The organism is Amycolatopsis solani (assembly GCF_033441515.1).
Taxonomy (GTDB): domain Bacteria; phylum Actinomycetota; class Actinomycetes; order Mycobacteriales; family Pseudonocardiaceae; genus Amycolatopsis; species Amycolatopsis solani.
Genome location: NZ_JAWQJT010000003.1, coordinates 1088171 through 1201093 on the forward strand (window position 1 = coordinate 1088171; position 112923 = coordinate 1201093).

Here is a 112923-nt window from a genome sequence, read left to right on the forward strand (position 1 = left end):
CGCACGGTCCGCCGGCGTCTCCGGGGTCAGGGCCCGGGTGGCCGACCGCGCGAAGGCCGCCGCCCGCTCGGGCTCGCCGGACGTGCCCGCGAAGTACGAGGCCTCGTGCAGCAGCCGCAGCTCGTCGTAGCCCTCGGGGCGGCCCGCGGCCGGGACGGCGTCCCAGATGGACAGCGCCTGCTCGACGTGCTGCAGCGCCGACCCGGGCGCGCCCAGCTTCTCGGCCTCGTCCATCGCGCGCAGCAGCGCCGGCAGCGCGGTGACCAGGTCGCTGCTCTGCATCGAGTGGTAGGCCAGCTTCGCGTCGTGCCCGCGGCCCTGCGGCCGGGCCTGGATCCGCGCGGCGTACGCGGCGTGCGTGCGCGACCGCTCCCCCGGCAGCAGGTCGCCGTACACCGCTTCCTGCAGCAACGCGTGCCGGAACGTGTAGGAACCGTCGGAGAGCACCACGAGCACGTGGTGCTGGACGGCTTCGCGCAGTGCCTCGTCGAGCTCCAGCTCCCCCAGCCCGGAGATCTCCGCCAGCGCGGCGTGCATCACGGGCTCGTTGGCCACCGAGATCACGCGGACCACCCGGCGGGTGTCCGGCGAGAGCCGCTCGAGCCGGGACAGCAGCACCTCGGCCAGCCCGGCGGGCAGGTCGTTGCACTCGGTCTTGGTGGCGAGCAGCTCTTCGACGAAGAACGGGTTGCCCTCGGAGCGGCTGACGATGTCGGCGACGACGTCGGCCGGCAGCGGCTCGTCGGCCAGCGCTTCGACGAACTTGCGGGCGTCGGCGGCGCCGAAGGGGTGCAGGTCGACGCGCTCGACGGTGGCGAGCCGGACCAGTTCCGAGAGGAGTCCGCGCAGCGGGTGGCGCCGGTGGACGTCCTCTTCGCGGTAGCTGCCCACGACCAGCAGCCGCTGCGCGCGCAGCCGGCTCAGCAGGAAGGACAGCAGGTTGCGGGTCGACGCGTCGGCCCAGTGGAGATCCTCCAGCAGGATCACCACCGGGCGCGACTCCGCGACCTCGGTCAGCACCCCCAGTACCGCGTCGAACAACTGCAGCTGACCGAGGTCCTGCTCGGGCCGGGGACGCACCATGGTCTCCCGGTCGTTCGAGGTCATCGGCGGGTGTTCGGCCGCCCGCGGCTCCTCGAAACCCTGCCCCTGCGGCAGCAGCCGCCCGAGCGCGGGCCGGGCCCGCACCGCGGCCGCGACCGCCGCGTCCGTCGCCACGCCGAGGGGGGCGAGCGCCTCGGCGAACGGAAGATAAGGAAGACCGCCTTCGCGGACGTCGATGCAGCGGCCGGTGAGCACCAGCGCACCGCAGCCGCCGACGTGTTCGCCGAGCGCGGTCAGCAGCCGGGTCTTGCCGACCCCGGCGTCCCCCGAGAGCAGCACCGCGCCGGCTTCGCCACGTTCAGCCCTGGCGAAGGCGGCGCGGAGCCGCCGCATCTCGTGGGTACGGGCGACGAGCGGGATTCCGGAGCCGAGTCGGGGCACGAGGAGCATTGTTGCTCACCCCACCGACAGTTTCCGACTGCTTATCGCCTTGGACACCATCACTCCGCCCCTACCGGGCGGTCTCGCCGACGCCCGCGGTCTCCCGCGAGGCCTCGCGGCGCTGCTGCGCCGGTACGTCGACGGCGGTGCGCGCGGCCCGGAAGTGCCGGACGGCGCGGCGGGCGTGGACGGCCCAGGCGCTGCGCCCGGCCTTCCGCAGTTCCTCGGCCCGGTAGGCCGCTTCGGCGCGGACCGCGTCGAGCATCAGATCGCTGTGCATCGTGTTCCCCTTGGTTCCCGAGTGCTCCGGTTTGGTAGTACTCAGGTTCGTCCTGAGGGGACGGCTCAGGCATCGGGTGATCACGCAGCCCTGGACGCGAAAAGACCCCTTACTCCCGGTCGAGCCCAGCTCGGCGGGGGTAAGGGGTCTTCGCGGACGACCTCAGTCGTGCGTCTGGCCGCCGGTCCGCACCGCGGCCAGCAGCCCCCGCCACCCCGACGCGGGCAGGCGGAAAGCACCCCCTTCGGGGTCCTTCGAGTCGCGCACCGCGGCGCCGCCGTCGACGAACGCGACCTCGACGCAGTCGTTGCCGCCACCGCTGTGGCTGCTCTTGCGCCACCGCGCCCCGGACAGATCTGCTTCCATGGTCCCCACTCCTTACTGTGTCCTCGGTTCCAGGTGGTGCACCGGTGCCGGCACGGCAGCCAGTTCGGCGAACCGTCCGGCGGCCTCGGCGATCAGATCCACCGAGTCGTCCGGCTTCAGTGCGGCCGCGCGCAGATGGTCGAACATCAGCCCGTAGCGCCGGACGTCTGTGGGTTCCTCCAGGTAAAGGCCGCTGGACGTGCTGTCGTCGACGTAGACGACGTCCGGGTCGGCCTGCTCGGGGAAGCCCATGATCAGGAAGGGGCCCTCCATGCCGGGGTGCGCGCCGGCGCCGAACGGCACGACCTGGACGGTCACGTTCGGTTTCTCGGCGAGCGCGACCATGCGGTAGAGCTGCTCGGCCATCACCTCGGGACCATCGACCACCCGGCGCAGCACGGCCTCGTCCATCACCGCCCAGTACTCCGGCGGCGGGGTCTCCGACAGCAGTTCCTGGCGCGCCATCCGGGCGGCGACGCGACGGCGGATCTCGGCTTCCTCGGCGTCCGGCCGCAGCGCGCGGATCACCGCGCGGGCGTACCGCTCGGTCTGCAGCAGCCCGGGCACCAGCAGCGCCTGGAACGCGCGCAGCGAGCTGGCGTCGGCCTCGAGCCCGACGAAGGTGCCGGTGAAGACCTCGTTGTAGGCGTGCCACCAGCCGCGCTTGCGGGCCTCCCTGGCCAGCTGGACGAGCGCTTCCTGCTCGTCGCCGGTGATGCCGTAGAGGGCCAGCATGTCCCGGGCGTCACGCGGGGTGACGCCGACGTGGCCGGTTTCGATGCGGCTGACCTTCGAGGCGGAGCATTCGAGCTTCTCGCCGACCTCGTCGATGGTCAGGTCGGCGGCTTCGCGCAGCCGTCGCAGCTCACCCGCGAGCCTCCGGCGGCGAACCGTGGGGCTCTGTCCCCTTGCCATCGCGCACCTCCGGATGTCGACGGCTTCGTAGCCGTTCGGTCGCTGCCAGTATCCAACCACGAGGGTCGTGCAATAACACCGGCACTATTCCCGCCCGGGCAGCCGGGGCGGAATCTGCAATTTGCAGAATGCTCTTGTATGCTCGCGGCCTGCGCTGCCCAGGACACGGGCGAGGCCCGGCGGTTCCGCCCCCAGTCCCCGCCCGGCCCTGTTGAGCAGCGTAGACGATGGATCCGCGGCTCGCCGCGTGATCATCGGGAGAAGAGGTCCGGGGCCGTCCCCCGATCGGTCCCGGCCCTCTCCACCGGGCAGACTGCCCTTTTGCGGAGAGGGATATTCCGCCAATTTGTCGCCCGTAGGGGTGATTTCCGCGCCGTGTTCAGAGGACGCGAAGAAGCCCTTCTTGGACGACCGTCGCGATGAGCGTGCCGTCTTCGGCGAAGAACCGGCCCGTGGCGAGGCCGCGGGCGCCGGACGCCGTCGGCGAAGCGCTGTCGTAGAGGAACCACTCGTCGGCGCGGAACGGCCGGTGGAACCACAGCGCGTGGTCGAGGCTGGCGCCGAGCACCTTGTCGGTGTCCCAGTAGACGCCGTGGCGCGCGAGCACCGAGTCGAGCAGCGTCATGTCCGAGGCGTAGGTGAGCACGCACACGTGCAGCAACTGGTCCTCGGGCAGCTTCCCGTCGGCGCGCATCCACACCTGGTTGCGCGCGGGCCGCTCACCGGTCTCGCGGGTGATCCACGGCGGCTCGTTGACGTAGCGGACGTCGATCGGCCGCGGCCGGCTGTGCGCGCCGATCGCGTAGCCCTCGGCGCGTTCCATCAGCGTGGGCAGCGTCTCGGGCGCGGGGATGCCCTCGGGCATCGTCTCGGCGTGCTCGATGCCGGGCTCGTCCTTCTGGAACGAGGCCGAGAGCGAGAAGATCGCCTTGCCGTGCTGGACCGCGACGACGCGGCGGGTGGTGAACGAACGGCCGTCCCGGATCCGGTCGACCTCGTAGACGATCGGCACGCTCGGGTCGCCGCCGCGGATGAAGTACGCGTGCAGCGAGTGCACCCGGCGTTCCTCGGGAACCGTGCGCCCGGCCGCGACCAGCGCCTGGCCGGCGACCTGCCCGCCGAACACCCGCACCGGCGAGTGGGCGGGCGAGACGCCGCGGAAGATGTTCTCTTCGATCTTTTCCAGGTCGAGCAGGGCGATCAGGCGGTCGAGCACCGGCTGGCCGCCACCTGGCTGGTCGAGTTCGGTGGCGGCCGTCCTGGCCATTTCAGTCATGCTCGGACCTTAGGCCCATACCGGGTGGTCGGTCTCTCAAGCGTGGTCGTCTTCACCGAGCCGGTGCACGTGGATGAGGTTCGTCGAGCCCACGGTGCCCGGGGGCGAACCGGCCACGATGACGACCAGGTCGCCCTTCTGGTACTTGCCCATCTCGAGCATCGCGTGGTCGACCTGCTGGATCATCTGGTCGGTCGAGTCCACCCGCGGCACGATGTGGGTGTTGGTGCCCCACGTCATCGACAGCTGGCTGCGGACGCAGTCCTCCGGCGTGAACGCCAGCAGCGGCAGCCGCGTGTGCAGCCGGGCCAGGCGGCGCACGGTGTCGCCGGACTGCGTGAACGCGACCAGCGCCTTCGCGTTGAGCCGCTCGCCGATGTCGCGGGCGGCGTAGGAGATCACGCCGCGCTTGGTGCGCGGGACGTGGGTCAGCGGCGGCACGATCGGCGAGTCGGTCTCGACCGCCTCGACGATCCGGGCCATGGTCTGCACCGTCTCGATCGGGTACCGGCCGACACTGGTCTCACCGGACAGCATCACCGCGTCGGTGCCGTCGAGCACCGCGTTCGCGACGTCGGAGGCCTCGGCGCGGGTCGGCCGGGAGTTGTTGATCATCGACTCGAGCATCTGCGTCGCGACGATGACCGGCTTCGCGTTCTCGCGGCAGATCTGGATGGCGCGCTTCTGCACCAGCGGGACCTGCTCCAGCGGCAGCTCGACGCCCAGGTCGCCGCGGGCGACCATCACCGCGTCGAAGGCCAGCACGATGGCTTCGAGGTTGTAGACGGCTTCGGGCTTCTCGATCTTGGCGACCACCGGCAGGCGCCCCTTGCCGACGCGGTCCATCACCTGGTGGACCAGGTCGATGTCGGCCGGCGAGCGGACGAAGGACAGGGCGACGAAGTCCACGCCCAGCTCGAGGGCGAACTCGAGGTCCTCGATGTCCTTCTCGGACAGCGCCGGGACGGAGACGTCCATGCCGGGCAGCGAGACGCCCTTGTTGTTGCTGACGGGACCGCCCTCGGTCACCTCGCAGACGACGTCCGGGCCCTCGACGCCCTTGACCACCAGGCCGACCTTGCCGTCGTCGACCAGCAGGCGGTCGCCGGGCTTGGCGTCCCGGGCGAGGCCCTTGTAGGTGGTCGAGACCCGGTCGTGGGTGCCGGCGACGTCCTCGACGGTGATCCGGACGATGTCGCCGTTGTGCCACTCGACCGGGCCGCCGGCGAACGTGCCGAGCCGGATCTTCGGACCCTGCAGGTCGGCGAGGACGCCGACCGCCCGGCCGCTCTCGGCGGCGGCGTTCCGGATGAGGTCGTAGACCTCCTTGTGGTCGCCGTGGCTGCCGTGGCTGAAGTTCATCCTGGCCACGTCCATGCCAGCGTCGACAAGGGCCCGCATCTTCTCCGGCGTAGCGGTGGCGGGGCCCATGGTACAAACGATCTTCGCGCGTCGGCTCACGTTCGCACAGCGTAGTCCCTCGCCGGGCGTTCGTCTGTACCGATCCCGAAAAGTTCAAGAAAACTGTTCAGAAACCTGTCCTGTCCAGGTGTCAGCGCCGGGGCAGCTCACTGGGGCCGACGCGGTCGCGGGCCCAGTCGTTGAACTCGCGCAGCTGCCGCCACGCCTTTTTCACCCGATCGAGCGCGCCCCGCTCGTGGAGGACGTCGTCCGGCTCCCAGGCCCGCACCGCGTACACCGAGCGGTAGCGCAGCAGGTCGAGCCGCGGGTGATCGGCGTCGAAGCCGCGGGGTTTCGACTTCAGCCGGTCGCCCTTGACCTCCCAGCCGGACTTCTCGAGCTTCTTGAGGATCTTCTCGAGCGCTTCGCCGTGCAGCTCGGTGTCGACGGCCTTCCGGAACCGGGCGAGCTGGTCGGAGGCCAGGTGGAAGCAGCCGCCGCCGACGCGCAGGCCCTCCGGGCCGACCTCGACGTAGTACGCGCCACCGCCGCGGCCCTGCTCGATCACCGCGCCGCAGTGGGTCTTGTACGGCGTCTTGTCCTTGGCGAAGCGGACGTCACGGTAGGGGCGGAACACCTTGGGGTCGCCGAAGCCGTCCGAGAACTCGGGCGCGAGCTCCGCCAGCAGCGCCTCCATCGGGGCCCGGACGTCGGACTTGTACGTCTCGACGTGGTCGTCCCAGTAGGGCTTCGAGTTGTCCTCCACGAGGCCGTCGAAGAAGTCGACGGCGTACTCGCCGAATCCGCTGAACTTCACGGTGGGGACCCTAATCGCGAGCACCGACAGGAATTGTCGGTCCCCCGGCGTAGCGTCCCCGGGCATGACGCACGAGGAGTACTTCGCGGCGCTCGCCGAGCCACGGCGCGGCGAGCTGCGGGCGCTGCACGAGCTGATCCGCGAGTGCGCGCCGGACCTGGCGCCGACGATGGAGTTCGGCGTGCCCGGCTACGGCCGCTACCACTACCGGTACGCGTCGGGCCGCGAAGGCGACGCGGCGACCGTGTCGCTGGCGAGCCGCAAGAGCTCCATCTCGCTGTACGTCTCGTGCGTGGCAGGCGACCGGTACCTGCCGGAACTGTTCGCCGACCGGCTCAACGGGGCGTCGGTCGGGAAGAGCTGCGTGCGGTTCAAGCGGTTGTCCGATGTGGACATCGGGGTGCTCGCCGAACTGCTGCGCGCCGCGGCGGAGCACCCGCCCGCCGGGGCGGTGTGAAACCCGGTGCGGCCGGCGCACCGCGCGCGGCCGGCCGCACCGGAGTCCTACTTGGCGACGGCCGTGATCAGCTCGCCGTCGGTGGTGTCACCGGACAGCTCCCAGAACATCGCGCCGCCGAGGCCCTGCTGCTTGGCGTAGCTCAGCTTGCCGGCGATGGTCGACGGGGTGTCGTAGCTCCACCAGTTGCTGCCGCACTTGGCGTACGCGGTGCCGGCGACCGTGCCGGTCGACGGGCAGGACGACTTGAGCACCTTGTAGTCCTCGATGCCCTGCTCGTACTTGCCCGGCGCCGGGCCGGTGGCGGTGCCGCCCGGGGCGTCCTGCGTGACGCCGGTCCAGCCGCGGCCGTAGAACCCGATGCCCAGCAGCAGCTTGTCCGACGGGACGCCCTTGCCCTTCAGTTTCTGGATCGCCGCGTCGGAGTGGAAGCCCGCGGTCGGGATGCCGTCGTAGCTGGTCAGCGGCGAGTGCGGGGCGGTCGGGCCCTGCGCGGCCCACGCGCCGAAGTAGTCGTAGGTCATCACGTTGTACCAGTCGACGTACTGGGCGGCGCCGCCGTAGTCGGCCGCGTCGATCTTGCCGCCGTCGGTGCCGTCCGCGGTGATCGCCGAGGTGACCAGCTGCGAGCCGAACTTGGCGCGCAGGGCGCCCATCAGGTTCTTGTACGCCGCCGCGCCGCTGGTGTCGCAGCTCAGGCCGCAGGAGTTGGGGTACTCCCAGTCGATGTCGATGCCGTCGAAGACGCCGGCCCAGCGCGGGTCGTTGACGAGGTTGTAGCAGGAGTCCGCGAAGGCCGCCGGGTTCTGCGCGGCCTGCCCGAAGCCGCCGGACCAGGTCCAGCCGCCGAACGACCAGATCACCTTGAGGCCGGGGTGCTTGGCCTTGAGCTTCTTCAGCTGGTTGAAGCTGCCGGCGAGCGGCTGGTCCCAGGTGTCGGCGACGCCGTCCACGCTGCCCGCGGCGTCGTAGGTCTTCTGGTAGTCGGCGTAGGCGTCGCCGATCGCGCAGCCGCCGTTCGTCACGTTGCCGAAGGCGTAGTTGATGTGCGTCAGCTTGCTCGCCGAGCCCGACGTCTCGATGTTCTTGACGTGGTAGTTGCGGTCGTAGACACCCCATTCGGTGAAGTACCCGACGACCTTGCCGACGGACGCCTGGGCGGTCTCGGTGGCGGCGGTGGCCACCGGGGCGGTCGCGGCCCCCGCGACCAGGCCCGCGGCGGCGGCCACGGCCAGCAGCGCCGAGAAGCTCTTCCTGCGGAAACGGGACATGCCTTCTCCCTCCGGAGAATTACTCACGGCTGCGTTGCCGGAGTGGTGGGGACCACACCACCGTAAGTGGACTAGACCATTAGGTCAATGGTTCAGACCAAGCGGCTCCACGATGGACGGCCCGGCCGTGCATTCCTTGACAGGAATATGCCCGGCGGAGCACATTTCGGGGGTGATGCAGACGTTCGAGGTGCTGGCGGAGCCCCGCCGCCGCACGATCCTGGACCTCCTCCGCGACGGCGAGCGCTCGGTCGGCGAGCTGGTCGACGAGCTGGAACTCAGCCAGCCTGCGGTTTCGAAGCACCTGCGGGTGCTGCGGGAGGCGGGCCTGGTGACGGTCCGGGTGGCGGCCCAGCGAAGGTGCTACGCGCTGCGGCCGGAGCCCCTGGCGGAGGTGGACGCGTGGCTGGCGCCGTACCGGCAGTTCTGGTCCGAGCGCCTCGACGCGCTGGAGCGCCGGTTGGAGGAGACCGACCCGCCGCCGATGCCGTGAATGACTCATTCCTGTCGTCGGACGGCAGGGCTCCGGCAAAAGTCGGGGTCGACGCGGTGGATCGTCGCCTCGGCGGGCTCGACTGAAGTCCTGAATGAGTCATTCAGGACGCCGGAGGTCCTGAATGACTCATTCAAGACCTCCGGGGGGCCGCTCGAGCCGGCCGGCCGGGGCGGCGTCAGGGGTGGTCGGGCGCCGGCTCGAAGGTGATCCCGCGCTCCGCCGCGCGGCGCTCGCCCCACTCGTACAGGGCCGTCAGCGCGGGGCGGAGCTCCTCCCCCACCGCCGTCAGGTGGTACTCGACCCGCGGCACCCGGCCGTCGAACTCGACCCGGCGCACCAGGCCGTCCGCCGCCAGCTCGCGCAGCTGCTGGGTCAGCATCTTCTCGCTGACGCCCGGCACGCGGCGCCGCAGTTCGCCGTAGCGGTGGGCGCCTTCCTTGAGGTGCGCCAGGATGACCGGCTTCCACTTGCCGCCGATCAGGTCGACCGCCAGTTCCGTCGCGCAGTGGTACCGCTTCACGTCGTTCTCCCTACGCACCGGAAAGTACGTGCTTGCCGCCACCGCCCGGCCGCTGGTTGCCTGGCCGGGTGATCGTCGACTACGTCCGCTACACCGTGCCAGAAGCCGCGCGGGCCGACTTCGAGAAGGCCGCGGCCGGGCACCACGTCGAGCGCGCGCCCGGCCGGTACCTGGTGCGCGCCCCGTCGCCGTTCGGCGGCATCGAAGGCTTCACGCCCGACGGCGAACCCGAGCGCTTCGAAACCACCACCCCGTCCCTCTACGACTGGGCGGGCGGCCGCGAAGCCCTCGTCCGCCTCCTGACGATCTTCTACCGCCACGTCCTCGAAGACCCGCAGCTCGAGCCCGTTTTCCGCGGCATGGACGCGCACCACGCCGAGCACGTCGCGGTCTGGCTCGGCGAGGTCTTCGGCGGCCCGCCCGCCTACAGCGAAAGCCACGGCGGGCACGCCCACATGATCGGCCGCCACCTCGGCCGCGGCATCACCGAGCCGCAGCGCCGCCGGTGGGTGTCGCTGCTGCTCGACGCCGCCGACGAGGCGGGCCTCCCCGCCGACCCCGAGTTCCGCGCGGCCTTCGCCGGCTACGTCGAGTGGGGCAGCAGGCTGGCCGTCCTCTTCTCGGCTCCGGGCGCCGAGCCGAACCCGCACGAACCGGTCCCGCGCTGGGACTGGCCGAGGCCGCCCTGGCCGCCGGCCGGGCCCTAGCCGCATAGTGAGGGCAGTCGAAAGGAGGCTGCCTTTGATCCGGGTGGACGGCCGCACCCTCAGGTGCGCGGACGTCGTGACGGCGGCGCGCACCGAGGGCCCGCTGGGCATCGACGTCTCGATCGCCGCGCAGCGCGCGGCCGAGCACGCGTGGAAGCTCGCCGAAGATCTGAGCACGCGCCGCGTGGTCTACGGCCGGACCACCGGTGTCGGCGCCAACAAGGACGACACCGTCGAGAGCTCGCAGGAGCACGGGCTGCGCCTGCTGCGCAGCCACGCGGGCGGCAGCGGCGACGTGCTGCCGGCCGGGCAGATCCGGGCGATGATGCTGATCCGGCTGAACCAGCTGCTCTCCGGCCGCTCCGGGATCAGCCCCGAGCTGATCGGCGCGCTGGCCGAGGCGGTCCGCACCGGCGCGCTGCCGCTGGTGCACCGGCTCGGCGCGATCGGCACCGGCGACCTCGCGCCGCTGGCGGAGACGGCGCTGGCGCTCACCGGCCAGCGGCCGTGGGTGACCGGGCACGTGCCGCCGGTGCCGGTGCACGCCGGCGACGCGCTCGCGTTCATGAGCAGCAACGCCGCGACGCTCGCCGAAGCGACCCTGGCGGCGATGCGGCTGGACGCGCTGACCCGGGCGAGCCACGCCGTCGCGGCGCTGACGTACGTCGCGCTCGACGGCAACCCCGAGGCCTACGCGACGCCGGTGCACGAGGCCAGGCCGCACGCAGGGCAGGTCGCCTGCGCCGCGGAGATGCGGCGGCTGCTGGGCATGCACCAGACGCCGAAACCGGGGCGCCGCATCCAGGACCCGTTCGGGCTGCGGGCGTTCCCGCAGGTGCAGGGCCCGGCGCTGGACGCGATCCACTACCTGCGCGACGTCCTCGCCGTCGAGATCAACGCGAGCACCGAGAACCCGATGATCTCGACGGTGCACGGCGACGCCTACCACCACGCGCACTTCCACACGGCGTACGTCTCGACGGCGCTGGACCAGGCCCGCGCGACCGTGCACCAGGTGGCGGAGCTGTCGGTGGCGCGGCTGGGCGACCTGGTGGAGCCGGAGTTCACCGGGCTGCGGCCGTTCCTCGCGGCGGGCCCGGCGGGCAGCTCGGGCGTGATGATCCTCGAGTACGTGGCGCACGACGCGCTGACCGAGCTGCGCCAGGCGGCGCTCCCGGCGACCCTCGGCACGGCCGTGGTGTCGCGTGGCATCGAGGACCACGCGAGCTTCTCGACGCAGGCGGCCCGCGCGGCGACGGCGGCGTGCGCGGCCTACCAGCAGGTGCTCGGCTGCGAGCTGGTGGCGGCGGTGCGGGCGCTGCGGATGCGCGAGGCGGACCTGGTGGACCTGCCGGTGCGCGACGCCTTCGAGATGGCGTCGGAGGTGCTGGACGAGAGCGTCGACGACCGGCCCCTCACCGACGACATCGCCGCCGCGGTCGGGGTCCTGGAGCGGCTCGCCCGGATCTAGCGTGAACTCGAACCGCCCGAACCGCCAACAACGGGGCAGCAGGCTTCCCCACAGACAGGCGATTCATGAGTTCACCTGGTGAAGCCGGGGACGACGCGGAGATCATCGCCGCGTCGCTCCGGCACCCCGAACGGTTCGCGGCGCTCTTCGACCGCCACGCCGCGCACATCCACCGCTACCTCGCCCGGCGGCTCGGTGGTCAGGTCGCCGACGACCTGACCGGCGAGACCTTCCTGATCGCGTTCGACCGCCGCGACCGCTACGACCCCGCGTTCCCCGGCGCGCGCCCGTGGCTCTACGGCATCGCCACCAACCTCGCCGGCCAGCGCCGGCGGGCGGAACAGCGCGAGTACCGGCTGCGAGCCGCCCTCGGGCCGCCGTCCGACCACGACTCCCACGCGGACCGGGTCGCCGAGCGGGTGAGCGCCCAGGCACTGACCGGGCCGCTCGCCGCCGCGCTGGCCGGGCTCGCCCCGCGCGATCGCGACGTCCTGCTGCTGATCGCGTGGGAAGGCCTCGCCTACGACGAGGTCGCAGCGGCGCTGGCCATCCCGGTCGGCACCGTCCGGTCGCGCTTGAACCGCGCCCGCAAGAAAGTCCGCGCCGCACTGGCGCCCGCGCCCGCCGAGGAGGTCTCGAACCATGGATGAGATGCAGCTGCTGCGCGACTTCGCCGGACCGGCCGGGCTCCCGGGGCGCGACGACCTGGCCGGCGCGCGGGCCCGGCTCCTCGCCACGGCGACGGCGCGTCCCCGGCGGCGGCACCGGCGCGCGCTCTGGGGCTGGATCACCGCGGCCGGGCTCGCCGCGGCGGCCGCCGCCGTCGTCGTGCTCACGCCGTCCGCCCCGCCGGCTCCCCGGGCGGAGACCGACCCGGTGAAGGTCCTGTACCAGGCCGCGGCGGCGGCGCGGGCCCGGCCGGACGTCGAGCCGCGGCCGGACCAGTTCGTCTACACCCGGACGCTGCTGGCGGACGGCCGGGAAAACGAGTTCTGGGTGTCGGCGGACGGCACCCACGACGGGCTCGAGATCCTCTTCGGGCACGAAACCGAGGTCGCGGGCTGCCGCGACGGGAAGCGCGTGCAGAAGGAAGGCCGCGGGCGCACGGCGACCAGCCGGTGCGAGCCGCGTCCGGCCGCCCACCCGGACCTGCCGACGGACGCCGACGCCATGCTCGCCTACCTGCACCGGAGCACCTACGGCGAAGGCGACACGCTGCACGACCTCGGCAACGAGGTCGTCGATCTGGCCGGCGGCTACCTGCGGCCGGCGGCACGGGCCGCGCTCTACGAGGCCGTGGCGAAGGTGCCCGGGCTCATCCTTCGCGCCGGCGCGAAGGACGCCACGGGCCGGCCGGTACTCGGGATCACCTGGAACAGCACGACCGAGCGCGGGATCGGCAACCAGGACGAGTTCCTGTTCGACCCCGTCACTTTCGCCTACCGCGGCTCCGGCACGACCGGGGCGGTGCTGAGCCAAGGGATCGTCGACGCCGTGCGGCAGCGGCCGTGAACGCGCGAAGGGCCGCCCCGGTCGTCCGGGGCGGCCCTTCGCGGGAGACTCAGCCGAAGAAGACTTCGGCTTCCTCGTAGCGCTCGGCCGGGACCGTCTTGAGCTCGGCCGTCGCCTCGGACAGCTTCACGCGGACGATGTCCGTGCCCTTCAGCGCCACCATCACGCCGAAGTCGCCGTCGGCCACCGCGTCGACCGCGTGCAGGCCGAAGCGCGTCGCCAGGACGCGGTCGTACGCCGTCGGGGTGCCGCCGCGCTGGACGTGGCCCAGGACCACCGCGCGGGACTCCTTGCCGGTGCGGTGGGCGATCTCGTCGGCCAGCCAGGTGCCGATGCCGCCGAGCCGGACGTGCCCGAAGGCGTCCTTCTCGCCGGTGAGCAGCCGCTCCTCGCCGCCCTCGGGCAGCGCGCCCTCGGCGACGACGATGATCGGCGCGAACTCCTTCTCGAAGCGGCTCTCGACGTAGGAGACGACCTTGTCGACGTCGAAGTGCTTCTCCGGCACCAGGATGACGCTGGCGCCACCGGCCAGGCCGGAGTGCAGCGCGATCCAGCCGGCGTGGCGGCCCATGACCTCGACGACCAGCGCGCGGTGGTGCGACTCGGCGGTGGTGTGCAGCCGGTCGATCGCCTCGGTCGCGATGGAGACCGCGGTGTCGAAGCCGAAGGTGTAGTCGGTGGCGCCCAGGTCGTTGTCGATGGTCTTGGGCACGCCCACGACGCCGATGCCGTCGTCGGTCAGCCGCTTCGCGACGCCGAGGGTGTCCTCGCCGCCGATCGCGATCAGCGCGTCGACGCCCTGGTCGGCCAGGACCTTCTTGATCTTGTCGACGCCACCCTCGACCTTGTACGGGTTCGTGCGCGAGGACCGCAGGATGGTGCCGCCGCGGGTCAGGATGTCCTCGACGTCGTTGAGGCCGAGCGGGCGGCTGTCCCCGGTGAGCGGGCCGTTCCAGCCGTTGCGGAAGCCCACGAAGTCCCAGCCGTGCACCTCGATGCCCTTACGCACCACGCCGCGGATGACCGCGTTGAGTCCCGGGCAGTCGCCGCCGCCGGTCAGCACACCGACACGCATGAGAAGCCTCCGTCTGTTCTCTGGAGATGACAGTCACATTTCGTCGCCCGCCAGCGTAGCGGCTCCCGTCTTGATCGGTGCAGCCCGTACCACCTGCCGAATCGGTCCGCGCCCGGCGTGTGCTACGTTGGCGCCGTGCAGCGCTATTTCTGGTTTACGAAGCCGGCCCCGGGTGGGCACGGCGGCGTGAACCTGCGCTGACCTCCACCCCGAGCCGGATCTCCAACCGGCTCGGCGAGTCCCCCGCGGGTCGGTGTCCACCAGGAAGGAACACCCCCGCCATGACGCTCTCGGCCGGCCCCGCCACCATCGGTGACCTCGACGCCGCGCGCACCACGTCGATCAGTCCGCTCATTTCGCCCGCGCTGCTGCGTGAGGACCATCCGGCCGACGCCGCGGTGGCCAAGGTCGTGCGGCAGGGCCGCGCCGAGACGGTCGACATCCTCGAAGGCCGCGACGACCGGCTGCTCGTCGTCGTCGGCCCGTGCTCGGTGCACGACCCGGAAGCCGCGCTCGACTACGCCCGCCGGCTGGCCGCGAAGGCCGAAGAGGTGCGCGGCGAGCTGCACATCGTGATGCGCGTGTACTTCGAGAAGCCGCGCACGACGCTGGGCTGGAAGGGCCTGATCAACGACCCGGACCTCGACGGCACGTTCGCCGTCAACAAGGGCCTGCGCCTGGCCCGGAAGCTGCTGCTCGACGTGTCCGCGCTCGGCCTGCCGGTCGGGTGTGAGTTCCTCGACCCGATCACGCCGCAGTTCATCGCCGACATCGTGACGTGGGGCTCGATCGGCGCCCGCACGGCGGCGAGCCAGGTGCACCGCCAGCTGTGCAGCGCCCTGTCGATGCCGGTGGGCATCAAGAACTCGACGGAGGGCGACGTCCAGGTGGCGATCGACGCGACCCGAGCGGCGGCGGCGAGCCACGTGTTCCCCGGCATCAACACCGACGGCCTCGCGGCCCTGCTGACGACCTCGGGCAACCCGGACTGCCACGTGATCCTGCGCGGCCACAACACGGGCCCGAACTACGACGCGGCAACGGTGGCGGACACGCTCGCGCGGCTGGCGAAGTCGGGCCTGCCGGAGCGGGTGATCATCGACGCGTCGCACGGCAACAGCGGCAAGGACCACGTCCGGCAGGGCGAAGTGGTGCGGGAGCTGGCCGGGAGGATTTCCGGTGGTGAGCGCGGGATCTCGGGCCTGATGATGGAGAGCTTCCTGGCGGGTGGGCGGCAGGAGCTTTCGCTGGGGCACGCGGAGGAGCTGACGTACGGGCAGTCGATCACGGACGCGTGCCTGGCGTGGGACGACACGGCCCCCCTGCTGGACGAGCTGGCGGCGGCGGTGCGGGCGCGGCGTTGAGCGGGTCTGTGATGTCGTGATCTCGATGTAGTGAATGACTCATTCCTGTCGTCGGATGACAGGAATGAGTCATTCACTACGTTCGGGGCGGACGCTCCCGGCCGGGCGGAGGCCACGCGGGCCGGGCCGCAGCAGGCTCGGTGGGCGTGGCCGCAGCGGACGCGACCGAGCTGGGCGGGCCGCTGGTCGAGGGCCGGGGTCCGGACCGGTCTCGTCGGGTCGGGTCAGCTGTGCCGCGAATGACTCATTCGGGACGTGGGAGGTCCCGAATGAGTCATTCGGGACGCTCGTGAGTCGGCCGCGGGTCGCGCTGGGCTGGGCCGGGCCGCGCTGAGCCGGGCGGGACTGGGCTGGCCGGGCTGGGGCGCGCTGGGCCGGGCGGGCCTGCGCTGGGCCGAGCCGGGCCGGGCCGCGCTGAGCCGGGCGGGCCTGCGCTGGGCCGGGCCGGGCAGCGCCGCGCTGGGCCGGGCAGCGCGAGCCGGGTAGCGCCAGCGGAGCCGGGGCGAGCGGCCCCAGGGTCAGCGGCGCGGGAAGTACTCCTCGATGATCTCCCACCGCGCCAAGTTGTGCTTAGCGTCCGCCAGTGCGTCGTGCTGGTCGGTCGGCGCCGCCGGGAGCTTCGGCTTTCCCGCGTCCTCCCACCGCTGCCTCAAGTCACGCGTGAACCGCGGGAGCTGGCGGGGCAGGGCCGGCATCGGGCCCCACAGCTGGGCCAGTGCCACGTGGTCGTACGCCGCGAACCAGGCCCACAGCTCGATTCCACCTGGGGGCTTGCCGAAGAACTCCAGCAGGTCGGTGCGGATCTTCTCGCGGCTGCGCCAGGCCCGGTCGGCCGGGGACGGGAGCTTGTCCAGGACGTTGTCGCGCACCCACTGGCCGGCGCGGGCCGGGTCGAACTCCGTCGAGACCGCGTAGAACTCGCGGCCTCGCTCGTCGACGACACCGATGGACACCAGGTCGATGGTCAGGCCGTCTTCGATGAACTCGGTGTCGTAGAAAAAACGCACTGGTGAACAGTAGTGGGTCAGCCGACCTTGGAGTCCGGCACCCGGGCCGCGTCGCGGGAGGCGGGTTGGGCGGGGACCGCCGGCTTGACCCCGGCGGCCTCCGCGGCCAGCAGCTCCTTGGCCTTCGCCGCGTAGATGTCGACGTACTCCTGGCCGGACAGTTCCATCAGGGCGTACATGATCTCGTCGGTGATGGACCGCTCGATGAAGCGGTCGCCGGCGAGGCCTTCGTAGCGGGAAAAGTCCAGGGGCTTGCCGAAGCGGACCTCGAGGCGGCGGGGCCACCACATCTTGGAGCCGATCGGGTTGACCTTGTCGGTGCCGATCATCGCCACCGGGACGACCACGCCGCCGGACTCCAGCGCGATGCGGGCGACGCCGGTCTTGCCCTTGTACAGGCGGCCGTCCGGGGAGCGGGTGCCCTCCGGGTAGATACCGAGCAGGTGGCCGGCCTTGACCAGGCGGGTCGCGGTGTCGAGGGCGGCCTGGGCGGCGTTGCCGCCGGAGCGGTCGATCGGGAACTGGCCGACGCCGGTGAAGAACCACTTCTTGAGCAGGCCCTTGAAGCCGGGCTCGGTGAAGTACTCGGACTTGGCCGGGAAGGTCACCTTGCGCTTGACCCGCAGCGGCATGAAGAACGAGTCCGCGACCGCCAGGTGGTTGCCGGCCAGGATCGCGCCGCCGGTTTCGGGGATGTTCTCCGCGCCGACGACCTTGGTCGGCCACAGCGTTTTGAGCAGCGGTCCGATGAATACCCACTTCATGAGCCAGTACAGCACCGGTGCCTCAGTCCTCCATCGCAGCTCAACCCCTGTAACCCGCGCGGGACAGCCTACGAACCCGGGTGGCCGCCGCACAACGGAGACCACCCGGTTACCGGCGGGCAGCGATCGATCTCACAGCGAATTCCGGGCCCGGGCGGAGCCCCACAACGCCCGCGAGCCGTGAGAGCATGGACGGATCCACCGCTCACACGGAAGGCGATCGCATGGGCGTGCTCGCCGGCGCGGAACCGTTCGGCCACACCGGTTCGGCCGAGATCGGGTTCCTGCTCTGCCACGGGTTCACCGGTACCCCGGCGAGCATGCGGGCCTGGGGTGACCACCTGGCCGGCGCCGGGTTCACCGTGCGCTGCCCGCTCCTGCCCGGCCACGGCACCCGCTGGCCGGACCTCAACCGCACGACGTGGGAAGACTGGTACGGCACCGTCCGCGAAGCGCTCCTCGAGCTGCTCTCGACGTGCAAGACGGTCTTCGTCGGCGGCCTGTCCATGGGCGGCACGCTCACGCTGCGCCTCGCCGAGGAGTTCGGCGACCGGATCGCCGGGATCGTCCTGGTCAACCCGTCGGTGACGCGGCTGAAGTGGGACACGAAGCTGCTGCCGGTGCTGGGCCGGATCGTGCCGTCGGTGCCGGCGATCGCGAACGACATCAAGATGCCGGGCGAGACGGAGCTGGCCTACCCGCGGACCCCGGTGCGGGCCGCCGCGAGCCTGGCGAAGCTGTGGGCGGTCGTGCGCGCGGACCTGGGCAAGGTGACCCAGCCGGTGCTGCTGCTGCACTCGTCGGTCGACCACGTCGTCGAGCCGGTGAACTCGCAGCTCGTGCTGCAGGGCGTCTCGAGCACCGACGTCACCGAGGTCGTCCTGGAGAACAGCTACCACGTGGCGACGCAGGACAACGACGCCGAGGTCATCTTCACGCGTAGCGTCGAGTTCGTGAAGGCCCACGCCGCACAGCCGGAGGAGACCGCATGAGCCGCGGGAAGGACGGGCCGGAGGACGTCGACGCGACGTTCGCCGAGATCGTCGCCGACCTGCGGGCCGACGGGTTCGGGCTGCCCGAAAACGACACGGCCGACACCGCCGAAACCCCGCAGACCGGCACGGCGACCGAGCAGCGCAAGACGCCGGAGCGGCCCGCCGAGCCGCCGGCCGCGGACCCCACGCCGCCCGAACCGGGCTGGCGGTCCGGGGGCACGTCGTGGGACACCACGATCTTCTCCGACGATCCCGCGGACGACGACGAGCACTACGTCCCGCCGGAGCCGCCGCCGCTGCCGCGGCCGAAGATGGGCGCGTTCCTCATCCTGCTGCTGTTCCTGGCCGGGCTGTTCCTGCTGATCCTGCCGAACGCGATCGGCGTCGGCGCGACGGTGGCGACCCCGCTCGGCATCCTCGCGCTCGCGACGGCGATCGCGCTCCTGCTGCTGCGCGTCCGGCAGGGGCCGCCGCCGGGCGCCGATCCCAGCAACGGCGCCCAGGTCTGACGCGTCACGGCGATGCGCATCGATTTCAGCCCTTCACGGCGTTCGACCGTCGGCGCGGAATGGGAGCTCGGCCTGGTCGACCGCCGCAGCGGCGAGCTCTCCTCGGTGGCGGAACGGATCCTCGACGCGGTCCGCCCCGACGGCGCCGCCGAGCACCCGAAGATCAAGCAGGAGCTGCTGCTCAACACCATCGAGATCATCACCGGCGTCTGCGAAACGATCGCCGAGGTCAAAGCCGACCTGAACGAGTCGCTCGACGTCGTGCACAGCGTCGCGGACCCGCTCGGCGTCGAGATGTTCTCGGCCGGGACGCACCCGTTCTCGAACTGGTACCAGCAGAAGGTCACCGACAAGGAGCGCTACGCCAAGCTGATCGACCGGACCCAGTGGTGGGGCCGCCAGATGCTGATCTACGGCGTCCACGTGCACGTCGGGATCGACCACCGCGAGAAAGTCCTGCCGATCCTCGACGCGCTGCTCAACTACGCGCCGCACCTGCAGGCGCTGTCGGCGTCGTCGCCGTACTGGGGCGCCGAGGACACCGGGTACGCGTCGAATCGCGCGCTGATGTTCCAGCAGCTGCCGACGGCCGGGCTGCCGTTCCAGTTCCGGAAGTGGGCGGAGCTGGAGAACTACGTCGACGACATGTTCACCACCGGCGTGATCGACCACTTTTCGGAGATCCGCTGGGACATCCGGCCGGCCCCGCACCTGGGCACGATCGAGATGCGCGTCTGCGACGGGCTGCCGACGCTGGAGGAGGTCGGCGCGATCGCGGCGCTGACGCAGTGCCTGGTCGACGACTTCAGCGAACGCCTCGACGACGGCGAGATCCTGCCGACGCTGCCGCCGTGGCACGTCCAGGAGAACAAGTGGCGCGCGGCCCGCTACGGCGCCGACGCGATCGTCATCCTGGACGCGCGCGGGCGCGAACGGCTGGTCACCGACGACATCGCCGACCTGCTCGACCGGCTGGAGCCGGTGGCGCGGCGGCTCGGCTGCGTCTCGGAGCTGCGTGACGTCGAGACGATCCTGAAGTACGGGCCGAGCTACGTCCGGCAGCGGGCGGTCGCCGAGCGGCACAAGGGCAGCCTCAAGGCCGTCATGGCGTCGCTGGTCTCCGAGATGCGCGAGGGGATCGCGAAAGACTAGAGCCGGTCGAGCCGGGTCCGGAGCGTGCCCGGGCCGAGGATCGCCGCCCCGAGGGCTTCGACGCGCCCCTTCAGTTCACGGTCCGCCGTCGCGACCAGGATCCGGGCGTCACCCTGCTTCGCGACGACCTCGACGATCTTCGAGTCCCCGTCGGTCTCCGCCGCGACGACCTCCACGCCGGGCACGCCCGTGACGTGCTTGGCCTTGCCTTCGACGACCAGGACGATCCGCGGCCACCAGGTCACGGCGGCGTCGTCCGGGTCGGTCAGGCCCGCTTCGGCGAGCCGGGCGAGCTGGTCGCGCAGCCGCTCGGCGGCGCCGTGCCGGTCGCGCCACCAGCCGTCCGGGCGCGAGCCGACGACGTTGGCCCCGTCGACGACGAGGACGAGCTCCTGCCCGACGCGCGCGGCCAGGTCCGGCCAGGCGGCCGCGAAATCGCGGTGCAGGGGGTAACCGGGGACGTCTTCGGGCTTCACCCAGCGCACCTCCGCGCTCTCGGTGTTGGCGACCCGCGCCTCGGCGCCTTCGGCGAGGGCGAGCACGGTGGTGTAACTCCAGTCCCCGTGGTCGACCACGGACGCGGAGACGGTCCGGAAGGCTTCGGCGGGCACGGAGGCCTCTTCGAAGGCTTCGCGCGCGGCCGCGGTGAGGGCGGTTTCGCCCGCTTCGATGGCCCCGCCGGGCAGCGCCCAGGTGCGGCCGTGGTGCACCCACCAGGCCCGGCGCTGCAGCAGGACCCCGCGGGCGGGATCGACGAGCAGCAGCCCGGCGGCGCCGTACCGGCCCCAGTGCAGGTGCCCGCAGGAACACTTGACGAAGACGCTCGCGGAGGGGCCACTCACCCGACCAGCCTGTCACACTCTCGCGCATGACCCCGTTCGATCAGCTCAAGCCCACGTTCTGGGAGCAGGGCCCCGGCGAGCCGCTGAGCGCCCGCGAGTTCGCCCACGCGAGCCGCGAGCTGGGCGTCCGGCTGCCCCTGGAGCTGGGCGAACTGCTCGGCCTGCGCAACGGTGGCACGGTGGCCGACTCGTTCGACGCCTTCCCGGCGAGCGCGCCTACGTCGTGGAGCGGGACGCACGTGCCGTTCGACCAGCTCCTGGGCGTCGGCGGCCGGCTGTCGATCCTGGACTCGCCGTACCTGAGCACCGAGTGGGACCTGCCGAAGCGGGTGGTGGTGCTCTCCGGGGACGGCCACACGTGGATCGCGCTGGACTACCGCGAGTCGTCGGAGCCATCGGTGACGTGGTTCGACGTGGAGCTGGAGTCGGAGCTCGCCTTGGCGCCGACGTTCCGGGCGTTCCTCGAGGGACTGGTGCCGTCGGAAAGCTTTCCCGAGGAGTGAGTCAGACCGGGGCCTTCGCCGCTTCCAGGGCCAGCGCCGCCGCGCCCACGATGGCCGTGTCGTCGCCGAGGTGGGCCGTGCGGATCCGCGCCAAGGGCCGATGGCGGGCTCCCGTGATCGCGCCCGCGTAGTGCTCGCGGGCCTCGTCCAGGAACAGCGGTGCCGACTCCGACACCCCGCCGCCGATCACGATGATCTCCGGATCGAACACGTCCGCCACCAGGGCCAGGCCCTCGCCCAGCCACTTGGCCAGCTCGGCCATCGCCAGCTGGGCGATCGGGTCGCCGTCGCGGGCCGCGCCGGCCACCCGGCGGCCCGTCACCGAACCGGGGTCGCCCGCGACCTGCGGGGCCAGCACCGTCGAGCGGCCCGGGTGCCGCGCGAGCAGCTCCACCGCCGTCGCCGCCAGCGCCGTTCCGCTGCAGTAGCGCTCCCAGCAGCCGTACTTGCCGCAGGGGCACGGCCGGCCGCCGCGGACCACCGTCAGGTGGCCCAGCTCCGGGGCGACGCCGTACGCGCCGCGGAACAGCTTGCCGTCCAGCAGCAGGCCCGCGCCGATGCCCGTGCCCAGCGCCACCAGCGCCGCCACGTGGGCGCCGCGGGCCGCGCCGAAGCGGTGCTCGCCGACCATCGCCGCGTTGACGTCGTGCTCCAGCAGCACCGGCAGGCCGACGCGCTTCTCGATCCGGTCCGCGACCGGCGCGCCGCGCCACGCCAGGTGCGGCGCGAACATCACCGACCGGCGGTCGCGGGCCACGAACCCGGCGACGGCCAGGCCGACACCAGCCACCTCGTGGCGGTTGCGCAGGTCCTCGACCACGCCGGCGATGGCGTCCTCGAGGGCGCCTTCCTCGCTCGGCGTCGCGACGCGGGCCGTGTCGAGCAAGGAGCCGCGCTCGTCCACCACCCCGGCCCGGACGCTCGTCCCGCCGACGTCCACCCCTATCGTCCGCACTCAGTTCTCCCACTCGTCACGCCTGCGGACGGCGATGTGCTGCACCCGCACCGACACCGAGTCCTCCGCCGGCGGTCGCGGTGTGGGCCGGAACCCGGGCATGTGCACGCCCTCGTCCGGCTCCCAGCGGTCCGCGAGCACCGCCCGGAGCAACGCCACGAGCTGCGCCAGCTGTTCCAGCAAGCGGGCGACGAACTCGGGGCGTTCACCCTGCACCACGGCGACGATCGCACACAGCGGGCACCACCCGCACGCCGAGCCGTCCGGTTTCGCCTGGTCAGGGTCCCCGTGGCCGGCGGCGACGACGCCCTCCAGCCACGGCGCCGCCTTCTCCACGACCATCTCCACGAGCAGGCGGATCTCCTCCGCGAGCCGCGGCCCGGCCGTCTCGTCCTCTTCGCTCACCCGCGTCCCCGGTTCCCGGCCAGGCTCACGACCAGGCCGTCGGCGTCGGATTCCGCGCCGGTGATCCGGCACGGCCGCAGCGACTCCGGCAGGGCGATGAGCCTGCGGAAGCCGTCCACGGTGATCGCCAGGTCGTCGTCGACGCGGGCGAGGTCGACCTCGGTGTCCCGCGTGAGCGGGATCGCGATGCGCAGCGTGTAGCCGTCCGGCGCGCGCCGCACGCGAAGCAGCGGCGTGACCGGGGTGCCGTCGCCCGCCAGGGGGTCGCCGTCGCGGTAGAGCTCCGCGGCGATCTCCAGCAGCGCGGGCAGCCCGACCGGTTCGACGGCGCGGTGCTCGACGCGCGACACCCGCGCGAACCCCGCGCGGGAGAGTTCGGCGAGGACGGCGTCCTGCTGGGTGCGGCGGGTGCGCAGCCAGGAAGCGGCGCCCCCGCGCCAGAACCCGGGCGCGGGCATCAGCCGGTTGGCGATCAGGCCGTCGACGGCGATGCCGCGCAGGGCCAGCGAGCTCAGCGTGCGCCGAGCTTCGGCGACGACGACCCGCTCGGGGGTCAGCACCAGCCGGACAGTGGTCACCGACGGCTCGGTGAGCAGCGCGCGCAGGCCGTCGAGGTGGCGGCCGAGCCGGCGCACGGACTCGGTGACGCGCCGGCCGAACACCCGGGTCAGGTAGCCCGAGACGGCTTCCGGGAGGGCGAGCAGCCGCAGCGTCTCGGCGGTCGGGCCGCAGTCGACGACGATGGTCTCCCACGGCCCGTCTTCGGCCAGCCGGCGGACCTCGGTGAGGGCGAGCAGCTCGTCGACGCCGGGCAGCACGGTGAGCTCTTCGGCGTCCAAAGTGTCCAGGCCCGCGCCGGCCAGCGCGGTCTGCAGCTCGGCACGCAGCCGGTGCCAGCTGGTGTCCACCAGCGTGCGCGAGTCGACCTGCACGGCCGAGAGGAGGGCGTCCACTTCGGACGGTTCGGCGCCCAGGGTGTGCCCGAAGGCGTCGCCGAGCGAGTGCGCCGGGTCGGTGGACACGACCAGCGTCTTCCTGCCGCGCGCGGCCAGGGCGGCGCCGGTGGCGGCGGCCAGCGTCGTCTTCCCGACACCCCCCTTGCCGGTGAACAGCAGGATCCGCACGCGGCTACCCCTCGGCCCGCTTCTTGAGCTCCTTCAGCGCGGTGTCCATGACCATCTTCTCGGCCTTGCGGCGCAGCAGCCCGATCATCGGGAGCGCCAGCTCGACCGAGAGCGTGTAGGTGACCCGCGTCCGGCCGCCGAGGTCCTCGAGCGCGTAGCGGCCGTTCTGCGCCTTCTGCATCTGGCCCTTGACCAGGTGCCAGCTGACGCCGAGGCCGTCGTCGTCCCAGTCGTAGGCGAGGGTGTAGACGTCCTTGATCGGGCCCGCGTCCAGGGTCAGCTTGACCTGCTTGGCCCGGCCACCGGCGTCGGTGTCGAGGACTTCGGTCTCCCGGACGGCCTTGGCCCATTCGGGGTAGGCGGGGAAGTCGGCGATCACGGCCATCACCCGGCTGGGCTCGGCGTCGACCTCGATGGACTGTGTGGACTGCTCGGCCATGGGACGAAGCGTAGCCGCCGCGGTCGGTCACCAGCGCAGCACGTACGGCTGCCCGGTCTCCTTGAAGTGACCCACGTTACGGCACTCGGTCAGGCCGACCCGGACGCGCGAGGACAGCGGCTGGTGCACGTGGCCGAACACCGACCAGCGCGGCCGCTGCTCCCGGATCAGCTCCAGCAGCGCCGTGGAGCCGATCTCGTTGCGGCGCGCGACGACGTCGTAGGTCAGCTCCGGCACGGCGGGCGGGCCGTGCGTGCAGAGGACGTCGACGTCGGTGAGCGCGGCGACGCTCTTGTCGTAGTCCTCGCGATCCCGCAGGTAGGGGCGCCAGGCGGCGCCCTTGCGGCGGTGCGGGACGACGCCGTCGGGCAGCAGCGCGCCGCCGACGAACCCGAACCGGAGGCCGCCGATCTCGGTCACCTCGCCGTCGAGGACGTGGACGCCCTCGCCGGTGAACTCGGGCCACAGCGAGGGCGTGTCGACGTTGCCCGGCGTGGCGTAGGTGGGCGCGGTCATGGCCGCGAACAGCGTCGCGTACTGCTCGCGGATGGCCTCGTCGACCGCGGCGGCCGGGTCGTCGAGGGTCGCCCAGAGCGTCCGGGAAAAGGCAACGGTTTCGTCACGGGTGCCCTCGCGGCGCAGGCGCGCGAACTCGCCGACCTTCCCGGCGCCGAACAGCGCGCCCATGATGCCCTTGTCGTGGTCGCGGTAGTCGACGAAGTCCAGCAGGTCGCCGAGCACGACCAGCGCGTCGGCTCCGTCCCCCGCGCGCTTCAGCGCGTCCGCGTTGCCGTGCACGTCCGAGACGACGTGTACCCGCACCCCTGATCCCCTTAGTCTTCGCCGCGCGGAGGCACTCCGGGCTCGCGCCCGTCCTCCAGGATCTCCTTCAGCCCGAGCGCGATCCCCTTCGCCGCGCGGGCCCGCCGATCGAACTCCCGGCGCAGGTCACGTGGCGAAAGCGCGCGGGGCGCGCCCGCCGCGTCGGCGGGGGTCGCCCGCAGGAAGTAGTGCAGCAGGGTGCCGTCGAGCACCGGCTCGAGCCAGACCTCCATCGTACCGACGAGAGCGCCCCGCACGGTCCAGCGCAGGCCCTTGTCCCCCCGGTCGGTGTAGACCTCCAGGACCAGGTCGGGCCAGTAGCGCCGCCAGGACGCCGGCTGGGCGAAGACCGCGGCCACGGTGGCCGGCGGAACGGCGAGGAACGTCTCGTCGACGATGTCGAGTGAGGGTGGCGCGTTCACGTGCGAAGAATGTCACGCCCTCGCCGTGCGACGGCGATCAGCATGGTCTTAAGGTGCACACCACGCTAAGTTGACTGGCGGGTAACAGCGGTGTCGCCCACCGCACGCGTTGAACACGGAGGTCCACGTGCGCGAATACAGCGCTCCCGCCGGCAAGCCGGTGGCCGACGACGAGAACATGTCCGATGTCGTCTGGGCGAACGCCGAGCGGTTCTCGGACGTGGTGAGCTTCCGCCGCCAGGTCGAGGGCAGCTGGCTGGACGTGACCGCCAAGGAGTTCGCGGCCGAGGTGCTGGCCGTCGCCAAGGGCATGGCCAAGGCCGGGATCGGCCGCGGCGACCGCGTCGCGATCATGTCGAAGACCCGCTACGAGTGGACGCTGATCGACTTCGCGATCTGGGCGGCCGGCGCGGTCACGGTGCCGATCTACGACACCTCCTCCCCCGAACAGGTGTACTGGATCCTCTCCGACTCGGCCGCCAAGGGAATCTTCGTCGAGACGAACGCCCACGCCGCGGCGGTCGACGAGATCCGGGACCGGCTCACCGGGCTGGACAACACGTGGCAGATCGAGGGCGACTCCCCCGCCGTCGAGGAGCTGGCCGCGCTGGGCGCTTCGCTGTCCGACGACGAGCTGCACGACCGCCGCCGCGAGGTGACCGCGGGCGAGCTCGCCACGATCGTCTACACCTCGGGCACCACCGGCCGCCCCAAGGGCGTCGAGCTGACCCACCGCAACCTGCTGGCCGAGATCCGCGCCGACATCGAGGCGTTCCCGCAGCTCATGGAGCAGGGCAACTCGCTGCTGGTGTTCCTGCCGCTGGCGCACGTGCTGGCCCGCGCGATCGCGGTGACCGCGCTGTCGGCCCGCGTCACCCTCGGGCACACCCCGGACGTCAAGAACCTGGTCGCCGACCTGGGCACGTTCCGCCCGACGTTCGTGGTCGCGGTGCCGCGCGTGTTCGAGAAGGTCTACAACTCGGCGAAGCAGAAGGCCCACGGCGACGGCAAGGGCAAGATCTTCGACGCCGCCGAGGCGGTCGCGGTCGCCTACAGCGAGGCGCAGGACAAGGGCGGCGCCGGGTTCGGCCTGAAGGCCAAGCACCTGGTGTTCGACAAGCTGGTCTACGGCAAGCTGCGCGCGGCCCTCGGCGGCCGCTGCGTCGCGGCGGTGTCGGGCGGCGCGCCGCTGGGTGCCCGGCTGGCGCACTTCTTCCGCGGCATCGGCGTCCCGGTGTTCGAGGGCTACGGCCTGACCGAGACGTCCGCGGCGGCGAACGTCAACACCCAGACGGCCTTCCGCGTCGGCACGGTCGGCAAGCCGGTCAACGGCACGTCGGTCCGCATCGCCGACGACGGCGAGGTCCTGCTCAAGGGCGACGTCGTGTTCGGGGCGTACTACAACAACCCGCAGGCGACGGCCGAGTCCCTCACCGACGGCTGGTTCCACACCGGCGACCTGGGCGAGCTCGACTCCGACGGCTTCCTGAAGATCACCGGCCGCAAGAAGGAGATCATCGTGACGGCGGGCGGCAAGAACGTCGCCCCGTCCGGCCTCGAGGACACCATCAAGGCGGCCCCGCTGGTCAGCCAGGCGATGGTGGTCGGCGACCAGCGCCCCTTCATCGCGGCGCTGGTGACGGTGGACGAGGAGTACTTCCCGTCCTGGAAGTCCCAGCACGGCAAGCCTGCCGGCGCATCGGTGGCGGACCTCGCTTCGGACGCCGACCTGCTCGCCGAGATCCAGGCGGCGGTGGACGAGGCCAACAAGCAGGTGTCGAAGGCCGAGGCGATCAAGAAGTTCACGGTGCTGGCCAACGACTTCACCGAAGCCGGCGGCGAGATCACGCCGAGCCTGAAGCTGAAGCGCAACGTGGTCACGAAGAACTACGCGAACGACATCGAAGGCCTGTACAAGAAGTAGCGAGCGGCGTCACGGCCGCACGAAGCCGTGACTTCGCTCCACCTTCGCCACGTGCAGGGTGTAGCTCTCGTACCACTCCGCGCGGCCCCGCCGCTGGGCCGCGCGGTGCTCGGCGTTGCGGCGCCACTCGGTCAGGGCGTCGGCGTCGCGGAAGTACCCGACGGTGATGCCGAGCCCGCCGGGCGTCTGCGCGTGGTCCATCCCCAGGTACCCGGGGACCTCCCGCACGAGGTCCTCCATGCGGGCGTTCGTCTCGCCGTAGCCGTCCTGCTCGGCGGTGCGCACCGTCGTGAAGACGGCCAGGTGGTACGGCGGTTCGAAGGCCCCGACGGGGTGCTCGCTCATGGCGTCACCGTAGAGCCGGCGGCCGACGCGGACCAGCGCTTTTACCCCGGTGCGCGCTGCGCCGTCACGAAGTCGCGGTACCAGCGGTAACTCGCCCGTGGCGTGCGGGCCTGCGTCGCGTAGTCGACGTGCACCAGGCCGAACCGGTGCTTGTAGCCGTGCGCCCACTCGAAGTTGTCCAGCAACGACCAGCAGAAGTACCCGCGCAGGTCCACGCCGGCCGCCGCCGCGGTGCGCGCTGCCTCGATGTGCTCGGTCAGGTACGTGATGCGCTCGTAGTCGGCGAAGTCGCTGCGGTCCGGGTACACGCAGCCGTTCTCCGTGACGTACACCGGGGGCAGGTCCGGGTAGCGGTTGTGCAGGCCCACCAGTGCTTCGGTGAGGCCTTCCGGCTCGACCGGCCAGCCCATGCCGGTGCGCGGGACGTCCGGCAGCCGCGAGGTGTCGACGCCGATGTCGGCCACCGTCCGCGCCGCCGGGTCCGGTTCGCGGTGCGGGGCGTCCGCGACGTGCAGGCGGTAGTAGTAGTTGACGCCCAGGTAGTCCAGCGGCTGCCCGATCGTCCCCAGGTCGCCGTCGTGGCGGAAGGCGAAGTCCGAAGCGCCGCTGAACATCGCCGCCAGCCCCGGGGCGTAGCGGCCGCCGAACAGCGGGTCGGTGAACTGCCGGCGCAGCAAGGTGTCCTGGCGGGCGGCGGCCGCCGCGTCCGCGGCCGAGGCGGACACCGGGACGACCGGCGACTGGTTGAGGACGATGCCGAACTGGTGGTGCGGGGGTGCCTGCGCCCGCATCGCCCGCACCGCCAGGCCGTGGCCGAGCAGCAGGTGGTGGGCCGCGGCGAGGGCGCCGTGGCCCTCCTTCGCGCCGGGCGCGTGGCGGCCCTCGCCGTAGCCCGCGACCGCGCACGGGTACGGCTCGTTCAGCGTCGTCCAGTGCTCGACCAGGTCGCCGAGCTCCGCGTGGACCAGTGCCGCGTAGTCGGCGAACCGGAACGCCGTGTCGCGCGAGCGCCAGCCGCCTTCGTCCTCCAGCGCCTGCGGGAGGTCCCAGTGGTAGAGCGTCAGGAACGGCTCGATCCCCTTCTCCCGCAGCCCTTCCGCGAGCCGCCGGTAGAAGTCGAGCCCGCGGCGTTCGACGCGGCCGCGGCCGGACGGCTGCACGCGCGGCCACGACACCGAGAACCGGTAGGCGTCCACGCCGAGGCCGGCGAGCAGGGCGAGGTCCTGCGGCCAGCGGTGGTAGTGGTCCGCCGCCGGTTCCCCGGTGTCGCCGCCGGCCACCGCGCCGGGGACCGCGGCGAAGGTGTCCCAGATGGACGGTCCGCGGCCGTCCGCGGTGGTGGCGCCCTCGATCTGGAACGCCGAAGTGGCGACGCCCCAGCGGAAGCCGGGCGGGAAACTGGTGGTCACGGTGGTCTCCGGGAGGTCAGCCCTTGAGCGCGCCCTGCATGATGCCGCCGACGATCTGGCGGCCGAACAGCAGGAACACGAGGAGGACGGGGACGGTGCCGATGGTCGCGGCGGTGAGCACGAGCGTGTAGTCGGTGGTGTAGCCACTGGCCAAAGTGGACAGCGCGGTCTGGACGGTCGGGTTCTCCGGGGTCAGCACGACCAGCGGCCAGAAGAAGTCGTTCCACGCCTGCATGAACGTGAACAGCCCGAGCACCGCCGCGGCCGGGCGGGCCGCGGGCAGCGCCACGTGCCAGAACAGCCGCAGCGAGCCGCAGCCGTCCATCCGCCCGGCTTCCAGCAGTTCCAGCGGCAGCGCGCGTTCGAAGTACTGGCGCATGAAGAACACGCCGAACGCGGTGACCAGCCCGGGCACGATCACCGCCTGCAACTGCCCGGCCCAGCCGAAGTCGGCCATCATCATGTAGAGCGGGACGACGCCGAGCTCGGTCGGGATCGCCTGGGTGGCGACCACGAGCAGCAGCAGGAAGGTCCGCCCGCGGAACTTCAGCTTGGCGAAGGCGAACCCGGCCAGCGTGGAGAACAGCACCACCGACACGGTGATCGTGCCCGCGACGATCACCGAGTTCCCCAGCGCCAGCGCGAAGTTCGTCTCGTCGAAGACGCGGGCGATGTTCTCGAACAGGTGCCCGCCGGGCACGAGCACCGGCGGCACGCTGCCGACCGCCTCCGTCGTCTGTGAGGAGACGACGAACGACCAGTACACCGGGAACGCCGAACCGGCCAGGATCGCGATCAGCGCGGCGTACGTCCACGGGCTCGCGACGCGCCGCACGAGCCGCCGGGTCCGCCCCGGGGTCACCGGCGGCGCGGGCGCGGCCGGGGTCAGCACGGTGGTCATCTCGCTCCTCAGTCCGTTTGGATGCGCCGGGTGACCAGGTACGACAGGCCCGCGACGAGCATCGTGGCCACCGCCAGGATCAGCGCGATCGCCGAGCTGTAGCCGAAGTCGTACTTGGTGAAGCCCTGCTCGTAGAGGTAGAGCGCGGCGGTCTGGAACTGCCGGTCCGACCCGCCGGTGGCGGCCGCCGTGCCCGGGTTGAACAGCAGCGGCTCGGCGAGCAGCCGCATGTTCCCGGTCGTCGCGATCACCGTCGAAAAGATGATCTGCGGCCGCAGCAGCGGGACGGTGATCCGCCAGAACTGCTGCCACCCGCGGGCGCCGTCGAGGGTGGCGGCCTCGTACATGCTCGACGGGATCGCCTGCATCGACGCCAGGAAGATCAGCGCGTGGTAGCCGGTCCAGCGCCACACCACCATCGCCGCGATGGCGGTGTGCGAGCTGGCGGTGCCGGCCTGCCAGTCGACCTGGCCGGCGCCGAACCAGCTCAGCACCCAGTTCACCAGGCCGAAGTCCCGGCCGAACAGCTGCGCGAAGATGATCGTCACCGCCGCCACCGAGGTGATGTTCGGCAGGATCATCCCCATCCGGAAGAACATCCGCCCGCGCAGCCGCCGGTTGAGCAGGTGCGCGATGCCGAGGGCGAACAGGATCTGCGGGATGGTGGTCAGCAGCCACAGGCTGACCGTGTTCCCCATCGAGTTCCAGAAGTACGGGTCGTGGAACAGCAGCTGCTCGTAGTTGCCGAACCCGATGAACTGCGCGCCCTCGGCGTCGAGCAGGTTCCGCTTCTGCAGCGACACGAACGCCGTGTAGAGCAGCGGGAACAGCCCGAAGACGCCGAAGATCAGGAAGTACGGGCTGACGAAGCCGAACGGCGACAGCTTGACGTCCCACTTGTGCCGCCGGTCGGCCAGGGTGAGTGCCATTACTTCAGCTTCGCCACGTCACCGACCAGCTGCTGCCAGGCCGCCGCGCCGTCCTGCTTGCCCTGTTCGACGCGCTGCATCGCGTTGCCGAACTCGGTCTGCACGTCGCCGGCCTTCGGGCCCTGGTACTGCGGGTTCAGCTTCTTCGCCGCGTCGGTGAACACCTTGCCGACGGGCGCGTTGTTGAAGAACGGGTTGGTGTAGCCGGTGATCTTCGGGTCGTCGTAGAGCGACGGCGTCGAAGGCAGGAGGCCCTTGCTGGTGAAGACCTTCGCCTGCTGCTCGGGTGCGGTCAGCCACGCGGCGAGCTCGGCGGCTTCCTTGGTGTGCTTGCCCTGCTTGGGGATCGTCAGGTAGGAGCCGCCCCAGTTGCCGCCCCCACCGGGCACGGCCGCGACGTCCCACTTGCCCGCGGTGTCCGGCGCCTGGTCCTTGATCTTGGTCATCATCCAGGCCGGGCAGGTGACGGTGGCGAACTGGCCCTGGGTGAAGCCGGTGTTCCAGGTCGGCGTGCTGTAGAGCAGGCCGGCGGAGAGGTTCGCCTTGACCGCGTCGACGACCTGGTCCCAGCCGGTGCGCAGGGCCTGGTTGCTGTCGACGACGAGCTGGTCGCTCTGGTCGTAGTAGCCGACCGGCGCCTGGCCGAAGATCGCGTTGAGCACGGTCGGGCCGCCGTCCATGAACTTGACGCCGTTCGGCGCCTTGGCCTGGAAGCGCTTGCCCGCGTCGAAGAACGCCTGCCAGGTCGGCCAGAGCGCGGAGACGGCGTCGCGGTCGGCGGGCAGCCCGGCGTCCTGGAACAGGTCGCGGCGGTAGCAGATGGCCAGGCCGCCGACGTCGGTGCCGTAGCCGATCTGCTGCCCGCCCTTGGCCAGCGACGCCGACCACTTCCAGCTCAGCCAGCGGTCCTTGAGCTTGTCGCCGCCGACGGTGTTGAGGTCGACGAACTTGTCCGGGGTCGCCTTGAACTGGGCGACGTAGCCGGTGTCGATCGCCTCGATGTCCGCGGCGCCACCCCCGGTGGCCAGGTGCGCGGCGAGGTTCTTGTGGTGGTCGGAGTAGGCCGCGGTCCGCTCGGTGATCTCGATGTCCGGGTGCGCCGCCTGGTACTCCTTGATCAGGTCGGTGTAGCCGAAGTTGCCGAACAGGCCGAGGCTCAGCTTGGTCTTCCCGCCGGCGGCGTCGCCGCTCCCGCAGGCGCTCAGGGCGGTGACAGCGGCACAGACGACCGCCAAGACGAGCCGGGGTGTCGTTTTCGGGCGCATGAGATCTCCGTTGTTCTGCGGGCCGGTCGGAAAACGCGGGACCCATGAGAGCGCTCCCAGCACCTGTTCGTCAAGTAACGAAACTATAACGCACCTCGGCGTTTACGCTGCCTGAGATCATGTGCTAGAGATGTAACCGGTTACAAGAACGGAGTTCGCCATGGTCACCGCCCGAGAGATCGCGCAGCTCTGCGGGGTTTCCGTCGCGACCGTGTCGCGGGTGTTCAACCGCCCCGCGACGGTCAGCGAGGCGACCCGCACCCACGTCGAGCGGGTCGCCCGGGAGCTCGACTTCTCGCCGAACGAGTCGGCGCGGGCGCTCTCGCGGCAGCGCTCGGCGATGGTCGGGCTGGTCTGGGACACCGACCACCGGCGGCCCGGCTGGCGGCACCCCTTCTTGCAGGACCTGTTGCTGGGCCTCAAATCCGCGCTCAGCTCGCACGGCTACCACCTGCTGCTGCTCGCCACGAGCGACGACGCCCGCCACCGCCACCCCGGGGTGTCGCTGGCCGATCCGGTCGGGTACGTCGGCATGACCCGCCGCCACCACTTGGCCGGCCTGGTGCTCATCGACAGCGGGACCGACGCCGACGCGTTCGGCACGTTCGCCCAGTCCGGGCTGCCGTGCGTCGCGCTGGACGTGGCCCTCGCCGGCCCGCGGGCAACCTACGTGACCTCCGACAACGCCGCCGGCGCCGCCGAGGCCGTCCGGCACCTGGCCGCGCTCGGGCACCGCCGGATCGCCACGATCACCGGCCCGCGCGGCAACGCGCCCGCCGCCGCCCGCACCGACGGCTACCGCCGCGGGCTGGCCGAAGCGGGGTTGCCGGTGCGCGAGGACTACGTGGTGACCGGGGACTTCTACCGCGAGAGCGGCTTCGTCGGCATGCGGCGGCTCCTGTCCCGCAAGGACCCGCCGACGGCGGTGTTCGCGGCCAGCGACGAGATGGCGGTCGGCGCCCTGCTGGCCGCCCGCACGGCCGGGCTGCGGGTGCCGGCCGACCTGGCGGTGGTGGGGTTCGACGACATCGAAGTGGCGTCCCTGGTGGACCCGGCGCTCACGACGGTGGCCCAGGACAAACCGGGCTTCGGCACGGCGGCGGCCGGCGCGCTGCTGGCGATGATCGAGAACGCGAGCGCCCCGGAACCGGTGCGGCTGCCCACGAAACTGGTCATCCGCGACTCGTGCGGCGCCCGGTCGTGAGTGTTTAGTCGGGTTAGAACCCGACTAAACACTCACGAGCAGTTTTACCCGGCGCGGATTTCGGCGAGGACGCGCTGGGCCTCGACGGCTTCGCGGTCGGTGCGGCCCCGGGTGCGGGCGCAGGTGACGAGGGTCTTCCAGAGGGCCCAGCCGCGGCCGCGGGCCCACGTGGCGTCGTCGACGGCCAGCCGCTCGCGGAACACGCGGCGGCTGTCGGCGGTCAGCAGCGTCCACGCGATGGCCAGGTCGCAGGCCGGGTCGCCGGCGCCGCAGGTGCCGAAGTCGATGACCGCGGCCAGCTTTCCGTTGTCCAGCAGCAGGTTCCCCGCGGCGACGTCGCCGTGGAACCAGCGCACCTCTCCATCCCAAGGTGCGTCGAGCGCGGTCTGCCAGATTTCGCCGGTTTGCCCGTCGAGCAGGTGCCGGACCAGCTCGTCGTAGGTGCGCAGAGTGCCGCCCCGGAACCAGTTGTGCGTGCCCGGACCGGGCGCGCCGGTGGTGTCGACGCCCTGCAGCGCCACCAGGAACCCGGCCAGGTCGGCGGCGAACCCGGCGGGATCGGCGATGCGTTCCGCGGTCGCCGGTTCGCCGTCGAGCCAGGGGTACACCGACCACGCGAACGGGAAGTCCGCGCCGGGCTTGCCTTCCGCCAGCGGGACCGGGACGGGCAGCGGCAGCCGGGGCGCGAGGACGGGGAGCCAGCGCTGTTCCTTTTCGACCGCCAGCGCGTACTCGGCCGCGCTGGGCAGCCGCGCCGACATCGCGTCGCCGAGGTGGAAGGTCCGGTTGTCCCAGCCGCCGTTCACCACCGGCCGCACCGGGAGACCGGCCCACTGCGGGAACTGCTCGGCAACGAGCCGGCGCACCTGGTCCTCGGTGACGTCGATGCGCTTGGGCGGCGGGCCGAGGCTCATCGGGTGGCGACCTTCGCGTCCCAGTCGATGTGGTGCGCGTAGACCCAGCCCGGCTTTTCCGCGACGTCCTGGCCCGCGCTCGACGCGACCAGCTTCTCGACGCGCTCCCGGCGAAGCCCTTCGTACGCCGCGAACGCCGACGCCGGATCCGGTAGGTCACGCAGGCACTGCGCGAGGACGACGCTGTCTTCGATCGCCATCGACGCCCCCTGGGCGTCCGCCGGGGCCGCGGCGTGGGCGGCGTCGCCGACGAGCACCATTTCCGGCGTCGACCAGATCCGCGTCCGGGGGACGTCGTAGGAGTGGCCGCCGAACACCTCGTCGCCCGTCGCGGCGATGATTTCCGCGCAGGGCAACGGTTCTCCCTCGAACGCGGCGTGCGCGAACTCGCGCCACCCCGCCGGGGTGACCGCCGCGATTTCCTCGCGGGAGCGCTCGGCGTCGGGGATGCGGGCGAACCAGAACGTCGCACCCTCCGGGTCCGTGGTGAACCCGAAGGCCGCCTTGCTGCCGCGGACCATCCGGTAGATGCCGGCCGCCGACGGGAGCCCGGGCGCCCGCGTGTAGCCGTAGACGATGGTCTGGCCGGTGTAGCGCGGCGCGTCGGCGTCCGGGTCGATCAGCTTCCTGACCGCCGAGTGCAACCCGTCCGCGCCGACCAGCACGTCACCCGTTTCGGTGGTGCCATCGGCGAATTCGGCCGTGACACCACCGCCGTCCGGCTTCGCGCCGACCAGGCGTTTGCCCCGTTCGAGCGGGACGGCCCGGCGTGCGGCTTCGGCCTGCAGGACGCGGTAGAGCGTCGCCCGGGTCAGGGTGCGTGGCCCGTCGCGGCCTTCGGTGTCGAACTCCCGCCGCCCGGCGGTTTCGCCGTCCGGGGTGACCAGCTCGACGCCGATCGCCGCGAAGGACGCGTCGATCACCGGCCCGTCGGCGCCGATCGCGCGCAGGGCGTCCATGCCGTTGTGCATGATCGTGAGGAACGCGCCGACGTCGTCCCCGCCGGCCGGGTAGGCCTCGAAGACGACCGGCTCGTGCCCGGCCAGCTTCAGCGCCATCGCCGTGACCGTGCCGGAAATGCCGCCACCCGCAACCAGTACCCGCACCCTGCTCCCCCTCGTGGACTCCGCGTGCCGCCGATCACGACGTTACCGTGACGGCGGCACGCGGGGCTCACTCTTTTGCGCCACTGGTGGCGATGTCGCCGTTGAGGCCGCGCGGGAAGAAGCCGCCCGAGGACACCTTGTCCGGGTTGAGGTAGGCGATGTTGAGCACGCGGTCGGCCGAGCGCCCGAACGCGATGCCGTTGGCGTCCGCCGGGACGAGGTTCGCCATGCCGCCCTTGAGCACGCCTTCGTCGTCGTCGGCCTTGCCGTCGAGGCTGTCGCGGGCGTCGGAGATCTTGTTCGTGACGTCGCCGAGGCCACGTTCGAACAGCTGCGCGCGCACGATGCCCGCGTGGTAGGCCTCGACCGCGAGGATGCCGGCCGCCGCGTCGAGGAACGTCTTGTTGTTGACCAGCGGCGCCGCGCCCTTGTAGGCGGACACGCCGACGTCTTCGAACAGGTACGCGGCGAGCAGGAAGTTGTTCTCGCTCGCGAACGGGTCGAACGTCTGGCCTTCCTTGATCAGCCCCGCGGCCTGCATGGCGGCGGTGAAGCTGTTCTGGAAGTCGATCTCCGGCTGCGCGACGGCCGCCTTGTCGAGCGCCTTGCGCAGGAAGTTCACGTGCGCGACCTCGTCGCCGGCGATCTCCTGCGCGATCTGCTTGACGTGCTCGCTCTTGAACTTCACGGCGTGCCCGCCGGAGACCTTGCCGAGGTTGCCGATGCCGTTGACGTACTTCTCGTTCAGCCCGTAGCCGGTGACGGCGAACGAGTAGAGGTTCGCCTCCAGGTACTCCAGGTTGAGCGCGAAGTTCAGCACGGCGGCGTCGCTGGCCGCCTCCTTCGCGGCGTCGCCGCCCTGAGCGCCGTACTGCTGCGTGGCACCGGCCGAGCCGAGCCCCAGCGACAGCGCCGTGCCGAGCGCGCCGGCGCCCGCGACGCCGAGCCCCGCCGCTCCCGCAGCCTTGAGGAAGCGGCGGCGGTCGGTCGCGTTCTCCGCGCTGCGCTCGATCAGCTGCCGTGTGTAGCGTTTTCCGAACACCGGGGGACGTCCTCTCGTGACGAGTTCGTCCACCTCACCCAACGGTGATACGTACCTGGACGGCCCCCGGCTCGGTCAAATCGGGAAAAAGTTCTTCCCGATTACGTTCGCGCAGGTCAGCCGCGTTCCGCGACGGCGAGCCGGACGCAGACGGCGAGCGCGCGGACGGCCTCTTCGACCTCGGCGAGCTTCGGGAAGGTCGGCGCGATCCGGATGACGGCGTCGGCCGAGTCGTTCCCGTGCGGGTGGGTCGCCCCGGCGGGGGTCAGCGCGACCCCGGCCTCCTTGGCCAGCCGCACGACCTCCTTCGCGGTGCCCTGGGGGACGGTCAGCGTGATGAAGTACCCGCCGGTCGGCTTGGTCCAGGACGCCAGGTCGGCCAGCTCCTCGGTGAGGATGCGGTCGACGGCCGCGAACTTCGGCCCGATGATCTCGGCGTGCTTGCGCATGTGCGCGCGGACGCCGGCTTCGTCCTTGAGGAAGTGGGCGTGGCGCAGCTGGTTGACCTTGTCCGGGCCGATGGTGCGCTTGCCGATGTTGCCGGTCCACCAGGCGAGGTTGGCCTCGGAAGCGCCGAAGAACCCGACGCCGGCCCCGGCGAGGGTGATCTTTGAGGTCGAGCCGAAGACGAACACGCGGTCCGCGTTGCCGGCTTCGGTGGCCAGCGCCAGCAGGTCGGCCAGCTCCGGCTCGTCGTCGGTCAGGTGGTGCACGGCGTAGGCGTTGTCCCAGAAGATCCGGAAGTCCGGCGCCGCGGTCCGCATGGTGGCGAGCCGCTTGACCACATCGTCACTGAACGTGACCCCGGTGGGGTTGCTGTACTTCGGCACGCACCAGATGCCCTTGACGGCGGGGTCTTCGGCGACCAGCGTCTCGACGGCGTCCATGTCCGGGCCCTCGTCGGTCATCGCGACCGGGACGAGCTCGATGCCGAACCGCTCGGTGAGCGCGAAGTGCCGGTCGTACCCCGGAACGGGCGCGAGGAACTTGATCTGCGGCTCATCGGCCCACCGGCGCTCGGCCCCGGGCAGCTTGCTCAGCAGCGCCTGCACGACGGCGTCGTGCATGAGCTCGAGACTCGAGTTCCCGGCGGCGAGCAGCTGCCCGGCGGGAACCTGCAGCGCCCCGGCGAAGACGCGCCGCAGCTCGGCGAGCCCCTTCAGGCCACCGTAGTTGCGGACGTCGGTGCCGTCCTCGGCCTTGAAGGAGCCATCGCCGGGAAGGCTCAGCAGCGCGTTCGAAAGGTCGAGCTGCTCGGGCGACGGCTTGCCACGGGTGATGTCCAGGGAGAGGCCTCGGCCGACCAGGGCCGCGTAGTCGCTGCGGGCCGTGTCGACGTCGACGGAAGCAGTGGTCATGGCGTCAACGCTAAACCCGGCGTCGATACCATTTCGGGGCGGGTCCTGGCTAGGGTGGATCGTGTGCACCTAGTAGTCCACGCCGACCAGCGCCAGTTCTCGTTGCGCGACTCGGCTTCCCGTCTGACTGGCAGCGGCTGGACTCCCACCGCCCTCGACCACCGGATAGCGGCGGAGCCCGCCGGTATCGCGATCGTGACGGCCCGTTCGGACGTGGTGGAGTCGTCGGTGACGTTGGTGCCTTCGGCGCCTGCGCTGGCTTCGGACGCGGAGCACGTGGTGGAAGCGGATCTTCCGGTTCCGAGCGGTAAAGTCGTGATTTCCGGGCCTGTGGACTACCCGTCGCAGGAAAAGTTTTTTTCGGTTCTGCCGGGGTTGTACCGGGCGCGGGTTTCGTACGTGCCGGGTGGGCCGCCGGCGGTGACGTGGAACGAGCACGAGTTCGGGGAGCATTACCGGTACGTGGTGGAGCTGTGGCCGGTGACTGTTCCGTCCGGGGTTGAGGTGCTGCGGCAGGGGGCCTCCGTCTGGGACGGGTGAGTGTTGGTGGTCGTGCGCTCGGCGGTGGTGGGTCGGGGTTCCGGCTCGGCGGTGGGATGTGCCAGGCGATCGCGGAGCCGGCCGATGGCTGGGGTGAGACCGGGTGCCGGGCTTGGCGGCGGGCGAGCGGGGGCTCGAGGGGCTGCGCGGAGCGGGACTTCCGGCGTGTTTCGGCGGGTTTCGGCGCTTGGGCTGGAGCACGGCTGCCGAACGTGGGCTCGGGTTGGGAACGCAAGGGACCGTGCGAAGCGAAGCTTAAGGCCGGGACTTCGATGTTGGAGGCGAGGCGGGCGGGGCACGGACATCGGCGACCGGATGTGAGGCGTGGACTCGGAACGCGGGGCACCGCGCGGAGTGGGATAGCCGCCTAAGTCCTTGCGCGGGCCGGGGCTGGGGTCGGGCGCCGGAGGCGGGGCGGGCCGGAAGCGGAGGTTGGGACCGGGCTGGAGACGGCAGTTGGGCTGGAACCGGAGACGGGACGGGGCTGGCACCGAAGACGGGACGGGGCTGGCACCGGGGGTTGGGGCCGGACCGGAGACGGCGGTTGGGCTGGAACCGGAGGCGGGGCCGGGCCGGAGACGGCGGTAGGGCTGGAGCCGGAGACGGCGGTTGGGCTGGATCCGGAGGCGAGACCGGAAGCGGGGGTGGTGCCGGGCCGGAGAGGGCGATTGGGGGCTGGAACCGGAAGTTGGGGCCGGGCCGGAGACGGCGATTGGGGCTGGAACCGGTGCCGGAGGCGGGGCGGGGAGTGGGCTGCCGAAACGGGGGCGTGGGTGTAGGCCCGGAGCCGGTGGCTGCGGGCCTTACCCGTATTCGAGAGTGGTCAGGCTGCGAAGGGCAGCGGCTGGTGCAGGTTGTTGCGCCTGGGTTTTCGGCGCTTGTCCAAGAACATCGGGGGCAGGAACTCCGGATGACCATCCGCGGCGATGCGGACCTGCCAGCCCGAACGGTGCAGCAACCGGTGGTGGTGCGCGCAGAGCAGGACCAGGTTGGCCAGCTCCGTGGGGCCGCCGTCGGCCCAGTGGCGGATGTGGTGGCCCTGGCAATGCCGGGGTGGGCGGTGGCAGCCGGGGAAGGCGCAGCCGCGGTCGCGCAGGAATAGGGCGCGGCGTAGGCCCGGGGTGATCAGGCGGCGGGCTCGGCCCACATCCAGGGGTTCGCTTTGGGCGCCGAGGACGGCGGGGATCAGTTTGCAGTCGCAGGCGTGGACGCGGGCCTCGGCCGCGGAGATGCGGCCGGTGTCGCCCAGGGTCGCGGTGCCGAGACCGGACTGCAGGTCGGTCAGGGACACCGCCACCAGGACGTGGGCGCGTTCCCCGGCCTGCATCGGCAGGTCCGGGGCGTTGAGGGCCAAGTCCACCGCATCGGAGAACGCGTCGCCGTAACGCTCCTGCGGGGAACGCAGGTCGGGCCCCTCGTCGGGGGTAGTGCGGCGCTCGGCCAGGGCGTCGAGCAAGGCGTGGGCGCGGGTGCCGGTCTCGTCGTCGAAGCGGCCCGACAGCTCCCAGGTCCCGGTGCGTTTGCGGCGCAGGGAGAGTTCGCGGGCGGGGGTGACCGGGTCGGTGTCCACAGGCGGGGTGCCGTCGGGGTCGAGGTGGGCGATGATGCGGGCGCCGAAGGCGGCGACCTGTTTGTGGCCGGCGTCGGCGGCAAAGGTGAGCAAGTCCGCTTCGGCACTCTCGCGGTGCTCGACCGGGATCCGGGTCAACGTCTCGACGATCGTGTCGATCATCGGGGTGCTCAACGCGCCCGACGCGGCGGCAGCGGCAGTGGCGGGAGCCAGGGCGGGACCGGCATCGAGAGAAACGCTGGAGTGCAAGGCGTGCGCGCGGGTAACAGTACGTTCGGCGGCCGCCCGGGGAACGTCGGCGAGGTGCTCGAACAACCGCGCCACCGAACGATAGCCGAACAGCTCCATCACGCCGCGGGACTCGATTTCCACCAGCAGTGCACCGATTTCGGCCTCAGCAGAACGGACGACGGTGAGCAGGGAGCGGAGGCGGTCGGCCAAGGCCTCCGCGTCCGCTTGCCACACCGCTTGTCTGTCCACACCCCGAGATTACCGGCAATACGAACACCTGTTCATCACACGATCGGGCGATCCCGCCTACAACGCAGTCAAAGAAGAAATCTTCCAATGCCCGTCAACCCGCCGAGCCGTCACCGCCAGCTGAGCCACCGAAGACGAAAGCGCCCCACCAGAAGCAACCGTCTGCTGATCCAAGAACATCAACAAAGAAGCATCATCGCCCACGAGAGAACGCACCCCCACCGCACGAACCGTCGTCGTCCGGACGAGCTTCTCCGCAGCAGCCCGAGTCCGCGCAGAAGCGAACTGACCCTGGTACTGACCCACCGCATCACCGGTCAACACCTGAGAAGCCGCCCGCTCGGTACGGGCCAGATTCGCGTAGTCGTAGGAAAAAACCGACTTCACCGCATCACTCACCTCAGCCGAAACCGAAGCAGTCGCGGTGGAATCCACCAAAGCTTGGTTCGAGCCAGGAGAAAGAGAAGCCGCCTCGACGCCGAACCACACGGCGCAGCCCAGACAGACCACGACGATCGCTGACAGGACGCGGTTCATGAGCCCGCCGCCTGGACGCCCGCGATCTTCCAGCCCGACGCTGACCGCGAGACGTCCACCGTGAGCCGGTTCAAGCGTGGGGAAACCGCTCCGCCGCCCGTCGAGACGCGGACGTCCACTACCGCCAGCAGGCGAGCCGAACCCGCCGGCACGTCGATCTCCGTCACCGCTGCCTGGACCAGGGACGCCGTGGAAACGGTGCGGGCGGAAACAGCCCGGTCGATCTGCAGTTGCCGGTCGCCCGACAAGTCCTTTCCGTACTGGCCGGTCGCCGCCGCGATCCAACGGTCGACGTCCGCTGCCGCCGAGTGGTAGTCGATCGTGTTCAGGGTGACCAGCTGGGGGCCCGCTGCTGCCAGTACGGCGTCGCGTTCGCGGCCGCGGGCCGAGGAGTCGTCGGTCGCCGCTCGCCACCACGTCCAGCCCGAGAAACCGGCCGCCAGTAGCGAAAAGACCGTGAGCACCACCATCAGACGGAGTTTCACGGCGCGCCCAGCAGCCGGCCCAGGCCGCCCGATGACGGGCCCGTCAGCAGGCTCAGCATCCCCGGCAGCGGCTGTGGAGCCGAGGCCGCGGTCTGTGAAGGTGCGGCCGCGATGGCCGGCGGTTTACCCGCGTAGGGCGCGTTCTGCGAGCCGCGCACCCCGGTCGGGCTGCCCGGCGGCTCGGCGCAGTACGCGTTCATGTTCACCGGGCCCTCGGTGAGATCGTTCGCCGGACGCTGCTTCGTCCCCTCGTAGCCCTTCGTGCACGAAGCCGGGTCAAAAAAGTTGAACACCACGCCCAGGTGGCCTGTGCCGTCCGGGGACGTCGACGGCGAGAACGCCCCGATGATCGGGTACGCCACCAGCAGTTCCTCGATCGAGTCGCGCCGGGACGACGTGATCTGCGCGGTCGTCAGCAAGTTCGCGAACAGCACGCCCAGATCGGTGCCGGACGCGGCCAGCACGTCGCTGATCTGCCTGCTCAGCTGCGGGGCCTCCGCGATCACCCGGCGCAGATCCGGGTCGGACTTCTTGAGCTGACCCGAAATCGTGCGCAGCCCCGAAGCGAAGTCGGTGATGTTCGCGGCCTGCCGCTGCTGCGTGTCCAGCACCACCCGCGAGTTCGCGAACAGCCCTTGGGTCTGCGGGACGTACTGGGTGGCGACGGCGGTCAGCGAGCCGGTGCTGTCCAGCAGCTGCTGCAGTTCCGGGCCGGCACCGGCGAACGCGTTGTACGTCTCGTCGACGACCGTCCGCAGCGAGTCCGGGTGCACGCTCGCCACGAGGTCGTCCAGGTGCGACAGCACGGTGTCCGGCGACGGCGGCAACGACGTCTTGTCCCGGGTGATCACCGAACCGTCCTTCAAATACGGCCCGCTGTCGTGCTGCGGCAGCAGGTCGACGAACTGCTCCCCCACCGCCGACCGGTTCGCCACCTGGGCGTGCGCGTCGGCCGGGATGTCCGGGGCGCCCGCGTCGATGTCGAGGGCGACGTCGACGCCGTGCTCGGTGAGCGTCATCCCGGCCACGCGGCCGACCGTCACCCCGCGGTAGGCGACTTCGGAGTTGACGAAGATGCCGCCGGAGTCGGTGAGCTGCGCCGTGACGACGTAGCCGCGGTTGCCGAACAGCCGGTCCAGCCCCGCGTAGCGGCCGCCGGCGTAGACCACCGAAACCACCGCGATGACGACGAACGCGATCAGCTGGACGCGGATCTTGCGGGTGGTCACCGGCCACCCCCGATCAGGCCGAGCAGGCCGCCCAGCAGGTTCGGGCCCGCGGCCTGCGGCACCGACCCGACGTCGGGCAGGGGCAACGGCGGCGCGACCGGCGCTGGGCCGCCGATGGTCTGGGGCAGGGCGATCGGCGGCTGCGACGAGTTCGTGAAGTTCTGGATCAGCGTGTCGAGGTCGAGGTTCACGTTCGCCTCGACGTTGGCGTAGTCGCCCTTGATCACGTTGCCCGCGTAGTCCGGGAACGGGTAGGTCAGCAGGATCTGCAACGCGTTCGGCAGGTTCTGGCCGGCCTCGCCGAGCTTGGTCAGCGTCGGCTGCAACGCTTTGAGGTTCGCGACCAGCTGGTCCCGGCTCTTCGTGACCGTGTCCACCGCGACACCGGAAAGCGAGTTGAGCGCGGTGAGCATCCCGACGAGCTGGTCGCGCTGGTCGGTGACGATCTTCAGGCCCGGCGCCAGGTTGTCCAGCGCGTTCGACAGGTTCTGCGTCTGCCCGGTCAACGTCTTGGACAGCTTCGCGAGCCCGTCGATCGCGCGGACGATCTCGGTCCGGTGCCCGTCCAGCTGCGTGGCCAGTTCGTCCACTCGCGACAGCAGCGCGCGGATTTCCGGCTCGTTGCCCGAAAGCGCGTCGTTGAGCTCGTGGCTGATCTTCTGGATCTGCTCCACGCCGCCGCCGTTGAGCAGCAGGGACAACGCGCCGAGCACCTCCTCGACCTCGGGGTTGCGGTTGGTGCGCCCGAGCGGGATCTGCGCGCCGTCGCCGAGGTGCCCGGACGCCGGTTCGGCCGTCGGCACGCTCAGCTCGACGAACTTCTCGCCCAGCAGCGAAGACTGCTTCAGCTCGGCGCGGGCGTTCGCGGGCAGCGCGATGTCGCCGTTCACCGTCATCGCGACCAGCGCGGACCGCGTGTCCGGCGTCAGGGAAATCTTGTCGACCCGCCCGACGGCGACGTCGTTGACCTTGACGCTCGACTGCGGCACCAGGTCCAGGACGTCGGTGAACAACGCCGTGACGTGGTACGGGTGCTCGCCGACGTCGGCGCCGCCGGGCAGCGGCGTGCCGTAGAGGCCGTTGAACCCGCCGTCACTGCAGCCGGCGAGCACGAGCAGCCCGGCGAGCACCCCGGCGAACCGCTTCACTTCGCACCGCCCGAAAGCTGTTCCATGACGTCCACGAGCGGCAGCGGCAGCGGGGGCAAAGTCCCGTTCTGCAAGGAGTTGAGCACCTGCGGGATGGTCGGCAGCTTCAACGCGCCGTCGAGGACCGGCGCCAGCTGCTTGCAGATGGTCCCCAGCGCGTCCGGGAGCTGCTTCGGCGTGAACGAGCTGATCAGCCGGCACACCGTGAGGATCGGCGGGTTGGTCAGCTCGTTCAGGTTGTCGCGGACGGCGATCGTGCCCGAAGCGGCGTCGTAGGAGTTGATGAAGTTGGTCGCGCCGGTCGGGGCGATGTCGAGCACCTCGGCGAGCGCGGCCCGCTGGTCGACGAGGACCTTCGACAGCGACGCCAGTTTGTCCACATTGGACTCCAGGGCGCCCTTGTTGTCGTTGACGAACGTCTGGACGTCGCCGAGCGCGCCGCCGAGCGACTGCAACGCGGCCCCGACCTCGGAGGAGTCCGCCGCGAGGAACTGGCTGACGTCGGCGACGCGGCCGTAGAACTCGTTGAGCTGCTGGTCGCTCTGGGCCAGCGCGCCGGTGAACGAGTTGAGGTTCTGCACGGTCGAGAACAGGTCGTCCTTCGAGCCGTCCAGGGTCTTGGCGAGTTCGGCGAGCTGCCCGACCGTCGAGTTCAGCGAAGTGCCGTTGCCCTTCAACGCGTCCGCCGCGGTGTCCAGGACGCCGGACAGCGCGCCGTCCTTGTTGGCACCGTTGGGGCCCAGCGCCGTCGAAAGCTTGTCCAGGCTCGAGTACAGGTCGTCCAGTTCGACCGGCGTCGCCGTGCGGTCGCGCGGGAGGACCGTGCCGGAAGCCAGGACCGGGCCGCTGTCGTACGCCGGGGTCAGCTGGACGTACCGGTCGCTGACCAGGCTCGGCGCGACGACGACCGCGCCGACGCCGGCCGGCAGCGGGACGTCGTCGACGCGCATGTCCACGCGCACGGCGTCGCCCTGCGGCGTGACGTCGGTGACCTGCCCGACCGGCACGCCGAGCACCCGCACCGACGAACCCGCGTAGAGCCCCACGGTCTTGCCGAAGTACGCCGACACCACGGTGCCGGTGGCCGCGCGGAAGACCAGCCACAGTCCGGCGGTCAGCAGCAGCGCCAGCACGCAGGCGAACGCCAGCCACGTCACCAGGCTCCGGCCGCGGTAGGTGCGGATGGTCATCGGCCGCCCACCCCCTGGTTCGGCGCCGCGATCGGCGGGGTGCAACCTTCGGGGTTGATGGTGACCACGCCGGCGTTGATCGTCGGCGGCAGCAGCCCGCACAGGTAGCCCTCGAACCAGCGGCCGTTGCCGGTGGCGTTCGCGCCGACGCGGGCGAAGGGCGCCATCAGCTGCAGGCTCTTGTCGAGGTTGCCCTGGTTGCGCTGCAGGATGTCGGTCACCTTCCCGAGCTTGTCCAGCGTCGGCTTCAGCTGCGCGCGGTTGTCCTGGACGAGCCCGGTCAGCTGCTGCGACAGCTGCTGGGTGCCGGTGAGCAGCGCGGTGATCGCCTTCTTGCGGTTCTGCAGCTCGCCCAGCAGCAGGTTGCCGTCGCTGATCACGCGCTGCAGCTGGGCGTTGCGGTCGGACAGCGTCTTGGAGACCTGGCTCGTGTTGGCCAGCAGTGTGTGCAGGTCCGCGTCGCGAGAAGACACTGTGCGAGCCAGCGACGACAACCCGGTCAACGTGTCCTTCAGGTACTGCGGGCTGTCCTTGAGGCTGTCGGAGAGCGCGTTGAAGCTGTCCGCCAGCTGCTTCGTGTCGATGTCGCCGACCGTCGTCGACAGCTGCTCGAACGCGTCCTGCAGCTGGAACGGCGTGCGCGTGCGCGCCTGCGGGATCGTCGCGGCCGGCTCCTGCGTGCCGCCGCCCTTGGGGTCGAGTGCGAGGTACTTCTCCCCCAGCAGCGTCTTGATCTCGATGGACGCCGTCGTCGCGTCGCCGACCCTGACGTCCTTCACGCGGAACTTCACGAGCACCTGCTTGCCCGCCAGCTTCACCGAAGACACCGTGCCGACCTTGACGCCGGCGACCTCGACCTCGTTGTCCGGCGCCAGCCCGGCGGACTCGCCGAAGTACGCCGAGTACGTCGTGCCGTTGCCGAAGAACGGGAGCTGGTCGGAGAAGTACGTGGTGGCCGTGACGAGCACGATCAGCACGAGCGCGACCGCGCCGACTCCCGCCTGGTTGCGATCCTTCAGCGGCTTCACGGACCACACCTCTCCGCGCGCTGCGTACCGGGAATGGGGACGATCGGCAGGGTGATGTCGAGCGAGGAAATGCCGATGGTGCCCGTGATCCCGCACAGGTAGTAGTTGAACCAGCTGCCGTAGCTCAGCGTCCGGGTGAACTTCTGCAGGTTGCCCGGCAGCACCTCGAGCAGGTGGTTGAGCAGTTCGCCGGAGTCGCCGAGGTTCTGCGACAGCACGCCGAGCCGGGCGACGTCGTCCTTCAGCGCCGGGCGCGCGTCGGCCAGCAGGCCGGTCGTGGAGACAGCGAGTTCGCCGAGCGCGCTGACCGCGTCGCCGATCGGCTTGCGCTGCTCGGCCAGCCCGCTGACCAGCTTCTGCGTCTGCTCGATGAGGTCGCCGAGCTGCGGGCCGTGGGCGTTGACCGTGCCGAGCACCGTGTTGAGGTTGGCGATGACCTGGCCGATCACCTGGTCCTTGCTCGCGATCGCCGTGGTCAGGGACGCGGTGTGCTGCAGCAGGCTGGTGATCGTGCCGCCCTCGCCCTGGAAGACGCTGATGATCTCGGCCGAGAGCTGGTTGACGTCCTTCGGGCTGAGCGCCTTGAACAGCGGCTTGAACCCGTTGAACAGCACGGTGAGGTTCAACGCGGGTTTCGTGCGCTCGGGCGGGATCGTCCCGCCCTCTTCCAGTGCCTTGGTCCCCGGCACGTCGGTGCCGAGCGCGAGGTAGCGCTGGCCGACCAGGTTGCGGTATTTGATCGTCGCGGACACCGTCTCCGGCAGCCGGTAGGTGTGCTCGACGTCGAAACGCACCTGCGCCAGGTTGCGCTCGCCCGCCACGACCTCGATCGCGTCGACCTGGCCGACCTTGACCCCGGCGATGCGGACGTCGTCGCCCTCCTTGAGGCCGGAGGCGTCGGTGAACTTCGCCAGGTACCCCGACGTCGCGCCGAAGTTCGTGTTGGCGATGGTGGCCGCGAGGATCCCGGTGAGCAGCACGGTGACGACCGCGAACACGACCAGCTTGACCAGGGACGGGACGAAACTCCTCACTTCAGCTCCACCTCCGCCCCGCGGTAGAGCGGCCCGACGAGCAGGCCGGCCCAGCCGGGCACGTCACCCGGCGCGGTGCCGAGGGCGGGCGAAGCGAGCAGGTCGATCAGGTCGTGCTCGTAGGCCGAGCCGACGATCGTGCCGTCGCCGCCGATCGCGCCGCCGCCGGCGGGCAGCTCCTCCGGCGGGTTCTTCGGCGGCGGGGGTTTGGTGGAGCCGTCCTTGATCGCGCCGTCCGGCGGGTACTGCGGCCACACCCCGGGGTGCGGGACGCTCGGGTAGCAGCGCGGCCCGCGCTTGTCCTCGTACTTGGGCTCGTCGACGCCGGGGAGGTACTTGCCGCGGCTGGCGGCGAACTCGATGGTGACCCGGCTGACCTCGGGGTGCGCGGTGCCCTTGCCGAACGCCAGCTCGGCGCGCGGCACCGACTCCGCGAGCTGCCGCATCAGGCACGGGTATTCGGGCGCGTACTTCGCGAGGACGTCGAGCGTCGGCTGGATCGCCGTGGTGAGCCGGATCAGGTTGTCCTTGTTGACCTGCAGGAAGTTCGTCAGGTCCACCGAAGCCGCGGTGACGGTCGCGTAGAGGTCGCTCAGCTGCGCGCGCTGGTCGACGATCGTGCGGCTCGTCGTCGTCAGGTCGGACAGCGCCTCCAGCAGGTCCGGCGCCGCTTTGTCGTAGGTGTCCGCGACGTTCGCGAGGCCGGTGATGTCGGCCTTGACGTCCGGCAGCGACAGGTTCAGCTTGCCGAGGTAGTCGCTCAGCTGCACCAGGGTCTGGCCCAGCTGCTTGCCGCGGCCTTCGAGCGCGGTCGACACCGCCGTCAGCGTGCTCGACAGCTTTTCCGGCTGGACGGCCTGCAGCAGCGGCATCACGTCGTCGAGCACCTTCTGCAGCTCGATCGCCGAGCTGCTGCGGTCCTGCGGGATGACGTCGCCGGCCTTGATCGCCCCCTCGGCCGTCTCGGGCAGCTGCAGGGCGACGTACCGCTCGCCGAAGAGCGTCTTCGGCAGCAAGCGCGCGGAGACGTTCCGGGGGATGACGTGCGTCTTGTCCGGCTCCAGGGCCAGCTCCAGCTCGGCGTGGTCGCCCTTCGACAGCACCGAGCGGATCTCGCCGACGAGCATGCCGCGGACCTTGACGTCGCCGCCGGTGCGCAGCTGGCTGCCGACGCGGTCGGTCTCCAGCTTCACGAGCGTCACCGGCGTGAACGCCTTGTGGTACACGGCGAGCGTCAAGGTGATGAACAACGCGGCCACGAGCAGGAAGGCGAGCCCCAGCACCTGGTACCGGAGCCGCTGCCACAGCTCGCGCCTCATCCGGAGATCCTCACCGTCGTGTTGGCGCCCCAGATCGCGAGCGACAGGAAGAAGTCCAGCACCGAGATCAGCACGATCGACGTCCGCACCGCGCGGCCCACCGCCACGCCGACGCCGGCCGGGCCGCCGCTGGCGTTGAAGCCGTAGTAGCAATGGGACAGGATCACGAGCACGCTGAAGACGATCACCTTCCCGAACGACCAGAGGACGTCGCCGGGGGGCAAGAAGAGCGTGAAGTAGTGGTCGTAGGTGCCCGCGGACTGGCCGTAGAGCCAGATGGTGATCTGGCGGGACGCGAGGTAGCTCGACAGCAGGCCGACCGCGTACAGCGGGATCACCGCGGCGACGCCGGCGAGCACCCGCGTCGTGACCAGGTACGGCATGCTGGGCACGCCCATGACTTCCAGCGCGTCGATCTCTTCGGAGATCCGCATCGCGCCGAGCTGGGCGGTGAAGCCGCAGCCGACGGTGGCGCTCAGCGCGAGCCCGGCCGACAGCGGCGCGACCTCGCGGGTGTTGAAGTAGGCGGAGATGAACCCGGTGAGCGCGGCCGTGCCGAGCTGGTTCAGCGCGGAATAGCCCTGGAGACCGACGATCAAGCCGGTGAAAAGCGTCATCCCGATCATCACGCCGAGCGTGCCGCCGATGACGGCGAGCCCGCCGGTGCCGAAGCAGACCTCGGTGAGCAGCCGCAGCGTTTCCCGGCTGTAGCGGCGGATCGTGCGCGGTGACCAGGCGAGCGCTTTCGCGGCGAACGCGAGCTGCTTGCCGAGCCCTTCCAGGCTCTGGCCGGGGCGCGCGAGGTACTCGAGCGTCCGGTCGGTGGTGTCGAGGGGCTCCGCCGTCATCACATGGCCTTCGGCGGGACGATCCGCAGGTAGATCGCGGTGAGCACGACGTTGATGAGGAACAGCAGCAGGAACGTGATGACGACGGCCTGGTTGACCGCGTCGCCGACGCCCTTCGGCCCGGGCGGCGGGTTCAGCCCGCGGAACGCCGCGACGACGCCGGCGACGAAGCCGTAGAGCAGCGCCTTGATCTCGCTGACCCAGAGGTCCGGCACCTGGGCGAGGGCGTTGAAGCTGGCCAGGTACGCGCCGGGCGTGCCGCCCTGCAGGACGACGTTGAAGAAGTAGCCGCCGAGCACGCCGACCACGCTGACCAAGCCGTTGAGGAGCACCGAAACGACCATCGCGGCGAGCACCCGCGGCACGATGAGGCGCTGGATCGGGTTGACGCCCAGCACTTCCATGGCGTCGATCTCTTCACGGATCTTGCGGGCGCCGATGTCCGCGCACACCGCGCTGCCGCCGGCGCCCGCGACGAGCAGCGCCGTGATCAGCGGGCTCGCCTGCTGCACGATGGCCAGCGCGCTGGCCGCGCCGGTGAACGACTGGGCGCCGATCTGGGCGGTCAGCGAGCCGAGCTGGAGCGCGATCACCGCGCCGAACGGGATGGCGACCAGCGCGGTGGGGAGGATGGTGACGCTGGCGAAGAACCAGCACTGCTGGATCCACTCGCGGGTCTGGAAGGGGCGCTTGAAGATCGCGCGCAGGACCTCCCACGACAGCGTCGCCAGGCGGCCGACCTGGGTCAGGGCCGCGGTTCCCGGGAGCGTGCCGGTACTTCCGCTCACCACACCTCCCAGTAGGTCGTCGCTGACCTCCGAGTGTTCTCCATACCCGGCGCCCGATTTTCGTTAGCGGTGTTAACTGTCTAGAAGTTCAACGCGTGCGAGGCGGTGGCTCCGCCGTCCGCGACGAACTCCGCCCCGGTGCAGTACGCGCTTTCGTCACTGGCGAGGAACAGCACCAGCTTCGCGATGTCCTCGGGCTGCCCGACCCGGCCGAGGGCGACCTTCTTGCCGACGTAGGACATGTCGACTTTCTGCCCGCCCGCGGCGGTCGAAACCATCTGGGTATCGATCGCGCCGGGGTGCACGGAATTGACGCGGATGTGCTTCTTGCCGAGTTCCATCGCGGCGACCTTGGTCATCCCGCGGATCGCGAACTTGCTCGCGGTGTAGGCGATCAGGTACGGCATCCCGGCCAGACCCTCCACAGAGGACACGTTGACGATGGAGCCACCGCCGGCGGCGGTCATCGGTTCAACGACCGAGCGCATCCCGAGAAACGCCCCGATCTGGTTCACCCGGATCACGCGTTCGTAATCGGCCAGCGTCGTCTTGCCGAGCTCGGAGAAGTGCAGGATGCCGGCGTTGTTGACCAGTACGTTCGGCGCGCCGAACTCGGTGGTCACGCGGTCGACGGCGGCCGCCCAGTCGTCCTCGCTGCCGACGTCGAGGTGCTGGTAGACGGCCTGCTCGCCGAGTTCGGCGGCGAGCTGCTTGCCCTCGTCGTCCAGGATGTCGGCGACGAGCACTTTCGCGCCTTCGGCGGCGAACGCGCGGGCCGCGGCCTCGCCCTGGCCGCGCGCGGCCCCGGTGACGATGGCGATCTTCCCGTCCAGCCTCACGAGTCCTCCAGGATTTCGGTGGCGGCGAACATCCGGCCGGGGTCGCGCTCGGCGAAGAACGCGCTGACCGACGTTTCGAGCTCGTCCAGGCTCCAGCGCCGCTCGATCCGCGGCGCTTCGACCAGGGAAACCGTGCCGCCGTGCACCACGAACACCTGGCCGTTGACGTGCTCGGCGGCCGGTGAAGCGAGGTAGGCGACGAAGGGGGCGACGTGCTCGACCGAGAGCGGATCGGCGCCTTCGGCAGGGGCGGCGCCGAACACGCCCTCGGTCATCGCCGTCCGCGCGCGCGGGCAGATCGCGTTGGCGCGGACGCCGTACTTGGCGAGACCCCGGGCGGCCGACATGGTGAGCGCGGTGATGCCCGCCTTCGCCGCGGCGTAGTTGGGCTGGCCGGGCGAGCCGATGAGGAACGCCTCCGACGCCGTGTTGACCAGCCGGCCGTACACCGGCTTGCCGTCCGCTTTGGACCGGTCGCGCCAGTGTTTCGCGGCGTTGCGGGACAACAGGAAGTGCCCGCGCAGGTGGACGCGCAGCACGGTGTCCCAGTCGTCGTCGGACATCGAGAAGAGCATCTTGTCGCGCAGCACGCCGGCGTTGTTCACCACGATGTCGAGCCCGCCGAGGTCGAGCGCGGCCTGCGTGAGGGCGTCGGCCGTGGCCCGCTCCCCCACGTCGCCGGCGACCGCGACGGCTTTGCCGCCCGCCGCTTCGATCTCTTCGACGACGTTTTTCGGCTCGCCGATGTCGTTGACCACCACCGTGGCGCCGCCGGCGGCGAGCGCGAGCGCTTCGGCCCGGCCCAGCCCCGCGGCGGCGCCCGTGACGATCGCTGTCCTGCCGGTCAGGCTCACCGCGAGGCCTCCTCGTCGAGTCCCAGATGTCGGGCCCAGACTAGAATCTGTTCTCGGTTTGAGCAAGCCTTTCAGTGAACGGCGCTAACCGACGATGAACAGGGCGTTCTTCGGACAGCCCTTGACCGCATCGGAAACACGTTCTACCTGATCGGCCGGGACCGGGCCCGGCTGGATCACCAGGTTCTCGTCGTCGTCGAGGTCGAAGACGTCCGGGGCGAAGCCCACGCACACCGCGTTCGCCTCGCACGCCAGTCGATCAACGCCGATCTCCATGCTTCCTCCACCGCGCCGGCCCTGGTACAACTAGAACAGGTTCTACTATAACGCCGGATCGGGGTGACGGGTGCGGATCGACTACACGCCGGAGCAGCGCGCGCTGGCCGTCGAGCTTCGGGAGTACTTCGCCGAGCTGATGACGCCCGAGCGCCGGGACGGCCTGCGTTCGGGCGGCGCCGAGTACGGCGACGGCGTCGCGTACAAGGAAATCGTGCGGCAGCTGGGCAAGGACGGCTGGCTCGCGCTCGGGTGGCCGGAAGAGTACGGCGGGCAGGGCAGGCCGATGCTCGACCAGCTCATCTTCACCGACGAAGCGGCCGTCGCCGGGGTGCCGGTCCCCTTCCTCACGGTGAACACCGTCGGGCCGACCATCATGCGCTACGGCACCGACGAGCAGAAGGCGTTCTACCTGCCGAAGATCGCCGCCGGCGAGCTGCACTTCTCGATCGGCTACTCCGAGCCGGAAGCCGGCACGGACCTGGCCTCGCTGAAGACGCGCGCGGTCCGCGACGGCGACGAGTACGTCGTCACCGGGCAGAAGATGTGGACCAGCCTGATCGAGTACGCCGACTACGTCTGGCTCGCGGTGCGGACCGACCCCGAGGCGAAGAAGCACCGCGGGCTGTCGATGCTGATCGTGCCGACGTCGGCGCCCGGGTTTTCGTGGACCAAGGTGCACACGGTCGCGGGCGCGGGCACCAGCGCGACGTACTACGACGAGGTGCGCGTGCCGGTGTCGGCGCGCGTGGCCGAGGAGAACGCGGGCTGGCCGCTGATCACCAACCAGCTCAACCACGAGCGCGTCGCGCTGACGTCGGCCGCGCCGGTGCGCAAGGCGCTGTCCGACGTCCTGGCCTGGGCGAAAGAAACCGGCGCCATCGAGCAGGAATGGGTGCGGCTGCACCTCGCGCGGGTGCACGCCGGCGCGGAGTACCTGAAGCTGCGGAACTGGCGGATCGCCTGGGCCGCCGCGGCGAGCGAGCTCGGCCCGGCGGAGGCGTCGGCGACGAAGGTGTACGGCACGGAGTTCGCGATCGAGGCCTACCGGCTGCTGATGGAGGTGCTCGGCGCGGCCGCCGTCGTCCGTGAAGGTTCGCCGGGCGCGCTGCTGGCCGGCCGGATCGAACGGCTGCACCGGTCCGCGCTCATCCTCACCTTCGGCGGCGGCACCAACGAAATCCAGCGGGACATGATCGCCGCCACCGCACTCGGCCTGCCCGTCACGCGCTAGGAGCCCCCATGGACTTCACCCCTTCCGAGGCGTCGGCCGACCTCGCCGCGCTGAGCCGGCGGATCCTCGCCGACAAGGTCACCCACGACCCGCACGGCACCGGCGGCTTCGACGCTCCTTTGTGGACGGCGCTGGGCCAGGCGGGCGTGCTGGACGCGGCGCTGCCGTCGTCGCTCGGCGGCGGCGGGTTCGGCCTGCCGGAACAGTGCGCGGTGCTCACCGAAATCGGCCGCGCGGTGGCGGCGGTCCCCTACCTGCCGTCGATCACGATGGCGGCGTCGGCGCTGGCGGAGTTCGGCACGCCGGAACTGGTGGACCGCTGGGTGCTGCCGGTGCTGCGCGGCGAGCGCGTGCTGGCCGTGGCGCTGTCCGGGTTCACCGCCACCGGCGGCCGGCTGTCCGGCCGCGCGCCGTCGGTCGCGTTCGGCGCGTTCGCGCACGGGTTCCTGGTCGCCGCTCCGGACGAGGTCTTCCTGGTCGACGCGGCCGCACCGGGGGTCTCGGTGCGGCCGCAGCGCACGACCGACCACGCGGACGCCTGCCTGCTGGAACTGTCCGACGCACCCGGCGTCCCGCTGGGCGACATCGGCGAGTGGCTGCGCCTGCGCGGCACCGTGGGCGTCTGCGCGCAGCAGCTCGGCGTGGTCGAGCGGGCCCTGGAGCTGACCGCGGCGTACGCGCGCGAGCGCAAGCAGTTCGACCACGTCATCGGCGGGTTCCAGGCGGTCCGCCAGCGCCTCGCGGACGCCTACGTCGACGTCGAAGCGGTCCGCCTGACGACCCAGCAGGCCGCGTGGCGGCTCGGCGCGGACCTCCCCGCGACCGAAGCCGTGGCGACGGCGAAGTTCTGGGCCGCGGAGGCGGGCCACCGGGTGGCCCACACGACGGTGCACGTCCACGGCGGCGTCGGCATCGACGTCGACCACGTGGTGCACCGCTACTTCACGGCGGCGAAGCGCCTGGAGTTCGAGCTCGGCTCCGCGACCCCGCAGCTGCTGGCGCTGGGCGACGCACTCTAAGCCGCGTACGTCCAGAACTCGCGCATGAGCGGCGTCGGCTCGGGACTGGTGAGTTCGACCTGGGTCAGCAGCACGGAAACCGTGCCGGTGGACGGGACGACGTGCCAGGCCGTACCGGCGCCGCCGACCCAGCCGTAGCGGCCCGCCACCTCGCCGGGCCGCGCCGGCTCGACGTCCACCGAACCGCCGTACCCCCAGCCCTGGCCGTGCAGGAACGCCCGCCCGGCGGCCCGCTGCGCCGCCGTCAGGTGGTTCGCGGTCATCGCGTGCACCGACCGCGGCGACAGCAGCCGCCGGTCGCCCGCCATGCCTTCGGCCAGCAGGAATCGGCCGAACGCGAGCAGGTCGTCGGCCGTCGACACGAGCCCTCCGGACCCGGACGGGAACGACGGCGGCGTGCTCCACCGGCCTTCCGGCGAGTCGATCAGCCGGAGTCCCGCGTCGCCGCGGCGGTACGCGCTGGTCAGCCGCCCGAGCGCCGGCGTCGGCACGGTGAACCCGGTGTCGGCCATGCCCAGCGGCTCGAACAGGTGCTCCGCCAGGAACTCCGGCAACGGGCGGCCGGTGACCCGCGAGATCAGCACGCCCTGCAGGTCCGACCCGGTGTCGTAGAGCCACGCCTCACCGGGCTGGTGCAGCAGCGGCACCTGCGCCAGGGCGGCCACCCACTCATCGGGGGCGAGCCCCCGAGGCGGCGCGGCCGGGTGCCCGAGCACCTGAAGGAGGAGGTCGACGGCGGGCAGCGTCATGTCGGCCGCGAGCCCGTACCCGCACCGGAAGGTCAGCAGATCGGCGACAGTGATCGGGCGAGCGGCGGGCACCACGTCATCGACGGGCCCGTCCGGCGTCCGGACCACGGCGGGTGCCGCCAGCTCCGGCAGCCAGCGCGCGATGGGGGCGTCGAGGGTGAGCTCGCCTTCGTCGACGAGCAGGAGGACGGCGGCGGCCACGATCGGTTTGGTGAGGGACGCGATGCGGAAGAGCGAGTCCCGCGCCATCGGGACGGTGTGCTTGGCGTCAGCACCCCCGACGGCGGCGGCTTCGACCTGCTCGCCGTGCGCGACGAGGGCTACCGCGCCGGGGAGGTCTGTCGTGTGCCGGGACAGGAGTTCGGTGAGGGTCATGCTCAGTCCAGCGGGTTGATCGCACGCAGGCGGCGGGGGCCCGTGTCGGGGCGGGTCGGGGGCAGGCCCAGGACCAGGCGGGCGTTGGCGACGAACGCGCCGTCCGGGGAGGCCAGGATCGGGTCGAGCACCAGGGAGCGCACCTCGGGGTTGTCCTCGGCGAGCGCGGCCACGCGCAGCACCATGTCCTGCAGCGCGGCGAGGTCGGCGGGCTCGTCGCCGCGGTAGCCGGTGAGCAGCGGGGCCGTTCGCGGCTCGCGCAGGAGCGTCGCCGCGTCGACGTCCGTCAGGGGCACCGCGCGGTAGGCGCGGTCGCCCAGCAGGGTGCTGACCAGGCCGGACAGGCCGAACGACACCAGCGTGCCGAACGAGGGGTCGTCCTGCAGCCCGATCACGCACGACAGGCCCTTCGGGGCCATCCGCTGGACGTAGACGTCGTCGTCACCGGAGATCTCGCGCAGTGTTTCGTAGGCGGTGCGGACCGAGTCCGGGGAGGCCAGGTCGAGCCGCACGCCGGCCAGGTCGGGGCGGCCGCGCAGGCGTTCGTCGACCGCCTTCAGCGTCACCGGGTAGCCCAACTCGGCCGCCGCCGTGACCGCTTCGTCCACAGTGGACGCTACCCGGAACGGCACGACGTCGATGCCGTAGCAGCCGAGCAGCCGCACGACGTCGGTGTCCGACAGCAGTGTCGTCTTGCCGCTTTCGGCGTCCAGCAGCTCGCGCACGAGGCCCTGCGCCTGCTCGGTGTGAATCCCCTGCGGCCGCACGAGCGTGCCCTGCGGGCGTTGCCGCCACGCCGCGTAGCGGACGACCCTCGCGAGCGAGTTCACCGCGCGTTCCGGGCTCGGGTACGACGGGATCGACCCGCGCGTCGGCACGCCGTCGCCGGTGGACACCGCGAGTTCGTCCGGCACGCCTTCGGCCGCGAGGAACGTCGAGACGATCGGCTTGCGCTGCCCCAGTTCGACCACGGTCTCGCGCAGGGCACGCGCGTACGCCGTGCCGGGAATGGCGATCGGCGGCGCGAAGACGACGACCAGCGCGTCGGTCTCCGGCGAGGTCAGCGCCTCGCCGACGGCCTTTGCGAAGTCCTCCGGGCTCGCCTGCGGGCCGACGTCCACCGGGTCCGACGCCAGCCGCAGCCCCTGCATGCGCGCGGTGTCGGCGGCCAGCAGCCCGATCGCGCTCGAATTGCCGACGATGGCGACCCGCGGCCCGGCGGGCAGCGGCTGGTGGGCGAACACGAGCGCGGTGTCGAACAGCTGCGCCAGCGACTCGACCCGCACGACGCCTGCCTGTTCGAACAGCGCCTGGACGCTGGCTTCGTCGATCTCAGTCGACGTCGCGGCCAGCTGCGGGCGCACCGCGTGCCGCCCCGACTTCACCGCGACGATCGGCTTCGTCCGCGCGAGCCGCCGGGCCAGCCGCGCGAACTTGCGCGGGTTGCCGAAGGACTCGAGGTACAGCAGCACGAGATCGGTGTCCGGGTCGGTTTCCCAGTACTGGAGCAGGTCGTTGCCGGAGACGTCGGCGCGGTTGCCCGCCGAGACGAACGTCGAGAGCCCGAGGCCGCGTGCTTCGGCGTCGGCGAGGATCGCGGTGCCCAGCGCGCCGGACTGGCAGAAGAAGCCGGTGCGCCCGCGGCCGGGCAGCCGCGGCGCGAGCGTGGCGTTCAGCCGGATGCCGGGCGCGGTGTTGAGCACGCCGAGCGCGTTCGGCCCGACCACGCGCATGCCGTGCGCCCGCGCTTCGCCGACCAGCCGCAGCTCGGCGTGCAGGCCGTGCGGCCCCGCCTCGGCGAAGCCGCTCGAAAGGATCAGCAGCGTCTTCACGCCCTTGGCCAGGCAAGCGTCCAAAACGGACTCGACGGCCTCGGCGGGCACCGCGACGACGGCCAGGTCGACCGGGTCCGGGATGTCCAGCACCGACGGGTACGCGCGGACGCCGCGGACCGCGCGGTGCTCCGGGTTGACCGGGTAGACGGTGCCGGTGAACGCGGCGGCCAGGAGGTTCACGAAGGCGACGTGGCCGACCTTGCCCGGTTCGGCGGAGGCGCCGATCACCGCGACCGACGACGGGTGCAGCAGGTTGTGCACGCTGCGCGCCTCGGCGGCCTGCTCCCGCGACCGCGCGACGGCGAGCGACTCCTCCGTCGGGTCGATGTCGAACTCCAGGTGCAGCACGCCTTCCTCGATCTCGCGGCTGACCTGGTACCCGGCGTCGCGGAAGACCCGCACCATGGCGGCGTTCTCGGCGAGCACCTCGGCGACGAACCGGCGCAGCCCGCTTTCGGACGCGGCGGCGGCGAGGTGTTCGAGCAGGATCGAGCCGACCCCGCGCCCCTGGTGCGCGTCGCTCACGACGAAGGCGACCTCCGCCGACGGCCCGTGGTCCAGCCGCTCGTACCGCCCGACGGCCACGATGTCGTCGCCGAGGAACGCGGCGAACGCGACCCGGTCGTGGTGGTCGACGGTGGAGAACCGCTTCAGGTCCTTGTCCGGGATCCGCGGGTAGGCGCCGAAGTAGCGGAAGTACCGCGTGCGTTCGGACAGCTTGCCGTGGAAGGCGACCAGCCCGTCGGCGTCGGTGGGCACGATCGGGCGCAGGTGGACGGTGCCGCCGTCGGACAGCACGACGTCGGCCTCCCAGTCGCGGGGGTAGTCGAAGGGGTCCCGGCCGGCCATGATCAGTCCCTCGGGTCGTCCGGATCGAGACCGTGCAAGGGGAAGACGGCACGGCGCGTGTCCCGGATGGCGATGTCGACGGGGTCGTCCTCGCCGTCGCCCCACGGCTTGAACCCGGTGTCGCGGTCGTCGGTCATCGAGCTCGGCAGTTCGGCGTGCGGCGCGGCCTTCGAGACGGTGGAGACCCAGCCGGGCGGCAGCGGCGTCGCCGGGTCGACGTCCCGGTCGAGGACGGTGGCGATCAGGTGCGTCCACGACCGCGGCACGACCCGGATCAGCTGGTAACCGCCCCCGCCGACGGCGATCCACTTGCCGCCGGCGTAGGTCTCCGCGAGGTCGCGGAGGGTGGCGTAGATGGTGCGGTGCCCGTCGACGCTGAGGGAGAGGTCGGCGAGCGGATCTTCCTCGTGCGAGTCGACCCCGCACTGGGTGAAGAGGAGCTGCGGTTCGAAGTCGGCGAGCAGCGAGGGCACGACCGCGCCGAACGCCCGCAGCCACCCGGGATCCCGCGTCCGCGGCGGCAACGGGATGTTGACGGCGGTCCCGTCGGCCTTCCCGCGGCCGGTCTCGGCGGAGTAGCCGGTGCCCGGCCAGAGCGTGAAGGGGTGCTGGTGCAGCGAGATCGTGAGGACGCGCGGGTCGTCGTAGAAGGCGGCCTGGACCCCGTCGCCGTGGTGGACGTCGGTGTCGATGTAGGCGATCCGCTCGAAGCCGTGGTCGAGCAGCCACGAGATGGCGACGGCGCAGTCGTTGTAGACGCAGAACCCGGACGCCTGGTCCCGCATGGCGTGGTGCAGGCCTCCGGCGATGTTGACGGCCCGGGTGGCTTCGCCTTCGGCGACCTTGCGGGCGGCGAGCAGCGTGGACCCGACGACGAGCGCGGAAGCGTCGTGCATGTCCGGGAAGACGGGGTTGTCCGACGTCCCGAGCCCATGCCCGACGTCCCACCCGACCAGCGGCGCGTCCCGCACGGCGGCGAGGTATTCGGGGGCGTGGATCCGGAGCAGCTCCTCGTCGCCGGCACTGGTCGGGACGAGGAGCGGGACGTCGTCGAGCACCCCGAGCTCGGTGGCCAGCCGGACGGTGAGCTCCAGCCGGACGGGGTTGAACGGGTGATCCCCACCCAGGTCATAACCGAGAAGGGCGGAGTCCCAAACGACGGCCGGCGACATAGTGCCCGACTGTAGTGCCGTTCGGGGGACCGTGCGGACCTGAAGGAGCGGGTGGCCTCCGCCGCGGCGGAGGCCACCCTCCCGGCTCGGGCCGGGCCGGGCCGGTCAGCCCGGCAGGGCGCCGGTCGCCGGTCGCCGGTCGCCGCGGGACGGTCCGGGTCGCGGGACGGTCCGGGTCGCGGGACGGTCCGGGCCGGGCCGGGCCGAGCCGGTCAGCCCGGCAGGGGGCCGGTGGCCGCGGGACGGTCCGGGTCGGGCCGGGCCAGGCCGAGCCGGGCCAGGCCGAGCCGAGCCAGGCCGAGCCGAGCCGAGCCGGTCAGCCCGGCAGGGGGCCGGTCGCCGCGGGGCGGTCCGGGTCGCGGGACCAGTGGGACCACGAGCCCGCGTACAGGCCCGCGCCCGGGTGGCCCGCCAGTTCCAGGGCCAGCACCACCGAACTCGCCGTCACCCCGGAGCCGCAGTACGCGCCCACCGGCTCGCCCGGGCGCAGGCCCAGGTCCGCGAACCGGGCCGCCAGCCGGGCGGGGGCGTGCCAGCGGCCGTTCTCCGCGATGTGGCCGGAGAACGGGGCGTTCACCGCGCCCGGGATGTGGCCCGCTCGCGGGTCCACCGGCTCGGTCTCGCCCGCGTAGCGCGGGGTGGCGCGGGCGTCGAGCAGCAGTCCGTCGCGGGCCAGGGCCGCTGCCTCGTCCGCGTCGAGGACCGGCATCGCGCCCGGGCGGACTTCGAGGTCGCCGGGCTCCGGGGACGGCTGCTCGGTGCTGACCGGGTGTCCCTCCGACGACCACGCCGCGTAACCGCCGTCGAGGACCGCCACCTCTTCGTGGCCGGCCCAGCGCAGCAGCCACCACGCGCGGGCCGCCACCGAACCGTCGGCGTCGTCGTAGGCCACCACCGGGTGACCCGTGCGGACGCCCGCCGCGCGCAGGTCGCGCTGCAGGTCGGCGGGGTCCGGCAGGGGGTGGCGGCCGCCGTCGCCCGGCTCGGCCGCGAGGACTCGGTCGAGATCCACGAAGACCGCGCCGGGCAGGTGACCCTCCTGGTACGACTGGGCGCCGGGCGGGCCGGCGAGCCGCCAGCGGACGTCGAGGACGACGGGCCGCTCGGCGGCCGGGCTCGCCAGTGCGGCGGCGAGGTCGGTGGTGCTGATCAGCGGACGCATGCCCCCATCTTGCAGCGGCCCGGCGCCCGGCCGCGCCGGGGTGCGGGCACATCCCCCACCGGCGAGTCGTCACCGATCCGGCCGAACGCAGGCGGCCACGGGCCGGATCGGTAACCGGCGGCACAGTATCCAGCAGGGCCGCCGCCGCTGTCGGTGCCAACGACTACGATGAGCAACGCGGACGAAGGGGACAGCGTGAACGATCTCATCGACACCACCGAGATGTACTTGCGTACCATCTACGAGCTTGAAGAAGAGGGTGTCGTCCCGCTGCGTGCCCGGATCGCCGAGCGCCTGCAGCAGAGCGGCCCGACCGTGAGCCAGACCGTCGCCCGGATGGAGCGCGACGGGCTGGTCGTCGTCGCCGACGACCGGCACCTTCAGCTGACCGACCACGGCCGCGAACTGGCCATCGCCGTCATGCGCAAGCACCGCCTGGCCGAGCGCCTCCTCGTCGACGTGATCGGGCTCGAGTGGGAGCACGTGCACAACGAGGCGTGCCGGTGGGAGCACGTGATGAGCGAAGCCGTCGAGCGCAAGCTGGTCAAGCTGCTCGACCACCCGACCACCTCCCCGTACGGCAACCCGATCCCGGGCCTGGACAAGCTGGGCGACGGCGACCCCGCCCCGCCCGCGGAGGCCGACCTGGTCCGGCTCGACGAGTTCGCCCGCACCGGTGGCGGCCGCGTCGAGATCCGGCGCATCGCCGAGCACGTCCAGCTGGACGAGTCGCTGATGACCGAGCTCAAGTCCGTCGGCATCGTGCCGGGCGGCACGGTCACCATCGGCAAGGCCAACGGCGGCACGATCGAGGTCACCGGCGGGGACACCACCGCCCAGGTCTCCACTTCCGCGCTGCACGCCGTCCTGGCGCAAGCCAGGTGAGCCCCGCTTCGGAGGCCGTGGCGGCGTTCCGCACGGTCCACGGCAGCGCGCCCGCAGGCGTCTGGTCGGCGCCCGGACGGGTCAACCTGATCGGCGAGCACACCGACTACAACGACGGCTTCGTGCTGCCGTTCGCCCTGCCGCACCGCCTGGCCGCGGCCGCGTCGCCCCGCGAGGACGGCGTCCTGTCCGTGGCCACCCTCGGCGACGACGGCCAGATCCAGCGCTCCGGCGAGCTCAAGATCGCCGACCTGGCGCCGGGCACCGTCGACGGGTGGGCCGCGTACCCGGCGGGGGTCGCCTGGGTGCTGCGCGACCAGGGCTTCACCGCCGGCGCCGACCTGGTGATCGCCGGGGACGTGCCGTCCGGGGCCGGGCTGTCCTCCTCCCACGCGCTCGAGTGCGCGGTGTCGCTGGCGTTGCTGGGCTTGGCCGGCCTGGAACTCGGCGCCCCCGGTGACAACGTCCCGACGCGCCCTCAGGTGGCGCGGTGGGTGCAGCGCTCGGAAAACGACTTCGTCGGCGCGCCCACCGGCCTGCTCGACCAGACGGCGTCGCTCTGCTGCACCGAGTCGCACGTGCTGTTCCTGGACGTGCGGTCGGGCGAGCAGGAGCAGGTGCCGTTCGGCCTGGCCGACGCCGGGCTGCAGGTGCTGATCATCGACACCCGCACCAAGCACTCGCACGCCGAAGGCGGCTACGGCGAACGCCGCCGCGGCACCGAACGGGCGGCCGAACTGCTCGGCGTGAAAGCGCTGCGGGACGTGACCGACGACGGGCTCGCCGACGCACTCGGCCGGCTGCCGGACGAGCTCGTGCCGCTGGTGCGGCACGTCGTCACCGAAAACCAGCGGGTGCTCGAGACCGTCGAGCTGCTGCGCGCCGGGCGGCTGGCCGAAATCGGGCCGTACCTGGACGCCTCGCACGTCAGCATGCGCGACGACTACCGGATCTCCACGGCCGAGCTGGACCTCGCGGTCGACTCGGCGCGGGAAGCCGGCGCCCTCGGCTCGCGGATGACCGGCGGCGGCTTCGGCGGTTCGGCGATCGCGCTGGTCCGCGACGCCGACCTCGACCGGGTGAAAACCGCCGTCGAAGCGGCGTACGAGAAGGCCGGCTACCGGCGCCCGCGGATGTTCACCGCGGTGCCCTCCCGCGGCGCCGGCCGCGACGAGGTCTGAGGCCGCGCGGGTCCGTCCGGGGCAACCCCCGCCCGGACCCGCGCGTCGTCGAGGGGGAAGACTGAAGAGCGTCATCACCCTCGGCAGGAAGGCCTGGACGTGTCGGAGCAGAGCAACGCCCTGAAGCTGGTCGTGACGGGCGGAGCCGGGTACGTCGGCAGTGTCTGCGCCGCGCGGCTGGTCGAAGCCGGGCACCAGGTCACCGTGGTCGACGACCTGTCCACCGGGCACGCCGACGCGGTCCACCCGGACGCGCGGTTCATCGAAGGCGACGCCGCCGAGGTGGCGGGCAGCCTGCTGCGCGAGGGCTTCGACGGCGTGCTGCACTTCGCGGCCAAGTCGCTGGTCGGCGAGTCGATGACGGAGCCGGCGAAGTACTGGGAAGGCAACGTCGTCACGTCGTTGCGGCTGCTCGAGGCCATGCAGGAGCACGGCACGCCCCGGCTGGTGTTCTCCTCGACCGCGGCAACCTACGGCGAGCCGGAGCAGTCGCCGATCCCGGAGTCGGCGCCGACCCGGCCGACCAACACCTACGGCGCTACGAAGCTCGCCATCGACGCCGCGATCACCAGCTTCGCCACCGCGCACGGCCTGGCCGCGGTGAGCCTGCGGTACTTCAACGTCGCCGGCGCGTACGGCGCCTTCGGCGAGCGCCACGCCACGGAAACCCATCTCATCCCTCTCGTCCTGCAGGTCGCCACCGGCGACCGTGCCCACATTTCGATCTTCGGCGACGACTACCCGACGCCGGACCACACTGCGGTGCGCGACTACATCCACGTCGTGGACCTCGCGGACGCGCACCTGCTGGCGCTGAAGCACGCGACCGCCGGCGAGCACCGCATCTACAACCTGGGCAACGGCACCGGGTTCTCCGTCCTCGAGGTGATCGAGGCCTGCCGCGAGGTCACCGGCCACGCGGTGCCGGCCGTGGTGGCCCCGCGCCGCGCGGGCGACCCGTCGGTGCTCGTGGCCGCCAGCGACCGGGCCCGCGAGGAACTCGGGTGGAAGCCGGAGCGGGTCGAGCTGACCGGGATCGTGCGCGACGCTTGGGAGTTCACCCAGGGTCGGCGGGCCGAGGGCTGAGGCAGCCGGTTGCTGCCCGCTACACCGAGCTCGGGATGTCGGGGTGGCATCCCCGGTCGCACCGGGACACGCTCACCCGGCTCGTGCCGGTCGGTGACCAGGCTGGGGAAGAGCGCCGGCGGGAAGGCGCACGACCTGGCCTGAGAAGAACCCGGCGCGAGCCCCGCGCGGACCGGATCGGGGGCGACGCGCGCCCGGAGCTGAGGCGCCTGGCGAACGTCCCTTTGCGACAGTCCACCGGGGACGGTGCGTCAGCCGGGCCGGCTCGGCTCGGGGTCCGGGGTGATCAGGTTGTAGCCGCGCGTGCCTGCCGGGTCGGCGTGCATTGCCAGGGCCAGTAGCTCCTCCGGGGGCATGCCGCGGCTCAGCACGTTCAGCAGCAGGGTCGCCAGGCCGTGGCCCGGGTCTGCCGCCAGTGCGTTCTCGAGTGCCATGCCGGCGAAGGCGCCGTCGCCGCGCAGGTATGCCGTGTAGCCCAGGAGGGCGGCCGGTGCCGCTCGTTGGGGGGCCGGGAGCTCGCGGACCAGGGTGAGCCACAGGCGCTCCGCTTCGCGGGCGCTCGGGCTGCCGGGTGGGACGGCCATGCTGAAACACGCGTCGCGGACCTGCGGGAGTGTCAGGGCGCCGGCCAGCCGGATGGCTTGCTCGTCGCTCGGCGGGCCGTCGTCTCGGCGCTGGCGGTCGAACGCGGCCCGGAACTCCGCCGCCGCGTCGGAACCGCTCGGGGTGGGGAGTCCGGCCAGGAGGTCGGCCCGGCGCTCGAGGGCCTCCGGGCAGCGCGGGTCGAGGAGCGCCTCCATCTCGGCTCGGCTGTCGAACGCCACCTGGCCGCTCTCGGTGGCGGCGGCCGCCACCACCGTCGCGCGGGGGTCCGGGAGCTCGCCGCCGCAGTCGTCGGCCTGGTAGCAGGCCCACCGCGCGCCTGGGGTGATGTGCGGGGTCCACATCGCGTGCAGGACTGGGAGGCCGTACTGGCCCAGCGCGTCCGCCAGGTGCTTGGCGAAGCCCGCGTGCGGCGGCGGGCTGCCGGGTCTTCGCCGGCCGCCGACGATCGCGATGGTCACGCCCGTGTGGTGGCCCGCCGCCAGCCGTGGGGCGAGGGCCTGTGCTTGGCGGGCGCGGTCTTGCCTGCCGGGGACGTCGGCACGCAGGACCAGGCCGACGCGGTTGCCGTCGGGAGCGCGGTGGCCGAGCAGGACGACGGACTTCTCGGGCCGGAAGCCGACCAGGTACGGGAGCGCGGCCAGCAGCAGCGCGGGGTCTCGGAGGTCGACCGGCAACCGGCCGGCCGGGGTGGCAGTGGTCATGCCTCCACCATGGGGCAGGACGGAGCCGGTCGGGGCGGTGGCGGCAAATCTGTGGATGGGCGGGACCGATGTGGACGGATCCGGGCCCGGGGCGGTCGCGCGGACCGTTCTTGTCGGTGGGGCGGGCTATGCTGCCCGGCCCCCGCCGCGCGGACCGCTCCCGTCGATGGGGCGGGCCATGGCGCCCGGCCCCCGCCGCGCCGACCGCTCCCGTCGATGGGGCGGGCCATGCTGCCCGCCCCCACCGCTCCGACCACTCCCGTCGGTGGACCGGGCCCTGCCGCCCGACCCCACCGCTCCGACCACTCGCGTCGGTGAAGCGGACCATGCCGCCCGGCCCAACCGCGCCGACCACTCCGTCGGTGGAGCGGGCTATGCCGCCCGACCCCACCACGCCGACCGCTCCCGTCGGTGAGGCCGACCATGCCACCCAGCCCCACCACGCGAACCGTTCCGGTCGATGGGGCGGGCTTTGCTGCCCGGCCCACCGACCGGCCCGGGTCACCCGCAGTGCTCGAAGCCGCTTTCGTAAGTGTTGCTCCCTACCGAACCGCCCCACTTCACGCAGGTGGAGCCGGCCGTCTTCTTCACCGGACCGGCGTAGTAGGTGAAGCTGCCGGAGTCGGTCACCCGGGCCGCGCCCTGGACCTCGAGGAACGCCGCGACCGGGCTGGCCGTGCCGAGCGACGTCGCCTTCAGCGTTGTCACGCAGTTCGCCTGGGTCGAGCTGTTGTACAGCAGGTACGCCGTGCCCGAGGAGTTCGCCAGGCCCTGCTGGTCGATGACCGAGAAGCCCGAGCCGCAGACCTCTTCGGCGGAGTACGGGTTGCCGCCGCAGCCGTTCTTGCTGGTGAAGTCGGTGTGCCCGTAGTACGGCACCGCGACGCCGTTCAGCTTCGCCTTCTGCACGACGCCGTCGAGGCGCTCTTCGAAGTGCAGGTGCGGCCCGGTGACCCCGCCGGTCGCGCCCGCCTTGCCGATCTCCTTGCCGCCGGTGACCGACTGGCCGACCGAGACCTCCTGGGCCGACAGGTGCGCGTAGCGGGTCTTCCAGCCGCCGCCGTGGTCCAGCTCGATCCACTTCCCGTAGCTGGTGCTGCCCTCGTCCGCCACCCGCGTCACCGTGCCGCCCGCCGACGCGAGCACCGGCATGCCGGTGATGCCCGACTTCTGGAAGTCGACGGAGTACGCCGGGCTGTGGCCGCTGAACGTCGCGGCGGTCACGGTGACCCCGCACTTGAACGGCACCTGGAAGTTCGGCGCGGCCGAGGCGGTGGCCTGACCGGCGAGGGTGACGCCGAGCGCGGGCAGCGCCGCGGCGGCGGCGAGGAGGGCGAGCCGTCGCAACCTGGACATGGGAGAACCTCCTGACAAACGGGACTTCTTGACCCCACGAAGGGAAGCTCGCGTCGGTACATTTTCCGTACAAGCACCCGCGGAGGACACCCGGCATGATGCCCCGACGAATCACGTTCCCCCCGGCACAGCGCTGGCTGCGCTGGGCGCTCGTCGCGGTGCCGATGATCACCGCGATCCCCCGCGCGAACGCGCTCGCCTGGGTGTTCATCGGGATCACCCTCGCCCTCTCGATCCCGCTGCCGTGGATCCACGACCTCGGCGCGCGGACGCCGGCCGCGGCACTGGCGCTCGCCGTGATCGCGTCCGCGGGTGCGGTGTGGGTGGTCCTGCCGGGCAGCCTGTCCTCGGTCGCGCTGTTCAGCACGACGTTCTTCGTCGTCCTGCGGCAGTCCCCGGTGCCGATCCTGCTGGCGATCGGGCTGAACGTCGCGCTGATCACCGCGGTCTGGGTGGTCCGCCAGGACCCGTGGGAAAGCGCCTTGTCGACGTACGCGGTCCTCGCCGTGGTCGTGCTGATGGGGCTGAACCGGCGCGCCCGCCTCGCCCGCATCGAGCAGACCGAGCTGGCCCTCGCCCGCGCGCAGACCGCCAACGAAGAGCACGCCCGCGCGGCCGCGCTGGCCGAACGCGCCCGCATCGCCCGCGAGCTGCACGACGTCCTCGCGCACTCGCTGGCCGGGCTCTCGCTGAACCTGCAGGGCGCCCGGCTGATGCTGGTGCGCGACGGGGCGAGCCCGGACGCCGTAGCGCAGCTCGAACGGGCCCAGCAGCTGGCGTCGGACGGGCTCGCCGAAGCGCGCCAGGCCGTGGCCGCGCTGCGCGAGGACGCCGTGCCGGTGGAACGCGCGATCGCGGACCTCCTGACCGCGTACCGGCTGGACAGCGGGGCGCGCGCGGACCTCGAAGTCGCCGGTGAGCCGCGCGAACTGGACCCGGCGGTCGGCACCGCGCTGGTTCGCGCCGTGCAGGAGGCGCTGGCCAACACCCGCAAGCACGCGGCGCACGCCGACGTCGACGTCGAGCTGGACTACGCCGACGGTTCGGTGCGGCTGACCGTGGCCGACCGGCAGGGCAGGCGCCCGCCGGACGCGCCCGCGGCAGGCTACGGTTTGCGCGGGATGGGCGAACGGGTCGCGCTGCTCGACGGGCACGTCGAGAGCGGGCCGGGGGAGGACGGATGGCGGATTCACCTGACGGTGCCGGCGTGACCCTGCGCGTCGTGCTGGCCGACGACCAGGCCGTGGTCCGGGAAGGCCTGGTCACGCTGCTCGGGCTGCTGCCCGGCGTCGAAGTCGTCGGCGCCGCCGCCGACGGGCTCGCCGCGCTCGACCTGGTCGCCGAGCACCATCCCGACGTCGTGCTGGTGGACCTGCGGATGCCGCGCTGCGACGGCGTCGAAACCACCGAGCGGATCCGCGCCGAGCACCCCGGCACCGAGGTCGTCGTGCTGACCACGTACGCCGACGACGATTCGCTGCTGGCCGCGCTGCGCGCCGGCGCCCGCGGGTTCCTCACCAAGGACGCCGACGCCGAGTCCATCGCCAGGGCGCTGCGCTCGGCCGCCGCCGGGCAGTCCACAGTGGACGGCGAGCTGCAGCGGCGGCTCGTCGACGCCGCCACCCGCGGCGCGCCCCGGCGCGTCAAGGAGGTCGAAGGCCTGACCGCGCGCGAAATCGAGGTGCTGCGGCTGATCGCGGCGGGGCTGTCGAACACCGAGATCGCGCGCACCCTGGTGGTGAGCGAGGCGACCGTGAAGACCCACGTGAACCACTTGTTCGCCAAGGCGGGCCTGCGCGATCGCGCGCAGGCCGTCGCCTTCGCCTACCGAGCCGGCATCGCCGGCTGACTCACTTCGCGGGTGGGATGTTCGCGTTGTGGTGGAACACGTTGCGCGGGTCGTACCGCGCCTTGATCCGCGCGAGCCGCGCGTACTTCTCCGGGCCGTACGACGTCCGGACGCGGTCCTCTTCGTACTCGGCCATGAAGTTGACGTAGCCGCCGGGGTTGGCCGCGAACGGTGCCAGCGCCGTCCAGAACTCCCGCACCCAGGCCCGGTCCACGGCGAACGGCGCCGGTTCGGCGGCGAGCGCCGCCAGGTTCACGACGAGGCCCGGCCGCCGCGGTCCGCCGAACGCCGTCGCGGCGTCGTCGACCTCGGTGAACGCGCCGCGCAGCGCGAAGATCGGCATGATCGACATCGGGGACGCCTTGCGCGGCAGGAAGTCCGCGATCACCTCGATGACCTCGTCGCTGAACCCGTCGGCGTAGACGGCCTTCTCGTAGCCGAGGATCCCCCACGGCGCGGCGTCGTCGAGCATCCGCTGCAGCTCGACGTACGGGATCGGCGAGACGAACTCGAACAGCGGCGCCGGCCCCGACCGCGCCGTCCGGACCGCCCCGGCGTGCTGCTCCTCCCCCGCGAACCCGGCGATCAGCAGGGCGTAGCCGGGCCGGAAGTGGTGTTCCGCGGGGACGAACGGCGCGGGCGGCGCGTTGAGCCCGGCGACCAGCACACCCATTTCGGCGGGCAGCGTGCCGAGCACCTCGCGGGCCTGGCGCAGCGCGGCCGCGCCGTCTTCGAGGCCCCAGAAGAACAGCCCCAGGTGCACGAGCGGGCCGACCGGGTGCAGCCGGAACTCGAACTCTGTGACGACGCCGAAGTTGCCCCCGCCCCCGCGCAGCGCCCAGAACAGGTCGGGGTGCTCGTCGGCGGACGCGCGCAGCACCTCGCCGTCGGCGGTGACGACCTCGGCCGAGAGCAGGTTGTCGCAGGAAAGACCGTGCTTGCCGGTGAGCCAGCCGAAGCCGCCGCCGAGGGTGAGCCCGCCGACGCCGGTGTGGCTGACCGTGCCGCCCGGCACCGCGAGGGCGTGCTCCTGCGTGGCGGCGTCGAGCCGCGCCCACGTCACCCCGCCGCCGCAGCGCGCGGTCCGGGCGGCCGGGTCGACGCTGATCGCGTCGAGGGAGCTCAGGTCGAGGCAGAGACCACCGGCCACGACGGCGGCGCCGCCGAAGTTGTGCCCGCCGCCGCGCACCGAGACGTCGAGTGCCGCCTCGCGCGCGTAGGCGAGCGCCGCCGCCACGTCCGCGGCCCCGGCGGGCCGCACCACGACCGCGGGCCGTCGATCGATCTCCCCGTTCCAGACCGACCGGGCGGCGTCGTAGCCGGGGTCACCGGCGGTGAGCACCGTGCCGGACAGGTGGGCGCGCAGGCTCTCCAGTGCGGGTTCGGCGGTCGAGGTCATGGCGGCTCCTCTCGCTGGGTGCCCTTGAGTCGCCTGACCTGCGGTGATCGTTACATTGAGTGATCATCGGCGCGGGGCAGCAAACGCTGGGTGAACCCCGCTTCGGCCAGCCGGCCGGACGCCCGCTCGACGCCGGCCGGGACCTGCTGCGGGATCGCGAAGCCGCGCTTGGCGTATTCGGTGATCCGCTGGGTCTCGCCGACGAGCATGCCGATCACGCGCTCGACGTCCTCTTCCCCGGTGACGTGGTCCTCGAACGAGGCCGCCTTCGACGCGCACACGACGTCGACGCCGGGCCAGAGCCGCTTCGCCGTGGCGTAGGCCCGGCGCTGCTGGTACGGCCGCGTCACCAGCGTCACGGACCGGATCTCCCGCCCGGCCAGCAGCCGGCGGGTGAACACGATGTTGTCGCCGGTGTTGCGGGCCGCCGGCTCCACCAGGATCACGTCGTCCGGCACGCCGAGGCCGAGCGCGATGTCGCGGTAGTGGACCGCTTCGCCGCGTGGGAAGCGCTCGACCGTCGTCGGCGCGTTCGCCCCGGTGAACACGACCAGCGGGAACCGTCCGGCGTGGAACAGCTCGGCCGTGTGGACGGCGACGCCGGGGTCCCGGCTGCCGAGGCCGACACCGACGTCCGAGCGCCGCGGCTCGTGCCGCAGGTCGTGGTACTCCCACAGCGTGCGGACGTCGGCGCGGAGCCGCTCCGGCAGCATCAGCCGAACGCGGCTCGCAGCGCGGGCTTGCCGCCCGTCACCGGGAGCGTCACCGACGTCCTCGTCAGGTCGAGCGCCAGCCCCGCGCCCGGCTTCGGCCGCAGCGTGTAGTCGTGGTCGCTGGAGGCGAGCAGGAACTCGAGCCGGTGACCGGCGGCGAGGACGTAGTCCTTCGGCATCAGCTCGACGCCGATCCGGTAGGTCTGCCCGGGCGTGATCGGCTCGGTGCGGGCCGGGGACATGCGGTTCTGCGGGTCGGTCCAGCCGCGGCTGATGATGTGCGACGAGCCGTCGGGGGCGCGGTCGAGCAGGATCGCGGACACGTTCGCCGCGGGCCGGTCGAAGGCCAGCGCCAGGTCGGCGCGCGCGGTGCCCGAGAGGCGTACGGACTGCTTCGCCGCCGAAGTCGCGTACAGCAGCCGGTTGCCCGACGACGCGAGGCCGGCGAGCTGCTCGATCGTCTTCGACGAGTCGTCGGCGAGGGTCTCGACGGCCGCCTTGCCCGGCACCGGGTTGCGGGTGTCGATCGTGCCCTTCGCCTTGCCGCCGGGCCACGGGTAGACGCGCACGTCGGCCGTCGTGGGCGCGGGCCAGTCGGCTTCGTCGACCCACGACAGGTCCTCGCGCTGGATCGTCGCCTTCGGCTCGTTCTGGATGCCGTTGTCGACGCCGTAGAGGTAGTGCGACATCCACTTGTTCAGCGTCGCGAGCCAGACGTCGCGGCGCAGCGAGTACGGGTCGGCGTGCCCCGACTGGTGCAGCCAGATCTTGTGCTCGACGCCGTGGGCCTTGAGCGCGTCGTACCACTCGGCGACCTGGTCGGTCTTGACGTTCCAGTCGTTGAGGCCGTGCACCGCCAGCACCGACGCGTGCACCTTGGCGACGTCGTTGCGGTAGTTGCGGACGTCCCAGAACGGCGTGTAGTCGCCGGTCACGCGGTCCTGGTCGCGGGTCAGGCCGTCGATCACCGGGCGGCACACCTGGCGGTCGGCGCGGGTGTAGACGTACTCGGCGAGCACGTCGGCGTCCTCGCCCTGGTACCCGCCGGCGGCCACGACGGCGCCGTCGTTGCGGTAGTACTGGTACCAGCTGGAGATCGCGGCGATCGGGACGATCGTTTCGAGGCCTTCGACGCCGGTGCTCGCGACGGCGTTGGGCAGCGTCCCGTTGTAGGAGACGCCCATCATGCCGGTCTTGCCGGTGCTCCACTCGGCCTTCGCCGCGGCGCCGTTCGCGTCCTTCGCCGGCGTGCGGCCGTTGAGCCAGTCGACGACCGAGCGCGCGCCGATCGTCTCGTTGACGTCGCCGGTGGTCGGGCAGCCGGTCGAGAGGCCGCTGCCGAGCGATTCGCCGTAGACGACGGCGAAGCCGCGCGCGGTGAAGTAGTCCTGGTAGCGCCAGGTGATCGGGGTGGCGGGGCCGACGCCGTGCGCGGCGACGCGCGGACCTTCCGGGCCGCGGGCGTACCCGGGCGCGGAGAGCTCGACGTCGACGTTGTGGTTGGCCACGTCGTTGCCGCCGGCGTAGTACGGGCTGGCCTGGTAGACGACGGGGACCTTCAGGCCCTGCTGGGTCGCGCGCGGGCGGACGACCTGGGCGTGCACGAGGTCGTCGGCGCCGTCGTGGTCGCTGTCGACCGGCGCGGTGACCCAGACGTCTTCGCGGACGACGTCGGCCGGGTCGAACACCGGTTGCGCCTGGCCACCGGTGAAGACCGGGCCCGGCGGCGCGGCTTCGGCGGTGACCGCGGTCAGCGGCAGGGCGAGGACGGCGGCGAGCACGACAGCGGCTTTCACACAAACCCCCAAGCCGGGCGAAGCGGACGGCTTCCGAGACTTCCGTCCCGGCCGCGGGGGTGTCAAGAGACTAACGTCGGAGGCATGCCGACCGTGGAAGCGCCGATCGCCGCCGTGACCGTCTACCCGCAGCAGGCCCGGATCACCCGCCGGGGTAAAGCGCCACTGGACGGCGGGCCCCGCCTGACGTTCGCGGGCCTGCCCCTGGCCCTCGACCCGGCGTCGGTGCGCGTCACCGGCACGGGCCCGGCGCTGATCACCGGCGTCGACGTCCGCACCGAGCGCCACGCCTCCCCGGCCGACGCCGCCCTGCGCGCCCTCGTCGAGCAGCGGCGGGCGGACCAGGCCACGCTCGACGGCGTCGTGGACGACGAAGCGGCCGAAGCGATGAAGGTGGATCTGCTGACTTCGCTGGCGAAGCGGAGTGGCGGCAGTTTCGCGAAGGCGCTGGCGGCGGGGACGGCGGAGCCCGCGCGGGTGGGTGAGGTGACGGACGCGCTGAGCTCGCGGCTGGCCACGGCGTTGAAGGCGCGGAGGGTGCTTTCGGATCGGATCGTCCGGCTGCGCGAGGACCTCGCGGCGCTCGACCGGCGGATCGCGGAGCACAGCGCGCAGTCCGAAGAGGACAGTACATCGGTGGTGGTAGAGCTGGAGATCTCGGACCCGTCGGGCTCGGCCGAGCTGGAACTGTCCTATGTGGTCCCCGGGGCGAGCTGGGCGCCGGGGTACGACATCCGGGTGCGCGGCACCGACGTCACGGTGGTGTCGTACGGGCTGGTCAGCCAGCACACGGGCGAGGACTGGCCGGAGTGCGAGCTGGCGTTGTCGACGGCCCGGCCGGCGGTTTCGGTGGTGGTGCCGGAGCTTTCGCCGTGGTTCCTGGACCGCGTCCACCCTGTCCCCCCGGCCCCGGCGGCGGCTTACGGGGGTTCCGGGGGCGGGATTCCGGAGGGCGCGCGGGCGCGGGGTTTCGCCGCTTCGGCCGCGACTCTGATGGCGCCGAAGCTGGCGTCCGTGGAGCAGGGGACGACGGCGGTGACTTACCGGCCTTCGCGTCCGGTGGCGGTGCCTTCGGGGGCGCAGGGGCACCGGACGACGTTGGCCCAGCTTTCGCTCACGGCGGTTTTGGGTCACGTGACGGCGCCCGTGTTGGCTGAGGAGGCTTATCTGCGGGCGGTCGTGGTCAATTCCTCTTCGCTGGCTCTGTTGCCGGGGCGGGCTTCGGTGTTCCACGAGGCGGAGTTCGTGGGGACCACGTCCTTGGAGGCCTGGGCTCCCGGGGAGGAGCTGGAGCTGGCTTTGGGGGTCGACGACCGGATCCGGGTGGAGCGGGAATTGGTGCGTCGTTCCGCTTCCAAGGCGGCGTTGTCGGGGCAGAAGCGGCGGGAGGCGGAGTACCGGATTTCGGTGGGGAATTACGGGCCCCGGCCGGCTTCGGTGACGGTGCTGGATCAGGCGCCGGTTTCCCGGGATGACGCGGTTACGGTGAAGGACGTGAAGACTTCGCCGGAGCCGGTGGAGACTTCGGCACTGGGTGAGTTCACTTGGAAGCTGGAACTGGGGGCCGGGGAGACGGGCGAGGTGCGGCTTTCTTACCGGGTGGATGTGGCGAAGGGGGTGGAGTTGTCGGGGTGGCGGGAGTGAATTTCGCCAGCGCCCTTTGAAACGCTCAGCCGCCGGAACCGGAGCCGCGTCGAATCCTCGATGTGGTGCGGTGGAGGACAAGCCGCTCGATTCGTTCTGCGGCCGCATGTGCACGAAGTGAGACAGGCGGTCCGGCTCGCCCGGCCACGGCCGAGCCGGACCGCGAAGCTAGCCCTGCGCGATGTACGCCTGCAGCTGTTCCTGGCTCTGCTCCAGCTGCTCCATCCGGTTCTTCACCACATCGCCGATCGACACGATCCCCGCCAGCCGGCCGTCGACCAGCACGGGCACGTGCCTGATGCGGCGCTCCGTCATCAGGACCGACAGCTGGTCCACCGAATCCTCCGGGCCGCAGCTCGCCACCAGCTTCGTCATGATCTCCGAGACCGGGCCGTCCAGGAGGGCCGGGCCTCGCTCGTTCAGGCGGCGGACCACGTCGCGTTCCGAGACGATTCCCGCGATCGAGCCGTCGGGGGCGACGACCACCATCGCGCCGACGTTGTGTTCGGACAGGCCGGTCAGCAGTGTGGTCACCGTGGTGTCCGGGGTGACCGTCGCGACCGCCGTCCCCTTCGTGCGCAGCAGATCCGCAATCCGCATGGCGATCCTTCCCGTCGGTGAGCTGGATCACCACAGGGTAGGTCCCCCCGGCACCGCGCGAAAGTCCGGCAAACGGGGCGTCTTCGTGGTATTCGAACCGATTCAGCCGAGGCGTTCGGCCAGGCCGTCCAGTGCCGACCTGATTCCCGCCGCGTAGTCGTCGTCGCAGAGGGCGTCGAGGCGGGCTCGGGCCAGGGCCAGCTGCTCGCGGGCCGCCGCCAGGTCGCCCAGTTTGCGGTAGTCCTCGCCCAGGTTGAGGTGCAGCGACGGGTAGAAACCGCGCACCGCCAGGGACGCGTGGTACTCCTGGGCCCGCGAATCCGTCAGGGAGTCCGCCGCCGCCAGGGCGCGCAGGTCCCACTCGAGCTCCTCGGCCGGGTCGTCGCAGACGTCGGCCATGTGGTGCGCCAGCGCGACGCGGTGCAACGGGTCGCCGTCCGGGCCGATCGACGCCCACAGCTGCGTGAACGTCGCGTGCGCGCCGGCGCGGTCGCCGCCGATGTGCTGCCGCAGACCGGCGTCGATCGCCACCATCACGTCGTCGGTCATGCCGCTCCCTCGTCCACCAGTGCCCGCAGCCGGGCCAGTCCCGGCTCGATCCGCTCGGCCGCGACCGCACCGTAACCGAACACCAGGCCGTGCCGCCGCTCCCCCACCCCGAAGTCCCCCAACGAGTACAGCCGCACGCCGCGCCGGCGGGCCGCGCGGACCAGCGGGCCGCAATCCGACGTGGCCACCGCGCTCAGGTGCAAGCCCGCCGAAGACGGCAGCGGCGTCAGGAAGTCCGCGAACGAAGCCAGCGACCGGGTCAGCAGCTCGTGCCGCTCGCGGTAGATCTTCCGCATCCGCCGGACGTGCCGGGCGAAGCCGCCCTCGGCCATGAACGCCGCCAGCGCCGCCTGTTCGACGTTCGGCGCGTGCCAGTCGGTCAGGTACCGGGCCTTGACCAGAGCCGGCACGAGCGACGGCGGCGCGATGAGGAAGCCCAGCCGCAGCGCGGGCGAAAGCACCTTCGAGAACGAGCCGACGTAGACGACACGACCGCGGGAATCCAGGCTGTGCAACGGTTCCAGCGGCCGCCCGGTGTAGCGGAACTCGGTGTCGTAGTCGTCTTCGACGAGCACCGCGTCGTTGCGCTCGGCCCAGTCGAGGAGCTCGAGCCGGCGCTCCAGCGACATCGACAACCCCAGCGGGTACTGGTGCGACGGCGTCACGTACACCAGCCGCGTCCCGGCCGGGATCGCGCGCACGACGATGCCCGCCGCGTCCACCGGTACCGGCGCGACCCGGATCCCGCGCGCCGCGAGCACCAGCCGCGGCGGCGGGTAGCCGGGGTCTTCGACGGCGGCGAGGTCGCCGTCGCGGAGCAGGACCCGCGCGACCAGGTCGGTCGTCTGCTGCGCGCCGGCGGTGACGACGACCTGCGCCGCGCTCGCCCGGACGTCGCGCGACACCCCGGCGTGCCGCGCGATCTCGGTGCGCAGCGCCGCCAGTCCCTGCGGGTCGCCGTAGGTCATCAGGTCGGCTTGGCCGGCCCGCAGCCGCTGGGTGACGAGCCGGCGCCAGGTGTCGAACGGGAACCGCGTCAGGTCAGGGACGCCGGGCCGGAAGTCGAACTCCGGCGCCGGGGCGAACGGCGCCGGGGGCGGCGGGACGGCGTCCCACTCCGGCAGCGGCCGCACGCCGGACACGGGCGAGGGCTCCGGCCGGGCCGCCGCGGACGCCGTGACGAAGGTGCCGGCGCCGACGCGGCCGGTCAGGAACCCCTCGGCGGTGAGCCGGTCGTAGGCCGCGCTGACCGTCGTCCGGGAGACCGCCAGCCGCTGCGCGAGTTCGCGGGTCGGCGGCAGCGCCTCGCCGGGCCGGATCCGGCCGGCCAGGATCGCCGCGCGGAGCTGCCGGTAGATCGATTCGCGGTGGCCGCGCGTGCCGGTCAGGTCGATGTGGATCTCCACCGGTGCCAGTCTAGATTGGCCCACCAGAAGTGCCGCAGATTTGGCACTGTTCGTGGTCCGCTGGCCCGCCTAGCGTGCGAAGCATGGATCTCCGCGAACTCGACCGCCGCGCGCTGCTCGTCCTCGACAAGATCGTCGCCGCCGTGACCCCCGCCGACCTCACCCGCCCCACGCCGTGCGCGGGCTGGACCCTGGCCGACCTGCTCCGCCACCAGGTCAGCGAGAACCACGCCTTCGCGACCGCCGCCCGCGAGGGCTCGGCGCCGGACTGGGACGCCGGCGAGCTCGGCGACGACGCCCCCGGCGCCTACCAGGCGTCCGTCGACGACTTCCTCGACGCCTTCGCCGACGACGCCGTGCTGGCGCGGCAGCTCACGATCAACCACTTCGGCACGTTCCCCGGCCCGATCGCCGCCCACATGCACCTGGTGGACACCGTCGCGCACGGCTGGGACCTGGCCCGCGCGCTGGGCCTGCCCTACGAGCCGGACGCCGAGGCCGTGCACGTCGCCCTCAAGCTGGCCGAGCGGATCCCGGACGAAGGCCGCGAACAGAACAACTCGTTCGCCCGCAGCGTCGAGGTCCCCGCGGACGCGAGCGAGCTCGACCGGTTCCTGGCCCTGCTGGGCCGGGATCCCGCGTGGACAGTCAGCTGACCTCGGCGACCGGGGCGCTCCAGGTGTCGCACGCCTTCGTCGTCTTGCCGTCGTAGCCCGCCTTCGCCCAGGACAGCTGGTGCTTGCGGGAGCCGTGGGTGTCGCTGTCGTTGGCCCGGCCGTAGTCGGCGACGGCGGCGTTCGCCAGCGACCGGCTGATCGAGCCCGTGCCGGCGACGGCCGCCAGGAAGAGCGCGCCGAAGCAGTTGGCCTGCAGCTCGATCCGGCGCACGACCTCCTTGTCGGCCGCGCTGTCCTCGTCCGGCGACGTCATCTTGTCCGCCGCCGCCGACAGGATGCCGCTCTCGCGCTGCACGTGGTGGCCGTATTCGTGGGCGATCGTCGCGATGTGCCGGGCCTTGTTGAGCCCGGCGTCCGCCAGCATCCAGTCGGTCGGGGCGTAGATCGTCGTGTCGCCGCCGCAGTAGTAGGCGACGGCTTCGTTCTCGGTCGGCGCGGCGCCGCACGCGCTGTGTTCGGGCAGCTTCACCGAGACCGTGACGATCAGCCTCGGCTCGTTCGCCTTCTCCAGGGCCGGGCGCCAGGACTCCGCCAGGCAGTCGGCAAGCCTGCCGTAGTACGCCTCGAGCTGGTCGGCGGAGCGGCCGAGGTCGGGCAGCGCGCACGTCGCCGGCCCGGGCGTGATGCCGTCGGACAGCAGCGGGTTGCGGGCCAGCTCCGGCACCGGCTTCACCTCCGTGCCGCCGCTGTAGGCACGGCCGGTGTCCGCGCCCTGGGCGGCGAAAGCGCGCCCGTCGACCCGCCGCGGAATGGTGGCCGCGATCAGGGAGATGGTCAGCACGACGATCAGTACCCCGCCGACGGCGCCCCAGAGCCGGTGGTGCGGCGGGGCGATCGGGACGGGCGGTGCGGCGGCCCAGTTCGGGGCCCACGGGTTCGGCTCCGGCGCCCAAGCGGGTCCCGGCGGACCGGGCTCTCCGTCGTCGTTCACGCTCTCCCCCTGCTCGGTGGCACCAGCATACGGACGACCCGGGAGGCAGGGATCACGAAACGAAAACGCCACCCGGTGGCCGGGCGGGCCGGGCTCGGGCAAGACTGGGGGCATGAGTGTCGAGGACCCGTACCTGTGGCTGGAAGACGTGACCGGCGAAGACGCGCTGGACTGGGTGCGCGCCCGCAACGGCGAAACGCTGGCCGAGCTGACCACCGGAGCGCGCTTCGCCGAGGTGCGTGACGAGCTGCGCGAAGTGCTGGACGCCGACGACCGGATCCCGTACGTGCGCCGCCGCGGCGAGTACCTCTACAACTTCTGGCAGGACGCGAGCCACCCGCGCGGCCTGTGGCGGCGGACGACGCTCGAGTCCTACCGGCAGGCCGAGCCCGACTGGGAGCTGCTGCTCGACGTCGACGCGCTGGCCGAGGCCGAGGGCGAGAACTGGGTCTGGCAGGGCGCCACCGTGCTGCGGCCGGGCTACCGGCGCGGCCTGGTCGAGCTGTCCCGCGGCGGCGCGGACGCCACCGTCGTGCGCGAGTTCGACCTCGACGCGCACGAGTTCGTCGAGGACGGCTTCACCGTCCCGGAGGCGAAGACGCGGATCGGCTGGATCGACGAGGACCGCGTCTACATCGGAACGGACTTCGGCCCCGGCACGCTGACCAGCTCCGGCTACCCCCGGCTCTCGAAGGAGTGGCGGCGCGGGACCCCGCTGGCCGAGGCCGTCACGGTCTACGAAGGCAAGCCCGACGACGTCTCGATCGGCGCGTCCCACGACCCGACCGAAGGCTTCGAACGCGACTTCGTCAGCCGCGCGATCGACTTCTACCGCTCGGAGCTGTACCTGCGCACGCCTGATGCGCTGGTCAAGATCGACGTGCCCGACGACGCGAGCGCGTCCGTGCACCGCGAATGGCTGCTGGTCCGGCCGCGCACGGCGTGGACGGTCGGCGGCACCGAGCACCCCGCCGGCTCGCTGATCGGCATCCGCTTCGACGCCTTCCTGGCCGGCGACCGCGCCTTCGCCACGCTGTTCACGCCAGACGAGCACACCTCGCTCGACTACTGGGCCTGGACGCGCAACCACCTGCTGCTGGGCACGCTGCGCGACGTCCGCACGGAGCTGCGCACCCTGACGCCCGGCCCGGACGGCTGGACCGAGGAGCCCCTGTCCGGCGGGCCGGAGTTCGGCAGCGCCGACATCTTCGACACCGATCCCGACGTCAGCGACGAGTACCTGCTCAACTCCAGCGGCTTCCTGCAGCCGTCGACGCTGAGCTACGGCCACGTCGGCGAGGAGGTCGAAGTGCTGAAGCAGGCTCCGGCGTTCTTCGACGCGTCGGGCATGAGCGTCGCGCAGTACTTCGCGACGTCGGAGGACGGCACGAAGATCCCGTACTTCGTCGTCCGGCCGTCGGGTGCGGAGGGCGGCCCGACGCTGCTGACCGGCTACGGGGGCTTCGAGGTCTCGCTGACGCCGTCCTACAGCGGGATGATCGGCCGCGGCTGGCTCTCGCGCGGCGGCACGTACGTCGTCGCGAACATCCGCGGCGGCGGCGAGTACGGGCCCGGCTGGCACACGCAGGCGATCAAGGCCGAACGCCACCGCGTCTACGAGGACTTCGCCGCGGTGGCCGCGGATCTCGTGTCGCGGGGCATCACGACGCCGTCGCGGCTGGGGATCCAGGGCGGCAGCAACGGCGGCCTGCTGATAGGCGTCATGCTGACGCGCTACCCGGAGCGGTTCGGCGCGATCGTCAGCCAGGTGCCGCTGCTGGACATGCGCCGCTACCACCTGCTGCTGGCCGGCGCGTCGTGGATGGCCGAGTACGGCGATCCGGACGAGGCCGCGGAATGGGAGTACATCGCGAAGTACTCCCCGTACCAGAACGTCCACAGTGGACGCGCGTACCCGCCGTCGCTGTTCGTGACGTCGACGCGCGACGACCGCGTGCACCCCGCCCACGCCCGCAAGATGGTGGCGCGGATGCGTGAGCAGGGGCACGACGTCCGGTATCACGAGAACATCGAAGGCGGCCACGGCGCCGCGGCGGACAACGAGCAGCTGGCCTTCAAGTGGGCGCTGGTCTTCGAGTTCCTGTGGGAGCAGCTCACGAAGTGACGCGCGCGAGCACGACGCCGCCGACGATCAGGGCCAGCGCGGCCGCCCGGCCGGCGCTCAGCGGGTCCTTGTTCACGACGACGCCGAGCACGATCGCCCCGACGGCGCCGATCCCGGTGAACACGGCGTAGGCCGTGCCCACCGGGACGGTGTCCATCGCGCGCGAGAGCAGGTAGACGGCGGCCGCGCCGAGCACGAAGCACAGGAGCGTCGGCCACGGCCGGGTGAAGTTCTCCGTCGGTTTGATGCTCTGCGACCAGGCGATCTCGACGAGCCCGGCGAAGACGAGTGTCACCCAGCCCATCAGAGCGCCTTCAACGCGGCTTCGCGCGACGCTTTTCGCTCGCCGTCGCGCGGGGCGAGGTGCGGATCGACGAGGGCGTTGGTCAGCTCGGCGTGCACGAACCGGATGTCGTCGACGTCGTAGTGCCCGGCGATGAAGTCCCGCAGGTACCGCTCGTGGTGGTCGAAGGGGGCTCGCGGGGTGCCTTCGGCGTACGTCCCGCCGCGGGCGCCGGCGATCACGAACGCTGTGCCCTTCAGCGACATCCGCGGGAACGTCACCTGGTCGATCCACGTCTTGAGCGCGGCCGGGATCGAGAAGTTGTACATCGGCGCGCCGATCAGGACGACGTCGGCTTCGAGCAGCTCGGCCAGGAGCGGCTCGACGACGGCCCAGGCCTGCTTCTGCCCGGGCGTCGTGACGACTTCGGCGTAGCGCGCCGGGTCGGTGATCCCGGCGGCGAGCAGGGCGTCGCAGATCTCGGTCCAGGCCTCGCCGATCACCGGCACCGGGTCGGCGGCGAGGTCGCGGTAGGTGCGGGTGCCGTTCCAGGCGGCGGCGTAGCGGGCGGAGAGTTCGCGGGAGAACGACCGGCGGCGGGCGCTGGAGTCGAGGTGCAGCAGGTGGGTCACGGTTCCTCCTCAAGTGGACGCCTTGTCCACTTCCGCTCAACTGGACACCTCGTCCGCTTATTCCCTAGGCTCGCGCCCATGCCCGAACGCGCCGACGCCGCCCGCAACCGCGCCAAGATCCTGGCGGCGGCCGAGCGGCTGTTCACCGCCCGCGGCGCGGCCGAGGTGACGATGGAGGACATCGCCCAGGCGGCCGGCGTCGGCCGCGGCACGCTGTACCGCCGCTACCCGGACCGCGCGGCGATCGCGGTGGCGCTGCTGGACGAGCACGAGCGCCGCCTGCAGGAGTCGTTGCTGCGCGGCGAGCCCCCACTGGGCCCGGGCGCTCCCCCGGCGTCGCGGCTGACGGCGTTCTACGAGGCGATGGTGGAACTGCTGGAGCGGCACGCGCACCTGGTGCTGGGCGCGGAGGTCGGCCACTCGCGGTTCACGACCGGCGCGTACGGGTTCTGGCGCACGCACGTGCGGGTCCTGGCGGAGGCGGCGGGGGCAGCGGATCCCGACGTGCTGGCGGACGTGCTGCTGGCACCGCTGGCGCCGGAGCTGTTCCTGCACCAGCTGTCCCGGGGCGTCTCGCCGGCGCGGTTCACAGCGACGTTGCGAGGACTGGCCGTCCTGCTGGAGACGGACTGAGGTGTCCACCGGTCGGTGCCGAGTGGCTGGTGCAGCACTCGACGTGCAGCAACGCCATGGGGTTGCGGCGCGGATATGGACTCCGGGTGCCCAGGCCGATTTCCGCGCAACAGTGGGCGCCGGGGTCCTCGGCGAGCCGGGATGGACTGTCTTCGACCAGAGCGCGCACCTCGTCGCCCTCGAGTTCGAACGCGTGCCGGCTGCCGGTGACGAACAACGTGTCGGCCGTGATCTCCCAGCGGAGGTGGTCGCGGAACTCCTGGTAGTGCCGCCGTTCGTGCTCCGCACGCCGGAGCGCGCGGAACGGCCGCGACGGCAGTGTCACCTTGTGCACCGCGGGCGGGCGAAGACGCGCGCGGAGTCCTTTCCACCGCGACGCCGGGAAACCCAGGCTGTGGTGCAGCAGCACCAGGTCGAGCCGCCTGCCGTCGGGCTCTTGCTCGCAGCGGATCGCGCTCGTCCGCAACGGGAGGTGGACGATGCTGTGTGGCGAGCGCGCCGCCAGCCACCACGCGAACGCGAAGTCCACGGACGCGGCCGGGTCGACCGAGAGATCCGCCCCGAACCGGCTTTCGGACAAGAGGCCGTGGGCGATCGGGCGCGCCGGGCGAAGCACGCGGTGATCCGCACCCGCCCACCGCGCGGTGCTGACCAGCATCCGCCGTTCCTGCCCGGCAAGCCGCATCCCGCTGTCCCCCCTCGATGTCCGCCGGAGCCGAACGATAGACCCGGCGGACGCGGGTGCCCACCGGTTTACCTCGACGAGCCCGCGCGGCCGGGCCCGCTTCAGGCGGTGCCGCGGAGTCGCGCGAGCGCGGATTCGAACGCCGTGAGCACGTCCGCCACGAACACCCGTCTCCCGACCCCGAGGCGGTGCAGGGCCGGGCCGTGGTCCGCCGCCACCGTCACCGCCACGCCGATCAGGAGCACCCGCCAAGCGCCGAACACCACCGCGCGCACCGGCTTGGGGAAGCGGGTGAAGCCGATACGGAGGCGGTGGCAGTGGAACGGGACGTGGCGCTCCTCGTCGGCGAGGATGCGGGCCGCGACCTGGGTCACCAGGGGGTCGGTCGTGCCGTCGCGCAAGGCGCGATAGTACCGCAGCGCGACGACCTCGGCGATGAGCAGCACCATGAGTTCCAGCCGCAGCCCGAGCGCCCGCCTCAGCCGGACGAACACGGCGTCGGACCAGTGGTTCGGAATAGTCGGCACCCCAGCGGCGGCCAGCAGCTCGGCGAGCATCCGCGCGTGGTTCTGTTCTTCGGCGACGAACAGCCGCACGGCGGCGAGGTAGTCGCCGTCGCCGGCTTTCGCGATGAGGTTGGCGCCGTCGCCGGCCTCGCCGACCTGGAACCGCTGGACGCTCTTGGCGACGTCGGGGTGCAGGCGGGCACCCTGCGCCCAGGGCGGATCTTCGCGCCGGCTGCGGCGTTCGGCCTCGGTTTCGAAGTCGTGGAGCCAGTGTTCGTCCGTCATCAGTTCGATAGTGCCGTGACACAGTGGGGTTCGTGTGCGGTTTTCACGGAGATCGGTGCGGGTTTTGGAAGACCGTCGGGTTGCACCGACCCGGGCGGGTTGGGGATGCTGGTCCTTCGGGAACACGGTTTCGCCCGGCCCTCGAGGGAGGTGCGATGACGCGTTCAAGATCGGCTGTGCACCGCACCATCCTCGTCGTGGACGTCGAAGGGTACGGAAACGCGCATCGGACGAACGACCACCGGCTCGCCGTGCGGCACGGCATGTATGAGATCTTGAAAATCGCGTTCACCCGGGCCGGGCTCACGTGGGACATGTGCGAAGCCGATGACTGCGGTGACGGCGTAATGATTCTCGCCCCGCCGGACCAGCCGAAATCCCTGTTCGCGGAAACACTCCCCGGACAACTGATCGCGGCGCTGCGGGAACACAACGGCCGGCACGCCCCGGAAGCACGGATTCGGCTGCGGGTGGCCCTGCACGCGGGCGAGATCCATTTCGACGACCATGGTTTCGCGGGCGCAGCGATCAACCTGACATTCCGGCTCATCGATTCGGCGCCGTTGCGCGACGCGCTCGCCGATTCACCCGGCGTCCTGGCCATGGTCGTCTCCGGCTGGTTCTTCGAAGATGTGGTCCGGCACTGCCCGGGCGCCCACCCCGCGAGCTATCAGCGGCTTCCGGTCGAGGTTAAAGAGACCAGCACCATCGGCTGGTTCTGCCTGCCGGACCAGCCCGTCGCGGACGAGCGGCGAGGCAAGATCCCGGTTCAGCGGTCCAGGAGCGAAGTGGCGAGCACGTGGACGCTCCCGCGCGACACGGCGTCGTTCACGGGGCGGGCCGATGAGCTGAGCAGGCTGGCCGCCGCCGCCCGCGAAGAGGGTGGGCAGCAGGTCGTCGGCATCCAGGCGATCGACGGGATGGCGGGGATCGGCAAGACTTCGTTCGCCATCCACGCGGCCCACCAGCTGGTCGACTGGTTCCCGGACGCCCAGCTGTTCCTGCGGTTGCACGCCCACACGCCGGGGCAGACGCCGGTCAACCCCACCGACGCGCTGGCTTCCCTGCTCACCATGGTCGGGGTCGACGCCCAGCACCTTCCCGCCGACCTCGACTCCCGAGCCGCCATGTGGCGCGACCGGGTCGCAGGCAAGCGCGTGCTGCTGGTGCTGGACGATGCGGACAGCCACCGGCAAGTCGAGCCGCTGCTGCCCGCGACGCCGGGCTGCCTGGTCCTCGTGACCAGCCGGCGCCGGCTGACGGCACTCGACACGACCATTACGCTCTCCCTGGACACGTTGCCCGCGCGCGAAGCAGCCGACCTCTTCACCAGCCTTTCGCGACGCGAGGTGCTCGGGCCGCAGTCGGACGTGCTGGCCGACGTGATCCGCTCGTGCGGTCACCTCCCGCTGGCCATCTCCCTGCTGGCCGGACGGCTGCGCGACCACCCGATGTGGACCATCGAGGATCTGGCCGGAAAGCTGCACGAGTCGCACGACTGGGTCATCCGCCAGACCCACGCCGAAGAAGTGGCAGTGACCGCCGCCTTCCACCTTTCGTACCGCAACCTGCGGGCGGACCGGCAGCGCTTCTTCCGCTACATCAGCCTGCACCCCGGAACCGAATTCGAAGCCACCAGCGCCGCGGCGCTCGCCGATATCCCGGTTGACGACGCCCGGACGCACCTCGACAACCTGTACAACGACCACCTGCTCAACGAGACCGCGCCCGAGCGCTATCGCATGCACGACCTGGTCCGCGAGTATTCGCGCACCCTGGTCGGCGACGAGACCTCCGGCGACCGAGACCGAGCGGTCGGCCGGCTGCTCGACCACTACAAGAGCGCGGCGACCGCCGCGGACCAGTTCATCACCCAGGACCTGATGCGGGACGCACCCCGGGCCGAGCCGCGGACCCATGGCCGGCCGGGCACCCTTGCGCCGGCCACGCGCGACGCGGCCTGGAAGTGGATGCACACCGAGTCGGCCAACCTGCTCGCCTGCGCGCGGCACGCCGCCGCCCACGCCCTGCCGGAGCAGGTAATCGGCCTGGCGGCCGCGACGGCGGCGTTCCTGGACGTCGTGGGGCCCTGGGACCAGGCCGTCGTCCTGCACCACGACGCCGCGACAGCGGCCCGTGGCCTGGGCGACGACCTCCACACCGCCGACGCCCTGCACCGCATCGGGCGAGCCCAGCACCGGAGGGCCGAATACCCGGCGGCGATTTCCGCGCTGTCCCAGGCCCTCGAGATCTACGATCGCCTGGCTCACGAGCTCGGCCAGGTGGGCACGCTGATCCAGCTCGGGCGGGCGTGGCGGCAGACCGACGAGTACGCCCAAGCGGCGGACGCGTACACGAAGGCGCTTTCGTTGTCCCGCAGGCTCAAAGACCGCACCGACGAGGCTTGCGCACTCAACGAACTGGGCATCATCCGGCTCGTCAAGGGCGAATACACCGAGGCGATATCGGCGCACAGCAGCGCCTTGGACATCTACACCGCGCTCAAGGACCGGACCGGCCAAGCCGACGCCGTCAACGAACTCGGCGTGGCGAAACGGATGACGGGCGACTACACCGCTGCGATCGAACTCCACGCGCGGGCCTTGGACGTCTACCGCGATCTCCGCGACGGGTTCCACCAAGCCCTCACCCTCAACAACCTGGGCACGGCGTTGCGGGCGAGAGGAAAGCCGGCCGAAGCGATCGAAGCCCACCAGGAAGCGCTGGCCATCGCGAGGAACTCGGGCGATCGCATCGGCCAGGCCATCGCCCTCAACGAGCTCGGTGCCGCTCAGGCGACGACGGAGAGCTTCGCGGCCGCGACGGCATCCCACGACCGCGCGCTCGCCCTCTACCGGATGCTCGGTCAGCACCTGGGGGTCGCGGAGACGCTCAACCACAAAGGCACACTGCTACTCGCTTCCGGGAACCCGCGAGACGCCCAGGCCCAGCACGAGATGGCGCTCGAGGTCGCGCGAGGGATCAGCACTCCCCTCGAAGAAGCGCGGGCGCTCGCAGGCCTCGGCTGGTGCGCCGCCGACCTCGGCGACACGACCGCGACCCACGACTACTTCCACCAGGCCCTGGCCATCTACGACCGGCTGGGCGCGGCCGAGCGGTTCGAGATCACGCGCGCGATCGCCACCCTCGCCTCCGCGCACCGGACCGAATAGTCCGTACACACCTGCCCGCGGGCCGGGTGGCGGGACGCGCGTCCCGCCACCCGGATTGTCAGCTACAACCCGAAGTCGCGCCGCAGCCTTCGCAGGCGTAGCACGAGCCGGCCGGGCGCATCTTCGTGCCGCACGTCATGCACAGCGGGGCGTCCGCCGCCTTGCCGAGGCGGAGCTCCATCAGCTCCGTCGTCGTCTGGGCTTCGCGGTGGGGGTGCTCCGGTTCCTCCGCGTGCGGCTCCGGTGAGGAGTCCACTGTGGACCGCAGGGCTTCGAGGTCCGGCGTGCCGTAGCTCGCCTCGACCTCCGCCGAGCGCTCGTCCGCCGACAGGATGCCCAGCTGGGCGCGCTTCTCCTGCGGCAGGTAGTCCAGCGCCAGCCTGCGGAACAGGTAGTCCATCACGCTCGTCGCGATGCGGATGTCCGGGTCGTCGGTCATGCCGGCCGGCTCGAAGCGCAGGTTCGAGAACTTCGAGACGTAGAACTCCAGCGGGATGCCGTGCTGGAGGCCGACCGAGATCGACATCGAGAACGCGTCCATCACGCCGGCCAGGGTCGAGCCCTGCTTGCCCAGCTTGACGAAGATCTCGCCGAGGCCGTCGTCCGGGTAGGAGCCCGCCGTCAGGTAGCCCTCCGCGCCGCCGACCGTGAAGGACACCGTCTGGCTCGGGCGCTTCTTCGGCAGGCGCTTGCGCACCGGCCGGTACTCGACGACCTTCTCCGGCTCCGCGACGGCCTTGTCCTTCTTGGCCGTCGACAGCGGCTGGCCGACCTTGCAGTTGTCGCGGTAGATCGCGAGGGCCTTGAGGCCGAGCTTCCAGCCCTGGAAGTAGATCTCCTCGACCTCTTCGACCGTCGCCGACTCCGGCATGTTGACCGTCTTGGAGATGGCGCCGGACAGGAACGGCTGCACCGCCGCCATCATCCGGACGTGGCCCATCGGCGCGATCGAGCGCTCGCCGACGGCGCAGTCGAACACCTCGTAGTGCTCGGGACGCAGCCCCGGCGCGTCGACGACGTGGCCGTTCTGCGCGACGAACTCGACGATCGCCTCGACCTGCTCGGTCGGGTAGCCCAGCGCCTCCAGCGCGCGCGGCACGGTCTGGTTGACGATCTGCATCGAGCCGCCGCCGACGAGCTTCTTGAACTTCACCAGCGAGAAGTCCGGCTCGATGCCGGTGGTGTCGCAGTCCATCATGAAGCCGATGGTGCCGGTGGGCGCGAGCACGGACGCCTGCGCGTTGCGCCAGCCGTGCTTCGTGCCGATGTCGATGCCCTTCTTCCACTCCTGCGTCGCCAGCGCGCGGACGGCGGCGTCGTTCGAGTGGTAGGTGCGGACGAGCTCGTTCGCCGCCGCGTGCTTGCGCATCACGCGCTGGTGCGACTCGGCGTTGCGCGCGTAGCCCTCGTACGCGCCGACGACCTGGGCCATCTCCGCCGAACGGCGGTAGGACACGCCAGTCATCAGCGACGTGATCGCCGCCGCGAGGGCGCGGCCGCCTTCGGAGTCGTACGCGTGGCCCAGCGCCATCAGCAGCGCGCCGAGGTTGGCGTAGCCGATGCCGAGCTGGCGGAACTTCCGCGTGGTGTCGGCGATCGGCTCGGTCGGGAAGTCCGCGAAGCAGATCGAGACGTCCATCGCGGTGATGACGAACTCGACGGCGCGCGCGAACAGCGGCGCGTCGAAGGTGCCCTCGGGCGTGACGAACTTGAGCAGGTTCAGCGAGGCGAGGTTGCAGCTCGAGTTGTCGAGGTGCATGTACTCGCTGCACGGGTTCGACGCGGTGATCCGGCCGGACTCCGGGCAGGTGTGCCAGTCGTTGATCGTGCCGTCGTACTGGATGCCGGGGTCGGCGCACTCCCACGCGGCCTGCGCGACGCCGCGGAACAGCTTCTTCGCGTCGGTGCGCTCGATGACCTCGCCGGTGAGCCGGGCACGCAGGCCGAAATCGGTGCCGTTCTCGACCGCCTGCATGAACTCGTCGGACACGCGGACCGAGTTGTTCGCGTTCTGGTACTGCACCGAGGAGATGTCCGCGCCGGAGAGGTCCATGTCGAACCCGGCGTCGCGGAGGACCTTGATCTTCTCCTCTTCGCGGGCCTTCGTCTGGACGAACTCCTCGATGTCCGGGTGGTCGATGTCGAGCACGACCATCTTCGCCGCGCGCCGGGTGGCGCCGCCGGACTTGATGGTGCCCGCGGACGCGTCGGCGCCACGCATGAACGAGACCGGGCCGGACGCGGTGCCGCCGGAGGTCAGCAGCTCCTTCGAGGAGCGGATGCGCGAGAGGTTCAGGCCGGCGCCGGAGCCGCCCTTGAAGATGAGGCCCTCCTCGCGGTACCAGTTGAGGATCGACTCCATCGTGTCGTCGACGGCGAGGATGAAGCACGCCGAGACCTGCTGCTTCGAGGCCGTGCCGACGTTGAACCAGACCGGGGAGTTGAAGCTGAAGACCTGGTGCAGCAGCATCCAGGTGAGCTCGTGCTCGAAGATTTCGAGGTCCTGCGGCGAGGAGAAGTAGCCGTGGTCGCGGGCGGCCTTGACGTACGTCTTCACGACGCGGTCGATGAGCTGCTTGAGGCTGCGCTCGCGCTGCGGGCTGCCGACGGCGCCGCGGAAGTACTTGCTGGTGACGATGTTCGTGGCGTTGACCGACCAGAAATCGGGGAACTCCACGCCGCGCTGCTCGAAGTTGACCGAGCCGTCGCGCCAGTTCGTCATCACGACGTCGCGCTGTTCCCAGGTCACCTGGTCGTAGGGGTGCTGCCCCTCGGTGGTGAAGACGCGCTTCACGCTCAGCCCGCCGGCTGCCTTGCTCTTCTTGCCGGCGGCCGCGCCGGCCCCGGTTCCCACGGTTTCGGTCATCGGTCGAACCCTCACTCCCGCAGCGGGACGGCTACTCGCCGCCTGCTCGCTGATCGCTCTCCTCCGGCGCAGCAGAACCCGCCATGGCCTCACGAAGATCGGCGATCTCCTTCTCGAAGTCCTCGACCGACGAGAAGGAGCGGTAGACGCTGGCGAAGCGGAGGTACGCGACCCCGTCGAGCTCACGCAGCGGGCCCAGGATGGCCAGGCCGACCTCGTGACTCGGGATCTCCGCCAGACCGGCGGAGCGGATCGATTCCTCCACGCGCTGCGCGAGCTGCTGCAGCGCGTCGTCGTCGACCGGCCTGCCCTGGCAGGCGCGGCGGACGCCGCTCACGACCTTGTCCCGGCTGAACTGTTCGGTGACGCCGGACCGCTTGACGACGGCGAGCACCATCGTCTCCGACGTCGTGAACCGCCGTCCGCACGACGCGCACGAGCGCCGCCTGCGGATCGCCTGGCCTTCATCCACCTCTCGGGAGTCGACGACCCGAGAGTCCGCATGCCGGCAGAACGGGCACCTCATCCGCCGATCACCTTCCCCTCCGCGCTCGCCGCCCCGGTCGACGTCCCCCGGCCACCACGCGTGGCCGTGCCGCGACCGCCCGGTACCCCTGCACCTGGTGATCGACTTGTGGACATCCGGTGGGTAAAAGACGGCCAGCTGTGGACAACTGCTGCCCAGTCTACCCCAACCTGTGGAACAACTACAGCGGTGTAACTACTACATATAGCGGGCGAGAGTAGAACTCGGGGAGAGCTCGCGCAAGCCGCGGGGCCGTGTCGGAACCCACCCGGGTGAGACTTCCCGAGCCGGCGGGTCCCCACCCGGCGGGGACGCGGACGCGACCCCGGTTCCGGTGGCTGCCGTCGCGAGTGGACTCAAGCACTCCGGGCCCGGTTTCGCCGACGTGGCAAGCCGTCACGGAGGGCTCGAGATCGGCACGGGCGGTGATTTCACCGGGCCGGGTGAATCTTGGCGGGCGTCGTGCGATGAGGCGGACCTCAGACCGGAGCGGGTTGGTAACGCCGTTTCGGGGCAGCTCGGATTAGGCAGTGGATTCGGCACCACGGGATAAGGCGGGCCGGATCACGGCGCGGCGGTGAGCAGCACGGCGAGAGGCAGGCTCGGGCGAGGCGCGCTGGCGGCCGGAACCGCGAGCAGCAAGCCCGGACAAGGCGCGCCGGCAAGCGGCAAGCCCACCCAAGGCGCGTCGCCAGCCAGGACCGCGAGCCGCAAGCCCGCTCAAGGCGCGTCGGCGACCGGGACCGTCAGGGGCAGCCCGGGCACCAAAACAGCCTGGTCCAGGCGGTTGAGCTCCTTGATCCGGGCGACGACCGCGCCCGGCTCGCTCTGCGGCGCGAAGCGTGCGGCCAGGGAGGACAGCGTGTCGCCCTGCTCGACCGACACCGTCGCGGTGCGCTCGGGCACCGGGGCCCCCGAAGCGCCGCCACCCAGCAGGCCGAGGCCGGCGACCACCAGGCAGCTCGCGACGGCGAGTGCGGCGAGCCACGGCCACCGCACCGGTACGCGCCGGGGTGCCGCGCAGGGCGAGCCCGCCGGGCGGCGGCCCGCGACGACCCGTGCGCGGGTCGGCGGGCGCTGCACTTCGCCGCGGCGGCCGCGCAGCACGTGCACGGGGCGGGGCTGCGCCGGGACCGGAGTCGCCGGGCGCGCCGGTCCGCGTTCGGCCAGAATGGACATCCGAACCTCCTCGAAACCCTGGTGTCCGCCCGATTCCGGCGCCGGTACCCGGCCCGTGGATCAAGGTCGAACAGGCGTTCTATCGAACGCCCGTGCGAAGGTCTACCACCTACCACCGACAAAATCGAGCGGACACGGCGTGTCGATCGAACAGATGTTTGAAATCGTCGTGCCCGGGGGCTAACGTCGGTGACCAGGGCATCTGCCGGGCAGGTGCCGCCCGGCGAGGCTGCCCGCACCCCGCGGGCGGCGGCCGGCGCGCAGATACGTGCAGCGAACGTCTGGGAGGCGACGCAGTGGCGAAGGAGAACAAGGCGGGCAGGACCAGTGGGTCCCCCGGTGGCTCGGGCAAGGTGCACGCCATGCCCGAGGTGTACGACGTGGACGAGACCCTCACCGTCCGCCAGCAGCAGGTCCTCGACGTGATCCGCTCGTGGGTGAGCCGGTTCGGCTATCCACCCAGTGTCCGCGAGATCGGCGAAGCGGTCGGGCTGACGTCGACGTCGTCGGTCTCCCACCAGCTGCGTGCCCTGCAGCGCAAGGGTTATCTGCGCCGGGACGCGAACCGCCCGCGCGCGGTCGGCGTCCTCTCGGCGACCGACGACAACCCCATGGGCATCGAGATGGACCAGCAGCCGGTCATGCCGAAGGCGGCGTACGTGCCGCTGGTCGGCCGGATCGCCGCCGGTGGCCCGGTGCTGGCCGAGCAGGCCATCGAGGACGTCTTCCCGCTGCCGCGGGAGATCGTCGGCGAGGGCGAGCTGTTCCTGCTGAAGGTCACCGGTGACTCGATGATCGACGCGGCCATCACCGACGGCGACTGGGTCGTGGTCCGGCAGCAGCCGGACGCCGACAACGGCGAGATCGTCGCGGCCATGATCGACGGCGAGGCCACGGTCAAGACGTTCAAGCGCAAGAACGGCCACATCTGGCTGATGCCGCACAACGAGGCGTACGAGCCGATCCCCGGCGACGACGCGACGGTGCTCGGCAAGGTCGTGGCGGTGCTCCGCCGCCTTTAGGAAGGTGCTCCCGGGCTTTCGCACGGCCCGGGAGGTTCACCGGATCGGCTGATTTTCGGCCGTGGGGAGCCGAAAGTCAGCGGCGAGAACGGCGACGCAGCTTGCTGAAGCCGAACCAGCCGACGCCGACCACCGCGAGCGTGATCCCGGCCGCGGGCAGGACGGGGAGCCCGGCCCCGTCCCCCGCCGAGCCGGACGACGCGCCGGTGCCGGTCGAGGTCGTCCCCTCCGCCGGTGCGCCGGACTGCGCGGCCAGAGCCGCCGCGCCCCGCACCGTGCGGAGGGGCTGGCCCACGCCTTCGCTGCCGGAAACCAGCGTCCCGTCGGGGTCGAACGCGATCGCTTCGCCCTGCTTCTCCCCCGGCAACGGGATCCGGACCGGATTGCGCTGCAGCGCGGCCAGAAGATCCCCGTCCGGAGCCGCGTACACATAGGCGTCCGTGTACGTCCGCAGCGCGACGACACTGCCGTCGGCCATCGAGGCGCCGCCGGTGACCAGCACCGAGCCGATCGACCCGACCGGGCCGCCCTGGGTGTCCGTCGTCTCGATCTTCAGCGAGCCGACCTTCTCCAGGTTGGTCGGTCCCGGGCTCGCCAGCGGCCCGGAAGGCCGGTACACGCGAGCCTCGCCCAGGATGTCCTTGGTGATCAGGTACGGCGTCCCCGACTTGTCCATCAGCAGCGCTTCGGTGTCGTGCTGGCCGTCGGGGTAGGTGAGGCGGTGCAGCTTCACCTTGCCGTCGGGGCTCATCTCCAGCAGGGCGACCGTGAGCCGCCCCTTCTGGTTGTCGCCGGTGTCCGACAGCCACAGCGTCCCGTCCGGCGTGCGGGCGAGGTCCTCGACGTCGAAGGGGTCGGTCTTGTCCGTGAGGACCTTCTGCACCTTGCAGTCCCGCCCGAGCACGAACACCTGCACCTTGGTGCCGCCGTCGTTGATCGCGTAGAACTTCGAGCCGTCGGAGACCAGGCCGGACAGCTCGCCGATGCGCGAGTCCTTCATCGTGCAAAACGGCTGTGGCGTCTCGGCCGCCGAAGCGGGCACCGACCCGCCGAACACGGCCAAGAAGACCAACGCGACAACCCAGCGCACCCAGCCACCTCCGTAGTGTGCGAACCCCGGTGGTTCGCACACTACGGAGACGTGTCAGGCCCTGGTCGAGTTGGTCTCGTACTCGCGCAAAGCCGCGGCGAGGTCCGGGCGGACCCGCACCAGCAGGCGCGTGCCGTCCTCGACGTGCTCCTCTTCGAGGACTTCGCCGTCCGCGTGCGCCCGCGCGACCAGTTCGCCGCGCGTGTAGGGCACGAGGACCTCGACGGTGACCTCCGGCCGAGGCAGGCGGTCGGCGAGCACCTCGACGAGTTCGGCGATGCCCGCCCCGGTCCGCGCCGAGACCTGGACCGAGCCGGCCAGCGCGTGCCGCAGCCGGGCGAGGCTGACCTCGTCGGACGCGTCGATCTTGTTGATCACCAGCAGCTCCGGCGGGAGCGGCTCCTTGCGCTTGCGGGTGATCTCGCCGAGCACCTCGCGCACGGCGCTGACCTGCTCCTCCGGTGCCGGGTCGGCCCCGTCCACCACGTGCAGCAGCAGGTCCGCGTCCGCGGCCTCCTCCAGCGTCGAGCGGAACGCGTCCACCAGCTGGTGCGGCAGGTGCCGCACGAACCCGACGGTGTCGGTCAGCGTGTAGCCGCGCCCGTCCGCGGTCTGCGCGCGCCGCGTGGTCGGGTCGAGGGTGGCGAACAGCGCGTCCTCCACCAGCACCCCGGCCCCGGTCAGCGCGTTGAGCAAGCTCGACTTGCCGGCGTTGGTGTAGCCGACGATCGCCACGCTGGGCACCTCGTTGGCCAGCCGCCGCCCGCGCTTGGTCTCGCGGATGGTGTCCATGGCGGCGATCTCGCGACGCAGCTTCGCCACGCGCTTGTTGATCCGCCGCCGGTCGGTCTCGAGCTTGGTCTCACCGGGACCGCGCAGGCCCACGCCGCCGTTCGCGCCACCGGCGCGGCCACCGGCCTGCCGGGACAGCGACGCACCCCACCCGCGCAGCCGCGGGATCAGGTACTGCAGCTGGGCCAGCTCGACCTGCGCCTTGCCCTCCTTGGACCGGGCGTGCTGGGCGAAGATGTCGAGGATCAGGGCGGTCCGGTCGATGACCTTGACCTTGACCTTCTCCTCGAGCTGCCGCAGCTGGCCCGGCGAGAGCTCGCCGTCGCAGATCACGGTGTCGGCGCCGGTGGAGCCGACGATGTCCCGCAGCTCCTTGACCTTGCCCGAACCGATGTAGGTGGCCGGGTCCGGCTTCGGACGCCGCTGAATGAGGCCTTCGAGGACCTCCGAGCCCGCTGTCTCGGCCAGGCGCGCCAGCTCGGCCAGCGACGCCTCGGACTGCAGGGCCGTGCCCTCGGTCCACACGCCGACCAGCACGACGCGTTCGAGCCGCAGTTGCCGGTACTCGACCTCGGTGACGTCCTCGAGCTCCGTGGACAGTCCCCTGACCCGGCGCAGCGACGCCCGGTCTTCGAGCTCCATCTCACCTGTCGACGGGTCTCCGTCGTACAGGTCGTCGTCGTGGTCTTCGGTGTGTGTCAGTTCTGTCATCGTGCCTCCATGTTCCCACGTTTCGCCGCGGGAACCGAACTTTTACGTGCTGGGATAGGTGGCGAGGTAGACCGCGGTGCGCTCCGCGCCGGGACGGCGGGGGCGCGCGCGGAACTCCTCGAGCAGGGCGTTGAGCCGGCTTTCCAGCTCCGCTCGCTCCTCGGGGGCCACCTGGACGACCAGGCGCGACTGGTGCACGCCCTCGAATCCGGTGTCGGCGATCTCGGCCAGATAGGCCTCGAGCACCGCCTGTTCCACGTCCTTGTCACCGCATGAGTCGAGTGTCCACGAAAGTCCCGTCGAAAGGTACGGAATTTCTTTCGCGCCCCGGGCTCCGCGACGCGGCGGCTGCGCGGCCAGGAAGCCGGTCTCGACGAGCTTGCGCACGTGGTGCAGGGTCGTCGCGGGGTCCCGGCCCAGCCTTTCGGCCAGCTCCTTGTTCGTCAGCGCCTCCGAGAAGGTCAACCGGATGATGCGCAGCCGTATTCCGGAGGCCAGCGCGGCGGCCTCGGCTTCGGTCGCGACACGTCGTTTCTCAGCGGGCACGCGTACAGCCTAGAGCGAACAGTGATTGACACTTTCCAATCACTCGCGGCACACTCGGGGACCATGCACAGGGGGTCACTTTTCCGCCACGCCGACTTTCGCCGGCTCTGGGCCGCCGACACGGCCAGCCAGTTCGGGACCGCCGTCGGCTACACCGCCATTCCGCTGCTCGCGGCGGTGACGCTGGCCGCGACACCGTTCGAGATGGGCCTGCTGACCGCGGCCGAGACGGTCGCGTTCCTGCTGATCGGGCTGCCCGCCGGGGTGTGGGTCGACCGGCTGCGCCGCCGCCGCGTCATGCTCACCGCCGACTTCGCCCGCTTCGCCCTGCTGCTCACCGTGCCGCTCGCCTGGTGGGCGGGGGTGCTGACGCTCGCCCAGCTGCTGGTCGTCGTGCTGCTCGTCGGCGTCGCGACGGTGTTCTTCGACATCGCCTACCAGTCGTACCTGCCCTCGCTCGTCGGCCGCGAGCGCCTTCTGGAGGGCAACGCGAAGCTGCAGGCCGTCCAGTCGGTCGCGCACATCGCCGGCCCGAGCGGCGCGGGCGTGCTGGTCCAGCTGGCCGGCGCGGCGAGCACGGTGCTCATCACCGCCTTCGGCTACCTCACGTCGGCGCTGTGCCTGCTGCGCATCCGCGCCGTCGAGCCGGAGCCCGAACCCGCCGGACACGCCCGGCTGCTGCCGCGGATCGCGGAGGGCCTGCGGTTCGTCTTCTCGGACAAGCCGCTGCGGGCCAGCGTGGCCTGCACGGCGACGGCGAACCTCTTCAACGGCGCCTTCACCGCCGTCCAGGTGCTGTTCCTGACGCGTACCGTCGGTCTCTCCCCCGCCGTCGTCGGCGTGGTGCTGGCCATGGGCGGCGCGGGCGGCATCACCGGCGCGATCGCCTCCGGTGCCCTCACGCGGCGGATCGGCCAAGCCCGCGCGATCTGGCTCGTCCCCCTGCTCACCTGGCCCGCGCACCTGCTGGTCCCGCCGGCCGCTCCGGGCTGGCGGCTGGTGCTCGCCGCGGCCGGCTCGGTGGTGTTCGGGTTCGGCGTGATCGTCTACAACGTCGCCTCGGTCTCCTACCGGCAGGCGATCTGCCCCGACCGGCTGCTCGGCCGGATGAACGCGAGTGCGCGGTTCGTCGTCTGGGGCACGATCCCGCTCGGCGGGCTGCTGGGCGGCGCGCTCGGGGAAGGGCTCGGGCTGCGCGGGGCGATCTGGATCGCGGTGGCCGGGGAGGCGGCCGCGGCGCTGTGGGTCGTGTGCTCGCCGCTGCGGCACATGCGCGACCTGCCGACCGAAGCGAAAACCGGTTCCGAGGCCGCCTAGAGTTGCTTCATGAATACCCCATACGAGCGCCCGCGAGTCCCGGACAAGGTCGGTGTCGACGGTCTGGAGGCCAAGTGGGTACCCGTATGGGAAGCCACCGGCGCCTACCGCTTCGACCGGACGAAGACCCGCGAAGAGGTCTACTCGATCGACACGCCGCCGCCGACGGTCAGCGGGTCGCTGCACATCGGGCACGTCTTCTCCTTCACCCAGACCGACGTGGTGGCGCGGTTCAAGCGGATGCGCGGGTTCGAGGTGTTCTACCCGATGGGGTGGGACGACAACGGCCTGCCGACCGAACGCCGGGTGCAGAACCACTTCGGCGTCCGCTGCGAGCCGTCGCTGCCCTACGACCCGGACTTCCGCGCCCCGGAGAAACCGGGCAAGGACGTGGTCGCGATCTCGCGGCGCAACTTCGTCGAACTGTGCGAAACGCTGACCGTGACCGACGAAAAGGTCTTCGAGGAACTGTGGCGGCAGCTCGGGCTGTCGGTCGACTGGACGATGACCTACCAGACGATCGGGCACGACTCGCGGCTGATCTCGCAGCGCGCATTCCTGCGCAACCTCGAGCGCGGCGAGGCCTACCAGGCCGAGGCGCCGACGCTCTGGGACGTGTCGTTCCGCACCGCCGTGGCCCAGGCCGAGCTGGAGGACCGCGAACGCCGGGGTGCCTTCCACGACCTCGCGTTCACCGGCCCCGGCGGCGCCGACGTCGTGATCGCGACGACCCGGCCCGAGTTGCTGCCCGCGTGCGTCGCACTGGTGGCGCACCCGGACGACGAACGGTTCAAGCCGCTGTTCGGGAAGACCGTGCGGACGCCGGTGTTCGGCGTCGAGGTGCCGGTGGTGGCGCACCACCTCGCGGACCCGGAGAAGGGCCGCGGCATCGCGATGGTGTGCACGTTCGGCGACACCACCGACGTCACGTGGTGGCGGGAGCTGCGCCTGGCGACGCGGGTGGTGCTGGGCCGCGACGGCCGGTTCCTGCCCGACGCGCCGCACGGCGTGCCGGCGGAGGCGTACGCGCCGCTGGTGGGCAAGACCGTCCACACCGGACGCGAGATCATGGTGCGGCTGCTGCGCGAAGCCGGCGCCCTCCAGGGGGAACCGCGGCCGATCACGCACTCGGTGAAGTTCTACGAAAAGGGCGACAAGCCCCTGGAAATCGTCGCGAGCCGGCAGTGGTACCTGCGCAACGGCGGCAACGACGAGGCGTTCCGGGCGAAGATGCTGGCCCGCGGCGAGGAACTGAACTGGGTGCCGAAGCACATGAAGGTGCGGTACTCGTCGTGGGTCGAGAACCTGGCCGGCGACTGGCTGGTCAGCCGTCAGCGCTTCTTCGGTGTGCCGATCCCGTTGTGGTACCGCCTCGACGCGCACGGCGAGCCGGACTACGACGCCCGCCTGCTGCCGGACGCGCTGCCCGTGGACCCGAGCAGCGACGTCCCACCGGGATTCACCGAGGACCAGCGCGGGGTGCCCGGCGGCTTCGTCGCCGAAGCCGACGTGATGGACACCTGGGCGACGTCGTCGCTGACGCCGCAGATCGTCGGCCGGTGGACCCTCGACGACGACCTGTTTTCCCGCGTGTTCCCGATGGACCTGCGACCGCAGGCGCACGAGATCATCCGCACCTGGCTGTTCTCGACGGCGGTGCGCGCGGAGCTGGAACACGGCGTGCTGCCGTGGCGGGCGGCGTCGATCGCGGGCTGGGTGCTCGACCCCGACCGCAAGAAGATGTCGAAGTCCAAGGGCAACGCGACGACCCCGGTCGACCTGCTGGAGCGCTTCGGCTCGGACGCGGTCCGCTACTGGGCCGCGAGCGCGCGGCCGGGGGTCGACACCGCGGTGGACGAAGGCCAGATGAAGGTCGGCCGCCGCCTGGCGACGAAGCTGCTCAACGCGAGCCGGTTCGCGCTGGGCCTGGGGGTGCCGCCGGGTGACGCGGTCGCCACCGAACCGCTGGACCGGGCGCTGCTGGCATCCTTGGCGACGGTCGTCTCCCAGGCCACGGCGGCCCTGGAGGCCCTGGACTACGCGCGGGCGCTGCAGGTCACGGAGACGTTCTTCTGGACCTTCTGCGACGACTACGTCGAGCTGGTGAAGGGCCGCGCGTACGGCGACCTCGGCCCGGCGGCCGCTGAATCCGCGCAGGCGGCGCTGGTGACGGCGCTGTCGGCGGTGCTGCGGCTGTTCGCGCCGTTCCTGCCGTTCGCGACCGAGGAGGTCTGGTCGTGGTGGCGGGAGGGGTCGGTGCACCGGGCTTCGTGGCCCGCTCCCCCGGCCGTCGAAGGCGACCCGGAGCTGCTCGCGCTGGCCGGCGAGGTGATCGCGGCGGTGCGCCGGGCGAAGACGGACGCCAAGGTGTCGATGCGGACCGCCGTCGAGACGCTGACCGTGACCGGCCCGGCGGAGCTGCTGGCCCGGTTCGCGGACATCCAGGCGGACATCCGCGTCGCGGGTGCGATCACTTCGGTGGAGACGCGCGAAGGCGAGTTCGCGGTGGAAGCGAAGATCTAGGCTGCGGGGCCGCCGTCAGGAACCGGCGGCGGCCCACCAGGCTTCGTCGATCTCGCCGCGGGCCACGATCTCCGCCGGGCCCGACAGCGTCGACGCGCCCCGCGACACCGTGACCTCGACCCGGCCGCCCGGGATGTCCACAGTGGATGATCCGGTGTCGGTGCCCGCCAGGTGGAAGGCGGCCGCCACCGCGGCGACCGTGCCGGTGCCGCACGCCCGCGTCTCCCCCACCCCGCGTTCGTGCACGCGCATCCGCAGCGCGCCTTCGCCGAGGCGGTTGACGAACTCGAGGTTCACCCCGTGCGGGAAGACGTCGTGGTCGAAGTCGGGCTGGTCGCGCAGGTCGAGGTCCGCGACGTCGTCGTCGAGCACCGACACCAGGTGCGGGTTGCCGACGTTCACCGCGACGCCGGAGAACGGACGGCCGGCCACCACCGTGACCGACGTGCCGGTGATCGTCGCCGGGCCCATCTGCACGGTCACCGAGCGGTCCGGGTGCACCACCAGCGGGCGGTCGCCGGCGCGGGTGCCGATGACGAACTCGCCCGCGGTCTCCAGGCCCGCTTCGACGAGGTAGCGGGCGAAGACGCGCGTGCCGTTGCCGCACATCTCCGCGATCGACCCGTCGGCGTTGCGGTAGTCCATGAACCACTCGCCCGCGGACGGCTCGTCGAGCGCGGCGGCGCGGACGACGCGGAGCACGCCGTCGGCCCCGAGGCCGCGGCGGCGGTCGCACAGCGCGGCGACCCTCGCCTCGGTCAGCTCGAGGCGGCCCGCCGGATCGGGGAGCAGCACGAAGTCGTTCTGCGTGCCGTGCCCCTTGAGGAACTCGATTCCGCCCATAGGGGCAAGATTACCGGCCCAGGGTATCCAGGACGCGCGCGGCCAGCCCCGGATCGGCGCCACCGAACCAGTGGATCCGCTGGTCGCGCCGGAACCAGGAACGTTGCTTCCGGACGAACCGCCGCGTCGCCTGCGCCGTCGCCGCCGCGGCCGCTTCGAAGTCGCCCTCACCGTCGAGTTCGGCGAGCACCTGCTGGTAGCCGAGCGCCCGCGCCGCCGTCTTGCCTTCGCGCAGACCTCGCTTCTCGAGTTCGCGCACTTCGTCGACCAGCCCGGCGGCGAACATGCGCCGGACGCGTTCGTCGACGCGCTCGTCGAGCTCCGCAGGCTCCCGGTCGACGCCGATCACGACCGTGCCGTAGCGGGCGGGCCCGGGCTTGGGGAGGTTCGCCGAGAACGGCTCGCCGGTGATCTCGATGACTTCGAGGGCGCGCACGATCCGCCGGGTGTTCGTCGGCAGGATCGCGGCCGCCGCGGCCGGATCGCGTTCACTCAACCGGGTGTACAACGCGGGGGTGCCGAGCTGCTCCGCCTCCGCGTCCAGCCGGGCCCGGACGGCCGGCTCGGTGCCCGGGAAGCGCAGGTCGTCGAGCACCGCCTGGACGTACAGGCCGGACCCGCCGGTCAGCACCGGCACGCGCCCGGCGGCCAGCAGCCGTTCGATCTCGGCCCGCGCGTGGCGCTGGTAGGCCGCGACCGACGCCGTTTCGGTCACGTCCAGCACGTCGAGCAGGTGGTGCGGGACGCCGCGGCGCTCGTCCTCGGTGGCCTTCGCGGTGCCGATGTCCATGCCCCGGTAGAGCTGCAGCGCGTCGGCGTTGACGACTTCGCCGCCGAGTTCGAGGGCGAGGTCCACGGCCAGCGCGGTCTTCCCGGTGGCCGTCGGCCCGACCACCGCGAGCGGGACGACGAGGCTGTTCACGACGGCCGACGATACCGGCGGGCCGACACGGAGCGTCCACCGGAAGTAGGATCACGAGCTTCGGGTGGCTCATCCAGTACCACGGTGCGCGCTGAGCTGCTTGAATGCCGCGTGGGGGCCGTAGCATCCGAGCACGGCCCGTGACGACCGCATTACCCGGCCCCGCTTACGCGGCGGGGCGCCCGCGCGAGCGGGCGTACAGGCGATAAGGAGCCTGCGATGGCCCAGGAGAACACTTCCACCGGTACCCCGGCCCCGCACCCGGTGCCGCACGCGCTGCACGCCGGGCACGCCGCCCCGCCCGTGCCGCCCGCCGAGCCGACGCCCGCCACCTGGGGCCGGATCGACGACGAGGGGACCGTCTACGTCATCACCGCCGAGGGTGAGCGCGCGGTCGGCGTCTGGCAGGCCGGTACCCCCGACGAGGGCCTGGTGCACTACGCCCGCCGCTTCGACGACGTGCGCACCGAGGTCGAGCTGCTGGAGACCCGGCTGGTCTCCGGGGCCGGCGACCCGAAGCACGCGCTGTCGAGCGCCACCCAGATCCGGGACGGGCTGGCCGAGTCCGCCGTGGTCGGCGACCTGGCCGCGCTCGCCGCGCGGCTGGAGTACGTCATCGGGCACGCCGAGAAGGCGCTGGCCAGCGCGAAGGCGGAGCGCGAAGAGGCACGGGCCGCGGCGGTCGCACGCAAGCAGGAGCTGGCCGACGAGGCCGAGAAGATCGCCGCCGACTCCACCCAGTGGAAGGCGGCGGGCGACCGGCTGCGCTCGATCCTGGACGAGTGGAAGACGGTCAAGGGCGTCGACCGCAAGACCGACGACGAACTGTGGAAGCGCTTCTCCAAGGCCCGCGAGGCGTTCAACCGCCGTCGCGGCTCGCACTTCGCCGAGCTCGACAAGCAGCGCGCGTCGGCCAAGCAGCGCAAGGAAGAGCTCATCGCCGAGGCCGAGGCCATCAGCGAGTCCGAGGACTGGGGCGAGACCGCCGGCCGCTACAAGGACCTGATGACCGAGTGGAAGGCGGCCGGCCGGGCGCCGAAGGACAGCGACGAGGCGCTGTGGCAGCGCTTCCGCGCGGCGCAGGACAAGTTCTTCGCCCGCCGCTCCTCGGTGTTCTCCGAGCGCGACGCGGAGTTCGGCGCGAACGCCGCCCGCAAGGAAGAACTCCTGATCGAGGCCGAAAAGATCGACGCGGCGGCCAACCTGGAAGCGGCGAAGGGCGCGCTGCGCAGGATCCAGGAGCAGTGGGACGAGATCGGCAAGGTCCCGCGCGAGCGCATCCGCGAACTCGACGGCCGGCTGAAGGCGGTCCAGGACGCGGTGAAGTCGGCGGAGGACACCCGCTGGCGCCGCACGGACCCGGAGGCCCAGGCCCGCGCGGCGCAGTTCCGCGAGCGCGTGGCGCAGTTCGAGTCCCAGGCGGAGAAGGCGCGCGCCGCGGGCGACGAGCGCCGGGCGAAGAAGGCCGACGAGCAGGCCGCGCAGTGGCGCGAGTGGCTGCAGGCGGCGGAGGCCGCGGTCGCCGACCGCTGAGGCGACGGGTCGCTGAGACGGCGGTCGCCGAGGCGGCAGTCGCCGACGCTGAGGCGGCGGTCGCTGAGGTCGCCGACGCTGAGGCTGCAGTCGCCGACCGCTGAGGTTCGGGCCGGCTTGTCCACAACGTGTCCGCGTTGTGGACAAGCCGGCCTTTTGCTTGCGTTCGCGAGCTGTTTCGTCGGTGGGGGCCGATAGGCTGGACAAGGGCACGCCCCCCAGGGAGGGCGGGGTCTGATCCGGGCGGGGCCGACGCGGCGGATCGCTGCATCGGCGGGCTCGCCTGATGTCTTGAATGAGTCATTCAGGTCGCCGGAGGTCCTGAATGACTCATTCAAGACATCCCGGAGGCCGCTCGAGCCGGCCCGCCGATACCGATCCCGACTTCGCCGGGCCCCTGCTAGAGAGGGCGGGCTCCGGTCCAAGCCGGAGCGGCTCGGCAAGCGGAGGGTTAACGCGTCACCCGAAGCGGTGTGACGCGGTCCCCGGCCGGGGGTTTCCTGGCGCTTTCCCGCCCCCGTGGTGCTGCACTTCGATCATGAGCAAGCCATCGCACTTCGTGTCCGCACTGGTTGTCGCCTGCACCGTCGCGCTCGCCGCACCGGCCATCGCGCTGGCAGCCGCCGGGCCCGCTCCCGCCGCGGTTCACGGCAAGAAGCACAAGGCCAAGGTCGAGGCCAAGGCCGACAAGAGCCGCGTCAAGGTGGGCGAAGAGACGAAGATCAAGGGCTCGTTCGCCGATCTCGGTGGGCTCGAGAGCGTCGCCGGCGGGGAGCCCGTGATCGTCCAGCAGCTCCAGGCCGGCGTCTGGGTCAACCTCACCACCGGGACCTGCCGCCCGAACGGGAACTTCGTGTTCAGCCTGAGCTTCAGCGTCCGCGCGAGCCTGACGCTGCGCGTCTACCACCCGGAGACCGAGCTCTACGTCAGCGCGGTCTCCAGCGTGATCGGCCTGGTGGTGATCTAGACGCGCGAGAACGCCGTGCGCATCCACTGCACGGCGAGGCAGATCATCGCGAGCCAGGCGATGATCAGGCCGATCCCGGGTCCGCCGCCCGCGGCTCCGCTGGCGTGCGACGACTGCTGCGACCAGATGGCCAGCAGCCCGTCCACCGAAGCGAACCAGCCGCCGGCGGCGCACACCCAGGCCAGCCACCACCGGCGCGTCACCAGCGCGAGCGCCGACGCGAGGATGCCGACCGCGGTCGACGTCGCCGCGAACAGCTGCGGGATGCCGCCGCCCTCGCCGGCCAGCACCTGCCAGCCCGCGTGATCGCCGACCCACGGCAGGATCAGGCAGATCAGCAGCACGAACGAGAACACGGCGATGGTGAACCCGCGCCGGCCCAGCTCCACCGTGCGGGACGCGTGCACGCCCGCTTCGTCGATCTCGGCGGCCAGTTCGGCCAGGTCACCGTTGCCCTGGGGCTCGGTCACAGCGCACACCCACTCACCGGTTCGGGCCGGGCGGCCGGAGCACCGAAGCCCGGCAGACCCAGCGTGACACCGCTCGTCTTCGGCCGCAGCCCGGCCTCCGCGTTGTCGCCGGCCCGCGTCCGCCGGTGGGACAGCAGGTCGCCGTCCGCGACCAGGTGGTGCGGCGCGCCGTAGGTGACGACCGTCTCGACGACGTCACCGGGGCGCACCGCGCGGTCCACCTGCGCGCCGGCCGGCGTGAAGTGCACCAGCCTGCCGTCGCGGGCGCGGCCGCTCATCCGGTGCGTCTCGGCGTCCTTGCGCCCCTCGCCCTCGGCGACGAGCAGCTCGACCCGGCGGCCCACGATCTTCTTGTTCTCTTCCCAGGAGATCGCGTTCTGCAGCTCGACCAGGCGCTCGTAGCGCTCCTGCACGACCGCCTTGGGCAGCTGGTCCGGCATCGTCGCGGCCGGCGTGCCGGGGCGGATCGAGTACTGGAAGGTGAAGGCGCTGGAGAAGCGCGCCTGCTCGACGACGTCCAGCGTGGCCTGAAAGTCCTCCTCGGTCTCCCCGGGGAAGCCGACGATGATGTCGGTGGTGATCGCGGCGTCCGGCATAACCGCGCGGACCTCGTCGAGGATCTTCAGGAAACGCGCGGAGCGGTAGGACCGCTTCATCTCGCGCAGCACCCGGTCCGACCCGGACTGCAGCGGCATGTGCAGCTGGTGGCAGACGTTAGGGGTGGCGGCCATGGCGTCGATCACGTCCGAGGTGAACGCGGCGGGGTGCGGCGAGGTGAACCGCACGCGCTCCAGCCCGTCGATGCCGCCGGCCGCGCGCAGCAGCTTCCCGAAGGCGAACCGGTCGCCGAACTCGACGCCGTAGGAGTTGACGTTCTGGCCGAGCAGGGTGACTTCGAGCACGCCCTCGGCGACGAGCGCCTCGACCTCGGCCAGGATCTCGCCGGGCCGCCGGTCGCGCTCCTTGCCGCGCAGCGCGGGCACGATGCAGAAGGTGCAGGTGTTGTTGCACCCGACCGAAACGGACACCCAGCTCGCGTAGGACGATTCGCGGCGCGCGGGCAGCGTGGAGGGGAAGGTCTCGAGCGACTCGAGAATCTCGACCTCGGCCTCGGCGTTGTGCCGCGCGCGCTCGAGCAGCGTGGGGAGCGACCCGATGTTGTGCGTGCCGAAGACGACGTCGACCCAGGGCGCACGCTTGACGATCTCCCCGCGGTCCTTCTGCGCCAGGCACCCCCCGACGGCGATCTGCAGGTCCGGGTTCGCGACCTTGTCCGGGCGCAGGTGCCCGAGCGTGCCGTACAGCTTGTTGTCCGCGTTCTCCCGGACGGCGCAGGTGTTGAACACGATCAGGTCGGGCTTGGCGCCGTCGGCGACGGGCGTGTACCCGGCGTCTTCGAGCTGGCCGGCGAGCCGCTCGGAGTCGTGCACGTTCATCTGGCAGCCGAAGGTGCGGATCTGGTACGCCCTGGGTGCCTGTGTCTCGGTCATCGTCCTTCAGGGTAACCCCCGCCTGACCAGGCAAAGCCGCCGCCTCTCCGGCTACCAGTCCAAGGGCGTGCACCGGGACGACGCGAGGAGCGGCGATGCGGTCGGGAAATCGACGCGGTTCTCCATCATGTGCGACGAAACAGGTCTACCTTGTCCGATCGTGGACGCCGTGCGGATCAGAAGCCCGGATTCCGGAGTCTGCCTGCAGGCGACTAGTGGCTGACGAGGCCCTGGAGGGCGTCGTTGCAGCCGGCCCGTCGCCGACGCGGGCCCCTCGACGAACTCGCCATGCTCGCACTCGACTGGCCTCGAATCGCCCACGTCCGACTTCAGCCGGGAACCTGGACGCTCAGGCAAGAGGTTCCGTCCGGATTCCTCGACACGTCCGCCCCGTGACTTGCCAACAACAAGCGGTGAGCGTCAGACGAAGCGTACGAGCCACGGTACGCCGGGTAGTGCAGATCGCTTGACGAACTCGTCGTCACGTTCCAGGAGGCTGACCGGATGATCAGGGCTACGGTGACACCAAATCTCAGACGACCAGGCCCAACCTGGCGCGTCTGCAACGTACGCAACCAATATCGCACCGTCGTCCCCTGGCCTGGGCGGCGCGCTGCGACAGCGCGAAGCCCACTTTGACGAGGTGGTTCCCGCACGAGGACCGACGCGTCGCCCCGCCATCGGTCTTGACTCAGTCACGCCATTGAGCGATACCGACAGATATTTCGGAACGATCAGACCACTCGATCGAGACTTCGATTCGTCACAGTCCGTCACTTCGCTGGCCAACATCAAGCCTGGAAGTGCGACATCCCCCTCGCCTAGTAAGCGACCCGATGCCACGACTACTCTTGGCCCACCTCATTACCAGCTCGCTCCACTACAACAAGTTACCCAAAACGACCACATGCGAGTCCGGAGCGCAGCTCGGTCGAACCTGAACACCCCCAAGCAGGACTGTCACACACCCAGAGTGACAGGTTGACGAGACTCAACATGTTCTCCAAGCAGGCAAAATGCTGACACGGTCAGCCGCAGGAAGGCCGAATGGCAACGACATCACCCGGCACCGGAACCGCTGCCGCCGCGCACAGCAATGAGACAGCCTTTGTCTTTGTTCCCAACCTGTGCAACGCGGCTTGCGCGTTTTGCTACGTTCGCCCCAGCCTTTCGCGGGAAGCTCACGCAAGCAAGCTCGTGCTGCGCAGAGCCCGCGCCGCGGCCGAAGCCCTGGCCGGACTCGGCTTCCGGGAGGTCAGATTCACCGGAGGAGAACCGACAATCTTTGCAAATCTACCGGAAATTATCGAACCATTTCTCGAATTTGATTTGCAGTACCGTGTCCTCACCAACGCCATAGACGTCGAAGCGCAACTTCCTTTTTTTAGTCGCCACCCTCCGGAACGATTCACCATCAGTGTGCACGACACAGCCGACCCGTCGTCCACTTTTGGCGTTTCCATGAGTCGCGAACAGTGGGCCGAAAATCGACGCAAGCTCGTGTCCATATCAGAGGTTGAGGCAACATTTGTACTTGCGGATGCCGCACACGAAGAATCAATCGTGCACCACGCCATAGGCGAGCTCGCGAACGATGGCATCCGCCATATCAAGCTAATCCTGGAGAACTCTCACCAACAAAATTCGCAAATCTTTTCAAAGGTGGCGAACAACCTAAGGAAAGAATGGAACGACACTTTTGAGACGTTCCGCTTCACTGCAACAGAAGCAGTCACTTGCAAGCTCCCAGACAGGGCATTCCCCTCTATCGAACTTGGACGTGGAGCAGTCTATGCGTGTTGCGTACAGGTAGGCGATCGCCATCTGCCAAGCGGCCATTTTTCGAGATTTGCCACCGACGTCGACGCCGCCCGCAAGGCCATCGACAGCGTCATAACCTCAGCAAGGAGCTACCGCACCTCTTTCTTGCCATGCTCCGAAGGAAGTCGATTCTGCCCGATTGCTTTGGACCAGCGAAGGGATAACTGATGAGACTATCGGGATGGCTGCAGCGCCGCCACGAACTCAGCACCTCAGTACTGCTTGCCATCCGAGAGACGAATAGTCGATTCCGACTCAAGGGCTCCTTCGCACGACACGATTTTCACCTCCTAGAAGACGGATCAAAAACTTTTAGTGATATCGACCTCGTGCTCACCGACAATGCCCGCGACCATCGAGCCTGGGAAGCGGACGTCGCGAAGCGAATGATCCAGCAAGGATGGCCGATTCGAGTATCCGTCAAGCACTTCGATCCACTGAAAAAGGTCACCCCTGCAGACTCCCAACTGCTGGCACTGACAGAGCTGGCACGCTTCAACATACGACGTACAGAACCTCACTTCGATTCTTACATACTCGCAAAAACAAGTTTGACACTTGCCAAAAACTCAGGCATGAAGCATGAAAAAGGATTGTCAGACAACCTCATACAGTTCGCCAAACTGGCAAAACTTGGTTTCATCACCGAATTCGACGAAGAGTCCACCATCCACATGATTGAAAATTTGCCGCAATCTCCGGTCTTGGGTCATTTCCGGGAGCTCGTATGGAAACGTGACGTCAGCGGCATTCGTTCGTGGACGATAACACAACTGAAGCAATCCACCATGCACCCATGGCTTCGAGATCGAATGACACAAATTCTCGAGGAAGGCCCAGGACAGTAGAGTAATTGGCATCCTTCTCTTCGAGTTGAAAATCCGAGGGAGGCAGTCCGGCACGCAGCTGCCTACACTCATCCGGGAGCGCTCCCCCTCATACCGAAGAGCGAACCGGGCCTACCGTTACACCTGCGATGAAGCCGCGATTGCAACACCCCTCGGCATGTCCACAATTTGTCATCTCAGACTCCCGAACCCAGTAAACCGATCTTCACCTCCGGTCCCGATGGTGATCAACCACCACCTCCCAGTGGCACTACTGGACGGTCACCGATGGTCTACTCGTCAAGACTGGGGCAGGCCAGTCACACAGAGGCCCGCCTCGCCTGGACTCTTGCCGATGATGCTGAAATCAGACAAGGGCGAGTCACCCGCTGGAGCGCAAGACCAGGCACAATCTGAACATGCGCATACGTGGAGAGCCGTTCACCCTTCCGGCGGAGCCCGTGGCGCTCGATGCACTGGGCGTCCCGACTCGGGATGCCACCTGCCGCAGACTCGGGGTGAACACCATGCCGGACAGGCCCTGCACAGCGCGCGGAGCATCCTCCGGCCGGATTCCCATCGATTCCGCACTTTACGGAAAGGATCCGAGAAGATTGTGATCGATTTTATAAAATCACTCGGAGGCTGGGCCGGTGTGCTCACCATTCTCCTCGGCGCAATCCTCGGCGTACTGGTGCAGAAGGGGTGGGACAACCACCTCGGGAAGGCGCTTCCTGTTTGGCGTAGAAAAATTCTTTCGCGCCTCGACAGCGCACGCGGACGGACGCTGGCCGTCGGACTGACACGACCTTCACCAGGCGCGGTTTTGCCCGCGTATTTCCGCCAGCAGGAGGCGCAGGTCGACCTCGCCATCTTCGAACTGAGCCTGAGGCCAAATGTGCCCGTCATGGACCTTCTCTACCTCGAATATCTGCGAGCACGACTAGCCGACAGATCGATCAAAAAGGCCGTGATAGTCCCATGGAGCGGCTGGAGAGACAAGGCCAACGCCGCAGGCGAACGAAAGATCCAGCGAAACATCGCGGCAATATTCGGTCGCCTGACCGAACAAGTGACGGTCGTCACTGCAGAAATGCTACAGCAGCACGCAGGAAGCGTTTTTGAAAATCACTTTTTCGAAGTGGTAGGCAATCTGGGCAACAGCGAATTCCTGCGTAATGCCTCAGCCGTCATGGGCTATCGTTTTCGCTCTTACCACGACATCAACCAGGGACACCCGGAGACACATCAGGCGCGCTCCATTGTCGAGCACACCGTTCGAGGATGGCTCATTGCCAAGTACATTGAATGCGAGCATCTGAGCAAACCGGGCGGACCCCAGAAGATAGCATCGATCATGTGGGAACGCGAACTGACAAAACTCTTGTTACTTCGTAACCTTCTCGAGTCACATCCAGACCTGGAGTACTCCTTGATACTTGGCACGAGCGTCACCTATCGAAGAAGAATGCGTTCACATCCCGTACCAACCTTCGCCGAATCCGCTCTTACGGCGTTCGGCGACATAGACCAACAGCACGAACTGATTCGACGGAAGAGTCGCGCAGAAGTACGCCGCACGAACGAGGTCCTCACAGATATCTTGGCTACACGGTCTACCTTGAGCGACCTGGCCGTGTGGGGCGCGAATCCCGACGGGGTGGCAGATCTGCGGTTGCGCGGTGACGCCAAGGCGACGATGAGGTCGATGCGTCGAATCCTAGCCCTGTACGGAACAGAGGAGTAGTTGGTTCGGGTTCAAGCACGGAATTGTCTCCCCGAATTCAACTGGTCTCCGACTGCTGCCGACGGCTAGAGCCGGTAGAACACGTCATACTGGTACCATCGTCGACGGTGCAGCCGGTACGCGACGAAATTGTCGCAACGCCGAGAAAACAGTGATGCGACGGCGCGGTTGCCATCCTGCTAGCCCTGTGCCAGTACCCATCAAGATTTAAGCACCGCGGCCGGCGACGCCGGTGGTTTCCGTGACGCCGGATTCGCGCGAGCCGATGCCGCCCGGGCCGGCGGTGGCCGGCAACGCGGCGGTATCCGCGGCGATGAGCGGGACGCCCCGGGATGGCCGCGCCGGGCCGTCGGCGCTGCTGGCAGGGGCTGGTCGGGAACCAGGCCGTCGCCGCGTCGGCCCAGGCAACCGTCCCGAAGCCGCCGCCTCTCGCGGTGACGCGGTCAGCCCGTGTCCGGCAGGCGTTTCCGCTGGGGCCACCGGGTCAAGACGGGTACTTCGCCGTCGCGGAAGCGGCGGGCGCATTCGTGGCGGCGGGGTTTGCCGCTCGTCGTGCGGGGGATGCGGCCGCGGGTCACCGCCACGACTTCGGTGTCGACGGGCAGTTCCGCGGTCACCGCGCGGACCGCCGCGGCCGCCGCCGTGGTGAGCGCCCCGGGGTCGGTGCGGTCGGCGGCCTCGACCAGGATCGTGACCCGCTCCCCCGTCCAGCAGGCCACCGCCAGTTCGCCGTCGAACAGCGGGTGGGCCGCCGTGGCCAGGACTTCGAAGTCCTGGGGGTGGTAGTTGGCGCCGTTGACCACGATCACGTCCTTGCGGCGGCCGGTGACGAACAGCTCGGGCCCGTCGAGGAACCCCAGGTCGCCGGTGCGCAGCCAGCCGCGGCCGTGGCTCTTCAGGCGGACGTCGAAGGTCTCGCGGCTGAGCTCGGGGCGGCCCCAGTAGCCGGTGCCGTTGGCGGGCGACCGCACCCAGATCTCGCCGACCCGGCGCGGGGGCAGCACGTGGAGGGTGGCCGGATCGACGATCGCGATCTCGACGCCCGGCGCGGGCTCGCCGCAGCTCACCAGCTCCACACCGGCGGCCTCCTCGGCGCGGCCGGCCGCCAGCGCGTCGCGGGCGTACGAGCGGACCGTCGGTGGCGCGTCGGCGGGACTGCTCGTGACGAAGAGCGTCGCTTCCGCGAGGCCGTAGGCCGGTGTCGCGGCCGTGGCCGGCAGACCGCAGCCGCCGAACGCGGACTGGAAGCCGCGCAGGGTCTCCGGGCGGATCGGTTCGGCGCCGGTGATCGCGACGCGCCAGCCGGACAGGTCCAGCCCGGTCTTCGCGGCCTCGCGCGTGCGGCGGGTGCACCAGGCGTACGCGGTGTCGGGCGCCGCGGTCATCGCGCCGGGCCGGCCCGAGAGCGCTCGCAACCAGCGTTCCGGGCGCATGACGAACGTCTCGGGTGCCATCACCACGGCTTGGGCGCCGGAGTACAGCGGCTGGAGGATGCCCAGGCACAGGCCCATGTCGTGGTAGGTGGGCAGCCAGCTGACGAGGGTGTTGCCCGGCTCGACCGCGAAGTGGCGGCGCAGCATTTCTTGGTTGGCGAGCAGCGCGCGGTGGCTCAGCATGACGCCGCGGGGCTGAGTGGTGGAGCCCGAGGTGTACTGCAGCAGCGCGAGTTCCTCCGGACCGGCCGGGTCCGGGCCCGGCATTGGCTCGCAATGCTGGGCTGCGGCAGCCACCGGCTCGGAGCCGCCGGGCCCGGCTGCCGCACCCGCCTGCAGGACCGCCGGTCCGGCCTCGACACGCTGGACTGCGGCAGCCACCGGCCCGGGGCCGCCGGGCCCGGCTGCCGCACCCGGCAGGGCCGCCGGTCCGGCCTCGACACGCTGGACTGCGGCAGCCACCGGCTCGGAGCCGCCGGGCCCGGCTGCCGCGCCCGCCTGCAGCGCCGCCGGTTCGGCCTCGACACGCTGGGCTGCGGCAGCCGCCAGCTCGGGGCCGCCGGGCCCAGCTGCTGCACCCGGCAGGGCCGCCGGTTCGGCGTCGACACGCTGGGCTGCGACAGCCGCCGGCTCGCGGTCGACCGGTCCGGCCACCGGCACCACCTGCAGTGCCGCCAGTTCGGGGTGGTCCGCCCAAGCCGCGGCCACCACTCGGGCCTGCCCCTCAGGCACCACCACCGCGGCCGGGGCGCAGTCCTGGCAGATCGCGACCAACCGGGTGTAGCGGTCCGCGCCGGATCGGCCGAAACGGATCGGGGGCGTCGGCACGGCGACCAGCCGGGCGTACGAGCACGCGAAGAACGCCACCGGGAACCCCAGCTCCGGCAGCGCGGGCAGCAGCACCCGGTCGCCGGGCTCGGCGACCGTACGCAGCCGCGCCGCGAGCGTCCTCGCCGCCAGGTCCAGCTCCGCCGCCGTCAGCTCAGCGGCCGGTGAGCCGTCCGCATCGAGGGCGGTGAACACCGTGCGGGCGGCCGCCGGGCCCTGGGCACGGGCGTGCAGCAGGTCGGCGAACGTCACCGCGGGCCGAGCCTCGGCAGGAACCGCCGGGTGTGGGTGAGGTACGCCCGGTACTCCGCACCGAAGCGCGAGCCGGCCAGGCGGCGTTCCTCTCCCGCGGCGGTCACGTTGAACATCAGCACCACGTAGCCGAACAGCGCCAGGGTGACCACGTGCGGGAACAGCAGCACCGCCGCGAGGTAGACCAGCAGGTACGACGAGTAGAACGGGTGCCGGATCCGCCGGTACGCGCCGTGGGTGACGATGCGCACCGGGGCGTCGTCGCGCTGGTGGAAGTGGGCCAGTGGCGTGCGGTGTGTGCCCCAGGCGAAGAACATCAGCGCCACCGACGCGACGCTCGGCACGACCGCGGCCAGCGCCAGCGGCGTCGCCCACGACGCGGGAGTCAGCGGGGCCACGCCGGTGAAGTACGCGGTGATCAGCAGCAGCGGGCAGGCGACGTGCGGCACCGCCGTCAGCCACCAGCGGAGGGTGGTGGAGAAGTCCCGCTTGAAGAAGAACAAGGTCAGCAGTCCGATGCAGGCGAAGTTCGCCAGGACCTGGAGCAGTACCGGTGCGTTCATCTGGTGACTCCTGTGAGGGTGGGTGACGGGGCGGCGGGCGTGCGGCGGCGGGACGACGGCCACCAGTTCCACCGCCCCATGAGCCGCATCGCGGCGGGGGCCACGACCAGCCGGATCAGCGTGGCGTCGAGCGCGATGCCGATCGCCAGTCCGAAGCCGAGCTGCCGGATCGGCAGGATGCCCGCGAGCATGAACGCCCCGAACACGGCGACCATCAGCACGGCCGCGCCGGAGATCAGCGGCGCGGTGCGGGTCAGGCCGGCCGCCACACTGTCCACATCGGACGCGCCCGCGAGGTGCTCCTCGCGGACCCGGTCGAGCAGGAACACCTCGTAGTCGGTGCTCAGGCTGAACAGGATCGCGAGCAGCAGCACCGGGACGAAGTTCTGCACGTACCCGAACCCGGCGAGGTTCCACTGGAACACCGCCACCAGCACGCCGTAGGTGGCGGCCAGCGACAGCAGGTTCATCGCGATCGCCTTCAGCGGCAGGAAAACCGCGCGGAAGACGAGCATCAGCAGCAGGTACGTCACCACCGCGAGCACCAGCAGGACGAGCGGCAGGCGGTCTTCGATCGCCGCGTTGGCGTCGACGCCCTCCGCTGTCTCGCCGCCGGTGATCGCCGTGAGGCCGCCGGGAAGCTCG

The 112923-nt window shown here is 71.1% G+C and carries 106 protein-coding genes (2 of these 106 only partly in view); 34 read left to right on the forward strand and 72 right to left on the reverse strand.

The window, feature by feature from the left end; translation table 11 throughout:
* The 7 genes from SD460_RS37625 to SD460_RS37655 form a co-directional block, all read right to left on the reverse strand.
* A protein-coding gene (locus SD460_RS37625) for a helix-turn-helix transcriptional regulator (protein ID WP_318307425.1) crosses the window boundary here: on the reverse strand, positions 1-1494 show its 5' portion. It extends 1530 nt beyond the left edge of the window; only the first 1494 of its 3024 coding nucleotides appear in the window; the start codon lies at positions 1492-1494; its stop codon lies off the left edge, out of view.
* Between the two features lie 61 nt (positions 1495-1555).
* On the reverse strand, positions 1556-1765 hold the full coding sequence (locus SD460_RS37630; protein ID WP_290061043.1) for a hypothetical protein: 210 nt from the start codon (positions 1763-1765) through the stop codon (positions 1556-1558).
* A gap of 162 nt (positions 1766-1927) precedes the next feature.
* Entirely contained in the window at positions 1928-2131 is a 204-nt protein-coding gene (locus tag SD460_RS37635; RefSeq protein ID WP_290061044.1) for a DUF397 domain-containing protein, read from the reverse strand.
* A 12-nt stretch (positions 2132-2143) separates the two neighbouring features.
* Positions 2144-3046 (reverse strand): helix-turn-helix domain-containing protein, encoded by a 903-nt coding sequence (locus tag SD460_RS37640; protein WP_290061045.1) that lies wholly within the window; start codon positions 3044-3046, stop codon positions 2144-2146.
* Positions 3047-3425: 379 nt separating this feature from the next.
* Positions 3426-4322, reverse strand: a complete 897-nt coding sequence (gene tesB / locus SD460_RS37645; protein WP_290061046.1) for an acyl-CoA thioesterase II — start codon at positions 4320-4322, stop codon at positions 3426-3428.
* A 36-nt stretch (positions 4323-4358) separates the two neighbouring features.
* Complete coding sequence (gene pyk, locus SD460_RS37650) at positions 4359-5783, reverse strand: pyruvate kinase (protein WP_290061047.1); 1425 nt, start codon at positions 5781-5783, stop codon at positions 4359-4361.
* Positions 5784-5874: 91 nt separating this feature from the next.
* The gene (locus SD460_RS37655; RefSeq protein ID WP_290061048.1) at positions 5875-6540 is read right to left on the reverse strand and encodes a DUF2461 domain-containing protein; all 666 of its coding nucleotides are present in this window, start codon (positions 6538-6540) and stop codon (positions 5875-5877) included.
* Positions 6541-6604: 64 nt separating this feature from the next.
* On the opposite strand from SD460_RS37655, the gene SD460_RS37660 reads away from it, so the two are divergent.
* Positions 6605-6997: a DUF1801 domain-containing protein gene (locus tag SD460_RS37660; RefSeq protein WP_318307426.1), complete on the forward strand. Its 393-nt coding sequence runs from the start codon at positions 6605-6607 to the stop codon at positions 6995-6997.
* A gap of 47 nt (positions 6998-7044) precedes the next feature.
* Here the strand turns inward: SD460_RS37660 and SD460_RS37665 are convergent, their stop codons facing one another.
* Complete coding sequence (locus tag SD460_RS37665) at positions 7045-8268, reverse strand: glycoside hydrolase family 18 protein (protein ID WP_290061050.1); 1224 nt, start codon at positions 8266-8268, stop codon at positions 7045-7047.
* A 175-nt stretch (positions 8269-8443) separates the two neighbouring features.
* Here SD460_RS37665 and SD460_RS37670 point away from each other — a divergent pair, with 175 nt between their 5' ends.
* Positions 8444-8761: an ArsR/SmtB family transcription factor gene (locus SD460_RS37670; RefSeq protein WP_290061055.1), complete on the forward strand. Its 318-nt coding sequence runs from the start codon at positions 8444-8446 to the stop codon at positions 8759-8761.
* 178 nt (positions 8762-8939) lie between these two features.
* On the opposite strand, the gene SD460_RS37675 is transcribed toward SD460_RS37670, so the two are convergent.
* Complete coding sequence (locus SD460_RS37675; RefSeq protein WP_290061051.1) at positions 8940-9284, reverse strand: winged helix-turn-helix transcriptional regulator; 345 nt, start codon at positions 9282-9284, stop codon at positions 8940-8942.
* Positions 9285-9352: 68 nt separating this feature from the next.
* Here SD460_RS37675 and SD460_RS37680 point away from each other — a divergent pair, with 68 nt between their 5' ends.
* From SD460_RS37680 to SD460_RS37695, 4 genes are all read left to right on the forward strand, one after another.
* Entirely contained in the window at positions 9353-9991 is a 639-nt protein-coding gene (locus SD460_RS37680; RefSeq protein WP_290061052.1) for a group II truncated hemoglobin, read from the forward strand.
* A 34-nt stretch (positions 9992-10025) separates the two neighbouring features.
* Positions 10026-11462, forward strand: a complete 1437-nt coding sequence (locus tag SD460_RS37685; RefSeq protein ID WP_318307427.1) for an aromatic amino acid ammonia-lyase — start codon at positions 10026-10028, stop codon at positions 11460-11462.
* A 65-nt stretch (positions 11463-11527) separates the two neighbouring features.
* The gene (locus tag SD460_RS37690; RefSeq protein ID WP_318307428.1) at positions 11528-12112 is read left to right on the forward strand and encodes an RNA polymerase sigma factor; all 585 of its coding nucleotides are present in this window, start codon (positions 11528-11530) and stop codon (positions 12110-12112) included.
* Positions 12105-12974: a CU044_5270 family protein gene (locus tag SD460_RS37695; RefSeq protein WP_318307429.1), complete on the forward strand. Its 870-nt coding sequence runs from the start codon at positions 12105-12107 to the stop codon at positions 12972-12974. Before SD460_RS37690 ends, SD460_RS37695 begins: the two co-directional genes overlap by 8 nt.
* Before the next feature lie 49 nt (positions 12975-13023).
* Here the strand turns inward: SD460_RS37695 and SD460_RS37700 are convergent, their stop codons facing one another.
* Positions 13024-14049 (reverse strand): 6-phosphofructokinase, encoded by a 1026-nt coding sequence (locus SD460_RS37700; protein WP_290062894.1) that lies wholly within the window; start codon positions 14047-14049, stop codon positions 13024-13026.
* A 281-nt stretch (positions 14050-14330) separates the two neighbouring features.
* Here SD460_RS37700 and SD460_RS37705 point away from each other — a divergent pair, with 281 nt between their 5' ends.
* Positions 14331-15413, forward strand: a complete 1083-nt coding sequence (locus SD460_RS37705; protein WP_290062892.1) for a 3-deoxy-7-phosphoheptulonate synthase — start codon at positions 14331-14333, stop codon at positions 15411-15413.
* A 518-nt stretch (positions 15414-15931) separates the two neighbouring features.
* On the opposite strand, the gene SD460_RS37710 is transcribed toward SD460_RS37705, so the two are convergent.
* Both SD460_RS37710 and SD460_RS37715 read right to left on the reverse strand, forming a co-directional pair.
* Positions 15932-16420: a polyadenylate-specific 3'-exoribonuclease AS gene (locus SD460_RS37710; RefSeq protein WP_290055585.1), complete on the reverse strand. Its 489-nt coding sequence runs from the start codon at positions 16418-16420 to the stop codon at positions 15932-15934.
* Between the two features lie 17 nt (positions 16421-16437).
* On the reverse strand, positions 16438-17199 hold the full coding sequence (locus SD460_RS37715) for a lysophospholipid acyltransferase family protein (RefSeq protein WP_290055584.1): 762 nt from the start codon (positions 17197-17199) through the stop codon (positions 16438-16440).
* Positions 17200-17408: 209 nt separating this feature from the next.
* Here SD460_RS37715 and SD460_RS37720 point away from each other — a divergent pair, with 209 nt between their 5' ends.
* From SD460_RS37720 to SD460_RS37730, 3 genes are read left to right on the forward strand one after another with little or no spacing between them, the layout of a single operon-like run.
* Complete coding sequence (locus SD460_RS37720; protein WP_290055583.1) at positions 17409-18176, forward strand: alpha/beta hydrolase; 768 nt, start codon at positions 17409-17411, stop codon at positions 18174-18176.
* Positions 18173-18688 (forward strand): hypothetical protein, encoded by a 516-nt coding sequence (locus tag SD460_RS37725; protein WP_318307430.1) that lies wholly within the window; start codon positions 18173-18175, stop codon positions 18686-18688. Before SD460_RS37720 ends, SD460_RS37725 begins: the two co-directional genes overlap by 4 nt.
* 12 nt (positions 18689-18700) lie before the next feature.
* On the forward strand, positions 18701-19840 hold the full coding sequence (locus SD460_RS37730; RefSeq protein WP_290055581.1) for a glutamate--cysteine ligase: 1140 nt from the start codon (positions 18701-18703) through the stop codon (positions 19838-19840).
* Here the strand turns inward: SD460_RS37730 and SD460_RS37735 are convergent.
* On the reverse strand, positions 19837-20682 hold the full coding sequence (locus SD460_RS37735) for an NUDIX domain-containing protein (protein ID WP_318307431.1): 846 nt from the start codon (positions 20680-20682) through the stop codon (positions 19837-19839). The two genes, SD460_RS37730 and SD460_RS37735, sit on opposite strands and share 4 nt — an antisense overlap.
* Before the next feature lie 26 nt (positions 20683-20708).
* Between SD460_RS37735 and SD460_RS37740 the strand changes: the two genes are divergently transcribed.
* Positions 20709-21185, forward strand: a complete 477-nt coding sequence (locus SD460_RS37740; RefSeq protein WP_290055579.1) for an SMI1/KNR4 family protein — start codon at positions 20709-20711, stop codon at positions 21183-21185.
* 1 nt (position 21186) lies between these two features.
* Here SD460_RS37740 and SD460_RS37745 read toward each other — a convergent pair whose 3' ends face one another.
* Genes SD460_RS37745 through SD460_RS37770 form a run of 6 tightly spaced genes read right to left on the reverse strand, consistent with a single transcriptional unit; the run spans position 21187 to position 25352 of the window.
* Positions 21187-22125 (reverse strand): ROK family protein, encoded by a 939-nt coding sequence (locus SD460_RS37745; protein WP_290055586.1) that lies wholly within the window; start codon positions 22123-22125, stop codon positions 21187-21189.
* A gap of 15 nt (positions 22126-22140) precedes the next feature.
* A complete protein-coding gene (locus SD460_RS37750) occupies positions 22141-22545 on the reverse strand; it encodes a hypothetical protein (protein WP_290055578.1) in 405 nt (134 codons plus the stop codon).
* Positions 22542-23669, reverse strand: a complete 1128-nt coding sequence (locus SD460_RS37755) for an ArsA family ATPase (RefSeq protein WP_290055577.1) — start codon at positions 23667-23669, stop codon at positions 22542-22544. The genes SD460_RS37750 and SD460_RS37755 overlap by 4 nt, the downstream gene beginning before the upstream one ends.
* Before the next feature lie 4 nt (positions 23670-23673).
* Positions 23674-24108, reverse strand: coding sequence for an SRPBCC family protein (locus SD460_RS37760; RefSeq protein ID WP_290055576.1), 435 nt, complete (start codon positions 24106-24108; stop codon positions 23674-23676).
* Between the two features lie 27 nt (positions 24109-24135).
* Positions 24136-24930, reverse strand: coding sequence for a metallophosphoesterase family protein (locus SD460_RS37765; protein ID WP_290055575.1), 795 nt, complete (start codon positions 24928-24930; stop codon positions 24136-24138).
* A gap of 11 nt (positions 24931-24941) precedes the next feature.
* Positions 24942-25352, reverse strand: coding sequence for a polyketide cyclase / dehydrase and lipid transport (locus SD460_RS37770; RefSeq protein ID WP_290055574.1), 411 nt, complete (start codon positions 25350-25352; stop codon positions 24942-24944).
* A 127-nt stretch (positions 25353-25479) separates the two neighbouring features.
* Between SD460_RS37770 and SD460_RS37775 the strand changes: the two genes are divergently transcribed.
* Entirely contained in the window at positions 25480-27276 is a 1797-nt protein-coding gene (locus SD460_RS37775) for an AMP-dependent synthetase/ligase (protein WP_290055573.1), read from the forward strand.
* A gap of 9 nt (positions 27277-27285) precedes the next feature.
* Here SD460_RS37775 and SD460_RS37780 read toward each other — a convergent pair whose 3' ends face one another.
* From SD460_RS37780 to SD460_RS37800, 5 genes are read right to left on the reverse strand one after another with little or no spacing between them, the layout of a single operon-like run.
* Positions 27286-27621: an antibiotic biosynthesis monooxygenase family protein gene (locus SD460_RS37780; RefSeq protein WP_290055572.1), complete on the reverse strand. Its 336-nt coding sequence runs from the start codon at positions 27619-27621 to the stop codon at positions 27286-27288.
* A gap of 41 nt (positions 27622-27662) precedes the next feature.
* A complete protein-coding gene (locus tag SD460_RS37785) occupies positions 27663-29030 on the reverse strand; it encodes a GH1 family beta-glucosidase (RefSeq protein ID WP_318307432.1) in 1368 nt (455 codons plus the stop codon).
* A 16-nt stretch (positions 29031-29046) separates the two neighbouring features.
* Positions 29047-29931 carry a carbohydrate ABC transporter permease gene (locus tag SD460_RS37790; protein ID WP_290055570.1) on the reverse strand — a complete coding sequence of 295 codons (885 nt, stop codon included), beginning with the start codon at positions 29929-29931 and terminating at the stop codon, positions 29047-29049.
* 8 nt (positions 29932-29939) lie between these two features.
* Positions 29940-30860 carry a carbohydrate ABC transporter permease gene (locus SD460_RS37795; protein ID WP_290055569.1) on the reverse strand — a complete coding sequence of 307 codons (921 nt, stop codon included), beginning with the start codon at positions 30858-30860 and terminating at the stop codon, positions 29940-29942.
* Positions 30860-32125 carry an ABC transporter substrate-binding protein gene (locus SD460_RS37800; RefSeq protein WP_290055568.1) on the reverse strand — a complete coding sequence of 422 codons (1266 nt, stop codon included), beginning with the start codon at positions 32123-32125 and terminating at the stop codon, positions 30860-30862. The genes SD460_RS37795 and SD460_RS37800 overlap by 1 nt, the downstream gene beginning before the upstream one ends.
* 160 nt (positions 32126-32285) lie before the next feature.
* Here SD460_RS37800 and SD460_RS37805 point away from each other — a divergent pair, with 160 nt between their 5' ends.
* On the forward strand, positions 32286-33329 hold the full coding sequence (locus SD460_RS37805) for a LacI family DNA-binding transcriptional regulator (RefSeq protein ID WP_290055567.1): 1044 nt from the start codon (positions 32286-32288) through the stop codon (positions 33327-33329).
* A 44-nt stretch (positions 33330-33373) separates the two neighbouring features.
* Here SD460_RS37805 and SD460_RS37810 read toward each other — a convergent pair whose 3' ends face one another.
* The 4 genes from SD460_RS37810 to SD460_RS37825 all read right to left on the reverse strand — a co-directional run bounded on the left by SD460_RS37810 (position 33374) and on the right by SD460_RS37825 (position 37749).
* Complete coding sequence (locus SD460_RS37810) at positions 33374-34243, reverse strand: aminoglycoside phosphotransferase family protein (RefSeq protein ID WP_290055566.1); 870 nt, start codon at positions 34241-34243, stop codon at positions 33374-33376.
* Positions 34240-35349, reverse strand: a complete 1110-nt coding sequence (locus SD460_RS37815) for an FAD-dependent monooxygenase (RefSeq protein WP_290055565.1) — start codon at positions 35347-35349, stop codon at positions 34240-34242. Before SD460_RS37815 ends, SD460_RS37810 begins: the two co-directional genes overlap by 4 nt.
* 67 nt (positions 35350-35416) lie before the next feature.
* Positions 35417-36391 (reverse strand): ferritin-like domain-containing protein, encoded by a 975-nt coding sequence (locus tag SD460_RS37820; protein ID WP_290055564.1) that lies wholly within the window; start codon positions 36389-36391, stop codon positions 35417-35419.
* A gap of 116 nt (positions 36392-36507) precedes the next feature.
* Positions 36508-37749: an aspartate aminotransferase type Ic gene (locus SD460_RS37825; RefSeq protein WP_290055563.1), complete on the reverse strand. Its 1242-nt coding sequence runs from the start codon at positions 37747-37749 to the stop codon at positions 36508-36510.
* Between the two features lie 63 nt (positions 37750-37812).
* Here SD460_RS37825 and SD460_RS37830 point away from each other — a divergent pair, with 63 nt between their 5' ends.
* Complete coding sequence (locus SD460_RS37830; protein WP_290055562.1) at positions 37813-38289, forward strand: hypothetical protein; 477 nt, start codon at positions 37813-37815, stop codon at positions 38287-38289.
* A gap of 823 nt (positions 38290-39112) precedes the next feature.
* Here the strand turns inward: SD460_RS37830 and SD460_RS37835 are convergent.
* The 14 genes from SD460_RS37835 to SD460_RS37900 form a co-directional block, all read right to left on the reverse strand.
* The gene (locus SD460_RS37835; protein ID WP_290055561.1) at positions 39113-40339 is read right to left on the reverse strand and encodes an HNH endonuclease signature motif containing protein; all 1227 of its coding nucleotides are present in this window, start codon (positions 40337-40339) and stop codon (positions 39113-39115) included.
* A gap of 57 nt (positions 40340-40396) precedes the next feature.
* Complete coding sequence (locus SD460_RS37840) at positions 40397-40876, reverse strand: hypothetical protein (protein ID WP_290055560.1); 480 nt, start codon at positions 40874-40876, stop codon at positions 40397-40399.
* Positions 40873-41346: an Rv1363c family protein gene (locus SD460_RS37845; RefSeq protein ID WP_290055559.1), complete on the reverse strand. Its 474-nt coding sequence runs from the start codon at positions 41344-41346 to the stop codon at positions 40873-40875. The genes SD460_RS37840 and SD460_RS37845 overlap by 4 nt, the downstream gene beginning before the upstream one ends.
* A gap of 11 nt (positions 41347-41357) precedes the next feature.
* On the reverse strand, positions 41358-42590 hold the full coding sequence (locus SD460_RS37850; protein ID WP_290055558.1) for an MCE family protein: 1233 nt from the start codon (positions 42588-42590) through the stop codon (positions 41358-41360).
* Complete coding sequence (locus SD460_RS37855; RefSeq protein WP_290055557.1) at positions 42587-43738, reverse strand: MCE family protein; 1152 nt, start codon at positions 43736-43738, stop codon at positions 42587-42589. The genes SD460_RS37850 and SD460_RS37855 overlap by 4 nt, the downstream gene beginning before the upstream one ends.
* Positions 43735-44928, reverse strand: a complete 1194-nt coding sequence (locus SD460_RS37860; protein ID WP_290055556.1) for an MCE family protein — start codon at positions 44926-44928, stop codon at positions 43735-43737. The genes SD460_RS37855 and SD460_RS37860 overlap by 4 nt, the downstream gene beginning before the upstream one ends.
* Positions 44925-45956: an MlaD family protein gene (locus SD460_RS37865; RefSeq protein ID WP_290055555.1), complete on the reverse strand. Its 1032-nt coding sequence runs from the start codon at positions 45954-45956 to the stop codon at positions 44925-44927. Before SD460_RS37865 ends, SD460_RS37860 begins: the two co-directional genes overlap by 4 nt.
* On the reverse strand, positions 45953-46990 hold the full coding sequence (locus tag SD460_RS37870; protein WP_290055554.1) for an MCE family protein: 1038 nt from the start codon (positions 46988-46990) through the stop codon (positions 45953-45955). Before SD460_RS37870 ends, SD460_RS37865 begins: the two co-directional genes overlap by 4 nt.
* A complete protein-coding gene (locus SD460_RS37875; protein ID WP_290055553.1) occupies positions 46987-48309 on the reverse strand; it encodes an MCE family protein in 1323 nt (440 codons plus the stop codon). The genes SD460_RS37870 and SD460_RS37875 overlap by 4 nt, the downstream gene beginning before the upstream one ends.
* On the reverse strand, positions 48306-49157 hold the full coding sequence (locus tag SD460_RS37880; RefSeq protein WP_290055552.1) for an MlaE family ABC transporter permease: 852 nt from the start codon (positions 49155-49157) through the stop codon (positions 48306-48308). The genes SD460_RS37875 and SD460_RS37880 overlap by 4 nt, the downstream gene beginning before the upstream one ends.
* Positions 49157-49945 (reverse strand): MlaE family ABC transporter permease, encoded by a 789-nt coding sequence (locus SD460_RS37885; protein ID WP_290055551.1) that lies wholly within the window; start codon positions 49943-49945, stop codon positions 49157-49159. The genes SD460_RS37880 and SD460_RS37885 overlap by 1 nt, the downstream gene beginning before the upstream one ends.
* Positions 49946-50025: 80 nt before the next feature.
* Complete coding sequence (locus SD460_RS37890; protein WP_290055550.1) at positions 50026-50784, reverse strand: glucose 1-dehydrogenase; 759 nt, start codon at positions 50782-50784, stop codon at positions 50026-50028.
* Positions 50781-51638, reverse strand: coding sequence for a 3-oxoacyl-ACP reductase (locus tag SD460_RS37895; protein ID WP_290055549.1), 858 nt, complete (start codon positions 51636-51638; stop codon positions 50781-50783). The genes SD460_RS37890 and SD460_RS37895 overlap by 4 nt, the downstream gene beginning before the upstream one ends.
* 84 nt (positions 51639-51722) lie before the next feature.
* Positions 51723-51914 carry a ferredoxin gene (locus SD460_RS37900; RefSeq protein ID WP_086859804.1) on the reverse strand — a complete coding sequence of 64 codons (192 nt, stop codon included), beginning with the start codon at positions 51912-51914 and terminating at the stop codon, positions 51723-51725.
* Between the two features lie 70 nt (positions 51915-51984).
* Here SD460_RS37900 and SD460_RS37905 point away from each other — a divergent pair, with 70 nt between their 5' ends.
* Entirely contained in the window at positions 51985-53148 is a 1164-nt protein-coding gene (locus SD460_RS37905; RefSeq protein ID WP_290055548.1) for an acyl-CoA dehydrogenase family protein, read from the forward strand.
* 8 nt (positions 53149-53156) lie between these two features.
* Complete coding sequence (locus SD460_RS37910) at positions 53157-54167, forward strand: acyl-CoA dehydrogenase family protein (RefSeq protein ID WP_318307433.1); 1011 nt, start codon at positions 53157-53159, stop codon at positions 54165-54167.
* Here SD460_RS37910 and SD460_RS37915 read toward each other — a convergent pair.
* From SD460_RS37915 to SD460_RS37930, 4 genes are all read right to left on the reverse strand, one after another.
* Entirely contained in the window at positions 54164-55291 is a 1128-nt protein-coding gene (locus SD460_RS37915; protein WP_290058592.1) for a serine hydrolase domain-containing protein, read from the reverse strand. The two genes, SD460_RS37910 and SD460_RS37915, sit on opposite strands and share 4 nt — an antisense overlap.
* Positions 55292-55293: 2 nt before the next feature.
* Entirely contained in the window at positions 55294-57975 is a 2682-nt protein-coding gene (locus tag SD460_RS37920; RefSeq protein WP_290058594.1) for a bifunctional acetate--CoA ligase family protein/GNAT family N-acetyltransferase, read from the reverse strand.
* Between the two features lie 2 nt (positions 57976-57977).
* Positions 57978-59147, reverse strand: coding sequence for an acetoin utilization protein AcuC (locus tag SD460_RS37925; protein ID WP_318307434.1), 1170 nt, complete (start codon positions 59145-59147; stop codon positions 57978-57980).
* Between the two features lie 316 nt (positions 59148-59463).
* Entirely contained in the window at positions 59464-60309 is an 846-nt protein-coding gene (locus SD460_RS37930) for a sulfurtransferase (RefSeq protein WP_318307435.1), read from the reverse strand.
* A gap of 168 nt (positions 60310-60477) precedes the next feature.
* On the opposite strand from SD460_RS37930, the gene SD460_RS37935 reads away from it, so the two are divergent.
* From SD460_RS37935 to galE, 3 genes are all read left to right on the forward strand, one after another.
* Positions 60478-61194, forward strand: coding sequence for an iron-dependent transcriptional repressor DtxR (locus SD460_RS37935; protein ID WP_290058599.1), 717 nt, complete (start codon positions 60478-60480; stop codon positions 61192-61194).
* Entirely contained in the window at positions 61191-62375 is a 1185-nt protein-coding gene (galK, locus tag SD460_RS37940; protein WP_290058601.1) for a galactokinase, read from the forward strand. Before SD460_RS37935 ends, galK begins: the two co-directional genes overlap by 4 nt.
* Positions 62376-62474: 99 nt before the next feature.
* Positions 62475-63461: a UDP-glucose 4-epimerase GalE gene (gene galE, locus SD460_RS37945; protein ID WP_290058602.1), complete on the forward strand. Its 987-nt coding sequence runs from the start codon at positions 62475-62477 to the stop codon at positions 63459-63461.
* 251 nt (positions 63462-63712) lie between these two features.
* Here galE and SD460_RS37950 read toward each other — a convergent pair whose 3' ends face one another.
* The gene (locus SD460_RS37950) at positions 63713-64768 is read right to left on the reverse strand and encodes a DUF4192 domain-containing protein (protein ID WP_290058603.1); all 1056 of its coding nucleotides are present in this window, start codon (positions 64766-64768) and stop codon (positions 63713-63715) included.
* A 501-nt stretch (positions 64769-65269) separates the two neighbouring features.
* Positions 65270-66124, reverse strand: coding sequence for a M23 family metallopeptidase (locus SD460_RS37955; protein ID WP_290058604.1), 855 nt, complete (start codon positions 66122-66124; stop codon positions 65270-65272).
* Between the two features lie 95 nt (positions 66125-66219).
* Between SD460_RS37955 and SD460_RS37960 the strand changes: the two genes are divergently transcribed.
* The gene (locus SD460_RS37960; protein ID WP_290058606.1) at positions 66220-67335 is read left to right on the forward strand and encodes a sensor histidine kinase; all 1116 of its coding nucleotides are present in this window, start codon (positions 66220-66222) and stop codon (positions 67333-67335) included.
* Positions 67332-67973, forward strand: a complete 642-nt coding sequence (locus tag SD460_RS37965) for a response regulator (protein ID WP_290058616.1) — start codon at positions 67332-67334, stop codon at positions 67971-67973. The genes SD460_RS37960 and SD460_RS37965 overlap by 4 nt, the downstream gene beginning before the upstream one ends.
* Position 67974: 1 nt before the next feature.
* Here SD460_RS37965 and SD460_RS37970 read toward each other — a convergent pair whose 3' ends face one another.
* Genes SD460_RS37970 through SD460_RS37980 form a run of 3 tightly spaced genes read right to left on the reverse strand, consistent with a single transcriptional unit; the run spans position 67975 to position 71881 of the window.
* On the reverse strand, positions 67975-69372 hold the full coding sequence (locus tag SD460_RS37970; protein ID WP_290058607.1) for an FAD-binding oxidoreductase: 1398 nt from the start codon (positions 69370-69372) through the stop codon (positions 67975-67977).
* 50 nt (positions 69373-69422) lie between these two features.
* Positions 69423-70085 carry a YdcF family protein gene (locus tag SD460_RS37975; protein WP_290058608.1) on the reverse strand — a complete coding sequence of 221 codons (663 nt, stop codon included), beginning with the start codon at positions 70083-70085 and terminating at the stop codon, positions 69423-69425.
* Entirely contained in the window at positions 70085-71881 is a 1797-nt protein-coding gene (locus SD460_RS37980; RefSeq protein WP_290058610.1) for a Xaa-Pro dipeptidyl-peptidase, read from the reverse strand. Before SD460_RS37980 ends, SD460_RS37975 begins: the two co-directional genes overlap by 1 nt.
* Before the next feature lie 84 nt (positions 71882-71965).
* Here SD460_RS37980 and SD460_RS37985 point away from each other — a divergent pair, with 84 nt between their 5' ends.
* Positions 71966-73525 (forward strand): DUF4139 domain-containing protein, encoded by a 1560-nt coding sequence (locus SD460_RS37985; protein ID WP_318307436.1) that lies wholly within the window; start codon positions 71966-71968, stop codon positions 73523-73525.
* A 168-nt stretch (positions 73526-73693) separates the two neighbouring features.
* Here the strand turns inward: SD460_RS37985 and SD460_RS37990 are convergent, their stop codons facing one another.
* The 3 genes from SD460_RS37990 to pdxR form a co-directional block, all read right to left on the reverse strand.
* Entirely contained in the window at positions 73694-74125 is a 432-nt protein-coding gene (locus tag SD460_RS37990; RefSeq protein WP_290058612.1) for a CBS domain-containing protein, read from the reverse strand.
* A 102-nt stretch (positions 74126-74227) separates the two neighbouring features.
* Positions 74228-74674, reverse strand: coding sequence for a hypothetical protein (locus SD460_RS37995; protein WP_290058613.1), 447 nt, complete (start codon positions 74672-74674; stop codon positions 74228-74230).
* Complete coding sequence (gene pdxR / locus SD460_RS38000) at positions 74671-76080, reverse strand: MocR-like pyridoxine biosynthesis transcription factor PdxR (RefSeq protein ID WP_318307437.1); 1410 nt, start codon at positions 76078-76080, stop codon at positions 74671-74673. Before pdxR ends, SD460_RS37995 begins: the two co-directional genes overlap by 4 nt.
* A gap of 83 nt (positions 76081-76163) precedes the next feature.
* Here pdxR and SD460_RS38005 point away from each other — a divergent pair, with 83 nt between their 5' ends.
* Positions 76164-76736, forward strand: a complete 573-nt coding sequence (locus SD460_RS38005; protein ID WP_290060506.1) for a TIGR03086 family metal-binding protein — start codon at positions 76164-76166, stop codon at positions 76734-76736.
* Here SD460_RS38005 and SD460_RS38010 read toward each other — a convergent pair.
* Positions 76729-77688 carry a neutral zinc metallopeptidase gene (locus tag SD460_RS38010; protein ID WP_290060504.1) on the reverse strand — a complete coding sequence of 320 codons (960 nt, stop codon included), beginning with the start codon at positions 77686-77688 and terminating at the stop codon, positions 76729-76731. The genes SD460_RS38005 and SD460_RS38010 overlap by 8 nt on opposite strands.
* A gap of 112 nt (positions 77689-77800) precedes the next feature.
* Here SD460_RS38010 and SD460_RS38015 point away from each other — a divergent pair, with 112 nt between their 5' ends.
* Positions 77801-79813 (forward strand): prolyl oligopeptidase family serine peptidase, encoded by a 2013-nt coding sequence (locus SD460_RS38015; protein WP_290060502.1) that lies wholly within the window; start codon positions 77801-77803, stop codon positions 79811-79813.
* On the opposite strand, the gene SD460_RS38020 is transcribed toward SD460_RS38015, so the two are convergent.
* The gene (locus SD460_RS38020; RefSeq protein WP_290060501.1) at positions 79803-80117 is read right to left on the reverse strand and encodes a DMT family transporter; all 315 of its coding nucleotides are present in this window, start codon (positions 80115-80117) and stop codon (positions 79803-79805) included. The genes SD460_RS38015 and SD460_RS38020 overlap by 11 nt on opposite strands.
* Positions 80117-80728: an FMN-dependent NADH-azoreductase gene (locus SD460_RS38025; protein WP_290060499.1), complete on the reverse strand. Its 612-nt coding sequence runs from the start codon at positions 80726-80728 to the stop codon at positions 80117-80119. Before SD460_RS38025 ends, SD460_RS38020 begins: the two co-directional genes overlap by 1 nt.
* Positions 80729-80806: 78 nt before the next feature.
* Between SD460_RS38025 and SD460_RS38030 the strand changes: the two genes are divergently transcribed.
* The gene (locus SD460_RS38030) at positions 80807-81361 is read left to right on the forward strand and encodes a TetR/AcrR family transcriptional regulator (RefSeq protein WP_290060497.1); all 555 of its coding nucleotides are present in this window, start codon (positions 80807-80809) and stop codon (positions 81359-81361) included.
* Here the strand turns inward: SD460_RS38030 and SD460_RS38035 are convergent.
* Both SD460_RS38035 and SD460_RS38040 read right to left on the reverse strand, forming a co-directional pair.
* Positions 81315-82046: a hypothetical protein gene (locus SD460_RS38035; protein ID WP_290060494.1), complete on the reverse strand. Its 732-nt coding sequence runs from the start codon at positions 82044-82046 to the stop codon at positions 81315-81317. The genes SD460_RS38030 and SD460_RS38035 overlap by 47 nt on opposite strands.
* 101 nt (positions 82047-82147) lie before the next feature.
* Positions 82148-82837 (reverse strand): ferritin-like domain-containing protein, encoded by a 690-nt coding sequence (locus tag SD460_RS38040; protein WP_290060493.1) that lies wholly within the window; start codon positions 82835-82837, stop codon positions 82148-82150.
* A gap of 155 nt (positions 82838-82992) precedes the next feature.
* Between SD460_RS38040 and SD460_RS38045 the strand changes: the two genes are divergently transcribed.
* Positions 82993-86010, forward strand: coding sequence for an ATP-binding protein (locus tag SD460_RS38045; protein WP_318307438.1), 3018 nt, complete (start codon positions 82993-82995; stop codon positions 86008-86010).
* Positions 86011-86068: 58 nt separating this feature from the next.
* Here SD460_RS38045 and SD460_RS38050 read toward each other — a convergent pair whose 3' ends face one another.
* The 3 genes from SD460_RS38050 to SD460_RS38060 form a co-directional block, all read right to left on the reverse strand.
* The gene (locus SD460_RS38050) at positions 86069-88876 is read right to left on the reverse strand and encodes a vitamin B12-dependent ribonucleotide reductase (RefSeq protein ID WP_290060491.1); all 2808 of its coding nucleotides are present in this window, start codon (positions 88874-88876) and stop codon (positions 86069-86071) included.
* Between the two features lie 31 nt (positions 88877-88907).
* A complete protein-coding gene (gene nrdR / locus SD460_RS38055) occupies positions 88908-89402 on the reverse strand; it encodes a transcriptional regulator NrdR (protein WP_290060490.1) in 495 nt (164 codons plus the stop codon).
* Between the two features lie 720 nt (positions 89403-90122).
* Positions 90123-90581 (reverse strand): LysM peptidoglycan-binding domain-containing protein, encoded by a 459-nt coding sequence (locus SD460_RS38060; protein WP_318307439.1) that lies wholly within the window; start codon positions 90579-90581, stop codon positions 90123-90125.
* Positions 90582-90943: 362 nt separating this feature from the next.
* On the opposite strand from SD460_RS38060, the gene lexA reads away from it, so the two are divergent.
* Positions 90944-91603: a transcriptional repressor LexA gene (gene lexA, locus SD460_RS38065; RefSeq protein ID WP_169735242.1), complete on the forward strand. Its 660-nt coding sequence runs from the start codon at positions 90944-90946 to the stop codon at positions 91601-91603.
* Between the two features lie 76 nt (positions 91604-91679).
* On the opposite strand, the gene SD460_RS38070 is transcribed toward lexA, so the two are convergent.
* Genes SD460_RS38070 through SD460_RS38080 form a run of 3 tightly spaced genes read right to left on the reverse strand, consistent with a single transcriptional unit; the run spans position 91680 to position 94742 of the window.
* A complete protein-coding gene (locus SD460_RS38070) occupies positions 91680-92693 on the reverse strand; it encodes an esterase-like activity of phytase family protein (RefSeq protein WP_290058943.1) in 1014 nt (337 codons plus the stop codon).
* Positions 92694-92747: 54 nt separating this feature from the next.
* Positions 92748-94196 carry a GTPase HflX gene (gene hflX / locus SD460_RS38075; RefSeq protein WP_290058944.1) on the reverse strand — a complete coding sequence of 483 codons (1449 nt, stop codon included), beginning with the start codon at positions 94194-94196 and terminating at the stop codon, positions 92748-92750.
* A gap of 42 nt (positions 94197-94238) precedes the next feature.
* Complete coding sequence (locus SD460_RS38080) at positions 94239-94742, reverse strand: ArsR/SmtB family transcription factor (RefSeq protein WP_290058945.1); 504 nt, start codon at positions 94740-94742, stop codon at positions 94239-94241.
* 63 nt (positions 94743-94805) lie between these two features.
* Between SD460_RS38080 and SD460_RS38085 the strand changes: the two genes are divergently transcribed.
* Both SD460_RS38085 and valS read left to right on the forward strand, forming a co-directional pair.
* On the forward strand, positions 94806-96059 hold the full coding sequence (locus SD460_RS38085; RefSeq protein WP_290058946.1) for an MFS transporter: 1254 nt from the start codon (positions 94806-94808) through the stop codon (positions 96057-96059).
* A 9-nt stretch (positions 96060-96068) separates the two neighbouring features.
* Complete coding sequence (valS, locus tag SD460_RS38090; protein ID WP_318307440.1) at positions 96069-98582, forward strand: valine--tRNA ligase; 2514 nt, start codon at positions 96069-96071, stop codon at positions 98580-98582.
* A gap of 15 nt (positions 98583-98597) precedes the next feature.
* Here valS and dapF read toward each other — a convergent pair whose 3' ends face one another.
* Both dapF and miaA read right to left on the reverse strand, forming a co-directional pair.
* Positions 98598-99425 carry a diaminopimelate epimerase gene (gene dapF / locus SD460_RS38095; protein WP_290058948.1) on the reverse strand — a complete coding sequence of 276 codons (828 nt, stop codon included), beginning with the start codon at positions 99423-99425 and terminating at the stop codon, positions 98598-98600.
* 10 nt (positions 99426-99435) lie between these two features.
* On the reverse strand, positions 99436-100347 hold the full coding sequence (gene miaA, locus SD460_RS38100; RefSeq protein WP_290058949.1) for a tRNA (adenosine(37)-N6)-dimethylallyltransferase MiaA: 912 nt from the start codon (positions 100345-100347) through the stop codon (positions 99436-99438).
* A gap of 219 nt (positions 100348-100566) precedes the next feature.
* Between miaA and SD460_RS38105 the strand changes: the two genes are divergently transcribed.
* Together SD460_RS38105 and SD460_RS38110 are read left to right on the forward strand one after the other, a co-directional pair.
* Positions 100567-101880, forward strand: coding sequence for a DUF349 domain-containing protein (locus SD460_RS38105; RefSeq protein WP_290058950.1), 1314 nt, complete (start codon positions 100567-100569; stop codon positions 101878-101880).
* A 538-nt stretch (positions 101881-102418) separates the two neighbouring features.
* On the forward strand, positions 102419-102847 hold the full coding sequence (locus SD460_RS38110; protein WP_290058951.1) for a hypothetical protein: 429 nt from the start codon (positions 102419-102421) through the stop codon (positions 102845-102847).
* Here SD460_RS38110 and SD460_RS38115 read toward each other — a convergent pair.
* Together SD460_RS38115 and miaB are read right to left on the reverse strand one after the other, a co-directional pair.
* Positions 102844-103317 carry an Rv2732c family membrane protein gene (locus tag SD460_RS38115; protein WP_290058952.1) on the reverse strand — a complete coding sequence of 158 codons (474 nt, stop codon included), beginning with the start codon at positions 103315-103317 and terminating at the stop codon, positions 102844-102846. The genes SD460_RS38110 and SD460_RS38115 overlap by 4 nt on opposite strands.
* Positions 103314-104807: a tRNA (N6-isopentenyl adenosine(37)-C2)-methylthiotransferase MiaB gene (gene miaB / locus SD460_RS38120; RefSeq protein WP_290058953.1), complete on the reverse strand. Its 1494-nt coding sequence runs from the start codon at positions 104805-104807 to the stop codon at positions 103314-103316. Before miaB ends, SD460_RS38115 begins: the two co-directional genes overlap by 4 nt.
* A gap of 1047 nt (positions 104808-105854) precedes the next feature.
* Here miaB and SD460_RS38125 point away from each other — a divergent pair.
* From SD460_RS38125 to SD460_RS38135, 3 genes are all read left to right on the forward strand, one after another.
* The gene (locus SD460_RS38125) at positions 105855-106796 is read left to right on the forward strand and encodes a radical SAM family protein (RefSeq protein WP_290058954.1); all 942 of its coding nucleotides are present in this window, start codon (positions 105855-105857) and stop codon (positions 106794-106796) included.
* On the forward strand, positions 106796-107476 hold the full coding sequence (locus tag SD460_RS38130) for a hypothetical protein (protein ID WP_290058955.1): 681 nt from the start codon (positions 106796-106798) through the stop codon (positions 107474-107476). Before SD460_RS38125 ends, SD460_RS38130 begins: the two co-directional genes overlap by 1 nt.
* 634 nt (positions 107477-108110) lie before the next feature.
* A complete protein-coding gene (locus tag SD460_RS38135; protein ID WP_290058956.1) occupies positions 108111-109202 on the forward strand; it encodes a hypothetical protein in 1092 nt (363 codons plus the stop codon).
* 443 nt (positions 109203-109645) lie between these two features.
* On the opposite strand, the gene SD460_RS38140 is transcribed toward SD460_RS38135, so the two are convergent.
* The 3 genes in view from SD460_RS38140 to SD460_RS38150 are tightly spaced (each overlapping or abutting the next) and all read right to left on the reverse strand, a layout consistent with a single transcriptional unit that may run on beyond the window.
* Complete coding sequence (locus SD460_RS38140) at positions 109646-111715, reverse strand: fatty acyl-AMP ligase (RefSeq protein WP_318307441.1); 2070 nt, start codon at positions 111713-111715, stop codon at positions 109646-109648.
* Entirely contained in the window at positions 111712-112278 is a 567-nt protein-coding gene (locus SD460_RS38145; protein ID WP_290063108.1) for a methyltransferase family protein, read from the reverse strand. The genes SD460_RS38140 and SD460_RS38145 overlap by 4 nt, the downstream gene beginning before the upstream one ends.
* Positions 112275-112923, reverse strand: the 3' portion of a protein-coding gene (locus tag SD460_RS38150) for an MMPL family transporter (RefSeq protein WP_318307442.1). It continues 1544 nt past the right edge of the window; 649 of the gene's 2193 nt are visible here — the last part of the coding sequence; its start codon lies off the right edge, out of view; its stop codon occupies positions 112275-112277. Before SD460_RS38150 ends, SD460_RS38145 begins: the two co-directional genes overlap by 4 nt.

What these genes read in the sequence shown, in the direction of transcription:
- SD460_RS38005 (WP_290060506.1), top strand. Translation starts at nt 76,164, where the DNA reads ATGGATCTCCGCGAACTCGACCGCCGCGCGCTGCTCGTCCTCGACAAG.
- miaB (WP_290058953.1), bottom strand. Translation starts at nt 104,807, where the DNA reads ATGACCGAGACACAGGCACCCAGGGCGTACCAGATCCGCACCTTCGGC.
- SD460_RS38105 (WP_290058950.1), top strand. Translation starts at nt 100,567, where the DNA reads ATGGCCCAGGAGAACACTTCCACCGGTACCCCGGCCCCGCACCCGGTG.
- SD460_RS37665 (WP_290061050.1), bottom strand. Translation starts at nt 8,268, where the DNA reads ATGTCCCGTTTCCGCAGGAAGAGCTTCTCGGCGCTGCTGGCCGTGGCC.
- SD460_RS37935 (WP_290058599.1), top strand. Translation starts at nt 60,478, where the DNA reads ATGAGCAACGCGGACGAAGGGGACAGCGTGAACGATCTCATCGACACC.
- SD460_RS38050 (WP_290060491.1), bottom strand. Translation starts at nt 88,876, where the DNA reads ATGACCGAAACCGTGGGAACCGGGGCCGGCGCGGCCGCCGGCAAGAAG.
- SD460_RS37990 (WP_290058612.1), bottom strand. Translation starts at nt 74,125, where the DNA reads ATGCGGATTGCGGATCTGCTGCGCACGAAGGGGACGGCGGTCGCGACG.
- SD460_RS37700 (WP_290062894.1), bottom strand. Translation starts at nt 14,049, where the DNA reads ATGCGTGTCGGTGTGCTGACCGGCGGCGGCGACTGCCCGGGACTCAAC.
- SD460_RS37635 (WP_290061044.1), bottom strand. Translation starts at nt 2,131, where the DNA reads ATGGAAGCAGATCTGTCCGGGGCGCGGTGGCGCAAGAGCAGCCACAGC.
- valS (WP_318307440.1), top strand. Translation starts at nt 96,069, where the DNA reads ATGAATACCCCATACGAGCGCCCGCGAGTCCCGGACAAGGTCGGTGTC.
- SD460_RS37660 (WP_318307426.1), top strand. Translation starts at nt 6,605, where the DNA reads ATGACGCACGAGGAGTACTTCGCGGCGCTCGCCGAGCCACGGCGCGGC.
- SD460_RS38085 (WP_290058946.1), top strand. Translation starts at nt 94,806, where the DNA reads ATGCACAGGGGGTCACTTTTCCGCCACGCCGACTTTCGCCGGCTCTGG.
- SD460_RS37950 (WP_290058603.1), bottom strand. Translation starts at nt 64,768, where the DNA reads ATGACCACTGCCACCCCGGCCGGCCGGTTGCCGGTCGACCTCCGAGAC.
- SD460_RS37740 (WP_290055579.1), top strand. Translation starts at nt 20,709, where the DNA reads ATGACCCCGTTCGATCAGCTCAAGCCCACGTTCTGGGAGCAGGGCCCC.
- SD460_RS37910 (WP_318307433.1), top strand. Translation starts at nt 53,157, where the DNA reads ATGGACTTCACCCCTTCCGAGGCGTCGGCCGACCTCGCCGCGCTGAGC.
- SD460_RS37640 (WP_290061045.1), bottom strand. Translation starts at nt 3,046, where the DNA reads ATGGCAAGGGGACAGAGCCCCACGGTTCGCCGCCGGAGGCTCGCGGGT.
- SD460_RS37705 (WP_290062892.1), top strand. Translation starts at nt 14,331, where the DNA reads ATGACGCTCTCGGCCGGCCCCGCCACCATCGGTGACCTCGACGCCGCG.
- SD460_RS38145 (WP_290063108.1), bottom strand. Translation starts at nt 112,278, where the DNA reads ATGAACGCACCGGTACTGCTCCAGGTCCTGGCGAACTTCGCCTGCATC.
- SD460_RS38110 (WP_290058951.1), top strand. Translation starts at nt 102,419, where the DNA reads ATGAGCAAGCCATCGCACTTCGTGTCCGCACTGGTTGTCGCCTGCACC.
- SD460_RS37925 (WP_318307434.1), bottom strand. Translation starts at nt 59,147, where the DNA reads ATGTCGCCGGCCGTCGTTTGGGACTCCGCCCTTCTCGGTTATGACCTG.
- SD460_RS37985 (WP_318307436.1), top strand. Translation starts at nt 71,966, where the DNA reads ATGCCGACCGTGGAAGCGCCGATCGCCGCCGTGACCGTCTACCCGCAG.
- lexA (WP_169735242.1), top strand. Translation starts at nt 90,944, where the DNA reads ATGCCCGAGGTGTACGACGTGGACGAGACCCTCACCGTCCGCCAGCAG.
- SD460_RS37840 (WP_290055560.1), bottom strand. Translation starts at nt 40,876, where the DNA reads ATGAACCGCGTCCTGTCAGCGATCGTCGTGGTCTGTCTGGGCTGCGCC.
- SD460_RS37780 (WP_290055572.1), bottom strand. Translation starts at nt 27,621, where the DNA reads ATGAGCGAGCACCCCGTCGGGGCCTTCGAACCGCCGTACCACCTGGCC.
- SD460_RS37995 (WP_290058613.1), bottom strand. Translation starts at nt 74,674, where the DNA reads ATGACCGACGACGTGATGGTGGCGATCGACGCCGGTCTGCGGCAGCAC.
- SD460_RS37845 (WP_290055559.1), bottom strand. Translation starts at nt 41,346, where the DNA reads ATGGTGGTGCTCACGGTCTTTTCGCTACTGGCGGCCGGTTTCTCGGGC.
- SD460_RS38130 (WP_290058955.1), top strand. Translation starts at nt 106,796, where the DNA reads ATGAGACTATCGGGATGGCTGCAGCGCCGCCACGAACTCAGCACCTCA.
- SD460_RS37955 (WP_290058604.1), bottom strand. Translation starts at nt 66,124, where the DNA reads ATGTCCAGGTTGCGACGGCTCGCCCTCCTCGCCGCCGCCGCGGCGCTG.
- SD460_RS38020 (WP_290060501.1), bottom strand. Translation starts at nt 80,117, where the DNA reads ATGGGCTGGGTGACACTCGTCTTCGCCGGGCTCGTCGAGATCGCCTGG.
- dapF (WP_290058948.1), bottom strand. Translation starts at nt 99,425, where the DNA reads ATGGGCGGAATCGAGTTCCTCAAGGGGCACGGCACGCAGAACGACTTC.
- SD460_RS37860 (WP_290055556.1), bottom strand. Translation starts at nt 44,928, where the DNA reads ATGACCATCCGCACCTACCGCGGCCGGAGCCTGGTGACGTGGCTGGCG.
- SD460_RS38015 (WP_290060502.1), top strand. Translation starts at nt 77,801, where the DNA reads ATGAGTGTCGAGGACCCGTACCTGTGGCTGGAAGACGTGACCGGCGAA.
- SD460_RS37795 (WP_290055569.1), bottom strand. Translation starts at nt 30,860, where the DNA reads ATGGCACTCACCCTGGCCGACCGGCGGCACAAGTGGGACGTCAAGCTG.
- SD460_RS37690 (WP_318307428.1), top strand. Translation starts at nt 11,528, where the DNA reads ATGAGTTCACCTGGTGAAGCCGGGGACGACGCGGAGATCATCGCCGCG.
- SD460_RS38045 (WP_318307438.1), top strand. Translation starts at nt 82,993, where the DNA reads ATGACGCGTTCAAGATCGGCTGTGCACCGCACCATCCTCGTCGTGGAC.
- SD460_RS38060 (WP_318307439.1), bottom strand. Translation starts at nt 90,581, where the DNA reads ATGTCCATTCTGGCCGAACGCGGACCGGCGCGCCCGGCGACTCCGGTC.
- SD460_RS37720 (WP_290055583.1), top strand. Translation starts at nt 17,409, where the DNA reads ATGGGCGTGCTCGCCGGCGCGGAACCGTTCGGCCACACCGGTTCGGCC.
- SD460_RS37970 (WP_290058607.1), bottom strand. Translation starts at nt 69,372, where the DNA reads ATGACCTCGACCGCCGAACCCGCACTGGAGAGCCTGCGCGCCCACCTG.
- SD460_RS37930 (WP_318307435.1), bottom strand. Translation starts at nt 60,309, where the DNA reads ATGCGTCCGCTGATCAGCACCACCGACCTCGCCGCCGCACTGGCGAGC.
- SD460_RS37695 (WP_318307429.1), top strand. Translation starts at nt 12,105, where the DNA reads ATGGATGAGATGCAGCTGCTGCGCGACTTCGCCGGACCGGCCGGGCTC.
- SD460_RS37760 (WP_290055576.1), bottom strand. Translation starts at nt 24,108, where the DNA reads ATGGCCGAGCAGTCCACACAGTCCATCGAGGTCGACGCCGAGCCCAGC.
- tesB (WP_290061046.1), bottom strand. Translation starts at nt 4,322, where the DNA reads ATGACTGAAATGGCCAGGACGGCCGCCACCGAACTCGACCAGCCAGGT.
- SD460_RS37880 (WP_290055552.1), bottom strand. Translation starts at nt 49,157, where the DNA reads ATGACGGCGGAGCCCCTCGACACCACCGACCGGACGCTCGAGTACCTC.
- SD460_RS37805 (WP_290055567.1), top strand. Translation starts at nt 32,286, where the DNA reads ATGGTCACCGCCCGAGAGATCGCGCAGCTCTGCGGGGTTTCCGTCGCG.
- hflX (WP_290058944.1), bottom strand. Translation starts at nt 94,196, where the DNA reads ATGACAGAACTGACACACACCGAAGACCACGACGACGACCTGTACGAC.
- SD460_RS37915 (WP_290058592.1), bottom strand. Translation starts at nt 55,291, where the DNA reads ATGACCCTCACCGAACTCCTGTCCCGGCACACGACAGACCTCCCCGGC.
- SD460_RS37790 (WP_290055570.1), bottom strand. Translation starts at nt 29,931, where the DNA reads ATGACCACCGTGCTGACCCCGGCCGCGCCCGCGCCGCCGGTGACCCCG.
- SD460_RS37730 (WP_290055581.1), top strand. Translation starts at nt 18,701, where the DNA reads ATGCGCATCGATTTCAGCCCTTCACGGCGTTCGACCGTCGGCGCGGAA.
- SD460_RS37875 (WP_290055553.1), bottom strand. Translation starts at nt 48,309, where the DNA reads ATGAGGCGCGAGCTGTGGCAGCGGCTCCGGTACCAGGTGCTGGGGCTC.
- SD460_RS38030 (WP_290060497.1), top strand. Translation starts at nt 80,807, where the DNA reads ATGCCCGAACGCGCCGACGCCGCCCGCAACCGCGCCAAGATCCTGGCG.
- SD460_RS37960 (WP_290058606.1), top strand. Translation starts at nt 66,220, where the DNA reads ATGATGCCCCGACGAATCACGTTCCCCCCGGCACAGCGCTGGCTGCGC.
- SD460_RS38035 (WP_290060494.1), bottom strand. Translation starts at nt 82,046, where the DNA reads ATGCGGCTTGCCGGGCAGGAACGGCGGATGCTGGTCAGCACCGCGCGG.
- SD460_RS37630 (WP_290061043.1), bottom strand. Translation starts at nt 1,765, where the DNA reads ATGCACAGCGATCTGATGCTCGACGCGGTCCGCGCCGAAGCGGCCTAC.
- SD460_RS37810 (WP_290055566.1), bottom strand. Translation starts at nt 34,243, where the DNA reads ATGAGCCTCGGCCCGCCGCCCAAGCGCATCGACGTCACCGAGGACCAG.
- SD460_RS37670 (WP_290061055.1), top strand. Translation starts at nt 8,444, where the DNA reads ATGCAGACGTTCGAGGTGCTGGCGGAGCCCCGCCGCCGCACGATCCTG.
- SD460_RS38125 (WP_290058954.1), top strand. Translation starts at nt 105,855, where the DNA reads ATGGCAACGACATCACCCGGCACCGGAACCGCTGCCGCCGCGCACAGC.
- SD460_RS37825 (WP_290055563.1), bottom strand. Translation starts at nt 37,749, where the DNA reads ATGACCACTGCTTCCGTCGACGTCGACACGGCCCGCAGCGACTACGCG.
- nrdR (WP_290060490.1), bottom strand. Translation starts at nt 89,402, where the DNA reads ATGAGGTGCCCGTTCTGCCGGCATGCGGACTCTCGGGTCGTCGACTCC.
- SD460_RS37725 (WP_318307430.1), top strand. Translation starts at nt 18,173, where the DNA reads ATGAGCCGCGGGAAGGACGGGCCGGAGGACGTCGACGCGACGTTCGCC.
- SD460_RS38040 (WP_290060493.1), bottom strand. Translation starts at nt 82,837, where the DNA reads ATGACGGACGAACACTGGCTCCACGACTTCGAAACCGAGGCCGAACGC.
- SD460_RS37975 (WP_290058608.1), bottom strand. Translation starts at nt 70,085, where the DNA reads ATGCTGCCGGAGCGGCTCCGCGCCGACGTCCGCACGCTGTGGGAGTAC.
- SD460_RS37920 (WP_290058594.1), bottom strand. Translation starts at nt 57,975, where the DNA reads ATGGCCGGCCGGGACCCCTTCGACTACCCCCGCGACTGGGAGGCCGAC.
- SD460_RS37800 (WP_290055568.1), bottom strand. Translation starts at nt 32,125, where the DNA reads ATGCGCCCGAAAACGACACCCCGGCTCGTCTTGGCGGTCGTCTGTGCC.
- SD460_RS37900 (WP_086859804.1), bottom strand. Translation starts at nt 51,914, where the DNA reads ATGGAGATCGGCGTTGATCGACTGGCGTGCGAGGCGAACGCGGTGTGC.